The following is a 95,813-nucleotide window of genomic DNA, read 5'->3' on the forward strand; positions in this document are numbered from 1 at the left end:
TTGGTGCCGAGGACGTCGTATGACCCGTCGGGGTCCTTGCGGACGCTGGTGACGGTGACCGAGGAGTCCTTGGCCTTCATCGCCGCCGTGACCTTGGCCAGCTCGTCGCCGGTCACCGCCGTGTCCGACGAGCCGCCCCGATCGCCACCCTTGCCACCGCCCTTGCCGCCGTGGCCCTTGCCGCCGCCCTTGTGTTCGGTGACGGTTTTGAGGTCGGCGGTGACGTCGTAGAAGACCTTGGTGCCGTCCTTGGTGCCGAGGACGTCGTATGACCCGTCGGGGTCCTTGCGGACGCTGGTGACGGTGACCGAGGAGTCCTTGGCCTTCATCGCCGCCGTGACCTTCGCCAGCTCGTCGCCGGTCACCTCGGTGTGCGACGAGCCTCCCCGCTCCGGCCGGCCGCCCGGATCGGCGCCGGCGCTGGACGAGGCGCCGGGTGACGGAGCGGTCGTCTCCGCGCTCGCCAGCGACGCCGCGCCGAACACGAACACGCCGGCCGTCACCACACCGGCCGCCGCGAGCCCGACCCGCTTGATAGCCCTCATCGACTGCATCTTCACTCCTGTGCGACCTCGTACGCCGGCGGCTGCCGGACCCTGTCGAGATCACAGCGTCGGGACCGAACCTGGGAATCCGCTGTCCAGGACCTGCCGTGCGACTGGCATTTCGCCTGCTCAGCGCCGTGCACCCGGGTGCTCACCGGCCTGCCACCCAGCGGCTCGCCGCTTGACACGCCGCGGGACCCGGTGCAATCTGGTTTTACTAGTAACCTAGTGAAACGGTATTACGGGTGATCGACTTCCACCTCGACTCGCGATCGGGGATCGCCCCGTATCTGCAGCTCGTCAGGCAGGTGCGGCAGGCGCTGCTGCTGGGACTGCTGGCCGAGGGCGACAAGCTGCCCACGGTCAAAGAGGTGGTCGCCAAGGTGGCGATCAACCCGAACACCGTGAGCAAGGCCTACCGCGAGCTCGAGCACCTGGGCCTGGCCGCGGCGAAGCCGGGGGTGGGCACCTTCATCACCCGGTCGCTCGGCGACGCGTCGCTCACCGAGCACGGCCCGCTGCAGCAGGAGCTGCGGGCCTGGATGGGCAAGGCCCGCGCGGCCGGCCTGACCGACCCGGGCATCGAGGCGATGTTCCAGAACACCCTGCGCGAGAGCGCTGAAGAGGAGCGATGAACGCGATACTGCAGACCCACGCACTGGGCAAGCGATACCGCCGGCGTCAGGCGCTGACCGACTGCACCCTCGAGCTCCCGCCGGGGCGCGTCGTCGGGCTGGTGGGACCCAACGGGGCGGGCAAGACCACCCTGCTGAAGATCGCCTGCGGCATGCTCGCACCGACCACGGGGCGGATCGAGGTGCTGGGCGGGCAGCCCAACGGCGGGGCCGGGCAGCTGGCCCGGGTCGGATACGTCGCCCAGGACACCCCCACCTATGCGAGCCTGTCCGTCGCCGACCACCTGAGGCTCGGCGCCAAGATGAACCCGGCCTGGGACGCGAAGCTCGCCCAGGCCCGGATCGAGCAGCTCGGCCTCAACCCGAAGCAGAAGGCCGGCAAGCTCTCCGGCGGTCAGCGCGCCCAGCTCGCCCTGACCGTCGCCGTCGCCAAGCGCCCTGAGCTGCTCATCCTCGACGAGCCGGTGGCCAGCCTCGACCCGCTGGCCCGGCGCGCCTTCCTGAGCCACCTCATGGAGTCCGTCGCCGAGGACGACACCAGCGTCATCCTCTCCTCGCACCTGGTCTCGGACCTCGAGCGGGTCTGCGACTACCTGGTGGTGCTGGTCGGCTCCCGGGTGCAGGTCGCCGGCGAGACCGACGATCTCCTCGCGCGGCACCACAGGATCGTGTGCACCCGCCGGCGGGAGTCGGACCTGCCGGCCGGGGTCGAGGTCGTCTCGGCGGAGCACACCGACCGGCAGTCGACGTTCGTCGTGCGCAGCGAGGACGGCCTGCCCGCCGGGGACTGGTCCGCCGAACATCTGGAGCTGGAGGACCTCGTGCTGACCTACATGGCGCGCCCCGCCGACGAGACGGGAGCGGCGCGATGATCTGGGTGACCTGGCGGCAGTTCCGGGTCCAGGCCCTCACCGTCCTGGTCCTGCTCGCCGCCGCCGCGGCCGGCTTCCTGATCACCGGCCTGCAGCTGCACGACCGCTACGCCGCCGACCTGGCCGCGTGCGCCGTCCCGCACGCCTGCGACGGGGCGACCCCGGCCGCGCGGGCGTTGGGCGCCCAGCTCTCCCAGCTGCAGCGCGCCTACGAGCCGATGTTCGAGCTCCTGCAGCTGCTCGTGATCGCCGTCCCCGGGCTGATCGGCATCTTCTGGGGCGCGCCGCTGATCGGCCGCGAGCTGGAGACCGGCACGCATCAGCTCGCCTGGGGCCAGACCGTCACCCGCACCCGGTGGCTCACGGTCAAGCTCGTCGTCGTCGGTGGCGCCGCGATCGCCACCGCCGCGGTCTTCAGCTGGCTGCTGACCTGGTGGGCCGCGCCGCTGGATCACCTCAACGGCAGCCGGTGGGCGGCGATGACGTTCGCGTCGCGCGACATCGTCCCGCTCGGCTACGCAGCCTTCGCCTTCGCCCTCGGCACCACGGCGGGCCTGCTGCTGCGCCGCACCCTCCCGGCCATGGCCGTCACCCTCGCGGCGTTCATCGTCGTCCAGATCGTCGTCCCCACCGCCGTCCGGCAGCACCTGCTGCCACCGGCCACGGTCAGCGTCGCGATCGACCAGGCGACCGTGCGCCAGGCCCAGGGCATCGGCTTCACCAACAACACGGGGGAGATCTTCCTGCTCAACCTGCCGGTGCCGCAGGGATCCTGGGTGCTGGACGCGCCACCGATCCAGGACGCGTCCGGCCGCCTCGTCACCGAGGCCGCGCACCCCGACTGTTTCCCGGGCCTGGAAGGTTCCGCGGGCGAGGGCGGCGGGCCCGACTTCGCCGACAGCGGCGCCTGCCTTGCCGGCCACGACCTGCACCAGACCTTCACGTACCAGCCCGCGAGCCGCTACTGGCCGCTGCAGTGGATGGAGACCGGGATCTTCCTGGTGCTGTGCGGAGCGCTGATCGGCACCTGCTTCTGGTGGATCCGGCGCCGGCAGGACTGAGGCGCGCCGCCGCTCAGCCCTTGGTGCGGCGGTCTGCGCGGCGGTGCCGTCGCCGGCGGCCTCGAACAGGTCGGCGACGGCACCGCCGAACAGGAGCCGGCTGTACATCGGCGCTGTCAGTGTTTGACGATGCCCTTCGCGAGCATGGATCGCGCGGCGGCGAGGATGGCGTCGTCGGCGGGGCGCGGCGTCCAGTGCAGCATCCGGCGGGCCTTGTCGGTGGAGACCTTCTTCGCGTAGCCGAGGTCGGGCACGATCGGGCGGAACTCCCGGTTGAACACGGCGCCGATCCGCACGACGACGTTCGGGATGGTCCGCGTCGGGACCCGGGCCGCGGCGGCGCCGAGGTCGGCCCGGAGCAGCGCGCCGACCTGCCGGATCGGGATCGCCGGGCCGGCGGCGAGCAGGAACCGTTGCCCCGCCGCCTGGGGCGTGGTGACGGCCAGGACGTGCGCGGCGGCGACGTCGCGGACGTCGATGAAGGGGATGTGCATGTCGGGGTAGCCGGGCATGGCGCCGTCGAGGATGCGCCGCACGAGGTGGTTCGTGCCGGAGACGTCGCGGCCCATGACCGGGCCGACGACCGCCACCGGGCACAGCACGACCAGCTCCATGCCGGCACCCTCGCGGGCGACGAAGTCCCAGGCGTCGCGTTCGGCGAGGGTTTTGCTCTTCGCGTACGCGTCGACGCCGGGCCCGTCCAGGACGGTCCAGTCGTCCTCGGTGAACGCCGTGCCGCGGTGCGGGTGACCCCAGCTGACGGCGTGGAACGCGGAGGTGAGCACGACCCGCCGCACCCCGGCGTCCCGCGCCGCGCGCAGCACCCGGACCGTCCCGTCGCGCGCCGGGACGATGACGGCGTTCTCGTCGCTGGGGTTCTCCGTGTGTACGGGGGAAGCCACGTGCAACACGGCGTCGCAACCGGTCATGGCGCCCGCCCAGCCGGCGTCGTCGAGCAGGTCCGCGACCGCGAAGCTCAGCGCGGCGCCGTCGGCCATGCCGGCCTCGGTCAGCACCGCCCGCACCGCCGCCTCCCGCTGCGCGGACCGCACGGTGGTGCGCACCTGGTAGCCCTGCTCGAGCAGCTGGAGCACGACGTGGCCGGCGATGAAGCCGGAGCCGCCGGTGACAAGGACACGCTGCTGCGTCATCTGATCCGCCTCGGGAAAGTGGGGGAGGGTCCGGCGTCCACCATCCGGCCGGCGGTCGTGCGCAGGAAGGGCTCCACGCGTCCGGGGTCCTGGCAGGACCCCCTCACCGGCGCGGGAGCGTGCGTACGGTGGAACGGTGACCGACGAACCGAACCGGCTGGGCGCGTTCCTGCGGGCCCGCCGCGAGCTCGTCACCCCCGAGCAGGCCGGGGTGCCCGTGACGGGGGTGCGCCGGGTGCCGGGTCTGCGCCGCGAAGAGGTCGCCATGCTCGCCGGCATCAGCGCCGACTACTACCTGCGCCTCGAACGCGGCCGTGACCGCACCCCGTCGGTCCAGGTCCTCGAGTCCCTCGCCCGGGTCCTGCGGCTGGACGACGGCGCCCGCGACTACCTGCTGGGGCTCGCCGCCGGTAGGCCGCGCCGTAGGCGTCCCCGCAAGGAGACCGTCCCGCCCAGCACGGCCGCGTTCGTGGCGATGCTGCCGTTCCCCGCCTTCGTCGAGGGCCGCTACCTCGACGTCCTCGTCGCCAACCCGCTCGCCGCGGCCCTGTCACCCCGGATGGTCGCCGGCGCCAACCGGCTGCGTGACGTCTTCCTCGACCCCGCCGAGCAGGCGATGTGGCCCGACTGGGAGTCCGCCGCCGCGGCGCTGGTCGCCTCCTTCCGCGGCGCCGTCGGCACCGACACCGACGACCCCCGCTGCATCGAGCTCGTCGGCGAACTGTCCCTGGCCAGCCCCCTGTTCCGGCAGCTGTGGGCGCGCCACGACGTCCGCCCCCGCGAGGGCGCGGTGCTGGTGCCGTTCCAGCACCCGCAGGTCGGCGAGCTGCGCCTGAACCGGCAGAAGCTGCACGTCAGCGGGACCGACGGCATCATGCTCGTGGTCTTCCACCCCGACCCGGCCTCCACCGACGCGGACAAGCTCGCCCTGCTCGCCTCGGTAACGCTCTCCACCGCCACCCGGTCTGTGTGAACCGCCGTCAATTCCTCAGGACCGCGGGAACCGTGCCTCCAAATCGTGCAACTCGACTTCGAAATCGGACCGGTCCTGGTCGTGGTAGCGCCGGAAGTACCAAGTCGGAAGGCGAGGCTGGAGCCGCCGCATGTGAAAGAGCGTGTCCTGGACCTGGCGGGCGAAGTGTGTCATTGCGCCAGGTGCGGCGAACACCGGCGCCGACGGATCGTCCATGACCGCCCGGACCAGTCCGAGCACACGGAGCCGCTCCCGGGTGCTGTCCATCTGGGTACGGTAGATCTCGAGGCACAGGAGTAGAAGGCCGAGCGACGGAACGAACCATGCGGTGATCAGCCGGCTCACCGTCGCGCCGCTGAACAGCGTGAACAGGATGCCCACTGCGGACCACAGCACCAGGATTCCCAGCATCGTGTGGGCGAAGCGAAGCCGCACGCGGGAACCCCACGCAAGGTTCTGTTCGAGGCAGAAAAGCACGTCGTAAGGCGCGGCAACGTTCGCTACGAGGTAGTAGCCCCGTAGTCGGCTGTCATCGCCGCGGAAGCGCCGGCTGAGTCGGCTCACTTCGTCATCCCTGATCCGATCGCCGGTCGCGACGCGGTTCCACGGTATGCCGAGCAGATCGGTGTCGAACATCTCCTGGAGCGTTGCGGCGATCCGTAGGTAGCGATCGGCCCAAGGCGCCATTATTCCTGCGTAGACAGCGGCCCAGATCGTGCCGCTGATGGTGATGGCCGTGCCGTACCGCGAACCCGGGCCGCTCAGCAGTCCAGCAACGGCCAGGACGATCGAGATGCTGAAGCTCAGCGCTTGCGCCCGCTGGTTGTAGAGGTGTGTCACGCCGACGGCCTTGAGCAGGCGAATGGCCGCGACATTGTCCTGCCGGTCGGTAATGGGATGAATGCCGGTCAATGGACCTCCCACGTGTGCAGGTCTACGCAGTCGAGTGTCACACGTTCGGCATCGCCAGAGGTATATGCGTGGAGTTGCCGACGTTGTGCTTGATCTCCCCGATGAATCGACCCTTCCGAGGGGTGGCATTGACTCGCGCCGGTCGCTGTTGCTACACCAGCGGGGTGACTCCAGCGCGCGCGCCGGACCCTGTGGAGCAGCCGCCGGGGCGAGGGGAGCACCTGCACGACTGCTTCGATCCGGTCGCCGCCGCGGCGCTCGCCGACTGGGCGGCGGGGCAGCACAGCCGGGTTCGGCTGCCCAGCCGGCGCTGGAAACGTCAGGGATACACCGAGTCGGTGCTCGTCGCTGTCGTGGTCGACCCGGGACCGCCTGAAAATGACGGGGCGAGAAAGCTGATCGTCAAAGTATGCCCGGCCGGCCGTTCCGTCGAGGAGACCGGCAGGCATCAGGAAGCGTGGCAGGACACCAAGGAGTTCGCCCAGCGGCATTTGGTTCATCAGCTGGCTCCGCGGCATCCGGTCGGCGACGGCCGCTATCTCATGTTCCAGGAGTCGGCCGGAAGCCTGCAGAACAGCCGAACTGTGGGCGAGCTGCCGGACGAGTATCGCGTCTCGGCGTTGCAGGTTGCCATCGATCTGATTCTGCAGGAGTGGAACCACGACGGGCCGGCAATGCGCACCAGCGCTGCGACGGCGTACCTGCGCGACGAGTTGCGCGCCACTCTCGAGCGGCCGTCGGCGCAACGCTGGGCCGCCGCGGCAGGCCTGTTGGTGCCGGGCCGGGACTGGATCAGCACCGAAGCCGACGCCGTGCACGGGGCAATGCCCAATCCGGTGCGTATGCCAGGACCAGACTCGCTCATCGCCGGTCTCGAGATCGACTACCTGGTCGGCCGCAGCCACGGTGATCTGCACGCGGACAACATCCTCGTCCCGACGCCCAGGACCGGCCGACCGGATCTGGGAAAGATGCGGTTTGTCGACCTCTCCGAGTACCGGCCGGACGCGCCGATCACCCGTGACCTCGTCACGCTGCTGCTGTCAGCGCTCCTGCCGGTGGTGCCCGACCTGCCCGCGGATCAGGCCGACGCGCTGCTGACGTACGTCCTGAGCCCGACCGACTCCGCGCCGCCGCGGCTGGCGCCGATTCTCGTGGAGACCGTTCGGGTCCTGTATCGCGCAGGGGAGGCGCGCGCTCGCGAGTGGGGCGACGAGTGGCGCGCGCAGTACCTGCTGTCGATTCAGGCCGGATCAATGCTCTACACCACGTTCGACAACGCCCGGGAGAGCGGGCGTTGGTGGTATTTCCGGCTGGCGGCCCGGGCGGCGAAGGCGTTCGTCGACGAGTTGGACGATCCGCCCGTTGCGACCGACCCCGAACTGGTGTCGCCGCCGTCCGGTGCCGTACGCGCCGCCCCGTCACCGAAGCGAACACAAAGCGAGGATTCCCCATTGAACATGGTTCCGCCGCGGACCGGAGCGGTCGTCCACCGTAAGGGCTTGATAGAGCAGACCTTGCGACTGTTGCGCGACCGTTCGACCCGCGTCGTCGGGCTAGGCGCGGCATTGGACGGGGCGGGCGGCATCGGCAAGACCGTCCTGGCGCAGGAGGTGGGACGCAGCGATGAGGTTCGCCGCCTCTTCCCGGAGGGCGTGTTGTACGTCGCTGTCGGGGCGGACACCAACGGGGCAGGGCTGGCGGACAAGCTCAACGACCTGACCGAGATCGTCTCGGGCCGCCGGCCGACCCTGTCGGTGCCGGACGTCGCGGGCAACCATCTGGGCCGCTGCATCGGTGACCGGCGCATCCTGCTGATCATCGATGACGTGTGGAACAGGTCGCAACTGCTGCCATTTCTGCATGGCGCGCCGAACTGCACGCGGCTCGTCACCACGCGATACCGGTCGGTGGTGCAGGACACGCTGGCGTCCGTCACCGTTGGCACAATGACTGCAGGCGAGTCTGCCGAGCTGCTCGGTGCCGGTCTGGACACGTTGCCCCGGAGCGCCGGAGAGCGGATGGCGCGGCTCGCGCGCGGCTGGCCGATCTTGCTCGCCCTTGCAAACGGCGCCATCCGGCGGCAGCTGAACTCCGGATGGTCCGCCGCCGCCGCGCTGGACGACGTTGTCCGCCGGCTCGAGGCCGAAGGACCGACGGCGCTCGACATCACCAATGCCGATGACCGAAGCAGCGCGGTGAGCGCGACGATTGACGCGAGCACGGACCGGATCGACGATCACACCCGCCAGCGGTACTTCGAACTGGCGATCTTCCCGGAGGACGCCGACATTCCCGTCGGCTTGCTGGACCGGTTCTGGCGAAGGTCGCACGGTGTGGGACCGGGTGGGTCGCGCCAGCTCTGTGAACGACTGGCCGACATGTCACTGGTGACGTTCGTGCCGGGCGCATCCCCGACGGTGCGGCTGCACGACGTCATCCGTGGCTATCTCCGCAACCGCAGTGGCGAGTCCGGCCTGCGCGCGCTCAACGAAGTGTTCCTGGACGCGGTTCAGCCGGACCCGCAATGGTGGAAGCTGCCGCCGGATGAGCTGTATCTATGGCGCTTCCTCGGATATCACCTTCAGGAGGCGGGAAGGGACGAGGAACTGGCTGCGACATTTACCGACTTGCGATACATCGCAGCGAAGCTGCAGGTGCTGGGCCCGGTCGCGGTCGAAGCCGACCTGGCGCTGGCGCCGGGGCCGGTGGCCGGCGCACTCCTGTCCGGCCTGCAGCGCTCCGCGCACCTGCTGACCCCGATGGATCCCCCTTCGGCGGTGGTGGACACCTTCCTCAGCCGTATCGCCGGCCAACAGGTCCTTGAGTCACGGGTCGCGTCGTATCGGGCCGGGCGTGACGGCTGGCAGCTGCGCAGTGCAGGTCCGATGCCCGACGCCCAGCATCCAGCGCTGCATCGCGTCCTGCACGCGCACAGCTCGCCGATCGGCGGCTGCGTTGTCAGCAGCGACGGCCGCTCGTTCGTGACCACCAGCGACGACGGCACCGTCGGCGTGTGGGACTGGGCCACCGGGCAGCGGACCGAGACGCTGCAGGGCCACGATGGTCCCGTCCTCACCTGTGCCGTGGCCCCGGACGGCAGCTGGCTTGCCACGGCGGGCGACGACACCACGATCCGGTTGTGGAATCTGCACGATGGCACGGAGAAGGCAGTCCTACGTGGTCACGACGCAGTGGTCCGGCGATGTGCGGCCGGGCCGGACGGCACCTGGCTGGTCAGCGTCTCCGACGACCAGGCGGTGAGGATTTGGGACATTGCGACGGGCGCCGCGCTCGCCGTGCTCACCGGACATGCCGGCACCGTCCGTGGCTGCGCGGTCAGCGGCGATGGCCGGTGGGTCGCCACCGCCGGTGGTGATGGCTCGCTCCGTCTTTGGAGCACCTCCAACTGGACCCAGACCAAGGTGTTCGAGGGGCATACCGGAGCCGTCCGCAGCTGCGTACTGAGTGCGGACGGCACGTTGCTCGTGAGTGCCGGCGGTGACAGCACCCTACGCCTTTGGGACGTCGAACGCGGCATCCTTCGCGCTGTGCTGAGCGGGCACAGCGGCTCCATACGGGCATGCGCCATCGATCCAAGTGGCGCGACCGTGGTCAGTGGCGGCGGCGACGGCACTGTGCGGCTCTGGGATGCCGGCACGACAACGCTTCGTACCGTGCTGACGGGCCACCGTGGTGCCGTCCGCGCCTGCGCGTTCAGCCCGGACGGCGCCTGGCTCATCACGGCCAGCGAGGACGGCACGGTCCGGACCTGGAACACGGTGACGGCGCTCGGGACTGCGGCTCGGGTCGATCCGGGACGGACGGTGGTACGGGCCAGCGCAGGCGCGCCCAGCGGCGACTGGCTGGTCGCCGGCGACACCGATGCGATGGTTCGGATCTGGGATGTGCGGACAGGACAGCTGCAGACCGTGCTCAACGGGCACAGGGCGACGGTGCGCTGTTGTGCCGTCAGCGCCGACGGCATGCTCGTGGCTACCGGTGGGGACGATCGGACCGTCGTGATCTGGGACGTCGCCACCAGCAGGCGGCGGGCCACCCTCGACGGCCACCACTCTGCGGTCCGCGGTTGTGCGTTCGGCCCGGACGGCTCATGGGTCGTTTCCGCTGCGGCCGATGGGACCGTCCGTATCTGGGACGTGGCCGCCGCCACAGTGCGTCTACAGTTCGGCCGGCCGGGCCCGGCGATCTGGGCATGCTCAGTCGCACCGGACGGGACGTGGATGGCAACGGCCGGCGACGACCGGGTCGTCCGGTTGTGGGACACCGCCACCGGCGCGCCGATGGCGGAGCTGACCGGGCACTCCTCGGCCATCTGGGACTGCCCGATCGAGCCCGGTGGACGGTGGCTTGCAACGGTCGGCAACGACCACACGGTCAGGGTCTGGCCGGCGGTCGGTGGTGAACACACGGTGCATCGCGGGCACACCGCATGGCTCAATGCGTGCATCATCAGCCCTGACGGCAGCTGGCTCGCCAGCGCCGGCTACGACCTCGACATCCGTGTCTGGCCGGCCGACGGCGCGGCGGCAGGCCCAACGCCACTGACTGGTCACACCGCGATCGTCTGGACCCTCGCCGCCGGCGGCGAGGGCCGGTGGCTGGCAAGCGCAGGCGCCGACGAGACCATCCGGATCTGGGAGACCGGCACCTGGACCGCCCGGACCGTCATCGACGTTGACGCCACAGCCCTTCGCCGCTGTGCCACCGCCCGTGGCGGGGGCTGGATCGTAGCCGGCGGGTCGGGGCGTGTCCTGTGGACCACGGCAACCGGGACCGAGCACGCCGCCGAGGTCGGTCCGGTGAACCTTGGAGCGGCCGCGATGAGTGCCGACGGTCAGGTCGTGTACATGGGAGGGGAGGACGGCAGGGTCCGGGCCTGGGCTGCGGAGTCCGCGGCCGAGATCGCATTGGACCTGCGGCATCCCGGCCCGATACTCGCGTGCGTGGCCGGCACCGATGGCACCTGGCTGGCCACCGCCGGTGGCGACGGCACCGTCCGCGTCTGGGATCTGCTGACCGGCCAGCACCGGACATTACTGCAGGGCACCGGCGGCAGTGTCCGGGATCTCGCAGAGACGCCGGACGGCATGCACCTCGTGGCGGTGGGCGATGAAGGGACCCGGCTGTGGAGCCTCTCCGACGGCCGCCCGCAGTTCCATCTGAGCACGGCACGCGGGCAGTGGGTCCGATGCTGCACCATCAGTCCCGATGGCACCTGGCTGGCCGCCGGCGGTGACGACGGTGCCGTTCGGTTCTGGCGGGTCAGCGACGGGACCGCCGTCGGCGAACTACCCGCGGCCGGTGCGCGCGTCCTTGCCTGCCCGCTCACCGATGACGGTCGGCTGCTTGCCACCGTCATGGATGACCGGTCGGTCCACGTGTGGAGCCTGCCGGCACGGCGCAAGGTCGCCGCGATCCGCCTTGAGGGCCCGGTCCGGCACGGTGCCTGGCTCCCCGGGACCCAGAGCCTGCTCGTCGTCGGCGACGCAGGTGTGTACCGCTTCGAGCTGAGCGAATCGACAATGTGAACGAAAGGCCACAGAGGCCCCGGTGACGACCTTCGTCTGGACACCCGGGGTTTCGTAACGGTCAGGTAACAGGTGCGAACCTTTGTGGCTCGTTTCCGGCGAACTACGGCTCGTTCGCGGCACGTTCACCTGCGGTCCCTACGTTGACGCCGCTGATCAGGGATTGCCACGAACGATGAACTTGCAGGTCGAGAAGGGTCGAACATGAAGATTTCCGTGCGGATGATGCTCGGCGTCGCGACGGCGGCCGTGCTGCTCGCCGGCACCGCGGCGTGCTCCTCCGACGACGACGGCAACACCACCGCCTCCGGTGCCGGCACGCCGGCCGCCGCGTCCGGGAAGTTCGCCAAGGACTCCGGCACGCTCATCTTCGGTGTCGTGCCGGACACCGCAGCCACGCAGCAGAACTACAAGCCGCTCGAGGACTACATCGCCAAGATCTCCGGGCTCAAGGTCGAGTACCGGGAGTCCTCGGACTACGCCGCGCTGATCGAGGCCGCGGTCTCCGGCAAGGTCGACATCGCGAGCTTCTCCGGCTTCACGTACGTGACGGCGAAGAAGAACGGCGCGAAGATCACGCCCTTCGCGTCCATCATCACGAAGAAGGGCCAGGAGCCCGGGTACTACTCCGAGGCGATCGTCCCCGAGAACTCGACCATCAGCAAGATCGAGGACTTCAAGGGCAAGAAGGTCTGCTTCGTCAGCCAGACGTCGACGTCGGGCTACCTGTACCCGAGCTACAACCTGCTCAAGGCGGGCATCGACCCGACCAAGGACGTGACCCCGGTCTTCGCCGGCAAGCACGACGCGTCGGCGCTGAAGGTGTCCCAGGGCTCCGAGTGCGAGGCCGGGTTCGCCGAGGACGTCGCCGTCGAGGCGCAAAAGGGCCTGAAGGTCATCAACAAGACGTTCGTCGTCGGCGCGCCGATGACCCTCGCCGACGGCCTGCCGGCCGACCTCAAGCAGAAGCTGGTCTCGGGCCTGCAGAACGTCACGATCGAGCAGATCCAGGCCGCGGGCATCGCCGGCGCCGACAGCGACGCCTTCAAGAAGACGTTCTACGCGCTCGCCCCGGTCGACGACGCCAAGTACGACATCATCCGCGACCTGTGCGCGCAGACCAAGGCCGCGGCCTGCGGCAAGTGAGGTAGACGATGACGGTCAGCGACACGCCCGCGGTCCAGGTGCACGGGCTCAGCAAGACCTATGGGCAGGTCACCGCGCTGCGGGACGTGTCGCTGACGGTCACCCGCGGTGAGATCGTCGTCCTGCTCGGGCTCTCGGGCTCGGGCAAGACGACCCTCCTGCGGCACATGAACGGCCTCGAGACGCCGACCACCGGCGACATCAGCGTCCTCGGCGAGGACCTCACCCGCCTGCGCGGCCGTGACCTGCGCCGGCTGCGCGGCCGCATCGGCATGGTCTTCCAGCAGTTCCACCTCGTCGGGCGGCTCACGGTCCTGGAGAACGTCCTCACCGGTGCGCTCGCCGGCCTGCGCGGCCCCCGCATCGGCATCGCGTCCTACCCGCGGGAGCAGCGCCGCCTCGCCCTCACCCAGCTCGACCGGGTCGGCCTGCTCGACAAGGCGTACCAGCGGGCCGACACCCTCTCCGGCGGCCAGCAGCAGCGGGTCGCGATCGCCCGGGCGCTGATGCAGCGGCCGGAGATCCTGCTCGCCGACGAGCCGGTCGCCTCCCTCGACCCGGAGTCCAGCGACCAGGTGATGGCGCTGCTGCGCGACATCGCCGCCGAGGACCAGCTCACCGTGGTCTGCAGCCTGCACCAGGTCGAGCTCGCGCTCGTCTGGGGGCAGCGGATCGTCGGCATGCGCAGCGGCGGCGTCGTGCTCGACACACCGGCGGCCGGGCTGACCCGGGAGACGGCGATGCGCATCTACGGCCGGATGACCGCGTCACTGGCGGAGGTGCAGTGAGCGCCCCCGAAATGCCGGTCATCGACCTGGACCGGGTCGTGCGGCGCCCGCCGCCGGCCCCGTCCAAGCTCGTCGCGGCCGGGCTGCTGTTCGCGGTGTTCGCGTTCGCCGTCTGGTCGCTCAGCGAGATCGGGTTCACCGCCGAGGCGTTCACCGAGAGCGCCGACAAGGTCGGGCCGTTCCTCGACCGGATGCTGCCGCTGGAGTTCCCGCCGGCGGCGCAGCTGTGGCGGTCGATCGGCATCACCCTCGGTGTCGTGCTGTGCGGCACCGTGCTGTCCGCGCTGCTGTCGCTGCCCATCGCGTACGTCTCGGCCCGCAACACCAGCCCGGCGCCGTGGCTCGTGCCGATCGGCCGCGCGATCGGCGTCGTGGCCCGGGCCGTCCCGGACGTCGTCCTGGCGATGCTGTTCGTGCTGCTGTTCACGCTCGGCTCGCTGCCGGGCATCCTCGCCATCGCCCTGCACTCGATCGGCATGATCTCCAAGCTCTTCGCCGACGCCATCGAGCAGATCGACGAGGGACCGCGCCAGGCGATCCGCGCCACCGGCGCCTCCCGGGCGCAGGAGTTCTGGTCGGGCGTCTTCCCGCAGGTACTGCCGTCGTGGATCGCGACCACGCTGCACCGCAGCGACATCAACCTGCGCGGCTCGGTCCTGCTCGGCTACGCCGGCATCATCGGCCTCGGCTACGACCTGCGGATCTCGCTGGAGTCGCTGAACTACCACGCGGCGATGGCGTTCGCGCTGGTCATCTTCGCGCTGTGCGTGCTGTTCGAGATCGTGTCCACGGTCATCCGGGCCCAGCTGCTCGGCGCCGCCCCGGCCGGGCGCAGCCTCGGCGCCCGTCTCGCCCGCCGCCTGCCCCGCCCGGCCGGCACCGGCGCGCCGTCCTCCGCCGGGCCCGCTGCGGGGGACCGCGCGGCGGCCGTACAAGCGGCGATGCGCCGACCGTGGAACGGCGACCGCATCAGGTCCGCGACGGCGCTCGTCGCGACGGTCGTGGTCGTCGTGGCCGCCGTCATCGGGTCCGAGGCGAAATGGCTGGACCTGTTCAGCTTCTGGGGGCAGATCCCGTTCCTCCTCGAGCGGACGTGGCCGCCGTCGATCGACCCGCGCACCTGGTCCGACGTCTTCGACGCCCTGCTCGTCACCCTGGAGATCGCCGCGGCGGCGACCCTGCTCAGCGCGCTCGCCTCGCTGGTCGTCGGGCCGCTCGCGGCGCGCAACGCGGCCCCCAACGGGGTCATCCGCGCGGTCGCCCGCCTCCTGCTGCTGATCATCCGCTCGATCCCGGAACTCATCCTGGCCATCGTGCTGATCATCGTCACCGGGCTCGGTCCGCAGGCCGGCACCATCGCCCTCGCGGTCGTCGGCGTCGGCCTGCTCGGCAAGCTCATCGCCGACTCCCTCGAGGAGGCGGCGCTCGGCCCGCAGGTCGCCGTCCGCTCCGTCGGCGCGACCCGCACGCAGGTGTTCTTCTCCTCGACCGCGCGGCTGAGCGTGCCCGCGTTCGTCGGGCACACGCTGTACCTCTTCGACTCCAACATCCGCTCCGCGACCGTGCTCGGCATCGTCGCGGCCGGCGGCATCGGCTACTACCTCGTCGACGCCACCCGGGTGTCGCGCTACGACCAGGTCACCGCGTTCGTCATCATCCTCGTGGCCGTCGTGCTCGTCATCGAGGCGATCTCCGCCGTCATCCGCCGGGCGCTGCGGTGACCGGCGACGCCTACGACCTCGCCGTCGTCGGCGCCGGGATCGTCGGGCTCGGCCACGCCGCCGCCGCGCACGAGCGGGGCCTGCGGGTCGTCGTCGTCGAGCGGGCCGCCGGCATCCACGGGGCGAGCGTGCGCAACTTCGGGCACGCCTGCATCACCGCACAGACCGGTCAGGCGCGCGAGTACGCGGAGCGGTCCCGGGAGCTGTGGCTGCGCTACGCGCGGCGGGCCGGCTTCTGGGCCCGCGAGTCCGGCACCGTCATCGTCGCCCGGGCCGCCGACGAGCTGGCCGTGCTGGAGCAGTGGCGCGACACCGAGCCGGGCATCACCATGCTCCGCCCGGCCGAGGTGACCGACCGGGCGCCGGTGACGGGCGCGGTCGGCGGCGGCTGGCTGCCCCGCGACCTGCAGGTCGACCCGCGGGAGGCGGCCCCCGCCCTGGCCCGGCACCTGGCCGGCGCCGGCGTCGACTTCCGGTGGCGGACCTCGGCCCTCGGCGCCGGCGGCGGCGTGCTGCACACGTCGCGCGGCCCGATCCGAGCCGGCGCCGTCGTCGTCGCGGTCGGCCACGACGTCGACCAGCTCTACCCGGACGTCGCCGAGGCCGCCGAGGTGGTCCGATGCGGCCTGGACATGCTCCTCGTCGCACCGGACACCCTGCCCGCCCCGCTGCGTCATCCGCTCATGACGGGGTGGTCGCTGCTGCGGTACTCCGGCAGCAACGCGACCCCGGCCGCCGCCGCCCTGCGCGCGCGGCTCAGCGCCGAACGCCCCGACCTGCACGCCCTGGACCTCAACCAGATGTACACCCAACGCTCCGACGGGACGCTCGTCGTCGGCGACACCCACTACCGCGGCAGCGCCGTCGCCCCGTTCCAGGCGGAGTCGTCGTTCGACGCGCTCGCCGGCGTCACCCGCGAGCTGTTCGGCGTGGACCGGTTGCCGGTCGTGCAGCGGTGGCAGGGCGTCTACGCGTCGGCGCCGCAGGAGTTCCTCGTCGCCGCCCCGGCGGACGGGGTGCGGGTCGTGTCGGTCACCACCGGCATCGGCATGACCACCGGCCTCGGCCTCGGCGACGCGATCGTCGCCGACCTCTTCTCCTAGACAGGACAGTTGAACATGCGATTCGAGACCGTGGTGCTGGACCTCGCCGGGACGACCGTCGTCGACGACGGCCTGGTCGAGCAGGCGTTCGAGCGGGCCTTCGAGCGGGTCCTGCCCGGCGACCCGGGCCGCGACGCCGCCCTGGAGCACGTCCGGGTGACCATGGGCCAGTCCAAGATCGAGGTCTTCCGGGCCATCGCCGACGAGGCGACCGCGCAGCGGCTCAACCAGGCCTTCGAGGACGCGTACGGCGAACTCGTCGACGAGGGCCGGTGCGAGCCCATCCCCGGCGCCGAGCAGACGGTCCGCGAGCTGCGGGACCGCGGCCTGCACGTGGTCTTCACCACCGGCTTCGGCCGGGCCACCGCCGACGCCGTCGTCGCCGCCCTCGGCTGGCGCGACCTCGCCGACGCGGTGCTCACCCCCGCCGACGCCGGCCGCGGCCGCCCGGCGCCCGACCTGCCGCTGACCGCGCTGCTGCGCACCGGCGCCCGCTCCGTCGGCGCCCTGGTCGTCGTCGGCGACACCGAGTCCGACGCCGCGTCCGGCGCCGCCGCCGGCGCGGGCCTCGTCGTCGGCGTCCTCACCGGCGGCCGCCCCGCGCCGGCGCTGCTCGCCGCGGGCGCGCACGCCGTCCTCGGCAGCGTCGTCGAGCTCCCGGCGCTCATCGACACCCAGCACTGACATGGCCGTCCGGTACGCCCGCTGGGACGGCGCAGGCTCGCCGTTCCAGCTCGTCACCACCGACCAGCCGCCGGACCTGTCCGCGGGTGAGATGCTGGTCCAGGTCGAGCTGGCCACGATCTGCGGCAGCGACCTGCACACCGTCGCCGGGCACCGCCCCGCCCCGACCCCGACCGTCCTCGGCCACGAGCAGGTCGGCCGCGTCGTCGCCACGGCACCCGGCGCCCCGGCCCGCACCGGCGACAGGGTCGTGTGGTCGGTGACCGTCTCGTGCGGCGCCTGCTCCCGCTGCGCCGGCGGCATCGAGCAGAAATGCGAGCGGCTGCGCAAGTTCGGCCACGAGTCGCTGCGGTCCGGCTGGACGCTGAGCGGCGGGTTCGCCACCCACGCGGTCCTGCCCGCCGGGACGGCGATCGTGCCCGTCCCGGAGGACCTGCCCGCCACCGTGGCCGCGCCCGCCTCGTGCGCGACGGCGACGGTCGCCGCGATGCTGGCCGCCGCGCCACCCCTGGCCGGCCGCCGCGTCCTCGTCACCGGCGCCGGCCTGCTCGGCGTCACCGCCGCCGCGATGGCCTCCTCAGCCGGCGCCGAGGTCACCCTCTGCGACCCGTCTCCCGCCCGGCGCGCCCTGGCACCCCGCTTCGGCGCCGTGGCCGCCGCCACCCCGCCGACCGGCGTGGACGTCGCCTTCGAGCTGTCCGGTGCGGCGGCCGCCGTCGCCGGTTGCCTGGCGGCCCTGGACATCGGCGGCCACGCCGTCCTCGCGGGGTCGGTCTCGCCGGGCCCGCCGGTCCCGGTCGACCCGGAGCGGATCGTCCGCAACCTGCTGACGGTGACCGGGGTCCACAACTACCGTCCCGAGCACCTGCGTCAGGCGGTCGCGTTCCTGACCGCCGAGCACGACCGCTTCCCGTTCGCGGACCTCGTCGGCGGACACTTCCCCCTGACCGATCTCGACCACGCCTTCGCGTCGGCGACACACTCACCGGCGCTGCGCCTCGCGGTCGACCCGACCCACTGAGAACTACCCTGCGACGGTGGATGTCGCCGGTCGCGTGCTGAGCCCTGCGGTGCTGAAAGCTTTGACGTACTGGCCAGGGTGGATCGGTGTGCCGGAAAGCCCGGAGCCGGTCGACAGGTCCGTGCTGGCCCCCTTCCTCAGCGACCTGCTGACCGAACTCCCGTGGTGGAACGGTGCCTGGCGGGTCACGGACGTGGAGACCGTCCGTCCCCGCGAGTTCGCCAGCGACCTGCCCACGCAGTTGAACAGGTTCAATGAGGTGTCGGTACCGGGGAAACTCAGTGACGACAAGGGCCGGGCGCTGCCGTTCTTCGCACTGGTCCGGTTCGAGGGTGACCGGCTGCTGCGGTTCCAGGCCAAGATCGGGGACATGGTGCTCGGACCGGCGCTCGGGCGGGCGGGCGCCGCGGAGCCGCACCCGTTCGGCTTGGTGCTGCACAAGCTGATGGTCAACCGCGGGATCTCGGCGAAGGACCTCGCCATCAGACTGGGGTACTCGATCGTGACCATCACCAGTCTGCGAGCGGGGATTCGCAGTCCACACCCCGTCGTGGTCCGGAACATCGCTCGCGCCTTGGGCATACCGGAGGCGGACCTCGCCGCGATCGCCGGCGTCGACATGGCCCCGGACTGACGACGCACGCCCAAGGATCCGCCCACGCTGGATGCTCCGCGTGTGCTGGGCGATTCGAGCGTCGTGAAGACGGCCGGCGTGTGGGCGGTCAGGTCGGTGCGAACCGGAGCGTTTCCACGACCGGGGGCCGTGTGGCGAGTATCGCGGGGATGTCGGTGAGCGCGGCGCCGTGGGACGGCACCTACAGCACCTGACCACCATCGCGATCCCGCCGCTACCTCTCGGCCAACGGCACATCCGGCCGGCGTGCCGGGTCACGAGGGCATGTCAGGTCGGGTGACCACTGCTGCGGTCGACGCACAGCTCGTTTCTCGGCAGGTTCACCGCGGTGACTCGGGTCATTGCCGTGCGCGATAGGCCAGGTACTCGCGGATCCTGGCGATGGCCGGGTCGAGTTCGGCGATGACGGTCGCTTCGGCTGCCGCGGCGCGGGCGGTGTCGAGCAGGCGCAGCGGTGCGCCGCCGGTCATCCATGCCTCGACGCGTCCGAGGTCATCGTGAACGGGCACCACATAGCAGTCGACGAACGACGCCAGGTGGTGCAGCGGTCACGGCGGGCGTGGCGGACCAGATGTCGAGGTACGGCTGCAAATCCTCGGCGGACTCGCTCAACGCCTCGACCATGTCGTCCGCGGCGATCGCAGTGGGCCAGGCGGCCAAGAAATCTCGCCACAGCGCGAACCGGTACGACTCGACGGCGGCCCGATCCTCTGCCGACCAGCCGGCCGCCGCTTCGCGGAAGTCTGCCGGACCTCATTCCGGACGCAACCGGCTGCCTCTACCGGCGCTGCCCTGCCGCTTCGGTCAGCTCGCGGTTCGAATGACCGGCTCGTGGGTTCGGGTCTGGGCCAGTGCGGCGCTCGGCGGTGTCGTCACCCGCTCCACGACGTGGGCGGTCAGGAGGGTCGCGAGGGTCAGCAGGGCGAGCAGGGTTCGCACCAGGTGCAGTCGCTGCCAGTGGCTGCGGACCTCGGTCCAGTCGGCTGGTGGGGCGTCAGGATTCCAGGCGTCGCCGATGGCGTTGAGCGGCTCCAGTTGGCTCACGGTCAGCCCGATCGTGACCACGATGAGCAGGATCGCCACGACTGCCGCGACGAAGGCGGGTTTCGAGCGGCCGTAGCCCAGCACCGCGGTGAGGATCAGCAGGCCCAGGCAGGTCAGCAGCAACGGTGGCATGGTCCGGCCCATGTCGCGGTTCATGGCTTGCCACCAGCGTGTGTAGGCGTCGGCGGGCAGGCGGGTCACGCTCGGCGCGATGACCACGAAGAAGACGCCGCCGGTGTACAGCGCGACGAGCGCCGTTGCCAGGGCTCGCACGATTTCGAACGACCAGGTGCGCACGGCCGGACTCCACTCGCGTAGAAGGGGTTATATTGAATAGAATGGCTTCCACTCAAAAGTCTGGCAACATGGTGTCCGATGACGGACAAGCCCAAGCGCCGGTACGAGAGCGAACTGCGCCGTGAGCAGTCCGACGGCACGCGCCAGCGGATAGCCGATGCGGCCCGGGAGCTCATGCTCGCCCGTGGCTACGCCGACACCACGATGGGCGACGTGGCCGCCGCAGCCGGGGTCGCGGTCCAGACGCTCTACGCCGCCTGCCCCGGCGGAAAAGCGGGTCTGGCGAAGCTGGTGTACGACACGAGCCTGGCCGGCGACGCCGCGCCGGTCACGGTGAGCGAGCGACCGGCGGTGGCGGCGATCATCGCCGAGCCCGATCCAGCGCGCAAGCTGCACCTCTACGCCCGGATGGTGGCCACCATGGCCGAGCGCATCGCCCCGGTGCACGCGGTGCTGCGCGCGGCGGCCGGCGGCTTGGGCCCGTTGCTGCAGGAGGCCGAGGCCCAGCGCCGCATCGGCACCCGCGGCCCGGCCGACATCCTTGCCGCCGCCGGCGTCCTGCGACCCGGCCTCGACGCCGATCGCGCGGCAGACATCGTCTTCGCGCTGACGTCGATCGAGGTCTTCGAACGACTGACCACCACCTGTGGCTGGTCCGTAGACGACTACGCCGACTGGCTGACCTCCACGCTCACCGACGCGCTGCTGCCGCCCCAGCCGGTTCGACACCATCCGCAGCCCCTGGACTGATCGGCTGCGCAGATCGCGGCCAATTGTTGACTGGCGGTACGACCGCAGCCCGGCCATGAGTGGGTACGGCTGCGCATGCGCCCGAGACGCATAGCCCACGGCGGCGGTCGGTCGACGGCGACGGGGTGACACCATGGCGTTGTGAGCGTGTGGGATGAGCTGACACTGGAGCAGTGCGCGGTGATGACCCTCGCAATCGAGGAGACGTACCTCAACGGCGTCATCTACTACCACAACTTCCTCGTGCACCGGGCGGCAACCGGTGACGCTGCTACCGCGCCGCCGATATCAGAGGCGGCAGTGCGGTCGTTGATCCCGCACTTTGCCCAGGTCGTGGCCGACCTGATGGAACGCGACTGGGTCGAGATCCGCGAGCCTGACGACGGGGTGTGGACGAACGCCGCACCCATGTCGCCGACGCAGGTAGCGGCGACGCTGGCTGATCCGGATTCGTGGATCTGGGACGAGGACGGCGGCAGACGGATGGTCATGCTGATGACGACCGATCGATGGGACGCCCTGTTCACCAAGTAACGTCATCCCGCAGCTGCCGTAGGTCGTCGAACGCCTCGCAGACGGTGCGATAACCGACGAGCACGAACCTGGTGGCCTCGCGGTGCGACGTCGGTGGGGGCATCGGCGAGTCAGCCGAACATGCCGTCCTCGACATGCAGGACTGCTGCGGTCGCCTGGGCAATGGCTCGGTGAAGGTGCCGCCGACCGGGCGGCCGAGGATCGGATCCCAGACGCGTACGGCGCGATCGACACCCTGAGAGGGGTCACAGTGTCGTCGCCTCGGCGCCGTGGCTCGGCGGCGTTGCCGACCATGGCGGCGGTCGCTACAGTCGCGCGCGTGATTTCGATCAAGACCGAGCTCATCATGGCCGGGACCTTGCTGGTCGCTGGGCTCGGCGGGTGGGTGACGCAGAACGTGGTCGCGCGGCCGCGACTCACCGTGGCTCAGATCGGGGCCGCCATCGGCTGTGTCAGCGTCGACAAGGTGCCCTCGGAACCGGGAGCGAGGGAGACGGGTGCATGCCCGCTGGAGGGGCACCATCGGGTCACCATCGTGACGTTCGACGGCGGGCGTCAGCTCGACGAGTGGCTGAGCAGCAACCGTACCCGGCGGCCGGCGGCGTTGGGTGCCCAGGCCGTGGTGACAGGGGACGGCTGGGCGGTAGTGACCGACGACCTTGCCGCCGCCACCCGGCTGTCGTTGAAGGTGCACGGGTGGTGGGCGTGACCACGTTCCGGACCGTCGCCGGCGGCGTCGCCGCGCGGCTCGACAACGCCATGTGGTTCGTGCTCGCCACGGCCGTGATCTTCGTGTTCGTTGCCGTAGCGGACGTTTCGGCGCTGTTGCACGTCAGCGCGGCACTGCCGGCGCCGCCGCTGGGTGAGCTGCAACTTGGGCAGCGCCTCGGCATGTACGAGACGTTGCTGTTCTACGGCCACTTGCTCTTCGCCGCGGTGTGGTACTACCTGTGCACCGCGCTGGTGCGCAGCTGCGGCGCCGATCCGGCGCTGGTCCTGGCGACCCGCCCGGTCGTCGCGTGGCGGCTCGGGGTCGTGGCCACCGTCGCGGCCGGGCTCGCGCTGCCGCACGTGAGCCTGCTCGATGGGCACCGTTTCGAGGTGCAGCTGCAGTGGATGATCCCGCTGCTGGTCGCCCGTGTGGCGCTCACCGCCCTGCTGGTGGTGGCGGTCTTCGGACTGCGCCGCCGAATGCATGAGGTGCTGCTCCACGCACCCGACGCTCCGGCCACCGACTGAGCAGTCCGCGTACTGCGGCGCGTCGGCGCTCGCTCGGCGGCATGAGCGTGCAGGACTGGGCGTTCGGCACTGATGCCGGTAGGCCCGGTACGTCTTCGGCTACAGGTAGATCTCGGCCAGGCGGGGGTAACGGGCGTGCACCGCGTCGTCGTCTTCGTGGTCGAAGTCGTCGCCGAGTAACGGTCCGTTGAACGTGTCCGCGGGCAGCTCGGCCCGGGCCGCGTGGACGGCGTCGTAGAAGTCGGCGTCCTCGTCGAACGCCGCTTTCCCGACACTGAGCATGCTCTCGCACAGCAGGAAGTCGTCGTCCGGGTCGATGCCCAGTTCGGCGAGCGTGTCCGGGTCCCGCAGGGCGCGCTCCCAGCTGCTGCGGCCCTGCGTGACGAGCCAGCCGCGGAAGTAGTCGAAGGCATCGTCGGAGCAGCCACCGTTCATGAGGTAGGCGGCATCCCCGACGGCGGGCCGTCCAGCCTGTACGGCGAGATCCTGGCCCGCCCCTGATCGGGTTCCGGTGTGCGCGGGCGTCCGCGCACACCCACCGGCGGCGTCAGGCGATGCGGCGCACGCGGCGGATCGCGAGCCAGACGAGCAGCGCGGCGGCCGCGACGAAGATGCCGGTCTCGATCCACTGGAAGGTCCAGAACCGGCTCTCGGGCTGGTACACCTGGTAGTTGTAGGCCCCTGGGTGCAGGCCCATCTCGCGGGCCGCGGCGCACAGACCCCCGTCGACCTCGGGCCGGCAGACCATCATGCCGCCGGCGACGCGGGTGCCGTCCGCCTGGCGCACCTCGGTGGACATCAGCCAGGCGCCGGCCATCAGGTCGACGTGGTCGTCGATCGCGAGGCTGCGGGTGAGCGGCGCCATGAAGCGTGGCCGGGCGTAGAGGCCGACGGCGACCCGTGCGGCGATGTAGGCCGGCAGGGTGACCGCTATCGCGGACATGACCTTCGGCAGCAGGGTGCCGGCGTACAGGCCGAGGGCGACCGCGAACAGCGTGTAGCCGACCGGGACGACGCCCTGGACGTCGAAGAAGACCTCGGTGAAGCGGCTCTCGCGGAACTGCAGGGGTTTGAACCACCAGGCGATGCCCAGGCCGTAGCCGGCGGCGAGGACGGCGACCGCGCCGCCGAGGAGGCCGGCCTTGGTCCAGGCCCACTGCCGGCGGCTGACGCCCTGGGTCCAGATCATGCGGTGGGTGCCCTGCTCGATCTCGCGGGCGACGAGCGGCGCGCCCCAGAACAGGCCGAAGAGCAGCGGCACGGCCAGGAGCAGTACCGCGACGTAGAGCAGTGGGCTGTAGGTGTCGATGAACTGTTTGAGCCCGAGGTCGCACAGCTCGCCGCCGTTCGCGCAGCCCTGCCCGACGAGCCGGTCGAGGTCGCGGCGCATCGCCAGGCCGGTCGGCACGATGAACGCGGCCAGGGCCACCAGCCCGAGCAGCGTGTAGAGGCCCTGCTTGCGGTGCTGCCGCCAGGTCAGCCAGATCATGCCGCGACTCCCCATGCCTCGTGGGTGGCCTCCGTGACGCCGTCGGACAGGTAGGCCAGGATCAGGTCTTCCAGGGTCAGCTCGTGCACCGTCCACGACGGGTCGACGACCCGGCCGGTGACGCGCACCAGCAGCGTCGACTGCCGGTCGGTGTGGCGGGCCCGGACGACGGCGGCCACACCGCCGATCGGCTCGCCGTGGTGCCGCGGGCCGATCAGCCGCCGGTGCTCGCCGACGATGCCGTCGACGGCGCCGGACAGCTGCACGGCGCCGGAGCTCAGCACGACGAGGTGGTCGCAGGATTGCTCGAGGTCGGCGAGGATGTGCGAGGAGAGCAGCACGGTCGTGCCGGACTCGGCGACGCTGCCCATCAGCGTCTGCAGGAACTCGCGCCGCGCGACGGGGTCGAGGCTGGCGACCGGCTCGTCGAGCAGCAGCAGCCGGGGCCGCTTGGCGAGGGCCAGGGCGAGGGCGACCTGGGCGCGCTGGCCGCCGGAGAGCTTGCCGACCGGGATCCGGGGCGGGATGCCTGCCTGGGCGAGCCGGGTCCGGGCGAGCGTGGCGTCCCACCGCCGGTTGACCTTGCCGCCCATGGTGACGAGTTCGTCGGCGGTGAAGTCGCGGTAGAGCGGGGTGTCCTGGGCGACGAAGCCGATGTCGGCGAGGGCGGCGGTGTTCTCGTACGGCGTGTTGCCGAAGACCCGCACCGCGCCGGCGTCGGGGCGCAGCAGGCCGACGGCCAGATGCAGCAGCGTGGACTTGCCGGATCCGTTGGGCCCGACCAGCGCGGCGACCCGGCCGGCCGGCAGCCGCAGGGTGCAGTCCCGCAGCGCCCAGCGTGCCCCGTACCGCTTGCCGAGCCCGTCGGCCTCCAGCACGTGCTCCATCTCGTGTCCTCTCATGCCAGCTCCTCCAGCAGTGCGTCGGCCTGCCGCGCGGCGCGGATCGTGGTGTCGACGAGCGCGGTGACGTCCTCGTCGCTCAGGCCCGCCGCCTGGGCCCGGCGCAGCCAGTCGAGCAGCTCGGTGCGCAGGTCTGCCTGGTTGGCGAGGGAGTCTCCGGCGAGGGTGCCGGTGACGAACGTGCCGACCCCCGGCCGCCCCTCGGCGAGCCCTTCGAGCTCCAGCTCCCGGTAGGCCTTCAGGACCGTGTTCGGGTTGATGGCCAGGGACTGCGCGACGTCGCGGACCTTCGGCAGCCGGTCGCCGGGCGCCAGCAGCCCGACCCGCAGGGCCTGTTTGACCTGCTGGACGAGCTGCATGTACGTGTTGACCTTCGACCGGCCGTCCAGCACGAACTCGATCACGCCGGCCCGCCTCTCTGTTGTCCTACGACAGTAAGACTATAAGACAAGAGGGCCGAAGTCATAGGTGCGGTCGCCGTGGGCCGTCAGCGCAGCGCTGCCACCGCGGTCTCGATCACCGTGCCGGGCGGGCTGACGACGTCGGGCACGACGCCGGTGCCCTCCCAGTTGGTGCCGGTGACGCTGTCGACGACGTGGGCCTCGGGCAGGAACGCCAGCACCGTCGGCGCCAGCCGGATCGGCGTGATGTGATCGGCGGCGCCGGGCGTGGTTTCACCCACGACGACAACCCTGCCCTGCGCCTGCAGGTGGTAGGCGAGCGCTTCGCCGGACGAGAACGTGCCGGGGCCGACGAGGACGGCGACCGGCTGCCGCAGACTCGTGCCGGCCGGCAGGGCGGGTGTCCACCACTGGCGCCGCCGGTCCGGGTAGACGACCTCGGACAGCTGCGTCGGCGTGTCGCCGAGCAACCGGCCGGCGATGTGCGCCACCGTCGCCGGGTCGCCGCCCCCGTTGGCACGCAGGTCGAGCAGGATCCGGGCCGAGCCCTGAGCGAGGGCGAACGCGGCGTCGAGATACGGCTGGGCGAGGCCGATGGCGTCGAGGTCGTCGACGCTGATGAGGCAGGTGCCGTCCGCCAGCCGCCGCACCTGCGAAACGCACGCGGCCCGGGCCCGGACCACGTCCGGGTCGGGATCCGGCCAGCCCGGCGACTCGGTGTCGGGCCGGCCGGTGCCGCCGGGCTCGAACGTGAGCGCGAGATGGCGGGAGACCGTCCACGCACACCGTTCGATGGCCGCGCAGTCGGTGCCGGTGACCGGGGTGTCCACGGCTCCGAACCGTTCGGTGAGCACGGCGATGAGCGCGTCGCGGCGCGCGCCGGCCGGCATCAGCCGGCGCAGCCAGTCGGTGAGCCGCTCGACGAGGTCATGCACCAGTAGGGCGTCGGACATGACCGAACGGTAGAGCAGCGGGTCCCCGGCCAGCAGCCTCGACCGCTACGCCCGCAGCGAACCGGCTCCGCTCAGCCTTCGATGAGCGTCGCGATCCGGCGGGCGGTGGCGCGGTCCCGCACCAGCCCGCCGAGCATGTCGCGGAGTGCGTCGCCGGTCTCGTCGCCGGCTTCGAGCGCGACCTGCAGGCGCGTGAGCGCGAGGGTGCGTTGCGCGGCGGGGCGCCGCTCCGACTGGTACGCGTCGAGCCGGTTCTGCGGCGCCGCGTCACGCAGTACCGCGGCGAGTGCCTTGCCGAGGGCGACGGCGTCGAGCAGGCCGGCGTTGATGGCCGATCCGCCGGCGCTGAAGATGTGCGCGGCGTCGCCGGCGAGGAAGACCCGGCCGTCGCGGTACCGCTCCGCGTGCCGGCTGTTCGCGACGACGCTCCTCGCGGCAGAGGCCGTCGTGTACGGCAGATCGGCGCCCAGGACGCGGCGGAGGCTGGCCCGTAGTTCGTCGTCGCTCAGCTCGTTGGTCGGCTCGCTGTCACCGCGCGGTTCGTGCGTGCTGACGATGTACACGTCGGCCGGGGCGGAGCGGTCGAGTGCATTCACTGGGGCGATGGTGATCGATCCGTGTCCGGTCCGGTTGGGTTGGAACGGCACGAGCTTGCCGATGCCGCGCAGGTCGATGCTGTTGCCGACCCGGGCCGCGGCTCCGGCCGGGATGGTGACCCGGGCCAGCCGGGAGATGTCGGTGCTGGTGATGCCGGGGAAGCCGATGCCGAGGCTCTTGCGCACGAAGCTGTGCGCGCCGTCGCAGCCGACGAGGTACCGCGTGCGCAGCTCGACGGACGAGCCTTCGGCGGTGGCCTGGACGGTCACCCCGTCGCCGTCCTGCTCGAACCCGGTGACCTCGTGCCCGCGCAGGACCGTGGCACCGAGGCGCACGGCGCGCTCCGCCAGCAGGCTTTCCAGCCGGTGCTGCGGCACCGGGAGCACGTGCAGCGGACTGCGCAGCAGGCCGAGCTCGAGGGTGAACGGGCCGAAGCGAAACCGCGGTGGCCGCACGACCCGCAGCCCGGTGCCCCGCAGGACCTTGCGCCGCCGCAACTCCAGAGCGGCCCGGCCGACGACGCCGTTGCCTTTCGGGATCTGGACCGGCTCGTCCGCGCGGTCGAGAACGACCGCACGGACGCCTGCGGCGGCGAGGTCGCCGGCGAGCATCAGGCCCGTCGGCCCGGCGCCGACGACGACCACGTCAAGGACAGCTGCATCAGTCAGGGTCGACATGCGTGTCAACCTAACTTGACACGAAATTCCTGTCAACCTTGGTTGACGAGAGGCACTGGGCGGGCCGGTCGCGGGATCGCGTGCGGTGGCCTCACGCCATTGGCTGGACGCGCGGACTTGTGCCGCCGTGCGGCGGAGGTGGCGGGCTGGGTGACCGGCCGTCCGGACCTGTCGACGTGGTTGATGGGTCGCACCGATGCGCACGTCCAACCGGATCGGGGGTGGAACGATCTATTCCCTAACCTTTATCGTGAATGCACGTGCATTTTGCCGGAGGCGTGCAATCGCGTTTCCGGCATGCGTTCGCTGCACACCTGAAATTGGTGATCGTCGAACTGGCCGGTGCGCCTGACAGCGGTAGGAAAGGGGCCAGCGATGGTGCCGGAGTGGGTGCCTGACGGTGTCGACATCACCACGCCGAACGCGGCGCGGGTCTATGACTATGCGCTCGGCGGGTTCCACAACTTCGAGGTCGACCGCCGATTCGCCGAGGATGCCGAACGGGTGTGGCCGGGTATCATCCAGCTCGCGCACGACAACCGCGCGTTTCTGGGGCGGGCGGTGCGGTGGCTGGCCGGCACGGGGATCCGGCAGTTCCTGGACATCGGCTCGGGGATCCCGACGCTGGGCAACGTCCACGAGGTGGCGCAGCACGCCGCCGCGGACGCGAAGGTCGTCTATGTCGACATCGACCCGGTGGCTGTCGCGCACAGCCGCCGGATCCTGACCGGCAACCGGTACGCCACCGCCGTCAAGGGTGACGTCCGGCGGCCGCAGGACATCCTCGGTCATCCCGAGGTCGCCGAGCTGCTGGACTTCTCCGAACCGGTCGGTGTGTTGATGGTGGCGGTACTGCACTTCATCGCCGACACCGACGACCCGGCCGGCATCCTCCGCCAGTTCGCCGACGCCACCGTCACCGGCAGCTGCGTCGCGATCTCGCACGCGGTGCCCGCCGACGACGCGGCAGGGCAGGAGAACGTGCGACTGCTCTACCAGCACACCCCTACATCCCTGCACGTCCGTACACCTGACCAGGTCGTGGACCTGCTCGCCGGGTGGCAGGTGGTGGACCCGGGTCTGCTGCCGATCAGCGACTGGCACCCCGACCCCGAGGACGCCGGCGATCCCGCGCAGCGTTCGGCGTTCGGCGGTGTGGCCCGCAAGACCACCGACCCATAGACGGCGGTGCTCACCCGTTCGAGGGACGTGCTGGTACTCGCCTCCCGGTGGCGTCGACAATGTTTTGTCGGAGGACTCCGCCGACTTTCAGTCCGCTGCGGCGTGGAAGGGCGCCTTCATGTCACAGTCGACGGCAAACGCACCCGCCAGCGATGGTCTTCGCTGGAGGTATCGCGTGTGGTGACACCATCCGAGCCATTGGTCGCGGCGTTCGCGGCGGTCTGGGAACGGGCACTGCCCAGGACGAATTTCGTTGCCGGTGGACGGGCACGCCGTTCGCGGATCCTGCAAGACCTGACCGTGCGGCTGCGCACCGCGTTGACCGGTCCTGCCGCCGATCCGCACGCCGGTTTCCTGGTCGGTGGCGACCTCGTCCGCAACACGATGGCCGACCCGCAGATCATGGCCGCGAGCATGCGCATCCTGGGCGAGCGTCTCCTGACCGATCTGCGGCTCACCGGACAGGCGCCCGCCGACCGGCTCACCGGACTGATCGAACAGCTGGCCCTCGGCTTCACCACCGCGCTGCGGGACCAGGTCCGTGCCGCGGCGGAGGACATCGGCAGGGACGAACGTGAGGCATGGCGGGCCCACCAGCAGCAGTTGCAGCACCAGCTCCGGCACGCGTTGCTGCACGACCCGCTGACCGGCCTGCCGAACCGGGCAGCGCTCAACGCCTACCTCGACACGGTCATCGCCCGGAAACCGGCCACCCGCATCGGCGTGTGCCTGCTCAACCTGCAACGGTTCGCCGCGATCAACGACATCTACGGCACCGTCGTCGCGGACCGGCTCCTCCAGGACACCGCACGACGGCTCCGCGGCCTCGCCGCCGATCGGGAGCACTACCTCGCCCACCTCGGCGCCGACACCTTCGCCCTCGTCGCCGAGGACACCACCGGACCCGACGACGCCGTCAAGACCGCCGACGCCGCGCTGCGGCTGCTGCGGCAGCCGTTTCAGGCCCACGGTCACACACTGTCCATCACCGCGCGAGCGGGCATCGTGGAGCGACCCGCCGGCGACAGCGGCCCGGGTGACCTGCTCCGCGCGGCGGCGATGGCAGTGACCTGGGCCCGCCGTGACAACCCGGCGACATCATGGGCGCTGTTCGAGCCGGCCCGCGAAGCGCGAGATGTCCGCCGCCACCAACTCACCCACGCTCTGCCGGACGCCGTACGGGGCGGCCAGCTCACCCTCGCCTACCAGCCGATCATCCGGATGCACGACAACACCATCACCGGCATGCACGCACTCCCACGCTGGCACCACCCCACTCTCGGGCCTGTGCCCGCCGGCGAGTTCCTCGACCTGGCCGACCGCATCGGAGTCCTGATCCCGCTGAGCACCGGCCTCCTGCGTGAAGCGTGCGTACGGGCCGCGACGTGGCAGTCGACGCCGCAACCACCGATGCTCAGCATCGACTGCGCCACCGCCCATCTCCGCGACCCGCACATCGTCACCACCGTCACCGCCGCGCTCGACGCCAGCGGCCTTCCACCCGGCCAGCTGCAACTCACCGTCGAGCAGGACGCCCTGCACGACACGAGCGACGACATCGCGTTCAACGTCGACGGACTGGCCCGCACCGGCATCCACCTCGCCGTCAACAACACCGGCGGCCCCGCCCACCTCGCCGAGTCCCCGATCAGCACCGTCAACCTCGACCCGCGCCTCCTGCACGGCCTCGACGTCTACCTCCCCACCTATGCCTCGACCAGCACGACCCTCGCCTGGCTCATCGAGATGTTCCACGACCTCGCCCGTACCGTCGCCGCCACCGACGTCCGCAACCGGGACCAACTCGAAGCTCTCAACGACCTCGGCTGCGACGCCGCCCGCGGCGACCACCTCGCCCACCCCATGAGCGCCGAAGCGGCCGACCGGCTCTTCAACCCCACGAACCGGCCCCCGCCTCCACCGCCATGAATCACACCTGCCTGAACCTGTGGGTCAGTCGTCGGCGCCGAGGCCCGGCCCGGCGGGTCGTCAGGCCCGGGAGTCCGGCAGCCCGTCGTAGTCGGGCAGCTCGACGCCGTTGATCGCGCGCTCGACCAGCTCGGTGAGCGCCTCCATGTCGGGCTCCGGCGCCGGCTCGGCGTCCGGCCCCGGGGCGTCGAGGCTCTGTACGTGCATTTGGCCGATCTCCTGGTTGGCCTCCACGAACGAGCGCATCCGCCCCTCGAACGCGGCGAACCCCGCCTCCGGGTCCCACCCGGCCGCGGCCAGCTCGCCGGCCAGCAGGTAGGCACCGACCAGGGCCAGCCCGGTGCCCTGCCCGGACATCGGCGACGAGCTGAACGCCGCGTCTCCGAACAGCCCCACCCGGCCGCTGTGCCAGCGGTCCATGACGACCTGGGCGACCTGGTCGAGGTAGAAGTCCGGGGTGTCGTCCAGGTGCGCCAGGATCTGCGGCGTCAACCAGCCGAAGCCGGTCATCCGCTCCCGCAGCAGCTTTTTCTGGGCCGCGACGTCGCGGTAGTCGACGTCGAACGAGGCCGCGGGGAACGAGAACATGGCCATCGCCCGGGTGGCGTCCTGGATCGGCCGCAGCAGTGCGGTGCGTCCGGACTCCTTGTCCTGGCACTCGATCAACCAGCTGTCCAGCCCGAACTCATTGGGCACGCTGTAGAAGGCCAGCACGAGCCCGAGGTGGCGGACGAACCGCTCGTGCGGCCCGAAGACCATCGCCCGCAGCGCCGAGTGCAGCCCGTCCGCCCCGATCACCAGGTCGAAGCGCCGCCGGTCGCCGCCCGCGAAGGTCACGTCGACGCCTTCGCCGTCCTGCGCGAGCTCCGCGATCCGGTCGCCGAAGAGGTACTCGACGTCGTTTCGGGTGTCGTCGTACAGCACCTGGGACAGGTCCCCGCGCAAGATCTCGATCTCCGCGATGTACCCGTCGCCGCCGTGATCGTCCGCCCGGAAGGTCTCCAGCACGGCCCCGTCCACGTCCACCGTGTGAGCGCCCGCGGTTGCGGTGCGGGCGGCGCGTACCGCCGCGTCCAGCCCCATCTTCCCGATGACGTCCTTGGTCACCCCGCGGGCGTCCACCGCCTGCCCGCCGGGGCGCAATTCAGGGGCCCGCTCCACCACGGTCACCTCGGCACCCCGCCGGTGCAGCCAATGCGCCAACGCGGGCCCCGCGATGCTCGCCCCCGTCACCAACACCCTGGTCCTGCTCACAGCGCCCCCGCTCACCTGTCCGGATATCTGTGGATCGTACCGATGCTCACGGCGCTGACGGCGACACCGGCTCGGACGACGGCCGCCATTCTCGCCTGATCAGCCCGTAGACCCACGAGTCGGAGACCTCACCGTTCACGACGCAGTCTTCCCGCAACGTCCCTTCACGCACGAACCCGAGCTTCTCCAGCACGCGGGCGGACGCCACGTTGCGCGTGTCGGTCTCGGCCTGGACGCGGTTCAGGTCCAGCGTGTCGAACGCCCACCGCAGCAGAGCGCGCGCGGCCTCCGTCGCGTAGCCGTGGCCCCATGCGGCATCGTCGAAGCAGTACCCCAGCGACGCGCTGCGGTAGTCCGGATTCCACTGGCTCAAGCCGCACCAGCCGATGAACACCCCGTCGGAGACCCGATCCACGGCCACCCGCGCCCCGGTGCCCTCCCCTTCTATCTGCCGGCAGGCCGTGATGAACCGCCCGGCGCGCGCACGGTCGCTCCATGGCGGCGCGTCCCAGTAGCGCAGCACGTGGGCGCTGCTGTGCAGCGCGAAGAGGTCGTCCGCGTCCGCTTCATCGAAGGGCCGCAGCCGAAGGCGAGCGGTGTGCAGCGCAGGAGTGGGCAGCGACATGCGTTTTGCCTCCCGTGATTGGTGACCGAACCAGCAGACGCCGGATGCCGGCCACTGGCAACGGGTTTCCTCGGACGGAAGCGAGCAGAAGTTCCCGCCGGGCCTGGGTTTCGGGTGGGCGGAACCGCGGTATCTGGCCCGGAACGGGCCGGCTGACCCCACCCGCCGGCGCGGTGTCACGGCCCGCCGCCGACCTGGTGAGGTGCGCCGTGCAGGATGCGGGCGGCACGGCCGGCCGGATGCCCGCGGGCTCCGGCTTCCTGCGGCGCGAAGTGGGGCTGTGGGGCCTGACGTTCGTGTCGCTGGGCTCGATCATCGGCTCCGGCTGGCTGCTCGGCGCGCTGACCGCGGCGCAGGCCGCCGGGCCGGCGTCGCTGATCTCCTGGCTGCTCGCCGGTGGGATGCTCGCGCTGCTCGCCCTGGTCCACGCGGAGCTCGGCACCTCGTACCCGGTCGCCGGCGGCACCGCGCGGTTCCCCGGGTTCGCGTTCGGCGCGCTCGCCGGGCTCACCGCGGGCTGGGCCGCCTGGCTGCAGGCCGTGACGATCGCCCCGATCGAGGTGGAGGCGAGCCTGCAGTACCTCAACAACATCGCATGGGTCCGCGACCACCTCGGCCTCCTGCACACCGACGGCACGCTGTCACCGGCCGGGCTGGGCTTCGCCACCCTGCTCATGCTGCTGTTCACCGTGATCAACGTGCTGGGGGTGCGGCGGCTCACCAGGAGCAACGCCACCGTCGTGGGCTGGAAGCTCGCGGTGCCGGTGCTCACCATCGTCGTCATTGCCGCGCTGACCTTCCAGCCGTCCAACTTCACCGCGGGCGGAGGATTCAGCCCGTACGGCGCCCACGGCATCTTCGCCGCGCTGCCCGCCGGTGTCGTCTTCTCCCTGCAGGGCTTCGAACAGGCGATCCAGCTGGGCGGCGAGGCGCGCGATCCGCAGCGGGACCTGTCCCGCGCCGTGATCCTGGCCATGCTGATCGGCACAGTGCTGTACATCCTGCTGCAGATCGTCTTCATCGGCGGTCTGGACCCGCGCAACCTCGCCGGCGGGTGGGCGCATCCGGTGGGCGCCGGCGACTTCGGCCCGTATGCGACCATCGCCGCCGCGGCGGGCGCCGGCTGGCTGGCCGGGTTGCTGTACGCCGACGCGTTCGTCTCGCCCGCGGGGACGGGACTGGTCTACCTCGGCGCGTCGGCCCGGCTCTCCTACGCGCTGGCCCGGCAGGGCACCCTGCCGCAGGCGCTGAGCTACGTCAGCCGCCGCGGCGTTCCGCTGTACTCGATCGCGCTGGCGTTCGTCGCGGGGGAGCTGGCCTTCCTGCCGTACCCCAGCTGGCAGTCGCTCGTCGGGCTCGTCACGTCGGCGACCGCGATCATGTACGCGTTCGCGCCGGTGTCGCTGACCGCGCTGCGCCGCCGCGACCCCCGGCGCCACCGCCCCTACCGGGTGCCCGCCGCCGGGGTCACCGCACCCGCGGCCTTCGTCGCGGCGAACCTGGTGATCTACTGGGGCGGCTTCGAGGCGACCTGGAAGCTCCTGGTGGCGATCGGCGCGGGGCTGGCACTCTTCGCGATGACCGTGGCGCACACCCCAGACCGGGCGCGGCCCGCCATCGACTGGCGTGGGTCGTCGTGGATCTGGCCCTGGCTCGTCGGGCTCACCGTCATCGGTTTCCTCGGCCGGTACGGACGCGGCGCGCGCCTGTGGCTGCCCGGCTGGATCGACCTGCTCGTGGTGATCGTTTTCAGTCTCGTGATCTTCGCCTACGCCGTCAGCGTGGCCGTGGACGGCGAGCGGGTGCGTGCGGCGGTCGACCGGGAACGGACCGAACTCGCCACCCCGCTGGAGCGTGCCGCACCGTGACGATCGAGTACCACCGCTGGTCAGGACTGTTGCTTGTCCTGGGTGACATCGGGCACCGGGGTGCCGCCGGTCCGGGCGAGCGCGCTGGTCAGTGCCGGCCGGCCGGCGGGATCGCTCAGCAGCAGCAGTGCGCTCCGCTCCGTCGGCAGGGCCCGCATCGTCCGCTCGACGGTGGTGTCGCTGAGGCCGGTGTCGTGCCGGCGCGCCACCACCGCGCCCGCGCCCGCGCCGATGACCAGACCGGTCAGCGGGAGACCGACGAAGGTGCCCAGCACCACCCCCCACGCGCCGCCGGCGAGGGCGCCGTCGATCGCGTCCATGTCCCGGGTCTCCTGCACGTGGATCCGGTCCGCCCGGTCGGTCCAGGCGAGCACGGCGTCGTCGAGGCGCACCGGACGGTGCTGGCGCAGCGCGGTGATCAGGGCTGCGCGAGCCCCCGTCACGTCGTCGAACGAGTAGGCCATGGTCTGGTCGGCGCGCCGCCGGGCCGGGCGGGGCAGGTGCCCGGCCAGCGGACGCCGCCGCAGCTGCCAACCGGCCAGGAACCCCAGACCGACGGCCAGCAGGTGCCCGATGTCGGTGAACGTGCCGCCGTTCAGCAACGGCAGGACGACGATCGCGATCGCCAGCGGCACCAGGTACCGCCGCGCACGCACCGGCAGGGTGAGCGCCAGCGCGCCGGCGACGGCGTGCGAGCCGTAGCTCGTGCCCACGTCACTGGCCACGGTGATCGCGCCGCCCAACCAGCCGCCGCGGACGCCGGCCAGCAGCAGCCCGTACACGATGCAGCTCGTCACCGCGTTGGACCCGAAGAACACCACGAGCAGCCGCCGCCACCCCCACAGCACCTCGGCCACCGACAGAAGCACCAGCAGCGGGATCAGCGCCAGCACGCCGACCCGTTCGTCGAGCACGAAGGCGCTGGTGACCAGCGTCCAGATCCGGTGGTTCTGCAGGTTGGCCACGTTGGTGGAGTTGGCGAGGACGATCTGGGCCCGGACCTCCGCACTGACGGCGTGGTTCAGGACGACGTTGACGGCGATGACCATCAGCACGTACAGCGGGGCCAGTCGCACCCGCGCGAGGAACGACAGGCAGATCTTCGCCTTGGCCGACCGGCCCTCCGCGCCGACAAGGGCGTCGGCGAGCTCGCCGCCAGGCAGGTAGGAGGCCGCTACAAGGCCAGGACGATCCCGATAAAACCGGCACCGGCTCCGCACGCCCATGAGATGCGACCCATCAAAGATGATCTCCCCGTCGAGTGTACCGCCGCCGGACGTCGTGCAGGTATCGGTCCGGCTCTCGCCCGGCCGGGCCCCGGCTGGCAGGCTGACGCCATGGATCGCGGGGGCGCGGTGCCCGTCAAGTGGTGGCAGTCGACGCTGCTCGGGCTCGGCGCCGCATTGCCGTTGGTGTGGGCGGTCTTGGCCTTCACGGAAGACGTGCCCTCCGGGGGCGGGTCCGGTGACGTCGTCGTGTTCGTCGTGTACGGGCCGATGATCGTGGCCGCACTCGCGGTCATCGGATGGCTGACGGTGTGGATCGCCGGGGACGGCAAGACACGGTGGCGGCACTGGTGGTGGGTGTTCGTCACGCCCTTGGCCATGTGGGGCGTGCTGCTGATCGGCGCGCTCACCAGCGGACCTGCGATAGCGGTGTCCGAGCAGCGGCTGGGCTGGTCACTGGTCGTGCTGGTGATGTACTGCGCGGTCAGCGCCGGCACCGCCGAACGCGCGCCGCGAGTGGTGAGCGCGCTCGCGGTCGTGATCGGTCTCGCGGCCGCACCGCTGATGATCGCCTACGACGACACCTCGCAGTACCGGTGGCGCAAGGCCACCTTCGCGTCGGCGCCGCAGGCGTTGCCGGTGATTCCTGGCTACACGGTGGCCGCTGTGCGGGGTGAAGGACCGGTACTCGAGGTCGACATGAAGGGACCGACAGACCTGCGGGTGTCGGTGCAGCGATGCCAGGACTGCACCGTCCGCCGCCAGTACTCCGGCAACTGGATCACCGTCGTGGACGGAACCTTCGCGCTCTGGATACCGGTGGTGGAGAGCCCAACGGGGCAACTGCTGGCCCTGGAAGGCATCTCGTTGCGCCCTTCCAGCCTCAACGAGCTGGCGTCCTTTCCGATGGCCGCCTCGTACGACGTGGATTAGTCCCGCTCGAGGTGCTCCGCCACTTGGTGTGCGGGCAGGGCCCATTCGATCGAGTCGCCCTACGATCCTCGGCATGACTCGTACGACGCCGCCGCGCCGGGTGGACTTGGCGGTGCTGTTTCCGGAGCTGGCCGGGTACGCGGCAACGGCCACTCGGCTGCATCCCCGGCCCGGCAACCCAACGACCGTCGACAGTTCGGTCGGCGGTCGTCTGCTGTGGCCGGCTGACGAGCCCTGGCCGGTATGCGAGGACGGGCAGGACCACTACGTCTTCCAGCTCCGGACGCCGGCGACGGTCCGTCGTAGCCGGGAGATCTACGCGGCGGCGCGGACCCGGGCGGCCGCGGGCGGCACCCGGTACGAGCTGACCGACGAGGAGCGGGCCGAGCTGCCGCCCTACGACCACTCCGAGCCGGAGGACCGCATCGACGAGCTGATTCCGCTGGTACCGGTGGCGCAGCTGTACCGGCGGGACGTCCCCGACTTCACCGGCCCGGACGACGCCGACCTGTTGCAGGTGCTGTGGTGCCCCCTCGATCATCCGGACGAGGGCTACAACCCGAGGGTGAGGCTGTACTGGCGGCGCAGCGCCGACGTGACACAGCCCCTGAGCGTGGCCCCTGAGCCGACCGTCGTGAGCGGCGCCTACCTGCCGACCCCGTGTGTCGTGCATCCAGAGCAGATCCGCGAGTACCAGTACGGCCGGCTGCTGCCGGTGGAGCTCGACGCCCGGATCGCCGCGTGGGAGGGCGAGACCGGGCTCAGCTACCAGTACGACCTGTCCCTGGCTCCCGGTTGGAAGGTGAACGGTTTCGCGAACTGGTCGCTGACCGACCCGCATCCGATGAACTGCGCCGAGTGTGGCACCGCGATGACGCTGCTGTTCACCGCCGACTCCAGCGAATGGCACGGCACGGGAGGCAGCTGGAGACCGGTGGACGAGCCGCCGGACGCCTCGTCCGGCCCCACCGACGTGTCGATCGGCCGCGGCTACGCCTTGTACGTCTTCCGCTGCCCGGAATCCTACGAACACCCGCCCGCGACCGCCATGCAGTAGGCGCTGCCGGCCGACATTTTCACGGCGACGGGACCGTGTAGATTCGCCGGCACGCGAGGAAGGGTGCGAGACATGGCAGAACACCGCAGCTGGGATGTCACCACCGGGCCCGGCATCACGGCCCTCGGCCTTGCTGCGGCGCGTACCGTCGAATCGTCGCGTCCGGACGCGCTGATCGACGACCCGTTCGGCGCCGCGTTCATCCACGCCGTCGAGTCTCCGGTCGCGTTCCCGGTGTGCTGGCCCGAGCCCGGCGCCGAGGTCGGTGACCGGGACGCGCTGCATCTGCACGGCTCGCGTTACATCGGGGTCCGCTCACGGTTCTATGACGACGTCGTCCTCGCGGCGGTCGGTGGTGGCGTCCGGCAGGTCGTGCTCCTGGCCGCGGGCCTGGACACCAGGGCGTTCCGGCTCGGCTGGCCGTCCGGCGTGACCGTGTACGAGCTGGACCAGCCGCAGGTCGTCGCGTTCAAGGACGACGTGCTCGACCGTGCGGGTGCCGGGCCCGCGTGCGTCCGTGTCCCGGTCGGCGCCGACCTGCGCGAGGACTGGCCGGCGGCGTTGACCGGCGCCGGGTTCGACGCCTCCGCGCCGGCTGTCTGGGTGGCGGAGGGGTTGTTGGCGTACCTGCCGGCGGCAGCGGAGGAGCAGCTGCTGCGGCGCATCGACGAGCACTCCGTGCCGGGGAGCCGGCTCGCGCTGGACCGCATCGTCCAGGTGGACCACCTCGCCGCCGACCGGGCGGCGCTCGACGAGCTCAGCGAACGGTCCGGGGTCCAGATGCGGTCCCTGATCAACACCGAGCAGCGCCGGGATCCGGCGGAGCAGCTGCGAGCGGCCGGCTGGAGCGTCGGCGAGGAAGCCGTGACGGCCGTCGCGGCGCGATACGGCCGGGACCTGTCCGACCCGTTCGGCCGGCAGGCGACGCCGCCGTGGCTGGACACCCGGTTCCTCAGCGCCGTGCTGGATCGCCGCTGATCAAAGACGCTCCCGCGCAGTAGGCCCGGACCTCAGCCGCCGTACGGCACGGTGATGATCTCGAGGTTGTGACCGTCGGCGTCCTCCCAGTACAGCCCGCGGCCGCCGTCGTTGGTGTTGATCCTTCCCGGCTGCCGGTGGTGCGGATCCGCCCAGTACGACAGCCCGTGCGCCTCGATGCGGGCGAAGATCTCGTCGAACTCCGCCTCCGACACGAGGAACGCGTAGTGCTGGGGATGGACGGTGCCGGCCTCCTGCGAGAAGTCGAGCGAGCAGCCGTTGGCGAGCTCGACGACCAGAAACGGCCCGAACGGAACCGGCTCCGCGACGCCCAGCAGCTCGGCGAGGAGCCGGGCCGACCGCTCCCGGTCACGCGCGTGGACGATGGTGTGGTTGAGCTGAACAGGCATGCCCTCAACGCTACGCGGAGCGCCTATATTGCCTCGTGGCCTGCTTCGCGGATCTGACGCCCTACGCGCACGGAGACGCTGACCACGACAGGGTGGCGCTCGGACGGCGCGCACGTTGGACTACCGTCCGCGGTACGAGCGGCTCAACGTCGGCTGGCTGGACGCGTCGCAGCCCTTCGACACCGGCCCGGTCCCCGACCGGTTCCCCGACGCGACGCACCGGTAGAACACTCAGTCGGCCGGTAGCACCGAGGCGTCAAGCTCCCACATACCAGCGGGAACAAGGACGCACACCGGTCGATCCTCCGCGGAACTTGCCGTCTCATAGGCAATGGTTATCTCCTGAGCGGCCCGTCCCTGTGGCGGCAGCAGCCGCATCACGATCCGGTAGGCCACCCCGTCACCACGCTCCGCCGCTTGCCTCAGCAGCGCGAATGCCGCAGCGTCGTCACCTCTCTGATGGAGCAGGCCGGCCAGGTTCGTCGGCGCGTCAGGGTCCCCGTCCGCGACCGCGGCCCGCAGGCAATCCTCGGCGTCGTCCAGCGCGCCGTCGTCCCAAAGCGTGACCCCGAGCAGGCTCCGGGCGCCCGGCACCCGGGCCGCCACCGCCTCGTCCAGCAACCGCAATGCCTCCGTGCGGGACGCGGCGCCGGCATCCGAGTACTGCTGGAGCAGAAACGCGGCGAGCCGCACTCGGGCCGGCCCGTGCCCCGCCGCCACCGCCGCACCCAGCAGCGCCAGTGCCTCGGCCGGACCACCCTCGTCCGCGAGCTCATCGCCTCGCTGAAACCACTGTTCCGCGCCGTCCACCCGGTCATGCAAGCACGCACGCCCACCGCCCGCCACCGCATCGGGCCAGCAGCCGTCTCCGCTGCGTAGCTGTGGTGACCTGCTCGGCTCCCAGCCGTTTCTGGCCGCCACCGCCAACCCGGCCGTGCTGCATCACGCACTGGCCTCGTCGCCCGAGCTCCAGCCGTTCCTGTAGTACGGCACGGACGGTGAACTGATGCCGGTGTGGTCCGGCACCTGATCCGCGCGCCTTCTACGTCCTAGGGTTGGGCGTGACTTCGATCGAGCGGCCCCGCACGGCCGAGCAGTGGCGGGCCTACCTCGCCGCGTACAGCGCCGATTTCCTCCGCGTCGCCGATCCCGAGCGGCTTCATGGGCTGGGGGAGGAGCGGCGGGCCGGTGGGTGGCTCGGGTTCGCGGGGGCGGGCGAGGACGCGCTCGCCGCTGTCCAGACGCGGCTCGGGGTCGCGCTCCCGCCGGGGTACCGCGCGTTCCTGGCGGCCTCCGACGGATGGCTCGAGATGGGGCCGTTCGTGTGGACGATGCGGACCACCGCCGACGTCGGCTGGCTGCGGGACCTCGAGCCCGAGATGTGCGATACGGGTGACGAGGACGACGAACTGATGGCGCGGGTGCTGCTGGTGTCCGCCGACGCGGACGCCTGCTACTGGCTGCTCGATCCCTCGGACGTCGACGAGGACGGGGAGTGGGCGGCGTACGTCTGGGCCTCCTGGTACCCGGGTCTCAGCGAGCGGTTCGACTCGTTCGCCGACCTTGTCGCCGCCGAGCGGGAGTCGTTCGAGGAACTCAACGCCCGCGACGGACGCGCGGTCGAGCCCACCGGCGCGGCCGAGCTCATCGCCGAGGGGCGGCGGACGGCACTGCGGGGCGACATCTAGGCGGCGCGGCTACCCGGCGTGGCGTGCGGTGCTCCACAGGTCGTCCCCGTCGTCGTCGCGCCAAGGGTCGTCGGCCGGTGGCTTGGAGGCCGCCGGTCGCTCCGGTACGGGTGCCGTCTGCCGCTCGACCGAGATGAGCACGGCGAGCGCGGTGGTGATCGGCACGGCGGCGACGATGCCGATCGTGGCCACGACGCTGCGGACGACCTCCTGGGCGAGGAACTCGCTGGTGATCGTCTCCCCGAAGGGTTGGTTGCCGGCCGAGATGAGCAGCAGCACCGGCAGCGACGCGCCGGCGTAGGCGAGGACGAGCGTGTTCACCACCGCGGCGATGTGTGCCCGGCCGACGCGGGTCGCGGCGCGGTACACCTGCCGCCGGGTCATGCCGGGGTCGGCTGCCGCCAGCTCGCTCACCGCCGCGGCCTGCGTGACGGTGACGTCGTCCAGCACGCCGAGCGAGCCGATGACGATGCCCGCGAGCAGGAGTCCGTGCAGGTCGACGGCCTGGAAGAACATGGCGAGGGTGGTCGCGTTCTCGCCGCCGTTGCCGGTGAGGTGGGTCAGTTCGACCGACCATACGCCCAGCACGCCGGTGAGGGTGAGGCTGGCGAGCGTGCCCAGGACCGCCACGGACGTGCGCACCGAGATGCCGTGGGTGAGGTACAGCACGGCCAGCATGATCGCCGCCGAGCCGGCCACCGCGACGGCGAGGGGCGGCTGACCGGCGGCGATGGCGGGCACGACGAACAGCAGCAAGACGGCGAAGCTGACCCCGAGCCCGGCGATCGCCGCGGCCCCACGCCACCGGCCGAACACCGCGATCACGAGGGCGCCGAGGACGGCCAGCCAGATCAGCGGCTTGCCGCGCTGGTGGTCGATGATGGTGTACTGCTGAGCCTCCGGCCCGTCCGGCGTGTCGACGAGCAGCATGACGACCTCGTCGCCGACCGAGACGCGCGGCGCCTGCGGCCCGTCGGGCACCGAGGTCCGGATGGTGCGGCCTGTGTCGGGTCCGTCCTCGACGCGGACGTCCACCGTGCCGCACCGGCTGGTGGCGATGCCGGTCGGGGTCTGGACGATCTCGTCCGGGGTGCAGGCGCGCTCCTCGACCCGGGTGACGGTGCCGAGATGGCGCCTGCCCGTGTCGCCGTCCGCGCGGGGCGGCTCGGTGCGGGGCCAGAGCACGGCGATCGCCGCCAAGGTCGCGGCGATCACCGGCAGCATGACGGCGATGATGATGACGCGGATGCGCCGCGACGCGGCCGGTCCGGTGGTGTGGTGGTCGTGCCCGGTTGCCATGCACGCTTCCGTTCAGGCGGCGTGCCGGGCGCGACAAGGCCCGGCACGGTGACGAAGAGGGTGGACGTGGAGCGCCTCTTCGATCAGTGCAGCCACACCTGCAGCTGGGCGCGGTCGACCGCCGGGCGCACCGCCGTCGATCCCGGTGACGGCGCACCGACCGCCGGCGGCGTGAGTTCGTGGCATCGCGCGGTGCCGGCATCGATCGCGAGCGGATCCACCGTCCGCGCCGGGGAATGGTCGGCGGCCGGGCGTCCGGAGGTCCGCGCGGCATCCGGCTCGCAGTCGCCGGCGGCGGCAACCAGTCCGGTCACCGCGGGCGCACGCTCCGGCAGCAGCACGACGGGGTGGACCGTGTAGCCCATCACACTCAAGGCGAGCAACAGCCACAACAGCGGCTGCATGCTGCCCTGACGACGCATCGGATGCCTCTCACCTGAACCCGGAAGCTGCCACCGTACCTGAGGCTGCCTGGACGAACGCGGTCGCCGGGGCGCTACTATGGCGGCTCCCGTCGGAGACCGAAGGGCCTGATCGTGGCACGTAACGGCGACCCGCTCCGCGGCGCCGTCCGGCATGTGGACACCGTGGCGGCCGTCGCCGCCGGTGTCGTCGCGTGCCTCGCCGCGGACGTGGTGGTCGCCGGCCTACTGGCACACAGCCACGGAGCCGCGCACGGCATCGCCGCCGGTGTCCGCCACGTCCACGACGACCAGGCCGCCGCGGCGATCGTCGTGGCCTTCCTCCTCGCCGCCGTCGGCATCGGGTCCGTCACGGCTTCCGTACGCCGGCCGAGCGGGCCTGGAGCGCGTTGGGCGGCGGGCCTGTCGGTCGTGTCGTTCCTCGGCGGCGAGCTGGTGTCGTCCGGCTGGGGCGCCGGCTCGCAGCCAACGCTGCTGTTCGCGGGCGGCGTCGCGTACGGGCTCGTCGGCGCCGTCGCCGGCCTGCTGTGCCGGCGCTGGATCGGCGAACGACCGCCCGTCGTGCGCGCCCGTCGTGCGCTCGCCGGCCCTGCCCGGCCCGACCCGGCGCAGCGACGCGACGTCCGGCCACCCGCGCGGTGGTGGGCGGCCTCGGTCGCGGGCCGAGCGCCGCCACTGCCGTCGCACTGATCGTCGCCCTCCGGCCTTCCCGGCCGCTCACGCGTCGCCTTCCGGCCGCTGTTCGTCAGCGGCCCATCACCTGATCGAAAGCGTTGCCGCCGCACGCTGCCATGGAACGGAGCCACCGTGTACCCCGACTCTCCAGACCGCCGCGACGACCGCGACGGCACCGACCGACGTGACGACAGGCGCACCCAGGACCCGGGCGCTTCGGCGCTGGTCCTGATCGGCGTCGTCGCGATCCTGATCATCGTCGGCTTCCTGTACGCCGTCCTCGCGCAATGACCACGGTCGCGGCGGTACCGGCCGACCGGTACCGCCGTGGCCCCGTGTGCAACGCGTCGACGGCTGGATCGAGTCGGCGCGCCGCGACCTCAGGACCGAAACGACCCGACGAATAGCGGCAGCAGCCACCCACCTCTCTCCGTTGTCCTGGCGGGACCGGTAAATCGCACTCATCGCCGGCCTGCCGGGAGTGAGCTGGGCAGTACGCCGAGATCGTCGGCCAAATGATCCTTTGGTCCGCCGGTGTCATGGCAGGATTGCGTCGCCGTGGCGAGCCGGAAACCGGTGACCGGCACTGCCGTCGCCCATGGCGACGAGTAGGAGAACGCGATGGACGACGAACAGTTCTGGCGGACGATCGACGGGACCCTGCAGCGTTCCGCCCAGGACACGGATGAGCAGGCCGAAGCGCTGCGCGATGTTCTCGTCGGCCTGCCCGACGCCGAGGTCCTCGACTTTCACCGGCGGTTGGTCGCGGCGAACCATGAGCTGTACACCTGGATCCACATGGCAGCGGTGGAACTGGTCGAAGGGTCGCTCGGGGATGACGGATTCACCGACTTCCGGACCTTTGTGGTTGCGACCGGGCGGCTTTCCTTCGAACGGTTCCGTGATGATCCGGACACGCTGGCAGACATCCTCGCCCAGCGAGGTATCGAACTCGCGGAGCCGTTCGGAGCCGTCGCCGACCAGGTGTACTTCGCCCGAACCGGCCGTCGTGCGGCGGACGACGGGGGCGGCCCACTCGAACCCTCGGAACCACCGTCCGGCGACCCGGCCATCCTCGACGACGCGACGCAGCTCCGGCAACGGCTGCCCCGCCTGAGCGCACGCGGGGACCGCTGATTCGTTGCCGAACCCGACGAATGCTCTGACCAAAATTCGCAGTGTTGGCCGGCATGCACTCAGTTGGCCTGGACGGCGAGTCCTGGTGAAAGATCGTGCCACTGCACTCCTGAGGTCCTGGCCACGGTCAGTCGCGCTTCTTCAGCGTAGTTCGAGCTGCACGCCGTCCTCGGTCAGACAGCGGACCAGGTTGTCGAAGGTGACTGCCGGGCCCCAGCTCTTCCGGTCGTAGCCGGGGATCAGGTGGGTGCGCGCCACCTCGGAGTCGTGCCAGATCAACCGGAAGCCGGGGGTGGCGCCGCCGTCCCCGGTGCCCGCGTTCTCGTGCAACCAGAACAGGTCGCCGCCGAACCAGCCGCCCGGGCCGTTGATCGCCTCGCCGATGGCGCAGAAGAACCCGTCGAGGTCGGTGACGTAGCGTCCGTCCAGGTGGTAAACCGTGCCCTCGGGCTTGTCCGGGGCATGCCTCCGGTGGAGCGCGGCGGCTTGCACCCAGAGATAGCGGTCGCTGCGATCAAGTTCTGCCCACTGGTTCGGCTCGTTGGGGCCGCCTGCGCGCCACGTGTCCCAGAGTGGACGATCGTTTGCCGCCAGTGGTTCCGGGATTCGCGCGCTCAAGGCGATATCGACCAGGTCGTCACCGAGGTCGGACGGGTGGGCCGCTACGACACTTCCGAATACCCGCTGTCCCCAGCCCATCTTGTGCGTCGTGCCGTCAACGCGTACATGGGCAAGCGCGGCCTCGAAGGAACCGGTGAGTCCGGGCCGGCAACCCAGCAAGGTCAACGGTGGACCCGGCGGCCAGATCTCAGGCCGCTCATGGAACAGACCCGCAACGTCCCGGCACTCGCCGGCCGGCGTCTCGGGGTGAGATTCGTCCGTCCCCGACCATGCGATCAGCCGATAACCGAAGACTGCGGGAGCGACGGTGCCGCCTTCATTGTTGTCCTCGACGCGGCGATGGCCTTCGAGGTCGATGTCGACCAAGCCGGAACCGTCCGCGGAAGGGCGATGTTCGACGACACGGACGTCGAGCAACTCCTCGACGATGTCGAAACACCCCCCGCATCCGGAATCACAACGTTTGCTCACCGGGCGGCCGGGGACGTGCGCACCCTCGACAACGAAGTTGCCGAACCAGGCCGGTCCCGTCCCGTTGGTCGCGGCGAGCAGGGGTCCAGACGGCGCGCAGCTCAGCAGGGTGTAACGCTCGTACAGCGGCTCTACCGGGAACACCCGGTCGACGAAGAGCCCGTCGATGTCCGCGCACTCAGTAAGAGCGGCGCCGGTTTCCTCGTCGAGCAGCCGCCAGCGCAGGGGAGTCGACACGGCCCGACCTTAGCCGAACCGGGCGAGCGCAGAGCAGTAACCCTGACCTGAACAGACCAGCTCGCCGGCCAGCAGCAGACCTTCGATGCGTTCCCGCCACTCGACCCGCCGGGCCACGCCGAGCAGCCACGCCGCGGTCAGCCAGGCATGCCATTCACAGCCAGGAGCGCATCGATCTCCTCGGGACGTCGGCGCCTCGCGTACCGCGATCCAGCGGCCGTGTTGACGGGTTCGCACCCTCCGGCAAAATGGGCCGGTGGGCTCACGCAGGTACCGCGGCAACTCTCGCCGCGAATGGCGGCACTACGTCTACATCGAGGCTCAGACCGTGGACCGTGAGCTGGACGAGAGCACGCGGTCCGTGCTCGAGATGCTGCCCGGGCAGCCGCTCGTGTCGTCGACCTACTTCGTCGCCTCGGTGGATTGGGACGACTACAGCTCGAAGATGGAGCAGTTCATTGAGCGCCACTTCGACGGCTGGTTGTACTTCCACAACAGCGGGCTTCGTCAGGTAGGGTTCCGGATTCCCCGCCAGGCACTGCCGGTCGAGGTGGTCGCACCGTACGTCGCGGATCGGTATGCGGTGCACGGCGTGACGATGACGGCCGATGCCGACGTGGTGGTCCTTCGTTTCGGGCGGCACGGCGAGGACGAGGAGCTCACCGGAGCAACGGGTGAAGATTGGTTCGACCACATCCTTCCGGTGCGGGAGGAGCTGATGTCGGGTCGTCTCGACGCGTTGGAACTCGGGCCGCTGGTCGGTGGCTACTGCGACGCTCTTCCCGGCCAACCCGACCTGCCGGCGGCTTACGGGCTGTCGAAAGCGACCCGGATCCTGGCCGCGTTCCTGCTCGTCGAGCCTGCCGAGCTGGAGCGCTGGGCGGCCGGCAGGCCGGCGGACCAAAGAGCCGAGCCGGCGGTCGACATGGCCGGAATCCGCCCCGGGGACGCTCGACTCGTACCTCCGCAAACGCGGACTGGATCCGAATCAGTGGCGTACTGGGAGTTCGCTGCCGCCGAATCCCATAAAACGTTCCGGATCCGGCTGGACCGGCGGCCGGACGGAAGCTGGACCGTCACGGCCACCGATCCCCGCAGTACGCAGCTGACCTTCGAATCCGAGCAGGATGCGCGACAGGGCTACCACGACGAGGCGTTCCGGCTGCACCGCCTCAACGCCCCGGGCCGGTGGCGGCAGATCGACGCCGGGTAATCGACGGGAATCAAGACGGCCCATCCCGAAATCAGCGGTGCGCCGGTATCGGGTAGGCGTGCACGGGTCCGTGCACAGCGATGGTGACCGGTCGGCCCGGGTCGTGTGCGGTGGTGCCGGCGGCCCGGGCGCGGATCGTCGCACCGCCGGCGAGCCGCACGGTGACGACCATGTCCGCGCCGAAGAACTCGCGGCTGACCACCGTGGCCGCGGCGTCGGTCGAGGTGCCGGCGTCGGAGAGTTGGAACTGTTCGGGGCGGATGAGGACCGTGGCGTCGCCGTCGGGGCAGGGCTGGGTGAGGGGCAGGGCGCCGAGCGGGCAGACGACCCGGCCGTTGTCGACCTTGCCGTCGAGGGCGCTGGCGGGTCCGAGCAGCAGCGCGGCGTCGACGGTGGCCGGCTGTGCGTAGAGCTGTTGCGGCGGGCCGGTCTGGGTGAACCTGCCGTCCGTCATGACGGCGACGTGATCGGCCATGGACAGCGCCTCGGCCTGGTCGTGGGTGACCAGGAGGGTGGAGACGTTCTCGGCCTTGAGCGCGGCGGCGACCGCGGTCCGGGTGGTTTCGCGGAGGGCTGTGTCGAGGGAGGAGAACGGCTCGTCGAGCAGGACGAGCGAGGGTTTGCGGGCGAGCGCGCGGGCGAGGGCGACCCGCTGCTGCTGGCCGCCGGAGAGCTGATGGGGGTACCGCCGGGCGAGAGCCGGATCGAGGCTGACCAGTTCCAGCAACGCCGCGGCCCGGTGCCGCCGCTGGTGTCTGCCGGTGCTCAGGTACGGCAGGCCGAAGGTGATGTTGTCCTGGACGTCCAGGTGCGGGAACAACGCACCTTCCTGGGCGACGTAGCCGATGTCGCGTTTGTTCGGCGGCAGGACGGTGCGGCCGCTGGACACGTCGGTACCGTTGAGGGTGACGGTGCCCGAGTCGGCGCGGTCGAATCCGGCGACGATCCGCAGCAGGGTGGTCTTGCCGCAGCCGGACGGGCCGAGGATCGCGGTGACGGATCCCCGGGCGATGTCGAGGTCGATGCCGTTGAGGACGGGCACCCGGCCGTAGCGCTTGAACAGCCCGTGCACGGACAGGGCGGTCATCGTGTGACTCCTCGGGAGGATTGCCGCAGCAGCAGGTAGGCCGACGGGAGCGACAGGACGATCATGCAGACGGCGTACGGTGCGGCTGCGGGGTAGTCGATCTCGGCGGCGGCGGACCAGAACTCGGTGGCCAGGGTGTGGGTTCCGGTCGGTGCGAGCAGGATCGTGGCGGTCAGCTCGGTGGTGACGGCGAGCGACACCAGGGCGGCCGCGGACAGCACGCCCGGTGCGGTGAGCGGGACGACGACGCGGCGGAAGGTGGCGAACGCGGACTGGCCGAGCCCGCGCGACGCCTCCTCGAGCGCCGGGGGTGCCTGGCCGATCGCCGAGCGCAGGTTCACCATCGCCCTGGGCAGGAACAGCATCACGTATGCGGCGACCACGACGGCGGTGGTCTGGTAGAGCGGCCGGGCATAGCGGATCGACACGGTCACCAGGGCGAGGCCGACGACGACGCCGGGGACGGCGCTGGCCAGGTAGGTGCTGCGTTCCAGCATGGTGGTCATCAGGCTCCGGTGCCGCACCGACAGCCACGCCAGCGGGAACCCGGCGGCGACGGTGGCGGCCGCGGCGAACGCGGCGAGTTTCGCGGTGGTCGCGAGTACCGGGAGCAGCTCGGACATGTCGAACCCGGCGGCGCCGGTGTAGCCGAGCCAGTGGGTGACGCTGTAGACGGGCACGCCGACGGCCAGGCCGACCACGGCGAGCGGCACCGCGACGGCCGGGGCGGTGAGCCGGCCGAGCCGGACCGGTGTGGCCGTGCGGGCGGCACCGGATCCCAGCCGGGCGGCCCGTGCCCGGCCGCGGGCCAGGACCTCCAGCGTGATGAACAGCAGGCAGCAGGCGATGAGCACGGCTGCGAGCGCGTTCGCCGCCGTGGACGCGAACGTCGACTCGTACTGGGCGATGATCGCGGTGGCGAAGGTGGCGTACTGCAGCTGCTCGATGGCGCCGAACTCGGCGAGCAGGTGCAGCGCGACGAGCAGCGAGCCGCCGAGCATCGCGGGGCGCAGCTGCGGCAGCACGACCCGCACCCACCCCCTGACCGGGCCGAGGCCGAGGCTGCGGGCCGTCTCCTCGAGCGCCGGGTCGAGCCCGCGCAGGGCGGCGGCGACCGGCAGCAACACGAACGGGTAGTAGGACAGGGCGGTGATCAGCGTGGCCGCCCAGAGCCCGTGCAGTTCGGGGGCGAGGCTGATCCACGCGTAGCTGTTCACGAACGCGGGGATCGCCAGCGGGCTGGCCAGCAACGCCAGCCACACGCCGCGGCCCGGGAGGTTGGTGCGTTCGACCAGCCACGCGAGGCCCACGCCGGCCGTCAGGCAGCAGAGGGTCGCGGTGGCGCACAGCAGGACCGTGTTGGCCAGCAGCTCGCCGATGAACGGCCGGAACACCAGCGGTTCGACGACGGGCCAGCCGACGTCGAAGCAGTAGTAGACGATGACGACGAGCGGGATCAGGGCGAAGCCCGCGATCAGCAGACATGGCACGAGCAGGCGCAGCGGCGGCAGCGACCGGAGTCGCCGCGTGGCTGCGCCTGCTGTCGGCCCGGCAGCGGTCACAACTGGAGGTACAGCTGGGGTCACGGCTGGAGCGTTCCTCACCGGATTCGGGCGGTGCGTCAGATGAGTCCGGCGGTGGTCATCAGGTCGACGACCTTCTTGCTGTTGAGCTTCGACGGGTCGACCTTCGGCGCGCCGAGCTCGGAGAGCGGCTTCAGCGCGGGGTTGGACGGCACGTCCTTGCCGACGCAGTACTCGAACGCGGTGCTGTCTGCCAGCAGCTTCTGACCGTCCTTGCCGGTGATGTACTGCAGCAGCGCCTGTGCCTCGGCCGGGTGCTTGCTGGACTTGAGCACCCCGCCGCCGGACACAGACACGAACGCGCCCGGGTCCTGGCCGCCGAAGAAGTGCAGCTTAACGTTGTTGCTGTTCTCCTTCGTCTTGGCCTGGTCGCCGTACCAGTAGTAGTGGTAGATGACGGCGGTCGTGGAGGTGCCGACGTTGACGGACTTCATGGCCGCGCTGTTGCCGGTGTGCGCCTGCCCGCCGGTCTTGAGCGCGGCCAGCCACGTCTTCGTGGCCTCCTCGCCCTTGAGCTCGAGCATCGCCGAGACGATGGCCTGGAAGTCCGCGCCCTTCGGGGCGGCGCCGAACTTGCCGCTCCACTTCGGGTCCTGCAGATCCATGATCGACTTCGGCAGCTCGGCCTCGGTGATCTTGGTCGGGTTGTAGGCCAGGACCGTGCTGCGGGCGGCGATGCCCACCCAGTTGCCGGTCGACGGGGAGTACTCGGCGGGGACCTGCGCCAGGGTGTCCTTGTCGACCTGTGTGAACAGGCCGGCGTTCTCGACCAGCGACATGGCGGGGGAGTTCTCGGTCAGGAACACGTCGGCCGGTGACGCGGAGCCTTCCGCGGCCAGCTGGTTGGCCATGGTCAGGTCGCTGCCCTGCCGGATCTCGACCTTGATCCCGGTCTTGGCGGTGAACGCCTCCACCCACGCCTTGGTCAGCGTGTCGTGCTGCGCGTTGTACAGGGTCAGCGTCGCGTTGCGGTCCAGCGCCGGCGCGGACGAGCCCGTGGGTGCCGGCGAGCCGGTGCCGGTGTCGCTGCCCCCGCACGCGGCCAGCGCCGCCACGGGAACGGTCAGGAGTGCCGCGAGCGCCCGCCGCCGGGTCGTGATGGAAGTGATCAACAAGGGGTGGTCCTTCGCTGGGGAGTTCGCGTGAGGATTACGTTAGGCTTGCCTAAGTACCGTAGGGCCGGGCCGACCCCGGCCGACCCCCCCAAAATTGGGGGTGTCCTCGGCAAGGGGATGGAGACCGCGATGAGCACGGCAACCGCGCCCGCCGTGTCCGGCACGTGCCCGCCGGCCCGAGGGCAGCGGACGGTGCTGCTCGTCGACGACCACCGGATCTTCACCGACGTGCTCGCCCTCGCTCTGGACGCCCAGCCGGACCTGCGATGCGTCGCGGTGGCCAACACGGCGCGGGACGGGCTGGCCAAGGCCGCCGTCTACGACTTCGACGTCGCCATCGTCGACCTGCACCTGCCCGACGCCGGCGGCCTGGCCGTCGTCGAAGAGCTGCGGGCGATCCGGCCGGCGGCACTGCTGGTCGTCCTGACCGGGCATCCACGCGCGGACCTCGCCGCCGCCGCGTACCGCGCCGGCGCGGACGCGTTCCTGGCCAAGGACGACGCCCTGAACGCGGTGCTCGGCGTGCTGCGCGGCGTGCCGGCACCCCGGCGCCGCCTCGAAGACAGCGCCGGACCGCAACTGACCCCACGCGAACGCGAGGTGCTGGCCGCACTGGCCGCCGGTGCCGACGCCCGGAAGATCGCCCACGACCTGGGGCTGTCGATGCACACCGTCCGCGACTACATCAAGACGATCCTGGCCAAGTTCGGGGTGCACAGCCAGCACGCCGCGGTCGCCGCCGCCATCGAGTCCGGACTGGTCACCGTGGCGAAGCGGTATCCGTGACCGGCCGCGGTGGGGTGCCCTGGCGGCAGTCCGTGCTGCGCCACCTCACGGTCACCGCCCTGATCGCCGTCGTGACCGTCGCGGGCGCCAGCCCGGGAATGGTGAGCGCCGCCCGTACGGCGTCGGTGCAGGCAGCCATCGGCACCGCCTCGGCCGTCAGCGCCACGGTGATCGACACGTTGTCCGCCGCGGACCACAGCACCTCCGACGGGACCCACCGTGCCCGCCTGCTGGAGCAGCTGGACCCGCTCCTGCGCTCCGGCGTGCTCTTCCGCGTCAAGGTGTGGGTCATCAGTGGCGGCACCGCCCGGATCGTCATCTCCGACCGGCCGCAGCTGGAAGGCTTCACCCGGGCCGCTGAGGGCCCGCTCGCCGCTCCTGCGCCGGTCGGCCGTACAGGGGACGCGGCGGTACTGGCGGTGCCCGCCGACATCGAGCACCGATTCGAGGCCGACCACCGCACGCGGCTGCTGGAGGTGTTCACCACCTTCCGCGACGCCGGCGACAACCTGCTGAGCCTGGAGGCGTACGTGCCGACCGGCGAGCGCGCCGCGATGTGGCAGGCGGCCCGGCTGCAGCTCACCCCGCTGCTGCTCATCGTCCTGGGCGCGTCCGCCGCCGCATTGCCGTTGACGGTGAACGCCGCGCGCCGCTCCCGCCGCCTGGCCACCCAGCGCGCCGATCTCGCCGCGACCGCCGCCGCCGTGCGCGACCGGCACCACCGCGAACTGGCCCAGGCGCTGCACGACGGCCCGATCCAGAACCTCGCCGCCGCCGGCATCGTCCTGTCCGACGCCGCGGCGGCCAGGTTCGACGCCGGCGGCGCCCGGATGGCGACGGCCAGGGAGATCGTGCAGATCAGCATCGCCCAGCTCCGCGCGCTCACCGGCGGGCTGCTGCCCGCCGCCCCGCCGGGCGATCTCGCCGAGAGCCTGCCCGGGCTGCTGGGGCAGCACGCCGGCGAAACCGTCGCGCTCGACGTCGAGGTGTCCGCGGCGGCCGCCGGCCTGATCACCGGACCGCACCAGGTGCTGTTCAGTCAGGCGGCACTCGAGCTGGTCCGCAACGCGGTCCGGCACGGCACGCCCTCGCGGATCACCGTCACCGTCACCGCGGACCGCCGGGAGGTCGTGCTGCGGGTCCGTGACGACGGCACGGGGTTCACCCCCGGCGACGCGCCGCCGGACGGCCACATCGGCCTCGCGCTGCTGACACAGGCGACGGCCACCGCCGGCGGAACACTGTCGATCACGTCGGCGCCCGGCGCAGGCTGCACCGCCACCGTCGCGCTCCCGGTGCCGGGAACGGGCGCGTAGCACCCGAGTCAGGCCCACCTCCGGCGTCGTCCGTGATGCGGAATCCGGGGTCAGATCGTGCGGCGCAGCGCGGTCTCCACGGCGTCGATCAGCGGGTCGCCGTCGGTCCTCGGGTGTCGTGCGAGACCGAGCTCGACGTCCGGCAGGGTGGGCAAGGCGTCCGGGTCGTGGCAGGCCATCGCCGGTTCGAGGTTCGCGGGCATGAGCGCCGCGACGCCGAGCCCGGCCCGCAGTGCGGCGAGCACGCCGATCAGGCTGTTGCTCTCGAACGCGACCCGCCAGCGCCGGCCGGTGCGGTCCAGCGTTTCCACCACCGACGTGCGCCACGCGCACGTGTTCGAGAACAACACCACCGGCAGTGGATCGGCGGCGACGTCCACGCCGTGGCCGACGGCCCAGACGAGGGGGCGGCGCACCGTCCACCGTGGCGGCGCGGGAAGGTCCGGCACCTCGTCGAGCACGAGGTGGACGCGGCCTGCGTCGTACGCCTCCCGGATCGCGGCCGTGGAGACGCTGAGCACCTCCAGGGTCGCCCCGGGGTGCAGCCGGGCCAGGTCGGCGAGGGCCTGCGGCAGCTGGGACGCCGCGAGGTCTTCGAGCAGCCCGACGCCGCAGTGCCCGGTGAGCGCGCGCCCGGTCTCGGTGAGCGCCTGTGCGGAGAGCGAGAGGATGCGTTCGGCGTACGGCAGCAGCTCCTCACCCGCCCGGGTCGGCGTGACGCCGGACGGTGACCGGTGCAGCAACGGCCGGCCGACGACGCTCTCCAGCTTGCGCAGCTGCTGGCTGAGCGCGGGCTGGGTGTGTCCGAGCGCTGTCGCGGCGCGGCTGATGCTGCCCGCGCGGACGGCGGTGACGAACGACCGCAGCAAGACGATTTCGAGCTCCCTTGCCATAAGCATCCATTATGCCTGCTCCAACAGAATGAGGCATTCCTATGGCGTACCGGATGACCTAGCGTCAAACGAGTGACCGGATACCGGCAGGTGCTCGCCGTGCCAGGGATGGCATCGCTGCTCGGCATCTCGCTGCTCGCCCGGACCGCGATCACCGCCGACGTGATGGCGTTGACGTTGTACGTCGTGCTGGGCCTGGACCTGAGCTACGCGGCGGCGGGTGGTGTCGCGGCGGCGCTGACCGCCGGACTGGCGCTCGGCGGGCCGCTGCTCGGCCGCGTCGTGGACCGGCGGGGCGTGCGTGTCGTGCTGATCGTCACGGCCGTCGTGCAGGTCGTGTTCTGGCTGAGCGTGCCGATCCTGCCGTACGGCGTCCTGCTGGGCGCCGCCTTCGCGGCGGGGCTGCTGATGGTGCCGGCCCAGTCGGTGACCCGGCAGGCGATCGCCGCGATGACGACGCCGGGACAGCGCCGGGCCGCGTTCGCGCTGGAGTCGGTGCAGGGTGAGCTGTCGTACATCGTCGGCCCGTCGGTCGTGATCCTGTGCGCGGCGCTGACGTCCCCCGATGTGGTGGCGTGGGGCGTCGGCGCCGCGATCGCGGCCGGTGGCGTCGGGATCGCCGTGCTCGACCCGCCGGTACGCGCCGAGAGCGAGGTGGACGCCGCCGCGGCTGGACGCCCCCCGCGCCGGGAATGGCTGGGCGCGGGCATGATGGCCGTACTGATCATGGCGTTCGGCACCACGACGCTGCTCAGCGGCGTGGACCTCGCCATCGTCGCCAGCCTCAGAGAAGCGGGTCAGGTGTCCTGGGCCGCCGCGGTCGTCGCCGTGTTCGGCGCGGCGTCCGTCGCCGGCGGGCTGGTCTACGGCGTGCTGCCCCGGCCGCTGCCCACGTGGCTGCTGCTCGGCCTGCTCGGGCTCGTGACGATCCCCGCCGGGCTCGCCTCCGGCTGGCCCTGGCTGTGCGTGGCGGTCGTCGGTGCCGGGCTGCTCACCGCGCCGACGCTGTCCACGGTCGCCGACGCGGTGAGCCGGCTGGCACCGGCCGGTGCACGGGGCGAGGCGACGGGTCTGCAGTCCTCGGCACTGAGCGCGGGTTTCGCACTCGGCTCCCCGCTGGTCGGGGTGGCCGTCGACCTGTCCACCCCGGCGGGTGGCTTCGCGGCGGCCGGGCTGGCCGGCCTCGCCGCCGCACTGACCGGATGGCTGCTGTCCCGCCGCTCACCGTCTCTGCCCAGCGATCCCGTCCGTGCTGAGGCGCCGGACCTCGAACCGCAGGGACAGCGTCTCCGGTGACCCGCCCGGTTCAGATGGCGATGGCCTGGAGGACTTCCGCGATGATCTGGCGTGACCGGGTTCGCGCCGCGGCGTCGGTCAGCATGTCCTGGACCATGACCTCGGTCGCGCCCGATTCGCGGATCACCGGTTCGAGTTGGGCCCGCAGGGTCGCCGGGGTTCCGGAGATCTGCGGCGGAACGACGCCGTCGACGATCGTGCTCGGCTGCGCTTTCGCCGCGGCGCTCAGCTCCGCCCGAGCCTGCTCGACGGTGGGGATGGGCCGGTCCCGTCCACCGGCCCGCAGAGCACGGGCGGGCCAGGTCAGCCGGTGCGCCGCCGCCTCGTCGTCGGCGGCGACGATGTTCAGCGCGAGCATCGGCTGTGCCGCACCGGTTCCGAAGGGTGTCTTCGTAAAGGCGTCCCGGTAGAGGCGGAGCGCGCGGGTGGCCCGGCCCGGGTTGATGTGACCGCCGAACGTGTAGCCGATGCCGAGCCGTGCGGCGAGGCCGGCGCTCGCGCCGGAGGAGCCGAGCACCCAGACCTCCGGCACGCCCTCGGTCCCGGCCGTGAGGTCGATCGCCGCGAAGGGGTGTGCGCGGTCGAACGCCTTGTGCAGGTAGCCGATGATCTCGTGTACCTGGTCGGGGAAGTCGTCGGCGGGCCGGCTGTCCCGGTCCCGGAGCAGCGCGTGGTCGATGAGGGGAGTGGCGGTGGAGCGGCCGAGCCCCAGGTCGACGCGGCCGGGCGCGAGCGACTCGAGCATCAGGAAGCGTTCGGCGACGCTGAAGGCGCTGTAGTGGTTGAGGAGGACGGCGCCCGAGCCGAGGCGGATCCGGGAGGTCCGCTGGGCGGCCGCCGCGATCAGCGCGGCCGGGTCCTGGGCGGCGTACCCCGTCACGTGGTGGTGCTCGGCGAACCAGAAACGGTGAAAGCCGAGGTGTTCGGCCTCTTCGGCGGCGGTGAGAGCCCGGTCGAGGGCTTCCCGTTTGCCGCCGCCGGGCGCGACCGGAGCCAGCTCGACGAGGGAGTACCTCACCGGACGCCGCCGGCGTGCAGGACGCCGCCGGTCCAGGCGGGGAAGCCGGCGGCGAGCACCGAGGCGACGTCGGCGCCCGCCGGGTCGATCCGCAGGCCGTCGTCGAGGGCGTGACGGGCGGCGGCGGCCATGGCGGCCGGGTCGGGACCGGCGTCCAGGAGGGTCTGCACGAACGAGACGTGGCCGCCGTGGATCAGCACGGGGATGCCGCCCTTCGCGCGGACCTCGGGGATGAGGGCGGCGTCGGTGATCTCGACGATCGGGGCGTCAGGGGCGAAGAACACCGCCGCCAGGGGGTTGGCGACGCGCTGCGGGAACTCGCGCGTGCCGGCCAGCGGGCCGGGCGAGGGAAGCCCGGCGGGTGCCGTGGCGACCGCCCGCATCGCGAAGAAGAGATGCGCCAGGTCCGGGATCTCGGGCGCGCTCAGCAACGCCCGGCAGGCCGCCGTCTCGACCTCGAACGCCTCGTCCAGCGGCGCCGCCGCGCTGCGCGCCGCCACCTCCAGTACCGTGGCGAGCGCACGCACCGGAGACCCCGCGGAGCGGCGGCGCACCTCCTCGGCAAGACCCGGCGGCTCCGCGGTCCCACCGGGGATCTCGTAGCCGGGCCGCTCCCACCGCTGCACGAAATGCCCGGCCGGCTGCGCCAGCACCCAGGCCCGCGCCGCGGCGACCACGTCGTCGGCCAGCTCGTCCACCAGTCCGGCGGCCAGCGCCTGCGCGGGGTGATACGTCGTGCCCGGTCCGACGATCTCCAGTACCGTCGCGGTGATCCCGAACATCCGGGTGGCCCGGACCGTCCCGCCACCCGCGGGAAGGATGCCCATGCCGGTCTCGGCGAGCGCCCACACGACCGACGGGTCGTTCGGGCCGACCCGGTAGTGGCAGGCCAGCGCCAACTCGAAGCCGCCGCCGAGCGCGGAGCCGTTGAGTGCGGCGGCGACCGGCCGCCCCAGGGTCTCCAGCCGGCGCGCCTGGTCGCGCAGCGGCGTCAGCAGGTCGTAGGTGCCGGCCGCCTCGTCCGGGGTGATCTCGGCCGGTACGAAGTCGGGGCCCGCGATGAAGGAGCGTTTCGCCGAGGTGAGCACCACGCCGCGCAGCCGGTCGAGCTGCCGGGTGAGGTCGTCGAGGCAGGCGTCGAGCCCCTCGTGGTGGCGCCGGTTGAGCATGTTCGCGGTGCGGCCGGGGTCGTCGAGGGTCACGGTGACCATGCCGTCGGCGTCCCAGGACCAGCGCGCCGAACCAGATTGTTGGACATCTGTCATACCATCAACATAAGCGAAGGTATGACGGATATCCAACTGTAGGGTGGGGGGCATGGCGCGGGAGGACGACGCGATGCCGGACATCGCCGACGTGACGATGGTCGACGTGCTGCGGGCGGTAGCCGACCCGATCCGCCTGCGCATCGTGCAGACCCTCGCCGACGGCCTGCCGCACGGCAAATGCGGCACGCACTGGGACTTCGGCGTGCACAAGTCGACGATGACGCACCACTTCCGCACGCTGCGGGAGGCAGGCCTGACCCGCACCGTCGTGGCCGGCCGCACCCACACCGTCGAGCTGCGCCGCGACGAGCTCGACGCCCGCTTCCCCGGTCTGATCGACGCCCTCACCGCGACCACCTGACCTCCGGCCCGATCTACTATGTGACCAACCATCTCCCGCTGGTCGCGCGTATGCCCGGCCTGCTCGCGTGGCGCTACAGCTTCGACGTGGCAGCGGTACAGGGAACGACGCCGTACTTCGCGGTCTTCGAAGCCGAGTTCGCCGACGCTGCGGCAATGACCGCGGCGAGGGCGTCTCCGCAGGGCCGGCAGGTGGCCGCCGATGTCGCCAACACGCCACCGGTGGTGCGGTCGTCATCCACTACCCGGTGCAACACGGCCGCTGACCGAAGCGCTTCGTCGGAAAGTCCGGAATGGGACCGAGACCGGACAGGGTTCGCAGGCGTCGATACCTTGCCCTCCATGAACCTACGTTCGGGTGTCACATGCACGGTCGGCCTCATCGCCGGTGCCCTGGTGCTGGCCGCCTGCGGCGGGTCGTCGGCGCCCGCCCAGTCCGGTGACTCCACCACGACGACGGCCGCGGCTCCTGTACCGGCTACCACGGCGGAGGCCGCGGGCGGCGCGATCAAGGACGCGTGCGTCCTCGTGAGCCTGGACGAGGCGGCCGCCGCGAGCGGCCTGAGTGGCCTGTCGAAGCAGGAGAGCTCGGCCGCATTCTGCAGCTACCAGAAGGGCACCCAGTCGGTCGACGTCAGCGTGGCGCGGGCGCCGTACACGAAGGCCTCGGTCGACGCGGCCAAGGCCGGCCTCGACTCGCCGGCGACCGACCTGGCGGGCGTCGGCGACGCGGCGTTCGTGGCGAAGGAACAGGCGGGCGTCGGCTTCGGCGACACGTGGGCGCGCGGCTACTACATCGAGATCCGGGTGAGTTCGACGACGAAGGACCCGGTGGCGGCGGCTGGTTCGCTGCTCAAGACTGCGGTCGGCCACATCCCGAACGCCTGATAGGGGTCGTCGAGAATCGTGGTCATGGCCGCCTCCGTTCCCGGTGCATTGCCTGCCGTAGGAGCTGCGCTCGTATTCTCTGGTGGTGAGCGACGGCATTGACTACGTGAGGTTGCGAGAGACCTTCAACGAGGACGCCGCGCGGTATGACCGTGCCCGCCCCCGATACCCGGTGCAGATGTTTGATGATCTCGCTGCGGCCGGGGTAGCGCCGGGGGCAAAGGTGCTGGAGATCGGCTGTGGCACCGGGCAGGCGACCGTGCCACTGGCCGAGCGGGGCCACCGCATCGTGGCTGTCGAGCTGGGCACGGACATGGCGGCTGTGGCTCGGCGAAATCTTGCCGCGTTCGACGCGGTGGAGGTCGTTACGGCGGCGTTCGAGGAGTGGCCGTTGCCCGGTGAACCGTTCGACGTGGTGTTCTCCGCTACCGCGTTTCACTGGATCGACCCCGCGGTGCGGGTGTCGAAGTCGGCTGACGCTTTGCGTCTCGGTGGCCTGCTGGCCACCGTGGGAACCCACCACATCGCTGGCGGCACCTGGACCGAGGCATTCTTCGTCGAGACCCAGAAGTGCTATGAGCGCTTCGATCCGTCGACCCCACCGGGCCTGCGTCTTGAGACCGCTCGTGACATCGTCGAAGACGATCGGGAGCTCACATCGTCAGGGCGATTCGGGCCCGCGACGTTCTACCGGTACGAGTGGGAGCTGCCGTACTCGACAGCTGACTACCTGGATCTGCTGCTGACCTACTCCGGACATCGTGCCTTGCCGGACGTGCAGCGGAACGCACTGCTGGGCTGCATCGGGCGGCTGATCGACGCGGACTACGGGGGCCAAATTGTCAAGCGGTACCTGACTGAGCTGAGGATCGCCCAACGAGTCCGATGAATAGCTTCGACCACTGGCCTCGCCGGACCGGGTTCCGTTCGCGGAGACGACACCCCAGTCAAGGACGGCGATCATCGAGAGCGCGGCGTTCCATGACGCGATCGGCGGGACTCTTCAGTGCTTCTTCGGCGATGAACTCCAGGAAGTCCGCGGCCACCGGTTCGTGATCGTGGTGGTCGTGGAAGTGGAACCAGTAGTGGCGTTTCGCAACGCACGCCTGCCGGACGCGATTCTGGTCGAGTGATGGCTGATCGCATTGCTTGACACCGACGCGATGCTCATCGGGATCGGACGTTCGGACTTGCCGCAGGTCTCGCGCGGCCGCCGCCGCGGAGATCGTCACGCATCGTTGCGGCGGGCCCCGCACGTCGAACCACGGCCGCGTGCTCGCTCATGGCCGATGAGCGGAAACCGAGTCGTTCGGCCTCAGCCCTGAACAAAAACCCAGACTCGGTCGAAGCGGCCGACGGCAAGATCCTCATTACGGATCCAGAAGTACAGCTTGCCCATGTCTCCCCACATCCACTCGATCCCGAGGCCGTGCAAGTCGGTGTCCACCTGCCACAGCAGCCGCCAGTCCGCGGCGTCGGTCTGGAGTTCCGGGACGCGTGGAGCCGGCCGAGGTGAGTTCGATGCCGTTGCTGACGAGTTGGCAGTCGAGATGCATTGGATGCTGTTGCGGATCCGACCATCCGAAGGCGCGGTGGACACGACCGGGTCCGGCACGAGCCAGAGGCGTTCGTAGGTCACGGATGCTTCACTGGTCCAGGCCCAGATGGCTTCGATCGCAGGTTCATTCGAATCCGGCATCGTCAGTACCGGGCGGCCCTCCACAGACCAGGCAGGAAAGGTGACCGCGCCGACGGGCGGCTGTGCAGGGGAAGCGGTGGCGGACTCGGTGACAGTGACCAGCCAGCCGCGGACGTCCTGCGGGGTAAGGCCCCAGCCGGCCTGTTCCTCCACGTCGAAGAAGAAGCAGAGCAGGCTGTCGGCCGGTAGGAGGTCCGCACCGATCCACCGGTTCACCTCGTCGCAACGCCACTGGCCGATCAGGCTCAGCGGTTGGCCGTCGTCCTTCGTCGGCCAGGCGAAGTCCATGCCAACGAGCGGCACACCCCCGAAGCGGGTCACCGCAGCGTCCGCTTCACACGCGTCGGCCGGCTGCATCCGCACCGACGGCAGCGCCAAACCGGCCAAGGTCGCCGCGACGCCTGGGTCGAGCGTCGCGCATAGCGCCGCCAACGCTGCGTCGTCGACCTCCACTGCTCCCACCTCTTCCGTCCGACAACGACGATCGTCGTCGGCCCGCGAGGACCCGTGCCGCGAAGGCTGGACGCCGTTCGTCAATCCCGAGGGTAGATCCACTGTGAATGTGTTCGGGGCGCGCATGGCAACCGAGTTCACCTGATCAATGCCGCTGTGGCGAGAGACGGCCTACGGGTCATGGCAGCGGCTGCATGATGACCGCGAGCAGGACCATGATCGGGAAGTGCTTGTCGAACTGGCCGAGGACGACGCATACCGTACGGTCGCCGCGCTGCCATGTGTCTGCGTGATGGCCGAACGAGCAGTACGTGAGGTCCTGGATCACCGTCGGCAGAGCTTCGCCGGCGATGAGCCGGTCGAAGTCGCGATCGAACGAATAGGCCTGCGGCTCGCCCCAAGCGGCAGTGAGTGCACTGACAACCGCGCCGCGCCGCCGCTCAAAGTCGTCTTTGATCCTGGACAACCCCGACGACCTGCGTCCCGAGTGACGGCGTCGCCCCTGCGTGGAGGGTGCGCCGGCACCCGGTGACGCCTTCGCGGACGCTGCCGTTCGCACCGCCGGTTCGCCGGCAGCCGCAGGTCTCACGCGGCCGCCGCCACGAGACCGTCGCGCAACGGGTCTGGCACGTCGAGCCACGGCCGCAGCGCTCGCTCATGCCGAGACGAGAGAAGCGTTCGTATGGTGAGTCACCGCAGTGCTGTTGCGAGTTCGGTGGCGTTGTCGAATGCGGATGCCGCCCTTTCGGATTCGTCTTTCGTGAGCGTGACGGAGTGGGCGCGGGCCAGCATCTCGGCCGCGGTCTTTGGGTCGTGCAGCACCATCGCGAGTTCGGCGCGGTAGACCAGGACCTCTACCTGCTCGACCGGGTCGTCGCCGGCTTGCGGGCGGGCCAGCGCGCTGTCGAGGATCCGAACGGCCTGTCCGACGCTTCCCCTGGAATCGGCCTGCACGACAGCATTCGCCAGGGCCTTGGCCAGCCGCCCGGCCGGCGTGCTGGCCGGCAAGGGCGCGGTGGCGGCGTTGCGAAAGACGCGGATCCAGTTGCCGCCCGGGTCGATGACGCTGAATCCGCCCACCCCGTCGGCGTTCTTCCGCGCCCTGGGCCGGGTCATCCGCGGCGTTCCGGACACCAGTACCTTGCCGTACGCGGCGCGCATGCCGGCTGCGAATGCCCGGTGCAGTCCCTCGATGTCCGCGGTGAGCACGAGACAGGAGCCATAGGACTGCTCCGGGTCGAACCCGGCGATCTCGAAGAACTGCAGCTGCAGGTCTTCCCGCTGCACCCCCACACACGCGTTGGGCTTGCGTTGCTTGTACGTGGTGCGGAAACCGAGAACTCCGTAGAAGGCTTCGATGTCGTCAACGGATGCGCACGGCAGCAGGGGAACAGTCACCTCGTTGGCCATGCCTCCTTCCTAAGCGCCGCAGGGTACCCGCCGCACATGGAAATAGCCGATCGTCGCCTTCAGCCATCCGATCGGCTGATGCCCCTGAACGCAACACCGCCGAGCCGAGCCGTCAGCCGTGTCTTCCCGGCAGCCGTACGGCTCGCCAGGATCAGGCGCCCGGATCTGCCGCTGTCCGCTTGTGGCCAGGTCCCTCGTTGTTGCTAAAGGCCTTTGTGAAGCGTGTCAGGCGGGCTCAGGTCGATCGGGTTGGGGCCGGTCAGCACGCCACCCTCTACGGGCAGGGTGTGTCCGGTGATCCATGCGGCGTCGTCGGAGCCGAGGAACGCGACCGCTGCGGCGATGTCCTCTGGCTCACCGACGCGGCCGAGCGGGTACATCGGCTCGAGCATCTCCAACGTGTCCGGCTGGGAGTCCCAATTCGGTGTCCGGACGGTACCGGGGGCGACGACGTTGAAACGCACGCCGAGCGGACCGTACCGGGCGGCGTAGTTCTGCGACATCGCGATCTGGCCGGCTTTCGCCGCGGCGTACTCCACGTTGCCGAATGCCGCGATACCGTTCACCGAGCTGATCGTGACAACGTTGCCGCGAGTCTTCACCAGGTGCGGGATGGCCGCCTGAATGCAGCGGGCGGCGCTGACGAGGCTGAAGTCGAGCTGACGGTGCCAGTCCTCGGCCGAGGTGTCCTCGGGCATCGAGGTGACGATGCAGCCGCCCGCGTTGTTCACCACCAGATCGAGCCGGCCAAACCGCTCGATTGCCGCGGCGACCGCGGCGTTGACGTCGGCGCGTGAGGTGACATCGACCTTGACTGCGAGCGCGTGCTCCGCGCCGATCTCGTCGGCCAGCGCTGCGGCCGCGTCCTCCCGCAGGTCCGTGACGACTACCGCACCGCCCTCGGCAGCGATCCGCCGTACGACGGCCTGCCCGATGCCCTGTGCCGCCGCTGTAACGAGCGCGACCTTGCCCTTGAATCGCCGCATCACCACTCCTCCAGAAGCATTGCCGCCATTCTCCCCGCGATCCATCCCCGACCCGGTTGTCGACTCGGGCCGCGGCGTCCGCAATGCTGTCGAGTCAGCGTCGTAGCGCCGCATCGACCCGGTCGACGTTGTCCGGCCAGGGCCGTGCGGGAACGACCGGGACGCCGGCGCGTGCGGCCCGGATCGACAACTCGGCATCGAAGCGCGTGCTCACGACGGCGCGGGCCCGTTGTGCTGTACTGGGCTCGAGAGCGAGGTAGTTCGCGACGATCTGATCCTCGTCCGGCTCGGAGATCACCACGGTCCTGACCCTGGCACCGAATGCGGCCGCGAAGTCCGGCAGCAGGTAGTCGCCCTCCATGACCACCGGCGCCGCGGACTCGATGTGATCGGCGATGACGGCTTCGATTCCGGGCCGCATCGACTCCGCCACGGCGATCGTGTGCTCGACGATCCGCGCCGCCGTCCACTGCCGAGCTGCGGGGTCCGTGTCCCAAAGGTGCAGCGTCGGCAACTGCTCGGGCCTGGTCAACGCCTTGACAGCGGTCACCATGTCATCGACCTCGGCGATCGGCACACCGTACCGGCGAGCCAGCGCGATCGCGATGCGCGACTTACCGACGCCTGACGCACCACAGATGAGCGTGACGGCCCAAGACGGCGCAGGAACAGGATGATCCATGTTCGGCATCTTTGCCGATCAACCGCAGGCTTGCCGACCCCTCACTCCGCTCGAAGGTGAGCAGTGTGCCGATCTGATCCTTGACTCGCGCCGAGTCCGCCACCCGCCGCGGCCGGGCCGGCACGCTGATTGCTGATGTCAGTGGCGGCTCTGCCGAAGGGTCGCCGAGGGTGTGACGCCGTAGGTGGTGCGGTAGACGGCGGAGAACCGGCTGTGGTCGGGGAACCCCCACCGTGCGGCGATGTCGCTGACGGTGGTGGTGGCCGGGTCGGCGGTCTGCAGGTCGCGGTGGGCGTGGTCGAGGCGGACTCGACCGCAGGGGTCGTGGGCTACGCGGAGTTCGACGGGGCGCCGCAGGTCGGGCACCGGGCCGCCGCGACGGGCAGCGACCGGGCACCTCCCGAACGCCGGCCTCCCGCGGCGAGGGCCAGGACCAGCAGCACCGGCCCCGCCACGGCGACCAGAGCCGCGGCGGCGGCCATGGATGACCACACCGGGACGATGGGCCGGCCGGGACCGGAGCCGTCCAGCATCGCGCCGATCGGGTTCAGCGTGAGCATGCCGATCGGCGTGAGCAGGAACAGCAGCGCCCAGACACCGCGGAGGTCGTGCCGGGCGGCGAAGCCGAGCGCGAGCAGCGTCGCACCGATGAGCAGCGTCACCCCGGCGGCCGGCAACGCGTCCGCGGCGGGCAGGTAGTAGTCGCAGCAGAAGCCCAGGCGCGCCTCGGTGACCACGGCGACCGGCACGGTCGATGCCGCGGCGACGAGCGGCACCAGCCGGACCCACCGGCGGTGCCCTGCGTCGGCGCCGAGCGCGACGATGCCGAGGGCGAGCTGAGGCAGCAGCACGATCAGCGGCGGGCGAATGATCCCGGTCAGCATCCCGGCCGCCGCGACACCCGCGGTGACCAGCACGGCGATGACCGCCGCGCGGCGGTACCACCGGCCGGGAGCGGCGAGGTGCGCGACAGCGGCCAGCAGCCAGACCGCCCACACCGCCAATCCGAGGGACATGAATTGCCCGTTGTACCGGGACCAGAACTTGATGGGTGCCATCACCTCGAGCACCGCCCACGCACTCGCGAACGCGGCGGCGGTCGTCAGCGCGAGCAGGCCGGCGAGCTGGAAGCCGGCGCCGAGCCCGGGCACGGTCCGCAGGCGCCGGCGCAGCCCACCGGCCGCGAGATCGGCCACGTCGGCAAGCGAGGGCCTCCGGCGGCCGGGCGCGGCCAGGGACAGGTAGGTGTCCACCAGCTCCGAGCCACGTTCCCGCCAGTAGCCGGCCGGGTAGAACAGCGCCGCCCAGCGCGCATAGCGCCGCTCGAGCTCGGTCGGCGCAGGGCGTCCCTGGCCACGCTCCTGCGGACGGCTCTCAGACGGGCTCATGCAAGTCCTCGACTCAGGCGGGGCGCGGCCTTGGCGGCGCGCAGCCGGTTGGTCGCCGCCTCGACGTTGCGGCGCATCCGTTCGGTCTCGTCGACCAGCAGCTCGCTGCCCGGCTCGGTGAGCCGGTAGTAGCGGCGTAGCCGGCCGTCGACGATCTCCTCGTGGTCGACGCCCACCAGGCCGGCGTCGACCAGCCGGTCCAGCGCGCCGTACAGCGTGCCGGGCCGCAGCGAGATGCGGCCGCCGGACAGCTTGGCCACCTCGGCGATCAGGCCGTAGCCGTGCATCGGCTCGCCGGCGAGGGCGGTGAGGATCAGGAACGTGGGTTCACGCAGTGGGGTTTCCACGCGGCACAATATATCGGCTGCGAAGGCATGGCGGAACCTCGAACACCGTGATGCCGGCGAATGGCGCAGCCGCCGTCGTACCGCGGTGCCGGTGGGAGGAGCAGCCCACCCCACTGCGTTTCGAAGGCCGCCATCTGTTGAACGACGGCGGCCGGGATGTCGTGCCACTGCCAGTTGTCGCGGACGGCGTCGCTCATGCCGCCGTCGAGACGGTGTCCGTGGACATCGACAAAGTAGCGCGCGCGTCTGGTCATCTGGACCGGGATGAGGCTCTCCTCAACAGCGAGTTCGTCTGGGTCGGCGGTGCTGTCAGGTCGGGTAGACGTGGCAGGTGGTGCCCTCCTCCACGTAGCCGTACTTGGCGACCGCGTCGTCCCGCTCGGCTGCCGAGGTGGTGTAGAGGTGATCGCCGCCGGCCGGGCTGTACACCCGCAGCAGTGCGGCTCTCGTCGCCGGTGGCCTGCCGTTGGGCGGCGCCTGGGTGTCCTCGGGAGACGGGCTGGGCGACTCAGCTCCCATTGCCGAGCTTATGCGTGACCGCCTTGGATACGTCTCCGAGGGCATGGCTCTCCTCCATGTCGGACGGGCATTCACCGTCATGCGTACGGGAGCCACCGGACGCCGGCAACGACCCTCCGGTTCGAATGTGCGGCCACATGGCGGCCGTGTGGATGCGACAGGCCACAGGGAATGCCGTGGCGGCGAGCACGGCGGGGGAGCCGGCCGCGATCACCGCCGTGAGCGCGGCCGGGATGAGCAGCGCGACCGGGAGGGACGCTTGGGAGGCGACGAAGCCGATGAGTGCCGGCGCGACCAGCCCGCCGCCGTAGCTGATGGTGGTGACGGCGGACAGCTGCCGTGCCGGTCCGCCGGCGGCGCCGAGGGTGCTCGTCACCACCGGCCACACCACGGCGGTCCCGGCGCCGGCGAGGGCCCAGCCGGTCAGCGCGCACCCGAGCCGGGCCGGCGCGGTCGCCGGAAGCTCGCCGGCCAGCAGTACCAGGCCGAAGCCCGCGGTGGCGGTGCAGCCGGCCAGTCGCACGGTGCGCCCGGCGCCGAGCCGTGACCGGGCCGCGTCGCCGACGAAGCGGACGGCGGTCATCGCGGCGAAGAACAGGGTGTACGCGAGCGAACCCGTCGCGGCGTCCGCGCCGAGCACGCGGGTCGCGTGGAACCCGGCCCAGTCGGTCGCGGCCGCCTCGGCGACGAACGCGGCGGCGCCGAGCAACCCGAGCGCGACGACGACCAAGGGCGACTGCGCTGCGCCCGGCGGTGTGTGCACAACTGTCGAGGCCGGCGGCTCGACGAGCGCGCGTCCCGCCACGGTCACCGCCGCCGCCAGGGTGAGCGCCCCGAGCAGCAGCAGCACCCGCGCGTCGACGCCGGCGTGCAGTCCCGCGGTGACGGCCGCGCCCGCGGCGACCGCGCCCAGCGTCCAGATCCCGTGCATGGTTGCCATCACCGGCCGGCCGGCGGCGCGTTCGACGGCCACCGCCTGCACGCTCAACGCGACGTTGAGCACGCCGAGCAGCACGCCGAGCCCGGCGGCGGCAACCATGAGCGGCGCGACCGAGCCGGCCAGCGCGGGCCCGGCCAGGGCGAGCGCCGCGCCCGGCGCGGCCAGCCGCAGCAGCCGCCGGCCGGTCCAACGGTCGGCCAGCCGGCCGGCGACCGGCATCGCCACGAGCGCACCGACCGCGACCGCCATGAGGACCGCGCCGAGCCGGCCGGCGCCGAGGTCGAGCCGGGCGTCGATCGCCGGCAGCGACGCGCCCCACATGGCGGTCAGCGCCCCCGCTGCCGCGTACTGCATCGTCACCGCGCCTCGTGCGCCCACCGCAGGACCACCCCCGTCTTCGGTGATCCGATCGTGGCCCGGGCGGTGCGCCGTACTCCAACACCTGTTCAGCGCCGATTGACGCGGTACGCGTGTCAATCGGGTAGAACGGACGGGTGCCCGAGGACCTCGACATCCGGCTGCTGCGCCACTTCGTCGTGGTCGCCGAGGAGCTGCACTTCACCCGCGCCGCGGGGCGGCTGTTCCTGGCGCAGCAGGCGCTCAGCCGCGACGTCCGGCGGCTGGAGGAGCGGGCCGGCGTGCGCCTGCTCGACCGCACCACCCGGCGGGTCGTGCTCACCCCTGCCGGGCAGACGCTGCTGACCCGGGCCCGGGAGCTGCTCGCGCTGCACGACACCACACTGCGCGAGCTGCACGGTGAGCCGCGCTCGCTGACCGTCGACGTCGTCGGCGCCGGCCTCACCCCGGCACTCGTGCTGGCCGCCGCCCGCCGGCGCGCGCCGCAGGTGGAGTTCTTCGCCCGTTTCCACACCGGCACCGAGGACGCCGTGCCGCTGGTGCTGGCCGAGCGCCTCGACGTCACGTTCGGCCGGGCCCCGCACCACGTCGACGGTCTACGGCACCGCCCGGTCCGGCACGAACCGGTCGCGGTGCTGCTGCCCGAGCATCACCCGCTCGCCGGGCACGACGCCGTCCCGCTGCGCGCGCTGCGCGGCGCCGGCGTGTGCATCCGCGCCGGCAGCCACGCCACACCCGGCTGGGAGCACGCGATGCTGCAGCTGCTCGCGCCGTTCGGCATCGACGTGGCCGGCGCGCACCCGCACGTCCACGGCGTCGACGAGCTCGCCCAGCACTTCGTCGACCGCAACGGCCCGATCCTCGTGATGAGCACCCAGCCGCCGGTGCCGGGCGGCGTGCTGCGCCCGATCGTCGCGCCGATCCCGCTGTTCCCCTGGACGATGACCTGGCGCGCCGACGCCGACCACCCGGGCCTGCACGCCCTGCACGCCGCAGTGGACGAACTGGCTCCGGATTGGCCGGCCGTACCGGACGACCCACGCGAAACCTGGCTTCCCCGACCGGAATCGGGTCGCACCTGACCTCAGCCGGCGGCACCTGGATCCCTGGACACGGCGGCCGGGCGGATGCGTCACCGGCCGTCCGGCAGGTGCCAGCGGTGCGGCGCGATGAGCCGGTGGGCGGAGTCCGGGCCCCACGACCCGGGGTCGTACGGCTGCACCGGTGGCGGATCGTCCAGCAACGGGCCGGACACCTTCCAGAGCCGCTCGACCCCGTCGGCGCGGGTGAACAGCGACTGGTTGCCCAGCATCGCGTCGAGGATGAGCCGCTCGTAGCCGGCCAGCGCGCACTGGGTGCAGAAGGAGTCCGCGTACCGGAACGTCATGGCCGCATCGGCGAGGCGCATGGTGGCGCCGGGCTCCTTGGCCAGGAAGCGGGCCGCGATCCAGCCCGGATCGTCGAAGTCGATCACCAGCTCGTTGCTGGGCACCTCGCTCGCCGCGCCGTGGTCCAGCGCGAACATCCGCAGGGCCGGCTGCTTGAGCCCGAGGGTGACCACCTGCCGGCGCTGCCCGAGCGACTTGCCGGAGCGCAGGTAGAACGGCACCCCCGACCAGCGCCAGTTGTCCACCTCGACGCGGGCGGCGACGAACGTCTCGGTCTGCGAGCCGGGATCGACGCCGGGCTCGTCACGGTAGCCGCGGTACTGGCCGCGCACCACCTGGGCGGGGTCCAGCGGCGGCATGGCCTCGAAGACCTTGGTGGTCTCGTCGCGCAGCTGCTTGGCCGCCAGCGAGGTCGGCGGCTCCATGGCCACGAACCCCAGCACCTGGAACAGGTGCGTGACGATCATGTCGCGGAACGTTCCGGTCTGTTCGAAGAACCCGGCGCGGCCCTCGATCCCGATCGTCTCGGGCACGTCGATCTGCACGTGGCTGATGTGGTCGCGGTTCCAGATCGGCTCGAACAGGCCGTTGGCGAACCGCAGGGCGAGGATGTTGTCGACCGACTCCTTGCCGAGGAAGTGGTCGATGCGGAACACCTGGGACTCGTCGAAGGTGGTGTGGATGGCGTCGTCGAGCGCCCGGGCGGAGGCGAAGTCCGTGCCGAACGGCTTCTCGACGATGACGCGTGCGTTGCCCGCCAGACCGGTGTCGCCGAGCATGCCGACCGTGGGGGCGAAACCCCGTGGCGGCACGGCCAGGTGGAACAGCCGGCGCGGGTGCCCGCCGATCGACTGCTCGGCCGCCGCCACCGCGTCGAGCAGCGGCTGCGGGTGCGCCGGCTCCGCCGCCCCGAAGGACAACGACTCGGCGAACTCGTGCCACGCCTCACCGGCCGGCTCCGCCATCCCGAACTCGGCCACCGCGTCCCTGGCGCGCCGGCGGAACTCGTCGTCGGTGAGCGCGGAGCGCGCCGATCCGACGATCCGATAGCGGGCCGGCAGCAGACCCGCCCTGGCCAGGCTGAACAGCCCGGGTAACAGCTTGCGTCTGGCGAGGTCCCCGGTGGCGCCGAAGAGCACGATCACGTGATCCTCGCAGGGTGCGCCCTCCTGCCGCGGCGTCACCGACTCCCTGGCACCAGGCGCTGCATACTGAACGCTCATGATCCCTGGTCACTCCGACCGTTGCGGATGTACCCGTACCCCCGACCGCTACCCGGCCCGGCGGCTCGTACACCGATGACCGAGCCGATGGAATCCGGCACCGGACGACGGGACGATCCCCGTCGCGTGGGCGCATGATGGGAAGACGGCGTCCGCAGTGGGGGAGTGCTGCCATGACCAGGGACATCACGTACCGCCGGATCTACGAGGAATCGTCGCCCGGCGACGGCAGGCGGGTGCTGGTCGACCGCGTCTGGCCGCGGGGGATGCGCAAGGCGGACGCGCAGCTCGACGAGTGGCTGCGTGACGTAGCCCCGTCGACCGGGCTGCGCCGCTGGTACGGCCACGAACCCGGCCGCTTCGACGAGTTCCGCCGCCGCTACCTCACCGAACTGCGCGAGCCCGAGCGCCAGGAGGCCGCAGACCATCTCCGGGACATCGCCGACCACGACAAGGTGACGCTGCTGACCGCCACCCACGACGTCGACCACAGCCAGGCCGCCGTCCTCGCCGAGTGGCTGACCGGCGCCAGGACCTCCACGACCTGACCCGGTCGGTGCCGCGTGACGATCCCGGCCGGGGCCGGATGGCGGCATCCTGGTGCGGCGAGGGACGCGGCAAGGTGTGCCGCGTCCTGTTCGTCCCGGTCGACGCTGGTTGGGGTAGACCGCCAAGTGACCACCATCTGATCGGACTGCCGGTGTCTCTGCGTCTTGCGATCCTGGGTCACCTGTCCACCGGGCCTGGGACCGGGTATGACATGTCCCGTCAATTCGACACCGGCCTGGGGTGGTTCTGGAGCGCGCGGCACAGCCAGATCTACCCGGAACTGAAGCGCATGACCGAGCTCGGTCTCATCACCCGCGATGCGGGCGTGGTGGGCGAGAACCTCGAGAAGTTCACCTACGTGATCACCGACGAGGGTCGATCCGTCCTCGCTGAGTGGGTCACCGGCCCGCCTGTCTACGCGCCGAACCGTGACGTCGAGCGGCTGCGGTTCATCTTCGCCGACGACGCCCCGCACGCGCTCCGCGCCCACCTGCATGCGCACAAGCGGCACCTGGGGCTGCGGGTGCTGGCCTACTCCGGCGACATCGAACGCGCGCGGCTGGAAGTGCAGTGGGCCGACCGCGCGCTGGCCTGGCTCCGACACGCAGGAAGCCGCCGTCGTACCCGTATCGAAGAACAGCTGACGCTCCAGGTTCAGACGGCGACGGGGTCGGCGGGGGCCACCTGGAAGCGGTGCGTGCCCGCGCGCTTGGCCTGATACATCGCCAGGTCCGCGCTGCGCAGCAGCTCGCCGGCTCTGGTCGTCGCCCCGCCGTCCGCTGTCGCGACACCGATGCCGGCGCGCAGCACGTCGGCGGCGAGTAGCAGCGCGTCCCCGATGGCACCAGTGACACGCGCTGGCGGGCGGCGTTGCCAGTGTCTGCCTACCAGCCCTCCAGGCTGGCGCGGGCGTCGCCGTGCTCCCGCCGCAACTCGGCCTGCGCCCCGGCGAGCCAGTCCCAGCCGAAGTGCTCCTCCCACTCGCCGACGGTGATGCCCACCTCGTACCAGTCGAGCTCACCGGGGCGTTCCCGCACCTCGACGATCGGGGTGAGCCCGCCGTGCAGCTCGGCGCCGGGGGCGAGGTCGCGCCAGAACCGCGACGGCACGTAGACGTCGTCGCCGACCCGCGGCGGGGGTGGCAGCGTGCGGTCGAAGCCGCGCCGCAGGATCTGGTCGAGGTCGCCGGGCCGGACCGGGGACGTGCGGGTCGGCACCGCCGGGTCGGCGGGCGTGGGGGAGCCGTGCGCCCCGAGCGCCGTCATGAGCTCGCCGGCTTCCAGGTGCCAGCCCTGCCGTGCCGGCAGCGACAGGTCGCCGGCGAGCGCCCGGGCGATCCAGCCGGCGACCGCGGCCGGTTCGGGGACGAGGCCCTGCTGCCAGTACACCGACCGGCCGCGCCGGTCGAGGCGGAACGACCAGCCGCCGGTGCTCTCCCAGACGACGTCGAACCGGCGGCTGCCGGGGAACGCCGGCACCGACGCGGCCAGGTCGACCGTGAGCACGCCCCGCAGGGAATGGGCCGTCTCGACGGTACGGCCGATGACCCGCACCCCGCGGCCGGCGAGCGCGCGTTCCACGGCGAGGAGATAGCCGTGGTGCGGCTGCTCCCGCAGCGCGGTGGCGTGGTCGGTCACCACCTCGCCGCGGCCGGGCTCGTCGATGCCGCGCAGGACGGTGAGCAGCTCGCTGATCGTGCCCGGCCAGCCGGCGTCGAGCGCCCGCTGCGCCGCGCCGAGCCGGAACGCGCTCGCGCCGAGGTCCGGCTCGGCGAGCACCAGCATCGCCTTCGTGCGCTGGGCCGGGTCCGGCTGCGCCGTCGATCCGCTCACCGGCGCACCGTACCCGGGCGTCGCGGTGCGGGTGACCGCGACGGCCCGCCGCCGGTGCCGCGGCGGCGGGCCGGTTCGCCGGCGGCAGGGTCAGGCGGTGCTGCCGGTGACGGTGCTGCCGGACTTCGTCACGTAGTACGTGACCTTGGTGCCGCTCCAGAAGTGGAACGTCAGGGTGACTCTGGCGTTGTCGTTGACCTCGGCGAAGAAGGCCGGGCGGAGCGTGATCGTGTTCGTGGCGGCGTCCGGGGCGAACGTCACGTCGAACTCCTTGAACGACGTCCAGTTCTGCGGTCCGGCGTTGCTGCCGTCGGCGTACTTCGCCTCCATCGTGGCGAGCTGGTCGCCGCGGAACTGGGCCGGCAGCGAGAACGCCGCCGTGGTGCCGGTCGCGCCGGCGAGCACCGGCGGGTCGAACGTGATGATGTTGATCCGCCACGGTACGCCGGCCGAGAACCGCGCCTGCAGGGTCGTGTTCACGCCGTACGGACGCGAACCGACGAGTCTGGTCAGCGTGGCCGCGGTCAGGGTGAGCTGGTTGCCGGAGACCGTGTAGTCGGTGCCGCGGACCAGGTCGGTGCCGCCCTGGCGCAGGCTCTGGAACGTGGTGCCGTTGAGGTTGAGCGTCAGGGTCTGCGCCGCGATCGAGCCGGTCTTCGGCACGTAGACGAAGTCCGCCGAGGCGGTGCCGGAGCGGGTGGTCCAGCTCGACTTGATCTGCCCGAACAGCTCCGGGTCGCTCCAGGCGAATGAGGTCCGGCCGAAGTGCTGACCGTTGTCCCACAGCATCGTGGTGAGCTTCTTCGTGCGGGCGTAGTGGCCGAGGTACTCGAAGAATTTGAGTTTCTCGCCCTGCTCGATGGTGCCGGTGTGCCGGTCGAAGCCGAGCAGCCCGTATTCGCCGATGATCACCGGGATGCCGCGGGCGACGAACGCGTTGGCCACCCGGTCGAACTGCCCGACCAGGTCCTGCTCGACGGCGGAGTCGAACCTGGTGCCGCCGGCGACGTTGACGCTGAACGGCCAGTATCCGTAGAAGTGCACGGTGGCGATGAGGTTCCGGTCGTTGAGCTGGTTGAACGTGGTCGTGAGCTCGTCGATGCGGGCCTGGTCGGCCGACGTGTGCAGGGTCGGCAGGACGAGCAGGCGGGTCGCGTTGTTGCCGCCCGAGGCGCGGACGATGCGGTGGAACTCCTTGTTCAGCACCGCCAGCAGCTCGGCGTTCTGGGCGTCGCCGGAGGCGCCGGTGAACTGCGGCTCGTTGACGCTCTCGAAGACCAGCTTCGGTGACGAGCCGCGGAACGCCGCCGCGAGCTGGGTCCACAGGGCGTTGTACTTGTTCTGGACGTTCGTCCGGTCGCCCGGCATCGTGTTGATCCACTGCCACGAGTCGTGGTGGACGTTGATCATGACGTAGAAACCGTCGGCGAGCGCCCAGTCGACGACCTCCTTGACCCGGTCGAGCCAGGCCGCGTCGACGGTGTAGTTCGGCGCGCCGCCCAGGTGCTGGCCCCAGGTGACCGGGATGCGGACGCTGTTGAAGCCCTGGGCGCGGATGTTGTCGAGCAGGGCGGCGGTGACCCGCGGGTTGCCCCATGAGGTCTCGTCGGCGCCGGTCGCGTCCAGGCTGTTGCCGAGGTTCCAGCCCGGCTGCATGGCGGCGACGGCGGTCATCGCGTCGCCCGGCTGCGGCGGCGTGCTCGGGCTCGGGCTCGTGCTTGTACTCGGCCTCGGTGAGGTGCTGGTGCTCGGGCTCGGTGTGGCCGACGTGACGCTGCCGGTGCAGGCGGTGCCGTTGAGCGTGAACGACGCCGGCACCGGGTTGCTGCCGGTCCACGACCCGTTGAAGCCGAAGGACGCGGTGCCGTTCGTCGCGAGGGCGCCGTTGTACCCGGCGTCGCGGGCGGTGACCTGGGCGCCGGACGCGGTGACGGTCGCGTTCCACGCCTGGGTGACGGTCTGCCCGGCGTCGAACGCCCACCGCAGCGTCCACCCGTTGATCGGCTCGCCGAGGTTCTTCACCGCCACGTCACCGGTGAACCCGCCGGGCCACTGGCTGGCGACCCGGTAGGTCACCTGGCACCCGGCCGCCGCGTAGGCGCTGGTCGTCACGACCGCGACGAGGCCCGCCAGCATCGCGACGACCGCGCCGATCGCCAACGCCAGCCGGGCCCGGAGTGTGTGCCTTTCGCCGAGCGATCCGGCCATGACGCCTCCAAGTGGTTTCGAAACCCGCCCTTTGCCGGACGGCGGGCCGGACAATAAGGAGACGCACGAATGGCTGTCAATGCGTTGAATCCCTGCGAACGGCATGGCCGCGCTGCGGGCGTGAACGTTTCACGAACGTGGCCCGCGACGTGCGGGCCGCCGCCACTGGCGAGGGCAGCCGGCCTCTGGACCGCGCAACCTTGACGAACGCCAACCTGGCACCGTGCCATAGGCCGACTTGCGGTCCAGAGATAAAGCCGTCAGGCAGATTCCGGGAAATGAGCGACCGTGGGCGCGATCGCACCTACTCGTGCCAGGCAAAACGGCTACGTGGCGGTATGGCTCACGGCATCGCACAAATGAAGATCGTAGTTATGGCAATAGCTGTGCGAGTGATCTGGATCACTCAGATTCTGCGCTGATTTGCCCGATTCACGGCTTGCATGGTGGTTCTTATTCGTACTGCTTCTTAGCCCTGACTTAAGAAACCTAAAGGTAGGGGGACATCGACCGATCACGGATTCATTCGTCCGCCGAGCCGTGGCATGCTTTCGAACGGAACGGTTACGGCAAGGTCTCGGACGGCGCAGAAACGCCGGTCATCACGCGGCCAATTCCGGTTCGCCGGAATGGATAAACGCGTGTGCCGCAGACAAAAGAAAGTTGCAGTTAGGTTTGGAACCCCAACCGACTTTCACGCCGACAAACTCCGACAGGCCAAAAGCTCCGACAGCCCAATGGCCGTCGACTGACGGATGTCGACTGACCGGGAGGATTCCCACAGCATGAACCCGCACTCCACCTCGCACGACTCCGCCGAGGGGTCTCCGCTCGAGCCCGCACGGACCCTCACGCACTCCGCGGCCGGCCGCAGCCCGCTGCGCCGCGCGGGTGTCGGCATCGTGGCGGCACTGCTCGCCACCGGTGGCCTGACCGCGTGCAAGGACACCCTGCCCGGCTATGGCGCCCTCCCCGGCCTCAGCGCGCAGCCCGGCACCTCCACGAGCACGGGCGTCAAACCGACCGCGTCCACCGGCCCGGCCAGCCCCTCCGCCTCGGCCTCCGCGTCGACGTCGGCTCCGGCGTCGCCCTCCGCCTCCGCGTCCCCCACGCCGACGGGCAGCAGCTCGACGACGCCGGGCGCGGGCGGCAGCCCGACCTACACGGTGGCCGGCTACCCGGCCGCGCACAACACCGGCTACCCGCAGGGCCTGCCCGGCGACACCCGTAAGAAGGTGACGCTGACGCCGTACACCGGCCCGATGACGATCACGGTCGCCGGCACGGTCATCGACGGCAAGGACATCAACGGCCACATCGAGATCAAGGCCAAGAACGTGACGATCCGCAACAGCCGGATCCGCGTGGCCAACGTCCAGGCCGTGACCTCCACCGACGACAACGCGAACCTGCGCATCGAGGACACCGAGATCGACGGCCAGCTCAAGGACGCCTCGACCGGCGGCATCGCCCTCATCGGCCGCACCGGCTACAGCCTGCTGCGGGTCAACGCCCACGGCTCCGGCGACATCCTGCGCATCGACGGCCGCGGCACCGTGCAGGACTCGTGGCTGCACGACCCGGGCGGCTCCGGCTCCGCCCAGCACAACGACGTCATCCAGTCGACCAACGCGACGTACGTCCGCATCCTGCACAACCGCCTGGAGAACCAGCACACCCAGACGTCGTGCATCCTGCTCAAGGCCGACATCGGCCCGATCAGCGACGTGGTCGTCGACAGCAACCTGATGAACGGCGGCGGCTACTCGTTCTACTGGTACGACGCCAACTACAAGATCACCAACGGCAAGGTCACGAACAACAAGTTCATGCGCCAGTCCGGCGGCGGTTTCTGGCCCAAGGGCGGCTACTACGGCACCCAGGCCCTGAACGCGTCGACGCTCCCCACGTGGAGCAACAACACCTGGGCCGACAACGGTCAGCAGATCGGCCGGTAATCCGGACGGGACCATCGGTCAGGGGGCGCGACCCGGAACTCCGGGCCGCGCCCCTGACGGTAGGTGCTCTCGGTCAGCGCTGAACCCAATCGGGAAGATCACGCATGATGCGGGGGCGTTCGAACTGCCGGTTGTCGATGACGATGTCGGCTTGTTCGGCGGGGCGGATCTCGGCCAGGTACAGCTCTTCGCCCGGGATGTAGTAGGTGCGGTACCGCTCGGCGGCGGCCTCCGCCGAGTCCATCCACGCCTGGTCCCGGGCGGTGCCGCGGGACAGTACATCCGCTACGTCGACATGCAGGTAGACCCGCAGATCCCAATGCCGTGCCAGGGCCGGCCTCTGCAGGAAGCCGCCGTCCACGACGAGGACCGCGTCGTCGGAGGTCACCTGGACGCCGGAGTCGACGCTCATGCGCCCGCTGACATCCATGATCTGCGTGCGGTAGCGGCGGTTGCCGCCCGGACCGAGCGGCACCAGCAACGCATCACGGATGGCGTCGACGTCGTACATCTCGAAGTAGTAGTTCTCCGGCGAGCCGGACGGATACCGCGTGCGCAGGTCGACGTGCTGCTTGAAGTGGTCGGCGCAGACCCGGAGCACGGGCCGCGCCGTCTTCCCTCGCAAGGTGGCGGCCAGCTCATCGGCGAGAGTCGTCTTACCGGCAGCGGAGTGACCATCGATCCCCACCCGCGTCGGGTGCTCCAGTCGCAGGGCGAGGACCCGGTCCGCCAGGCCGTCGATCACCTGGTGCCGTGCGGCGCTACGCAAGCTCGTGCGTGAAGCGGCCGGTCCGGCAGTTTGCGGCCGCTCGCAAGACGTCCTCGACTTCCACGCGCATCGGCCCACGGTAACGGATCGCCCGGCGCTTGGCCCGCCTGTGGCGGCGGACCCGTGCTCATGCTGTGGAGGCGCCCGGTGAGCAGGTCCTGCGCGGAGCGGATCGGCGGGCGACGTCCCAGCCGGCAGAGGTGATCGGGAGCTCCGCGCGCAGGGTGGTCCCGCCCCCGCGCGGGCTGTGCAGCACGATCCGGCCGCCGAGCGCCTCGGCGCGGTCGTTGAGGCCGAGCAGGCCGGTGCCGCGGGTGAAGTCGGCGCCGCCGACGCCGTCGTCGCGGACCACGACGCGCAGGACACCGCCGGTGGTGTCGGTTTCGACGGTGACGGTGACGGCTGAGGCGCTCGCGTGTTTGGCCGTGTTGGTGACCGCCTCGGCGATGATGTAGTACGCGCTGACCTCGATGTGCTCGGGCAGCCGTCCTTCCATGCGCATGTCGAGTTCGACGGGGACCGGTGAGCGGCGGGCGAGCGTGCGCAGCGCCGGGCCGAGGCCGGATTCGGTCAGGATGGCCGGGTGGATGCCGCGGGAGATCTCGCGGAGCTCTTCCACGGCGCTGGTCGCCCCGGCGACGGCGCGGTCGAGTTGCGCGGCGAGGGTGTCGAGCTCGGGCGGCAGCGCCGCCTGCGCGATGCGCAGCTGCAGGGCCAGGGAGATCAGCCGCTGCTGGGCTCCGTCGTGCAGGTCGCGCTCGATGCGCTGGCGGGTCTGGTCGGCGGCGGCGACGATCCGCGCGCGTGACGCGGTGAGCTCGGTCCGGCTCTCAGCGTTGGCGACGGCGGTCGCGATGAGGCCGGTGAAGTCGGCCAGCCGCTGCTCGGTGTCGTGTGGCAGTCGTTGGCGGCGCGAGCCGACCCGCATGACGCCCCAGAGCCGGCCCTCGACCTCGATCGGGCTGGCGACCATGGAGCAGATGTCGGGATCGATCTCGGGCGGCGTCGCCGGCACCGGCCGGTCCACGTCGCGGCGGGCGGAGCGGCCGGTGGCCTGTACCTTCGCCATGGCGGTGCGGGGGTCGGGCTTGCCGCGCCAACCCGGTGCGGACTGCTCGAGTCCGTAGCCGCCCAGCGCCGTCGCCTCCCCGTTCGGCTCGAACCGGAGGATCGCCGTGCCGTCGGCGTGGAAGAGCGCGCCGACCTCGTCGGCCACCGCGGCGAACACGCGGTCGGGCGCCGCCCCGCGGGCGACCAGCGTCGCCACCCGTCGCAACGCCGCCTGCTCGTCGGCGATCCGGCGGAACGCCGCGTACAGCTGGGCGTTGTCGAGCGACACGGCGAGCTGACCGGCGATGAGTTTGACGCCGTCGAGCCGTTCGGCGGTGAACGCGCCGTGGATGAGACGGTTCTCGAGCAGCAGCACCGCCCGCAGCGTGCCGCGGTTGAGGATGGGCACGGCCAGCAGGGAGCAGGAGCCGAGGCCGGCGAAGTACGGGTCGCGGGCGAAGCGGTCGTCGCGGGTGGCGTCGCCCACGATCAGCAGCTCACGCATCCGCCCGGCGTAGCGCAGCACGGACATCGGCACCGTGTGCTCATAGCCGGCGCCGCTGGCCGGGATGACGGTGCAGACATCGCCGGGTGCGGGCAGCATCCATTCGTGCCGGTCGTCGCTCCACAGCAGCAGGTGTACGCCGGTGGCGCCGGTCATCGCCGACAGCACCTGGACCAGGCGGGAGTACAGGCCGCCGGTGCTGGTCTCGGAGCTCAGCGCCCGCGACGCGGACAGGATGCCGAGCAGGTCGACGGTCCCGGTCGTCATGGTGGGGCGGCGCTGGACCGCGTCGCTGGGATGGTAACCGTCGTGCTTGCCGATCGGCGCGTCGTGCGGTCGCAGCGCCGGGTAGGCCCAGTCCAGCTGGTCGACCTTCGCGGTCGCGCCCCAGGCGAGGTACTGCTGACGGGCCTCGGCGAGCAGTTCACGGCCGGCGTGTTCGACGCCGTGGGCGAGGTGGAAGCGGGCCGCGTGTTCGGTGATCAGGGCCTGATGCCATGGCCGTACGTGGCCGGCCACCTCGTGCCGGGCGGCGTCGAAGCCGTGGACGGCGGCAGCGAAGTCGCCGACGGCCCAGGCGCGTTCGGCCTCGAGCAACCGCAGCCAGTGCCGGAAGTTGGCCGGTGCGTCGTCGGCGCGTGCCGCCAGCCAGTGCGTCACCTCGTCCAGTTCGGACAGCAGGCCGTCGCGCTCGCCCCCGTTGACGGCCCGGGCCTGCGCGGCGAGGGCCAGACCACGCAGCACGTGCGCCGCGGCGGTCGGGTAGAAGGTGGCGGCGGCCGGCAGCAAGGGCATCGCCGCCGCGGTGCACCGGTTCAGGCTGACCAGATCATCGAGGACGGCGGCGGCGATCGCGCGGGTGAGTTGGAGGTGGAACAGCGCCCACGGGCTCTCCGCGTACCGGTCGGTGGGGACCGTCGCGCAGGCGCCGTCGGCGCTTTCGCCGCGGAGCACCCCGGCCAGCCGGCGGTAGCTGTCGTACGACTCGCCGATGTGCTCGTCGCCGGTCTGCCGCACGAAGGCGAGCCCGGCCTCCACCTCGGTGACATAGATGTCCAGCGACGGCACGCAATCCAGCAGACCGACCATGGCCAGGTAGTAGGTGTATCCGGCGTTGGCCAGGTCACCTCCCGCGATCAGGCCTTCCCGGGCCTGCCGGGCCGCCCGGACACCGTTTTCGATCGGCTCGAACCAGCAGCTCAGCAGCGCGGACAGGAAGCGCACCTGCGAGGTGTCGGGCTCGTAGCCGCGGGCCTCGCCCAGGGCCAGGATCCGATGCATCGCCCGGTGCGCGGCGGCGTAGTCACCGCGCATCGTCACGGCGGCGAAGCCGACGTGGCTCGCCGGGCCGAGGAGCAGGCCGGCGGGGCCGTGCTCGATCCAGATCCGCAGCGCTTCCAGGCTCAGCCAGGCGAGCCTGGCGTGGTCGGCGGCGAAGTAGACCGCCGGCAGGATCGCGTTGATCAGACGGGCCACGGCGAGCAGCACCGGGTCGGTGACCTCGGGCCGGGTCAGCTCGTCCCCGGTGTCCTCGTGCTCCAGCCACCGGTACATGAGGTCGAACCGGCGGTCGAGCTCGGCCGGGAGCCGGTCCGCGGCCGGGACGGCGCTGTCCAGCTCACGCAGTGCCGCCAGGCCGAGCCCGATCGCCTCGACGTAGCGGTTGCGGTGGGTGAGGCTGCGTACCTGCACCGCCATGGCGGGCGCGCATTCCAAGGCGGTGGGGCACAGCCCGTCGATCGTGCGGAACTCCTCGTCCGCCTCCTCCAGGTGCCCCATGCTGTACAGGGCGGCGTGCCGGCCGGTGTGCACCTGCACGAGCGCGACGGTCTCGTCCTGGCCGATCAGCCGCAGCGCGGCCGTCAGCAGCGCGTGCACCAGCGAGTATTCCCCGATCATCGTCGACTGGTCGGCGGCCCGCCGGAACAGCTCCACCGCCCGGCGCCGTTCCGCGGGGTCGTCGACCGCGTCGACGACCGGCAGGTACTGTTCCGCCGCGACCGCGAACAGCTCCGGCACCGCCGCCAGCCGCCGCGCCATCGCCAGCTGCAGCCCGCGCCGCCTGCCGGACTCCACCCCGCGGAGGACCAGGTCACGGATCCGGTCGTGGCGGAACAGCACCGCCTCCCGCGCCCCGGGCTCCAACACCAGCACCCCCTCGTTGAGGGCGGGCGCGAGCCGCTGCTCCACCACCTCCGCCGGCTCGCCGGCGGCGGTCTGCAGCACGCCCAGCTCGGCCCGCCCGCCGAGGCACGCCATCGCCTCCACCATCAGCCGCGTCTGCGCCGGCATGGCATCGACCCGCGCCGCCGCCGAGCCCGCAACCTCCGCCCGGCCCAGGTGGGCGCGCACCTGCGCCGCATCCCACCGCCACCTGGCCCCCGCCGTCAGCACACCGTCACGGCGCAGCGCGTTGAGCAACTCCACCGTCTCGTACGGATTGCCGGACGTGTACGGACTGATCGCCTCGCCCAGGGTCGCCGCCGCGGCCTCGTCCACGTGGAGCATCTCCGCCACCATGGCGATCGTGCCGGCGACCGGCAGGTTGGCCAGCCGCAGGTGCCGCACCTCCGGCCGGTCGCACCACCGGGCCCGCGCGGCCGCCAACGGATGCATCGCGTCCACGTCACCTTCGCGGTAGGCGGCCACCAGCAACAGACCGTCGACCGGCTCCGCGCTCAGCACCAGGTCCACGAAGCCCAGCGCTGTTCGCCCCGCCCACTGCAGGTCGTCGATGAACATCACCACGGGCCGTTTCCGTGAGGCGACCGCGCGCAACACGTCGAACGCGACCCGCTGCGCCCGCGCCTGCGCGGTCAGCGGATCCCCCGGATCGGGCGGCACCCGCAGCAGTGCCGCGAACTCCGGCACCACCGCGGTCAGCAGGCCCGCGTTCGCGCCGGCCGCCGCCAGGATCCGTGCGCGGACCTCGGCCAGCTCGTCCTCCGACTCGGCCAGCAGGAGCCGGCCCACCGCCCTCAGCCCCTGGTACACGGCGTCGCATTCCAGGTCCCGCCGGTACTGGTCGAACTTGCCCGCCACGAACCAGCCGTCCCGGCCGGTCACCACCGGCCGCAGCTCATCGACCAGCACCGTCTTGCCGACCCCCGGCGCCCCGCAGATCAGCACACCACGGCACCGGCCCGAAAGCGCCTGGTCGAACGCCGCCGTCAGCACCGCCACCTCCGCGTCGCGCCACACCAGCCGTGACGGCGGCAGCAGCCGCGGCGGGACGTCGCGCGCGCCGACCCGCATCGTCGCCGTGCGCGGGCGGGCGTCCCGGAGCCGCTCCAGGTCGTAGAGCACGCCCTGCGCGGTCTGGTACCGCTTGTCCGGCTCCTTCTCCAGCAGATGCATGATGATCTCGGACAGCGGCGCCGGGACGGCCCGGTTCGCCTGCGCCGGCGGCACCGGCACCCGAGCCAGATGGTCATGGGTGAGCCGCAGCGGGTCGCCCCAGCCGAACGGCGGCGCGCCTGTCGCCAGCTCGTACAGCGTCGCGCCCAACGCGTACAGATCGGCCCGCTGATCCACCGAGCGGCCGGTGCGCCCGGTCTGCTCCGGCGCCAGATACGCCATCGTCCCCGTGATCTCGCTGTGGTGCGTGAACCCGGGACGAAGCTCGGCGATCGACGTCGCCAGCGCGAAGTCCACCAGGCAGGGGGCGCCCTCGCCGGACACCACGATGTTCGCCGGCGTGATGTCGCGGTGCATCACACCGCGGCGGTGCATCCCCGCGACCGTCCGGGCCAGCTCCACCGCGAGCCTGATCAGGTCATCGGCCGCCAGCGGCTTCGCCGACCGGGCCAGGCACGTGCCGGCGACGTCCTCCACCACGAGCGACGCCGGGGACCGCGGTGCGTCCACCAGCTGCGGGACACCGACCACGCCGCGCAGCCGCCCCAGGATCGCCACCTCGTGCCGCATCTGCCGGTGCGCGTCCGGTCCGGACGACTCCTTGCGGATGACCGGGCGCCCGGCGACGAACAGGCGGGTGACCCGTGTGTGCTCGCTCTCGTACAGAATTTCGGTCCGAACTGGTGGATCGCGGCCATGCTGCATCCCGCCGTCTCGCATCAGACACCTCCGCGCAGGATCCGATCCACCTCAAAGCCTACTTAGCTCCTGTTCCCGGGCGAAGCCAACCGTTGACGCGGACGTCCCCGGGTGCTCCTCGGCGCGGTTCTCAGTGCAGTTTGAGGAGGAGCGCGGTGAGCTCGGAGGGCATGGTGATCATGCAGTCGTGGCCGGTCGGCAGCTCCCACACCTCGTCCTGCGGGGGCACGGGCCGGCGCGGCGGAGCGTCGGTGGTGCAGTGGATGTGGGTGCGCGGGATCGCGAGCGCGGCCGGGTCGTCGAACGCGACCGGCTGTCGCAGGCAGCGGACCGGCTGGTCGGACAGCATCGTGTCCAGCCAGGCGAGGTCGGCCGGGTCCGTGACGCCGAAGGAGCGGGACATCGGCGGCAGGCGCCACGGGGTGCCGGTCCGTGCCGCCTGGTCGATCAGGTGCCGGGTGGCCGGCATCACGTCGACGGCGCTTTCGCCGTCGCGGGGGACCATGGCATCGAGGAAGACGAGCCGGGCGATCCTGTCCGGTGCGCGGTTCGCCGCTCCGGTGATGACCATGCCGGCGTAGCTGTGGCCGACGAGGACGACGCCGTCCTGGTCGTCGAGCAGGCGCACGACGTCGTCGACGTGGGTGTCGAGCCCGACGTCGGGGCCGAGGAGGTGGATGCGGTCGCCGTAGCCGGTCAGGGTCGGTGCGAGCACCGTGTGCCCGGCGGCGTGCAGCAGCGGCACGACACGGTCCCAGACCGCCCCGCTGTGCCACGCGCCATGGATGAGGACGTAGGTGGACATGCCTATCCTTCGGTGTGTGAGGTGTTCGTCAGGTGTCCCTTCATGCTCTGACGGATGTCACGCACCGGGCAATCAGGCACATTCCGGTGCCCCGGTTCTCTGGAGGTAACCATGCGCAGCGGATGCCGCCCGCTGATCGACGACAAGTGGTCGCTGCTCGTCATCTCGATGCTGGACGCGGGGCCGAGACGGTTCACCGAGCTCAAGCGCGGCCTGGACGGCATCAGCCAGCGGATGTTGACCGTCACCCTGCGAAATCTCGAACGCGACGGCATCCTTGTCCGCACCGTGCTCGAGGTCATGCCCCCGCACGTCGAGTACCGGCTCACCGAGATGGGCGTCACCCTCCACGAGGCGGTCCAGCCGATGATCGCCTGGGGCAGGCAGAACGTGGCCGAGGTTGAGCGGTCCCGTGCGGCCTACGACACCCGGACCGTCGCGGAACGGTGAACCGGCGGCACTATGGGTACACCGGCAGCGTGGGAACGGCGGCGAGCAGTTCGCGGGTGTAGGGCTCGACGGGGCGGTCGAACACGTCGTCGGCCGGGCCGCGTTCCACCACGGCGCCGTCCTTCATCACCAGCACCTCGTCGCTGAGCTGCCGGATCACGGCCAGGTCGTGCGAGATGAACAGGATCGCCAGGCCGCGCTGGGCCTGCAGGTCCGCCAGCAGCGCGAGGATCTGGGCCTGGATGGAGACGTCCAGGGCGGACACCGGCTCGTCGCAGACCAGCAGCTCGGGGCCGGTGGCCAGGGCCCGGGCGATCGCGACGCGCTGGCGCTGGCCGCCGGACATCTCGGCGGGGCTGCGGGCGGCCAGTGACGCGGGCAGGCCGACGGCGTCCAGCAGTTCGCCGACGCGCCGGCGCCGGGCGGTCCGGTCGCGTTCGGACCGCAGCGCTTCGGCGATGACCCGGCCGGCGGTGAAGCGGGGGTCGAACGCGCCGAGCGGGTCCTGCTGGATGAGCTGGATGCGGCCGCGGTACGGGCGGCGGAGCCGCTCCGGCACCGAGCTCCAGCGAGCGCCGGCGAAGCGGACGTCGCCCTCGTCGGGGCGTAGCAGGCCGAGGGCGATGCGGGCCACGGTGCTCTTGCCGGAGCCGGACTCGCCGACGACGCCGAGCGTGCGCCCGGCGGTGACGGTGAACGACACGTCGCGCACGGCGGCGTGGTCGGTGCCGTCGGGGCGGCGGTACCGCTTGCTGACCCCCCGCACCTCCAGCAGGGCCGGACCGGCGTCCCCGTCCGGGGCGCGGTGGGGCCGGCCGGTGGGAACCGCGGCGAGGAGCTGGCGCGTGTACGGGTGGCGAGCCGCCCCGAGCACCGTTGCCGGGGGTCCGGACTCCACGACGACGCCCTCGCGCATCACCAGGATGTGGTCTGCCATCCGGGCCACCACCGCCAGGTCGTGGCTGATCATGAGCAGCGCGGTGCCGCCGGTCTTCAGGCTCTCCAGCTCGAGGAGGACCTGGGCCTGCACGGTGACGTCGAGGGCCGTGGTCGGCTCGTCGACGACGAGGAGCGGCGGGCCGGCGATGGTGGCCGAGGCGATCAGGGCCCGCTGGCGCAGGCCGCCGGAGAGCTGGTGAGGGTACTGCTGCGCCCGCACGGCCGCCTCCGGTACCCCGGCGCCGGTGAGCGCCTCGACCACCCGGCCGGTCCGCAGCGCGCGCGGGATCAGCCGGTGCCGGCGCAGCGGCTCCCCGACGTCGCGGCGGATCCGGTGCAGCGGGTTGAGCGAGCCGAGCGCGTCCTGCGGGACGAGTCCGATGTCGCGGCCGCGCAGGCGTTGCCATTGGGCCTCGGTCAGCGTGCGCAGGTCCCGGTCGCGGAGCCGCAGGGTGGTGGCGGTGACGGAGGCGGCCGGGCCGGCGAGGCCGAGCAGGGCGCGGGCGGTGGCGCTCTTGCCGGAGCCGGACTCGCCGACGATGGCCAGGCACTGTCCCTTGTGGAGGGTGAAGGAGATGCCCCGGACCGCTTCGACGGCGCCGCGTGCGGTGCGGAACGTGACGCGCAGGTCGTCGACGGCCAGGACCGGGTCGGGGCTCATCGCGCCTCCGCCGCGGCATCCTGGCGCAGGTCGGCGATCCAGCGTGCGTCCCGCCGCGACCGGCGCCGGTGCTTGCGGTCCTGCAGGATGTCCGCGGCCCGGGCGGCCTGCCCGCTGCGGGCCAGCGCGTCGCACAGCGTGTCCACGACGATGTCCTGCTGCAGGCGGCTCCCGCCGACCAGGGTCACCGCCGCGACGACACCGCCGAGGTGCCGGGCGGCCACGTCGTAGCGGCCGTCGGCGTGCGCGGCGATCCCGTCGACGACGGCGAGGACGACGTCGCGGTTTGGTCGCTCGGTCTCCGTTTCCCAGGCGGCGCGGAGCCCGGTCAGGGCCGCGCGGTCGCCGGCGGCGAGCGCGAGGGCGGCGTGGACGTCGAACAGGGCGCCGCGCGGGGCCGACAGCTGGGCGCGGGCCAGTTCGGTGACCGGCTCCCACGGCAGGCCGGGGTGGCCGTCGACGTGCAGCCGCCACAGTACGGCGGCGGCGTCGACGAGCGTCGTTCGGCGGGTGGAGACGCGAGGGTCGATGGCGGCGTGGTAGCGCCGCAGACCGAGCTCGGGGTCGTCGTTCTCGAGGGCGACGAGCGCGTGGTGCCAGCGCAGGTGGGTCTGCAGCGGCGAGCGGGGGTGCCGGGTGCCGAACCAGCCGTTGAGGAACGACTCGACGGTGCTGATGCGCCCGGTCTCGTGCAGGACGTGGACGTACCCGTGGCAGGCGGCCCGGTTGTCCGGCCGGTCCCGCAGCGACCGCTCGGCCGCCCGCTCCGCCTCGGCGAACTGCCAGGCCTCCTCCAGCTCCAGCGCGCATATCCCGGCCAGGGCCCAGTCCTGCGGGAAGGCGGTGGCCGACGCGGCGGCGAGCGCGAGGACGCCCTCGCGGCCGGTGCCCGCGGCGATCCGCCGGCCGCTGAGCAGTCCGGCGGCGAACCCGAGCACCAGCAGGTCGCCGGGGTGGTCCTCGAGATGCTCGGCATACGCGGCCAGGTTGGCCGGCGGCGCGGTGACGAGGTCGATCTGGCGGGCCTCTCGCGGGCTGAGCCGGTCGGGGTGCTCGCGGCGGAGCCGGACGGCGGCGGTGAACGCCTCGCGGGCCTCACCGTCCCGCCCGGCCGCCGCCAGGCTCAGCCCGAGGCCGAGGTGCGCGACGGCGAGGCCGGGGTCCAGCGCGACCGCGTCGGCGAAGCCGGCGGCGGCGGTGTCGTCGAGGGCCAGGTAGGCGTCGACGGCGTCGAAGTAGGCCGCGGCGGCCTCCGGGTCCACTGTGGACACACGCTGCCCGTAGCGGTCGGTCGGCACGGGGACACCTCCAGAAGGGTTCACGGCCGGACCGAGCCGACGCCGAAGCGGTTGCGCAGATTGCGGCCGACGATGGTGACGGCGACCGCGGTGACGGTGATGAGCAGCCCCGGGAAGACCCCGGCCCACCAGGCGACGGCGAGCGTCGAGCGGCCCTCGGCGAGCATCGCGCCCCACTCCGGGGTCGGTGGCTGGGTGCCGAGGCCGAGGAAGCTCAGCCCGGAGGCGAAGATGACGGCCGTGCCGAGGCCGAGGGTGGCGGTCACCAGCAGCGGGCCGGCCGCGTTGGGCAGGATGTGCCGCCACAGCGACGTCCACGGGCCGACGCCGAGTCCGGTGGCCGCCTCGACGTAGCCGGCGGTGCGGACCACGAGCAGCCGGGAGCGCAGCAGGCGGGCGTAGCCGGGCATGTCGGCGAGGCCGATCGCCAGGAGCAGGCTCAGCTCGCCGCGGCCGGCGATGGTGACGACGACGAGGGCCAGCAGCAGCGCCGGGAACGACAGCAGCACGTCGAGGACGCGGCTGATGACGCTGTCGGCGAGCCGGCCGCCGAGCGCGGCCAGGACGCCGATCGGCACGGCCACGAGCAACGCGACGAGGGTCGCGCCGGCGGCGATCCGCAGCGAGTGCCGGGCGCCGTGGACGGCCCGGGCGAACAGGTCCCGGCCGAGCTGGTCGGTGCCGAACCAGTGCCCGGCGCCGGGCGGCCGGAACGAGGCCAGGGGATCGGTCGCGTTCGGGTCGTGGCCGGTGAACAGCTGCGGCCACAGCGCGGCGGCCACGGCGGTCAGCACGACCAGCGCCGCCGCGGCGACGGTGAGCTTACGTCCCATCGCGGTGCACCCTCGGGTCGATGACGCGGTAGGAGACCTCGACGAGCAGGTTCACGACCACGAACACGGCGGCCGCCAGCATGACGACGCCGGTGACCATCGGCAGGTCCTTGTTCGTCACCGCGGTCAGCGCGACCTGCCCGAGCCCGGGCCGGCCGAACACCTGCTCGATGAGGACCGACCCGCCGAGGAGGCTGCCGATGAACCAGCCGGTGAGTGTGGTGGCCGGGACCAGGCAGTGCCGCAGCGCGTGGCCGGTCCGCACGGCCAGCGCGCCGGCGCCGCGGGCCCTGGCCGCGGCGGCGAACGGCTGGGCGAGGGCGGTGTCCATCTCCTCGCGCAGCACCTGGGCGAGAGTGCCGGCGATCGGCAGGGCGACCGCGACGGCCGGCAGCACGAGACTGCGCCAGGTGCCGGCCTCGATGACCGGGAACAGGTGCCAGCGCAGCGACAGGAACGTGATGAGCAGGATGCCCAGCCAGTACTGCGGCAGCGACACGGCGACCATCTCCAGCCCGGAGAACACCGCCCGGGCGACCCGGCTGCGTTCGGGGACCAGCACCGCCGCGCCCACCGCCAGCAGGACCGCGAGCAGCAGCGCCGCCCCCGCGAGCTCGGCGGTGGGCAGCACCTGCTCGGCCAGGGCGCCCCACACCGGCCGCTGCAGCTGGTAGGAGGTGCCGAGGTCGCCGCGGACCAGTTCGCCCAGCAGCCGCAGGTACTGCACCGCGACCGGGTCGTCCAGCCCGTACTGGGTGCGCACCTGGGCCTTGAGCTCCGGCGACACCAGTGCCTGGTTGCCCATGATGATGTCGACCGGGTCGCCGGGGATCAGGTGCAGCATCGCGAAGCACAGCGTGGCGGCGCCCCACAGCTGCACGACGGCGATCGCGGCCCGGCGGGCGAGGCGGGCGGTGTCAGGCCGGGTGCGCACGGCCCAGCACCGTCCGCTCGCCCGCCTCGACCGCGGTCGTCAGCACGTTCTCCCGGGGCGGCAGTGGGCAGTTGTACCAGTCGGAGAACGCGCACGGCGGCAGGTACGCGCGGTTGAAGTCGACCACGTACCCGTCCGGTGTCGCGCGGGCCTCGACGAAGCGGCCGGGCCGGTACGTGCTGACGCCGGTCGTCGCGTCGGCGAACACGAACCACAGGCCGCCGTGGCCCTCGAACGCCCGGACCCGGTGCTCGGTGCCGGTGAGGGTGAACGTCAGCTCGCCCGGCACGACGTGCGCGCGGACGACGTCGTCGCGCTGGTAGGGGATCGGGGTGGCGGCCGGCGTGGCGAACGGCTCGAACGTCGCCGGGACGCGGAAGCGCTCGTCGTACGCGAAGCGTTCGATGCCGGCGAAGGCGGTCCGGCCGGGCGCGGCGTGCTCGTAGGTGCGCACCACCGGCCCGTCCTCCCGCACCAGGGTCCGGATGGTCACGCCGGGCGCCTCGAGGTCGCCCTCGACGAAGGCGGTGCCGTTCACCGGCACGCCGTCCTTGGTCAGTGCCTCGCCCGGCTCGACGGTGACGGCGAGCCGGCCCTCCCGGACGCTCCAGGTGCCCGGCACGCCGTCGATGACGAGCGGCTCGTCGACCGGGTACGTGCCGGTCAGCGCGGTGTGGCCGGCCGGTCCGGCCACCTCCTCGGCGCGTGCGCCCAGCCATGCCGCGAAGTCGTCGGGGCTCATTTGGTGCGCCACACGGTGTAGAAGGAGTCCGGGTAGCCGGAGACGGTGAACTGCACGCCCTGCACGGCGTCGGCGACGCCGAGGAGGTACTGCGGTACGTAGATCGGCACCGCCGCGGCGTTGTCGATGACCCAGTGCTGCAGCGGCTTGTAGGCCGCCGGCCGGTCCTCCTGCCGCAGCGCCGTGGTGCCCTGGCTGAGCCACTGGTCGACCTGCGGGTCCGTGACGTTGGCGTAGTTGGCGCCGCCCTTCGTCGCCGCGAACTTCGACGACCACACGTTGTAGAGCATGTCCGGGTCGGCCCGCTGGTTGCTCTGGTCGGTGATGTCGTAGTCGCCGGCCTTGGCCCGGGCCGAGAAGGTGCCGGCGTCGAGGCCCTGCACGGTCACCTCGAAGCCGAGCTTCTTGGCGTTGTCGGCGAGGGCCTGGGCGACGACGTCGCGCTGCTCGCGCATGACGGTGCTGTTCTGGATCCACACGACGCTCAGGCGTTTGCCGTCCTTGACGCGGTACCCCTGCGGGTCCTTCTGGCTCCAGCCGGCCTCGTCGAGCAGCCGGTTGGCCAGCGTCACGTCCTGCGGCCAGCTGTTCTCCAGCGCGCTGTCGTACGAGTTGGGCGTGCTGGGCGTGAGCGGGCTCCAGGCGCGCGGGAAACGGCCCGCGTAGACCGCCTTGACGATGCTGTCGATGTCGATGCCACGCTGGAACGCCTGGCGCACCTTGACGTCGCCGAACGGGGCCAGCGCGGTGTTGAGGTAGGCGGTGAACGGCGTCCCGGCCGCGGCCGCGCTGAGCACCCGCACCCCGCCGCCGGCCTCGAACGCGGCCGCGGTCACCGGCGGCACGTTCGCGGCGAGCTGGGCCTGGCCGCTGCTGACCGCGCCGACCCGGATCGCGTTCTCCGGCAGGAACCGGACCTCGACCTTGTCCAGGTACGCGGCGCCGTCATGCGCCGAGCCCTCCGGCGGCCAGTTGTAGGCGTCGTACCGCGCGAAGGTGAGGCTCTGCCCCTTGGAGTAGGCGGCCGTGGTGAACGGCCCGGTGCCCACGGCGGCTCCCGGCCCGCCGGCGCACAGGGCGGCCTGCCCCTTCGCGAGCGCCGCCGGCGACTGGATGCCGAGCACGGAGAACGACACCAGCTGCAGGAACGGGGCGAACGGCGACTTGAGCTTGACCACCAGCGTGCTCGGGTCGGTCGCGGTCGCTGAGGCGAACGGCAGCGAGCCGGCGAGTGGTGCCTTGGTCGCCGGGTCGGCGAAGTGGTCGAAGGTCGCCTTGGCCGCGGTCGCGTCGAACTTCGTGCCGTCGTGGAACGTCACGCCGTCGCGCAGGTGGAAGGTGTACGTCGTGCCGTCGGCCGACACGTCCCAGGAGGTGGCCAGCCAGGGGTGGAAGGCGCCCTTCGCGTCCTGGTGGATCAGCGAGTCGTACACGTTGCGCTGCAGGATCTGGGTGGCGATCTGGCTCGGGGCCGCCGGGTCGAGGCAGGTGGGCTCGACGTCGGTGGCGAACACGACCGTGCCGCCGCGCACGGGGGCGCCGGACGCCGCGCCGTCGCCGGGCGAGCCGGTGCTGCTGCATGCGGCCAGCAGCGTCACCGACGCTGCCGCCACGACCAGCTTGCGGACCATGATTACTCCATAATTCAGGCATGTTTACTAGGAAATTAGCGCGAGCGTATACACGCGTCGACGCTCGGGCAAGAGGCGGTGACCTGTGACGTTTCTTGCTCAGCCGGACTAGATTCCGGCGGCGAGCCGCGCCAGGCGGGCCTCGCGGGACCGGTCCAGATGCGCGACCAGGGCCTGCCGCGCCGCTTCGGCGTCACCGGCCTCGATCGCGTCGACCACCCGCCCGTGCTCGGCCGCGGCCTCGTCCCGGTCGGCCAGCGTCGGCTCCACGTCGTCGTACACGGCCAGCAGCGTGTCCAGCCGCTCCAGCAGCTCGATGATCGTGGCGTTGCCCGCCGCGGCGCGCAGCGCCCGGTGCCAGGCCGCGTGCGACTCACGCAGCCGCACCGGATCGCCGGCCGCCGCCGCCTCGCCGGTCAGGTGACGCAGCCGGGCCAGATCGAACGCCGAACGCCGCCGGGCCGCCGCGGCCGCACACGTCGACTCGAGCGCGATACGGGCCTCGTAGATCTCCAGCAGCTCCTCGGGGCTCCGCGTCCGCACCCGGTACCCGCGCCGGTCCCGCTCCAGCAGCGTGTCCCGCTCCAGCATCGCGAGCGCCTCACGTACCGGCGTCCGCGACACCCCGAGCCGCTCCGCGAGCACGGTCTCGAGCAGCACCGTCCCCGGCGCGATCCGACCGGCGACGATGTCGCCGCGCAACCGCTCGTACTGCGTCGAGGCCGAGTCGCGGTTCACCGGGTCTCCTTCGGGCAGCGGCCGCCATGAGTCCGCCGATTATCCCCACCCGCCGCCGTCGCGCAACCGCCCCGGGCGGATCGGGCACATTCGCTCCGCGCGATGGTGGTTGCCGCCGGTCAAAGGGGGTAGCTCCCTGGTCCGCCTCCGACGGAACGGAGCACGACGTGTTGATCCTCGGTGTGATCCTGCTGCTGCTCGGCCTGTTCATCCACATCCCGATCCTCACCACCATCGGCATCATCCTGCTGGTGGTCGGCGCGGTGCTGTTCATCATGGGGTCCGTCGGCCACCCGGTGGCCGGCCGGCGACATTACTGGTAGACCGCGACCGCGAGGCCGATACGCGGCCACCTGTCGGCCTGCCCGCGACATGGCCGCGGAGACCTCCGGCGGGCCTTCCGCCGTAACTGCCGAACCTCCGGCCGGCGGCGGACGGCCTCGATGACGGCGGTGCGGCCCTCCGCGGCCTCGAGCGCGGATACGTAGCCACCACCCTGCGGCAGATCGCCGGGGAGGCCGGAGCCGGCGAGCACCCTGTACGACGGTTCGCTCGTCGGCGACCTGCCTCCCGCGCGCGTCTCCGACCGCCCTGACGTCGCCGCCGCCCGGGAACAGGCCGGCGGTGCCGCACATCGACGGTGGCTCGGTCCCGGCCCGCTACGCTGCGCCAACGCAAGATCACGGCTATCGTCGAAGGGCGCGCGGCGCCCCCGGTGGTCTGCTGCCGCGAACCGATCGCCCGCGGTCGCACCGACCGCCGAGGGCGGGAAGGGGCCGTTCGCGTGGTGGTGACGCAGGCCGAGGAGGATCCGCAGGGCTGGGTGCCGGTGGAGCACCGGTGGCTCGGGCTGGACCGGCGCACGCTGCGGCCCGGGCTGTTCGCCCTGGTCGTCGCGCTGGTGCTGATCTACGGGTTGCAGGCGCTGAACTCGGTGATCCCGTGGCACAACGAGATCCGGGCCGGCGACGTGCTCGACCTCGGCGGCGGGGCGACAGCGGTGCCCCCGGTCGGCTGGCAGCTGCAGAACGGGGTGCTGACCGGCCGCGCCGCGGTCAGCCCGACGTCGCTGCAGGTGACGCTGGTGCGGGGCGGAGCGTCCATCGAGCTGACCGGTGCGGCGTTCACGGGCTCGGCGGACGCGTTCCTGACCCAGGTCCAGCGGGCCGAGACCCAAAGGACGCAGGTCAGCGTGGCGCGCAGCACCCTGAGCACCGGCGCGGGGCTGGTCGGGGTGGTGCAGAGCAGCACCGGGCCGAGCGGGGACGGACTCGCCGCCGCGTTCAAGATGGCGACCGGCCCGGCGGCGGACGAGGCACCGGCCCTGCTGGTGCGGGTGCGGACGGCTCCGGGGCAGTTCGAGCAGTACCAGGGCGAGGTAACGGCCCTGCTGCGAAGCATCACGCCCGGGAACGCGCGATGACCGGGGTCGTGACCACCGGCGGGCGGCGGGCACAGCTGGACGCGATCGAGCAGTCCGGCTGGGGCGTGCCGTTCCGGTTCTGGCAGCCGCGCAACTTCGCGTTCTGGGTGTACGTGTTCGGTGTCGGCGCGGGCGGCGTCACGATGCTGAAGTACTTCTCCCAGGGATCCGGCCTCTACACCCCGGCGCTCGCCGCGGGCGTGCTGCTCTTCGGGGTCTACCTGGTGCCGTGGCTGCTCCTGCTGCGCCGGCACAACCGGTACACCGCGCAGCCGGCCGGGTTGCTGGCGACCGGGTTCGTATGGGGCGGGGTCGCGGCGACGTTCTGGATCGCGCTGCCGGCCAACGGCGCGCTGCTGGAGCTGTGGGCGAAGGCCGGCGGGACCGGGTTCGCGGCCAATTGGGCGGCCGGGCTGACCGCGCCGGTCAACGAGGAGTGGGGCAAGGCCATCGGCCTGGTGCTGCTCATCGGGCTGGCCCCGCGCCTGGTGCGCAGCGCCTACGACGGGTTCATCATCGGCGCGTTCATCGGCCTGGGCTTCCAGGTCGTCGAGGACGTCCTGTACGCGTTCAACGGCGCCACCCAGACGTACGGCGTCGGCGAGTTCGGCGCGGTCGTGAAGATCTTCCTCGTCCGGGGCCTGTCCGGGATCGTGTCACACGCCCTGTTCAGCGCGATGTTCTGCGCAGGCGTCATGTGGCTGATCAGCCGCGTGCCGGGCGAACGCAACGTGGCCCGCGGCGTGGCGACGATGCTGCTGGCGATGCTGTTCCACTTCTCGTGGGACGACACCGGCGGCATGGCCCAGGCGCTCGGCGGCGAAGGCTGGTCGCTGGTGCTGATGTTCGCGCTGGCCGCGATCGAGCTGCCCGTCCTGTTCTGGGTGCTGCGCCACGCCGCACGGCAGGAGCGCGCCTGGACACGGGACCTCCTCGCCCCCGAGGTCGAGTCCGGCACCCTCGACCCGGCGCTGCTCGCGGCGGTCAGCGGACTGCGCAAGGACCGCAAGACGTACCGCAGGCAGGCGCACAGCCGCCGCGCCGCCCGGCACCGCATCGAGGCCGCGACCGACCTGGCCCGGGAGATCGCCCACGCCGGCGGCGACGAGACCCGCCGGGTAGCCCACGCACGAGGCGAAGTCGTGCGTCTGCTCAGCAAGGCCTGAGCCACACAGGTTTGCGCCGCCGGTACGGGGAAACGTTCGGCCTTACGCCACCGTGGAAGGACGGCGTGGATGGGCCGCAACGATGCTGGAAGAGGGTGACAGGCGTGGCGAAATACATGTTTCGAAGCTCCTACACCACCGAGGGCGTTCGGGGCCTTCTCGACGAGGGAGGCAAGGGCCGTGTGAGGCAGACCGAGGAACTGCTCGCCCGGCTCGGCGGCCGCCTGGAGTCGTTCTACTTCGCCGTCGGCGGCACGGACACCTACATCACCGCGGAGCTGCCCGACAACGCGACGGCCGCCGCGGTCTGCCTTGCCGCAACCGCCTCCGGCGCGGTCGGCACGGAGACGGTCGTACTGCTGGCGCCGGACGAAATCGATCAGGCCGCCCACCAGAAGGTCGGCTACCGGCCACCCGGCGCCCAGTAGGGCACATCAAGGTCCAGCGGGTCGACAACGCCACCGAACTCGCAGCAGCACTGCGGTGACGAGCTACCCGTGCAGATTGAGCAGGACGCGGGCGACGGCTGCGACCGCCGGGAGCTGATCGAGGCAGACGAGTCGCGGGACCTCCGACCATCGTGCGCACACCGCGAATCCGTAACCGGTGCCGATCACCGCCGCGGCGAATTCGTCGGGGATCGGTTCGTCCAGCAGGATCATCGACCGGGCGCGCCCGATCAGGTCATCGACGGTGACGGGGACCCCCGGAAGGGCGCGGTCCGGGGCGGACGCGACGACTACAGCGGTGTCATCGGCCGCAACCGCGTTCCGCATCGCGGTCAGCGCTGCCGCGACTGCCGCCGGGGTGCCCGGCCCGACCGTCCCGGCGGCGGCGGCGACGTCGAACGGTGTCCCCGCGGGCTGGTGAAACCCTGGCCGTGGCGGGCGGAGCGCGGTCACCGCGGTCGGGTCGTAGTGGTGGCCGGCCTGGTCGATGTTTCCGGGGCGGCCGAACAACCATCCCTGCCCCCACCGGGCTCCGAGCGTCCGGGCGGTCACGAGATCCTCGTCGGTCTCGATGCCCTCGGCCACCACGACCGCTCCGGTGCGCTCGGCCTCGTCCCGGACCACCGTGCAGACGGCCTGGGTGTGTTCGGCGTGGGGGTGCCGGAGCAGGCCCATGTCGAGCTTGATCACCTCGGGTTCGAGGACCGGGACGAGCGCGAGCGACATCGGGTCGACGCCGACGTCGTCCAGCGCGATGCTGTTGCCCCACTGCTGCACCTGGCCGGCGATGCGCAACAAGCTGCCGGGCACGCTGGTCAATGCCCGTTCGGTGAACTCGAGCACCTCCCGGAACGGCAGGCCCGCCCGGATCAGCTCCAACAGTCGCGGCGACAACGGCTGATCCAACAC

93 protein-coding genes and 1 pseudogene are annotated in these 95,813 nt (G+C 71.6%); 43 read left to right on the forward strand and 51 right to left on the reverse strand.

What is annotated here, in order from left to right; genetic code table 11:
- Positions 1-545, reverse strand: a 545-nt coding sequence (locus ACZ6TV_RS45285) for a hypothetical protein (RefSeq protein ID WP_465306018.1), incomplete at its 3' end; no start/stop codon positions are given.
- Positions 546-790: 245 nt separating this feature from the next.
- On the opposite strand from ACZ6TV_RS45285, the gene ACZ6TV_RS45290 reads away from it, so the two are divergent.
- Genes ACZ6TV_RS45290 through ACZ6TV_RS45300 form a run of 3 tightly spaced genes read left to right on the forward strand, consistent with a single transcriptional unit; the run spans position 791 to position 3,113 of the window.
- On the forward strand, positions 791-1,180 hold the full coding sequence (locus ACZ6TV_RS45290; RefSeq protein WP_465306020.1) for a GntR family transcriptional regulator: 390 nt from the start codon (positions 791-793) through the stop codon (positions 1,178-1,180).
- A complete protein-coding gene (locus tag ACZ6TV_RS45295) occupies positions 1,177-2,052 on the forward strand; it encodes an ABC transporter ATP-binding protein (protein ID WP_465306022.1) in 876 nt (291 codons plus the stop codon). Before ACZ6TV_RS45290 ends, ACZ6TV_RS45295 begins: the two co-directional genes overlap by 4 nt.
- Complete coding sequence (locus ACZ6TV_RS45300; protein ID WP_465306024.1) at positions 2,049-3,113, forward strand: ABC-2 transporter permease; 1,065 nt, start codon at positions 2,049-2,051, stop codon at positions 3,111-3,113. Before ACZ6TV_RS45295 ends, ACZ6TV_RS45300 begins: the two co-directional genes overlap by 4 nt.
- Positions 3,114-3,229: 116 nt before the next feature.
- Here the strand turns inward: ACZ6TV_RS45300 and ACZ6TV_RS45305 are convergent, their stop codons facing one another.
- On the reverse strand, positions 3,230-4,264 hold the full coding sequence (locus ACZ6TV_RS45305; RefSeq protein WP_465306026.1) for an SDR family oxidoreductase: 1,035 nt from the start codon (positions 4,262-4,264) through the stop codon (positions 3,230-3,232).
- 136 nt (positions 4,265-4,400) lie between these two features.
- Between ACZ6TV_RS45305 and ACZ6TV_RS45310 the strand changes: the two genes are divergently transcribed.
- Entirely contained in the window at positions 4,401-5,237 is an 837-nt protein-coding gene (locus ACZ6TV_RS45310) for a helix-turn-helix domain-containing protein (RefSeq protein ID WP_465306028.1), read from the forward strand.
- Positions 5,238-5,252: 15 nt separating this feature from the next.
- On the opposite strand, the gene ACZ6TV_RS45315 is transcribed toward ACZ6TV_RS45310, so the two are convergent.
- On the reverse strand, positions 5,253-6,149 hold the full coding sequence (locus tag ACZ6TV_RS45315; RefSeq protein ID WP_465306030.1) for an S-4TM family putative pore-forming effector: 897 nt from the start codon (positions 6,147-6,149) through the stop codon (positions 5,253-5,255).
- Positions 6,150-6,313: 164 nt separating this feature from the next.
- Here ACZ6TV_RS45315 and ACZ6TV_RS45320 point away from each other — a divergent pair, with 164 nt between their 5' ends.
- The 8 genes from ACZ6TV_RS45320 to ACZ6TV_RS45355 all read left to right on the forward strand — a co-directional run bounded on the left by ACZ6TV_RS45320 (position 6,314) and on the right by ACZ6TV_RS45355 (position 18,798).
- Entirely contained in the window at positions 6,314-11,701 is a 5,388-nt protein-coding gene (locus ACZ6TV_RS45320; RefSeq protein ID WP_465306032.1) for an NB-ARC domain-containing protein, read from the forward strand.
- Between the two features lie 204 nt (positions 11,702-11,905).
- Complete coding sequence (phnD, locus tag ACZ6TV_RS45325; RefSeq protein WP_465306034.1) at positions 11,906-12,847, forward strand: phosphate/phosphite/phosphonate ABC transporter substrate-binding protein; 942 nt, start codon at positions 11,906-11,908, stop codon at positions 12,845-12,847.
- A gap of 8 nt (positions 12,848-12,855) precedes the next feature.
- Positions 12,856-13,635 (forward strand): phosphonate ABC transporter ATP-binding protein, encoded by a 780-nt coding sequence (phnC, locus tag ACZ6TV_RS45330; protein WP_465306036.1) that lies wholly within the window; start codon positions 12,856-12,858, stop codon positions 13,633-13,635.
- Positions 13,632-15,356 (forward strand): phosphonate ABC transporter, permease protein PhnE, encoded by a 1,725-nt coding sequence (gene phnE, locus ACZ6TV_RS45335; protein ID WP_465306038.1) that lies wholly within the window; start codon positions 13,632-13,634, stop codon positions 15,354-15,356. Before phnC ends, phnE begins: the two co-directional genes overlap by 4 nt.
- Entirely contained in the window at positions 15,353-16,459 is a 1,107-nt protein-coding gene (locus tag ACZ6TV_RS45340) for a TIGR03364 family FAD-dependent oxidoreductase (protein WP_465306040.1), read from the forward strand. The genes phnE and ACZ6TV_RS45340 overlap by 4 nt, the downstream gene beginning before the upstream one ends.
- Before the next feature lie 15 nt (positions 16,460-16,474).
- Positions 16,475-17,143, forward strand: a complete 669-nt coding sequence (locus tag ACZ6TV_RS45345; RefSeq protein ID WP_465306042.1) for an HAD family hydrolase — start codon at positions 16,475-16,477, stop codon at positions 17,141-17,143.
- Position 17,144: 1 nt separating this feature from the next.
- Positions 17,145-18,164, forward strand: a complete 1,020-nt coding sequence (locus tag ACZ6TV_RS45350) for a zinc-binding dehydrogenase (protein WP_465306044.1) — start codon at positions 17,145-17,147, stop codon at positions 18,162-18,164.
- Positions 18,165-18,180: 16 nt separating this feature from the next.
- Positions 18,181-18,798 (forward strand): helix-turn-helix domain-containing protein, encoded by a 618-nt coding sequence (locus ACZ6TV_RS45355; RefSeq protein ID WP_465306046.1) that lies wholly within the window; start codon positions 18,181-18,183, stop codon positions 18,796-18,798.
- A gap of 338 nt (positions 18,799-19,136) precedes the next feature.
- Here ACZ6TV_RS45355 and ACZ6TV_RS45360 read toward each other — a convergent pair whose 3' ends face one another.
- Both ACZ6TV_RS45360 and ACZ6TV_RS45365 read right to left on the reverse strand, forming a co-directional pair.
- The gene (locus tag ACZ6TV_RS45360) at positions 19,137-19,268 is read right to left on the reverse strand and encodes a hypothetical protein (protein WP_465306048.1); all 132 of its coding nucleotides are present in this window, start codon (positions 19,266-19,268) and stop codon (positions 19,137-19,139) included.
- A gap of 334 nt (positions 19,269-19,602) precedes the next feature.
- Positions 19,603-20,139, reverse strand: a complete 537-nt coding sequence (locus ACZ6TV_RS45365; protein ID WP_465306050.1) for an anthrone oxygenase family protein — start codon at positions 20,137-20,139, stop codon at positions 19,603-19,605.
- Between the two features lie 78 nt (positions 20,140-20,217).
- On the opposite strand from ACZ6TV_RS45365, the gene ACZ6TV_RS45370 reads away from it, so the two are divergent.
- The 4 genes from ACZ6TV_RS45370 to ACZ6TV_RS45385 all read left to right on the forward strand — a co-directional run bounded on the left by ACZ6TV_RS45370 (position 20,218) and on the right by ACZ6TV_RS45385 (position 22,662).
- Positions 20,218-20,889, forward strand: a complete 672-nt coding sequence (locus tag ACZ6TV_RS45370) for a TetR/AcrR family transcriptional regulator (protein ID WP_465306052.1) — start codon at positions 20,218-20,220, stop codon at positions 20,887-20,889.
- Between the two features lie 147 nt (positions 20,890-21,036).
- Positions 21,037-21,423: a hypothetical protein gene (locus tag ACZ6TV_RS45375; RefSeq protein ID WP_465306054.1), complete on the forward strand. Its 387-nt coding sequence runs from the start codon at positions 21,037-21,039 to the stop codon at positions 21,421-21,423.
- Positions 21,424-21,742: 319 nt separating this feature from the next.
- Positions 21,743-22,132, forward strand: a complete 390-nt coding sequence (locus ACZ6TV_RS45380; protein ID WP_465306056.1) for a hypothetical protein — start codon at positions 21,743-21,745, stop codon at positions 22,130-22,132.
- Complete coding sequence (locus tag ACZ6TV_RS45385) at positions 22,129-22,662, forward strand: hypothetical protein (protein WP_465306058.1); 534 nt, start codon at positions 22,129-22,131, stop codon at positions 22,660-22,662. Before ACZ6TV_RS45380 ends, ACZ6TV_RS45385 begins: the two co-directional genes overlap by 4 nt.
- Positions 22,663-22,761: 99 nt before the next feature.
- Here the strand turns inward: ACZ6TV_RS45385 and ACZ6TV_RS45390 are convergent.
- The 6 genes and pseudogenes from ACZ6TV_RS45390 to ACZ6TV_RS45415 all read right to left on the reverse strand — a co-directional run.
- Positions 22,762-23,124: pseudogene (locus ACZ6TV_RS45390) on the reverse strand (DUF4240 domain-containing protein); the annotation flags it as partial.
- Positions 23,125-23,209: 85 nt separating this feature from the next.
- The gene (locus ACZ6TV_RS45395) at positions 23,210-24,151 is read right to left on the reverse strand and encodes a transporter (RefSeq protein WP_465306060.1); all 942 of its coding nucleotides are present in this window, start codon (positions 24,149-24,151) and stop codon (positions 23,210-23,212) included.
- Positions 24,148-25,038 carry an ABC transporter ATP-binding protein gene (locus ACZ6TV_RS45400; RefSeq protein ID WP_465306200.1) on the reverse strand — a complete coding sequence of 297 codons (891 nt, stop codon included), beginning with the start codon at positions 25,036-25,038 and terminating at the stop codon, positions 24,148-24,150. The genes ACZ6TV_RS45395 and ACZ6TV_RS45400 overlap by 4 nt, the downstream gene beginning before the upstream one ends.
- An 11-nt stretch (positions 25,039-25,049) precedes the next feature.
- Positions 25,050-25,457, reverse strand: coding sequence for a GntR family transcriptional regulator (locus tag ACZ6TV_RS45405; RefSeq protein ID WP_465306062.1), 408 nt, complete (start codon positions 25,455-25,457; stop codon positions 25,050-25,052).
- An 83-nt stretch (positions 25,458-25,540) separates the two neighbouring features.
- Entirely contained in the window at positions 25,541-26,407 is an 867-nt protein-coding gene (locus tag ACZ6TV_RS45410; RefSeq protein ID WP_465306064.1) for a S41 family peptidase, read from the reverse strand.
- A 71-nt stretch (positions 26,408-26,478) separates the two neighbouring features.
- On the reverse strand, positions 26,479-27,681 hold the full coding sequence (locus ACZ6TV_RS45415) for an FAD-dependent monooxygenase (protein WP_465306066.1): 1,203 nt from the start codon (positions 27,679-27,681) through the stop codon (positions 26,479-26,481).
- A gap of 390 nt (positions 27,682-28,071) precedes the next feature.
- On the opposite strand from ACZ6TV_RS45415, the gene ACZ6TV_RS45420 reads away from it, so the two are divergent.
- A complete protein-coding gene (locus ACZ6TV_RS45420; protein WP_465306068.1) occupies positions 28,072-28,863 on the forward strand; it encodes an SAM-dependent methyltransferase in 792 nt (263 codons plus the stop codon).
- Positions 28,864-29,163: 300 nt separating this feature from the next.
- The gene (locus ACZ6TV_RS45425) at positions 29,164-30,792 is read left to right on the forward strand and encodes an EAL domain-containing protein (protein ID WP_465306070.1); all 1,629 of its coding nucleotides are present in this window, start codon (positions 29,164-29,166) and stop codon (positions 30,790-30,792) included.
- 60 nt (positions 30,793-30,852) lie between these two features.
- On the opposite strand, the gene ACZ6TV_RS45430 is transcribed toward ACZ6TV_RS45425, so the two are convergent.
- Positions 30,853-32,061 (reverse strand): FAD-dependent monooxygenase, encoded by a 1,209-nt coding sequence (locus ACZ6TV_RS45430; protein WP_465306072.1) that lies wholly within the window; start codon positions 32,059-32,061, stop codon positions 30,853-30,855.
- Positions 32,062-32,092: 31 nt separating this feature from the next.
- Complete coding sequence (locus ACZ6TV_RS45435; RefSeq protein ID WP_465306074.1) at positions 32,093-32,671, reverse strand: GNAT family N-acetyltransferase; 579 nt, start codon at positions 32,669-32,671, stop codon at positions 32,093-32,095.
- 209 nt (positions 32,672-32,880) lie between these two features.
- On the opposite strand from ACZ6TV_RS45435, the gene ACZ6TV_RS45440 reads away from it, so the two are divergent.
- A complete protein-coding gene (locus ACZ6TV_RS45440) occupies positions 32,881-34,539 on the forward strand; it encodes an APC family permease (protein WP_465306076.1) in 1,659 nt (552 codons plus the stop codon).
- A gap of 20 nt (positions 34,540-34,559) precedes the next feature.
- Here the strand turns inward: ACZ6TV_RS45440 and ACZ6TV_RS45445 are convergent, their stop codons facing one another.
- Entirely contained in the window at positions 34,560-35,765 is a 1,206-nt protein-coding gene (locus ACZ6TV_RS45445) for a rhomboid-like protein (RefSeq protein WP_465306078.1), read from the reverse strand.
- 111 nt (positions 35,766-35,876) lie between these two features.
- Between ACZ6TV_RS45445 and ACZ6TV_RS45450 the strand changes: the two genes are divergently transcribed.
- From ACZ6TV_RS45450 to ACZ6TV_RS45460, 3 genes are all read left to right on the forward strand, one after another.
- On the forward strand, positions 35,877-36,698 hold the full coding sequence (locus ACZ6TV_RS45450) for a hypothetical protein (RefSeq protein WP_465306080.1): 822 nt from the start codon (positions 35,877-35,879) through the stop codon (positions 36,696-36,698).
- 73 nt (positions 36,699-36,771) lie between these two features.
- Complete coding sequence (locus ACZ6TV_RS45455; RefSeq protein ID WP_465306082.1) at positions 36,772-37,755, forward strand: hypothetical protein; 984 nt, start codon at positions 36,772-36,774, stop codon at positions 37,753-37,755.
- 72 nt (positions 37,756-37,827) lie between these two features.
- A complete protein-coding gene (locus ACZ6TV_RS45460) occupies positions 37,828-38,733 on the forward strand; it encodes an SAM-dependent methyltransferase (protein WP_465306084.1) in 906 nt (301 codons plus the stop codon).
- Positions 38,734-38,765: 32 nt separating this feature from the next.
- Here ACZ6TV_RS45460 and ACZ6TV_RS45465 read toward each other — a convergent pair whose 3' ends face one another.
- On the reverse strand, positions 38,766-39,143 hold the full coding sequence (locus ACZ6TV_RS45465; protein ID WP_465306086.1) for a VOC family protein: 378 nt from the start codon (positions 39,141-39,143) through the stop codon (positions 38,766-38,768).
- Between the two features lie 115 nt (positions 39,144-39,258).
- On the opposite strand from ACZ6TV_RS45465, the gene ACZ6TV_RS45470 reads away from it, so the two are divergent.
- Positions 39,259-39,369, forward strand: a complete 111-nt coding sequence (locus ACZ6TV_RS45470) for a DUF7919 family protein (protein ID WP_465306088.1) — start codon at positions 39,259-39,261, stop codon at positions 39,367-39,369.
- Between the two features lie 5 nt (positions 39,370-39,374).
- Here ACZ6TV_RS45470 and ACZ6TV_RS45475 read toward each other — a convergent pair whose 3' ends face one another.
- Positions 39,375-39,953 carry a hypothetical protein gene (locus tag ACZ6TV_RS45475; RefSeq protein ID WP_465306090.1) on the reverse strand — a complete coding sequence of 193 codons (579 nt, stop codon included), beginning with the start codon at positions 39,951-39,953 and terminating at the stop codon, positions 39,375-39,377.
- 251 nt (positions 39,954-40,204) lie between these two features.
- Between ACZ6TV_RS45475 and ACZ6TV_RS45480 the strand changes: the two genes are divergently transcribed.
- A complete protein-coding gene (locus ACZ6TV_RS45480) occupies positions 40,205-40,831 on the forward strand; it encodes an SMI1/KNR4 family protein (protein ID WP_465306092.1) in 627 nt (208 codons plus the stop codon).
- A gap of 9 nt (positions 40,832-40,840) precedes the next feature.
- Here ACZ6TV_RS45480 and ACZ6TV_RS45485 read toward each other — a convergent pair whose 3' ends face one another.
- Together ACZ6TV_RS45485 and ACZ6TV_RS45490 are read right to left on the reverse strand one after the other, a co-directional pair.
- Positions 40,841-42,130: a YibE/F family protein gene (locus ACZ6TV_RS45485; RefSeq protein ID WP_465306094.1), complete on the reverse strand. Its 1,290-nt coding sequence runs from the start codon at positions 42,128-42,130 to the stop codon at positions 40,841-40,843.
- 83 nt (positions 42,131-42,213) lie between these two features.
- A complete protein-coding gene (locus ACZ6TV_RS45490) occupies positions 42,214-42,552 on the reverse strand; it encodes a hypothetical protein (RefSeq protein ID WP_465306096.1) in 339 nt (112 codons plus the stop codon).
- A gap of 114 nt (positions 42,553-42,666) precedes the next feature.
- Between ACZ6TV_RS45490 and ACZ6TV_RS45495 the strand changes: the two genes are divergently transcribed.
- From ACZ6TV_RS45495 to ACZ6TV_RS45505, 3 genes are all read left to right on the forward strand, one after another.
- Positions 42,667-43,242 carry a hypothetical protein gene (locus tag ACZ6TV_RS45495; protein WP_465306098.1) on the forward strand — a complete coding sequence of 192 codons (576 nt, stop codon included), beginning with the start codon at positions 42,667-42,669 and terminating at the stop codon, positions 43,240-43,242.
- Positions 43,243-43,359: 117 nt separating this feature from the next.
- Positions 43,360-43,518, forward strand: coding sequence for a hypothetical protein (locus ACZ6TV_RS45500; RefSeq protein ID WP_465306100.1), 159 nt, complete (start codon positions 43,360-43,362; stop codon positions 43,516-43,518).
- Positions 43,519-43,848: 330 nt separating this feature from the next.
- Positions 43,849-44,364 (forward strand): DUF4240 domain-containing protein, encoded by a 516-nt coding sequence (locus ACZ6TV_RS45505; protein WP_465306102.1) that lies wholly within the window; start codon positions 43,849-43,851, stop codon positions 44,362-44,364.
- Between the two features lie 141 nt (positions 44,365-44,505).
- On the opposite strand, the gene ACZ6TV_RS45510 is transcribed toward ACZ6TV_RS45505, so the two are convergent.
- Both ACZ6TV_RS45510 and ACZ6TV_RS45515 read right to left on the reverse strand, forming a co-directional pair.
- Entirely contained in the window at positions 44,506-45,693 is a 1,188-nt protein-coding gene (locus ACZ6TV_RS45510; protein WP_465306104.1) for a barstar family protein, read from the reverse strand.
- A gap of 9 nt (positions 45,694-45,702) precedes the next feature.
- Positions 45,703-45,930 (reverse strand): DUF6000 family protein, encoded by a 228-nt coding sequence (locus ACZ6TV_RS45515; protein WP_465306106.1) that lies wholly within the window; start codon positions 45,928-45,930, stop codon positions 45,703-45,705.
- 91 nt (positions 45,931-46,021) lie between these two features.
- Here ACZ6TV_RS45515 and ACZ6TV_RS45520 point away from each other — a divergent pair, with 91 nt between their 5' ends.
- Positions 46,022-46,906 (forward strand): hypothetical protein, encoded by an 885-nt coding sequence (locus ACZ6TV_RS45520; RefSeq protein ID WP_465306108.1) that lies wholly within the window; start codon positions 46,022-46,024, stop codon positions 46,904-46,906.
- Between the two features lie 31 nt (positions 46,907-46,937).
- Here ACZ6TV_RS45520 and ACZ6TV_RS45525 read toward each other — a convergent pair whose 3' ends face one another.
- The 3 genes from ACZ6TV_RS45525 to ACZ6TV_RS45535 all read right to left on the reverse strand — a co-directional run bounded on the left by ACZ6TV_RS45525 (position 46,938) and on the right by ACZ6TV_RS45535 (position 50,691).
- Complete coding sequence (locus tag ACZ6TV_RS45525; RefSeq protein WP_465306110.1) at positions 46,938-47,993, reverse strand: ABC transporter ATP-binding protein; 1,056 nt, start codon at positions 47,991-47,993, stop codon at positions 46,938-46,940.
- Positions 47,990-49,483, reverse strand: a complete 1,494-nt coding sequence (locus ACZ6TV_RS45530) for an ABC transporter permease (protein WP_465306112.1) — start codon at positions 49,481-49,483, stop codon at positions 47,990-47,992. Before ACZ6TV_RS45530 ends, ACZ6TV_RS45525 begins: the two co-directional genes overlap by 4 nt.
- 131 nt (positions 49,484-49,614) lie before the next feature.
- Complete coding sequence (locus ACZ6TV_RS45535) at positions 49,615-50,691, reverse strand: iron ABC transporter substrate-binding protein (RefSeq protein WP_465306114.1); 1,077 nt, start codon at positions 50,689-50,691, stop codon at positions 49,615-49,617.
- 129 nt (positions 50,692-50,820) lie between these two features.
- Between ACZ6TV_RS45535 and ACZ6TV_RS45540 the strand changes: the two genes are divergently transcribed.
- Together ACZ6TV_RS45540 and ACZ6TV_RS45545 are read left to right on the forward strand one after the other, a co-directional pair.
- Positions 50,821-51,477 carry a response regulator transcription factor gene (locus ACZ6TV_RS45540; RefSeq protein WP_465306116.1) on the forward strand — a complete coding sequence of 219 codons (657 nt, stop codon included), beginning with the start codon at positions 50,821-50,823 and terminating at the stop codon, positions 51,475-51,477.
- Positions 51,474-52,793 carry a sensor histidine kinase gene (locus ACZ6TV_RS45545; protein WP_465306118.1) on the forward strand — a complete coding sequence of 440 codons (1,320 nt, stop codon included), beginning with the start codon at positions 51,474-51,476 and terminating at the stop codon, positions 52,791-52,793. Before ACZ6TV_RS45540 ends, ACZ6TV_RS45545 begins: the two co-directional genes overlap by 4 nt.
- A gap of 50 nt (positions 52,794-52,843) precedes the next feature.
- Here ACZ6TV_RS45545 and ACZ6TV_RS45550 read toward each other — a convergent pair whose 3' ends face one another.
- Positions 52,844-53,686 carry a LysR family transcriptional regulator gene (locus ACZ6TV_RS45550; protein WP_465306120.1) on the reverse strand — a complete coding sequence of 281 codons (843 nt, stop codon included), beginning with the start codon at positions 53,684-53,686 and terminating at the stop codon, positions 52,844-52,846.
- A 72-nt stretch (positions 53,687-53,758) separates the two neighbouring features.
- Between ACZ6TV_RS45550 and ACZ6TV_RS45555 the strand changes: the two genes are divergently transcribed.
- Positions 53,759-54,982, forward strand: coding sequence for an MFS transporter (locus ACZ6TV_RS45555; protein WP_465306122.1), 1,224 nt, complete (start codon positions 53,759-53,761; stop codon positions 54,980-54,982).
- A 10-nt stretch (positions 54,983-54,992) separates the two neighbouring features.
- On the opposite strand, the gene ACZ6TV_RS45560 is transcribed toward ACZ6TV_RS45555, so the two are convergent.
- Positions 54,993-56,000: an MsnO8 family LLM class oxidoreductase gene (locus ACZ6TV_RS45560; RefSeq protein WP_465306124.1), complete on the reverse strand. Its 1,008-nt coding sequence runs from the start codon at positions 55,998-56,000 to the stop codon at positions 54,993-54,995.
- Positions 55,997-57,265, reverse strand: a complete 1,269-nt coding sequence (locus ACZ6TV_RS45565) for an enoyl-CoA hydratase/isomerase family protein (protein WP_465306126.1) — start codon at positions 57,263-57,265, stop codon at positions 55,997-55,999. The genes ACZ6TV_RS45560 and ACZ6TV_RS45565 overlap by 4 nt, the downstream gene beginning before the upstream one ends.
- 52 nt (positions 57,266-57,317) lie before the next feature.
- On the opposite strand from ACZ6TV_RS45565, the gene ACZ6TV_RS45570 reads away from it, so the two are divergent.
- The 3 genes from ACZ6TV_RS45570 (at position 57,318) to ACZ6TV_RS45580 (ending at position 59,405) form a co-directional block, all read left to right on the forward strand.
- Positions 57,318-57,629: an ArsR/SmtB family transcription factor gene (locus ACZ6TV_RS45570; protein WP_465306128.1), complete on the forward strand. Its 312-nt coding sequence runs from the start codon at positions 57,318-57,320 to the stop codon at positions 57,627-57,629.
- Between the two features lie 20 nt (positions 57,630-57,649).
- Positions 57,650-58,516: an EthD domain-containing protein gene (locus ACZ6TV_RS45575; protein WP_465306130.1), complete on the forward strand. Its 867-nt coding sequence runs from the start codon at positions 57,650-57,652 to the stop codon at positions 58,514-58,516.
- 85 nt (positions 58,517-58,601) lie between these two features.
- A complete protein-coding gene (locus tag ACZ6TV_RS45580) occupies positions 58,602-59,405 on the forward strand; it encodes a class I SAM-dependent methyltransferase (protein ID WP_465306132.1) in 804 nt (267 codons plus the stop codon).
- Between the two features lie 58 nt (positions 59,406-59,463).
- On the opposite strand, the gene ACZ6TV_RS45585 is transcribed toward ACZ6TV_RS45580, so the two are convergent.
- From ACZ6TV_RS45585 to ACZ6TV_RS45635, 11 genes are all read right to left on the reverse strand, one after another.
- Positions 59,464-59,748, reverse strand: a complete 285-nt coding sequence (locus tag ACZ6TV_RS45585; RefSeq protein WP_465306134.1) for a hypothetical protein — start codon at positions 59,746-59,748, stop codon at positions 59,464-59,466.
- Positions 59,749-59,831: 83 nt separating this feature from the next.
- Positions 59,832-60,668, reverse strand: a complete 837-nt coding sequence (locus ACZ6TV_RS45590) for a YwqG family protein (protein WP_465306136.1) — start codon at positions 60,666-60,668, stop codon at positions 59,832-59,834.
- 178 nt (positions 60,669-60,846) lie between these two features.
- Positions 60,847-61,134: a hypothetical protein gene (locus ACZ6TV_RS45595; RefSeq protein WP_465306138.1), complete on the reverse strand. Its 288-nt coding sequence runs from the start codon at positions 61,132-61,134 to the stop codon at positions 60,847-60,849.
- 224 nt (positions 61,135-61,358) lie between these two features.
- Positions 61,359-62,078, reverse strand: a complete 720-nt coding sequence (locus ACZ6TV_RS45600) for a VOC family protein (protein ID WP_465306140.1) — start codon at positions 62,076-62,078, stop codon at positions 61,359-61,361.
- 203 nt (positions 62,079-62,281) lie between these two features.
- A complete protein-coding gene (locus ACZ6TV_RS45605; protein ID WP_465306142.1) occupies positions 62,282-63,064 on the reverse strand; it encodes an SDR family NAD(P)-dependent oxidoreductase in 783 nt (260 codons plus the stop codon).
- Between the two features lie 94 nt (positions 63,065-63,158).
- Positions 63,159-63,746, reverse strand: coding sequence for an isopentenyl transferase family protein (locus ACZ6TV_RS45610; protein WP_465306144.1), 588 nt, complete (start codon positions 63,744-63,746; stop codon positions 63,159-63,161).
- A 138-nt stretch (positions 63,747-63,884) separates the two neighbouring features.
- The gene (locus tag ACZ6TV_RS45615; RefSeq protein WP_465306146.1) at positions 63,885-64,112 is read right to left on the reverse strand and encodes a helix-turn-helix domain-containing protein; all 228 of its coding nucleotides are present in this window, start codon (positions 64,110-64,112) and stop codon (positions 63,885-63,887) included.
- Entirely contained in the window at positions 64,076-65,134 is a 1,059-nt protein-coding gene (locus ACZ6TV_RS45620) for a hypothetical protein (RefSeq protein WP_465306148.1), read from the reverse strand. The genes ACZ6TV_RS45615 and ACZ6TV_RS45620 overlap by 37 nt, the downstream gene beginning before the upstream one ends.
- Positions 65,131-65,481 carry a PadR family transcriptional regulator gene (locus tag ACZ6TV_RS45625; RefSeq protein ID WP_465306150.1) on the reverse strand — a complete coding sequence of 117 codons (351 nt, stop codon included), beginning with the start codon at positions 65,479-65,481 and terminating at the stop codon, positions 65,131-65,133. The genes ACZ6TV_RS45620 and ACZ6TV_RS45625 overlap by 4 nt, the downstream gene beginning before the upstream one ends.
- Positions 65,482-65,790: 309 nt before the next feature.
- Positions 65,791-66,000 (reverse strand): hypothetical protein, encoded by a 210-nt coding sequence (locus ACZ6TV_RS45630; RefSeq protein WP_465306152.1) that lies wholly within the window; start codon positions 65,998-66,000, stop codon positions 65,791-65,793.
- Positions 65,990-67,294 (reverse strand): MFS transporter, encoded by a 1,305-nt coding sequence (locus ACZ6TV_RS45635; RefSeq protein ID WP_465306202.1) that lies wholly within the window; start codon positions 67,292-67,294, stop codon positions 65,990-65,992. Before ACZ6TV_RS45635 ends, ACZ6TV_RS45630 begins: the two co-directional genes overlap by 11 nt.
- Before the next feature lie 140 nt (positions 67,295-67,434).
- On the opposite strand from ACZ6TV_RS45635, the gene ACZ6TV_RS45640 reads away from it, so the two are divergent.
- Complete coding sequence (locus ACZ6TV_RS45640) at positions 67,435-68,379, forward strand: LysR family transcriptional regulator (RefSeq protein ID WP_465306154.1); 945 nt, start codon at positions 67,435-67,437, stop codon at positions 68,377-68,379.
- A gap of 50 nt (positions 68,380-68,429) precedes the next feature.
- Here the strand turns inward: ACZ6TV_RS45640 and zwf are convergent, their stop codons facing one another.
- Positions 68,430-69,830, reverse strand: a complete 1,401-nt coding sequence (zwf, locus tag ACZ6TV_RS45645) for a glucose-6-phosphate dehydrogenase (protein WP_465306156.1) — start codon at positions 69,828-69,830, stop codon at positions 68,430-68,432.
- A gap of 251 nt (positions 69,831-70,081) precedes the next feature.
- Between zwf and ACZ6TV_RS45650 the strand changes: the two genes are divergently transcribed.
- Both ACZ6TV_RS45650 and ACZ6TV_RS45655 read left to right on the forward strand, forming a co-directional pair.
- Entirely contained in the window at positions 70,082-70,456 is a 375-nt protein-coding gene (locus tag ACZ6TV_RS45650) for a DUF488 domain-containing protein (RefSeq protein WP_465306158.1), read from the forward strand.
- Positions 70,423-71,175, forward strand: coding sequence for a PadR family transcriptional regulator (locus ACZ6TV_RS45655; RefSeq protein ID WP_465306160.1), 753 nt, complete (start codon positions 70,423-70,425; stop codon positions 71,173-71,175). Before ACZ6TV_RS45650 ends, ACZ6TV_RS45655 begins: the two co-directional genes overlap by 34 nt.
- 166 nt (positions 71,176-71,341) lie before the next feature.
- Here ACZ6TV_RS45655 and ACZ6TV_RS45660 read toward each other — a convergent pair whose 3' ends face one another.
- On the reverse strand, positions 71,342-72,289 hold the full coding sequence (locus ACZ6TV_RS45660; protein ID WP_465306162.1) for a DUF6292 family protein: 948 nt from the start codon (positions 72,287-72,289) through the stop codon (positions 71,342-71,344).
- A gap of 90 nt (positions 72,290-72,379) precedes the next feature.
- Positions 72,380-74,497, reverse strand: coding sequence for a cellulase family glycosylhydrolase (locus ACZ6TV_RS45665; protein ID WP_465306164.1), 2,118 nt, complete (start codon positions 74,495-74,497; stop codon positions 72,380-72,382).
- Between the two features lie 785 nt (positions 74,498-75,282).
- Here ACZ6TV_RS45665 and ACZ6TV_RS45670 point away from each other — a divergent pair.
- Complete coding sequence (locus ACZ6TV_RS45670) at positions 75,283-76,455, forward strand: hypothetical protein (protein ID WP_465306166.1); 1,173 nt, start codon at positions 75,283-75,285, stop codon at positions 76,453-76,455.
- A 73-nt stretch (positions 76,456-76,528) separates the two neighbouring features.
- Here ACZ6TV_RS45670 and ACZ6TV_RS45675 read toward each other — a convergent pair whose 3' ends face one another.
- The 3 genes from ACZ6TV_RS45675 to ACZ6TV_RS45685 form a co-directional block, all read right to left on the reverse strand.
- The gene (locus ACZ6TV_RS45675; protein WP_465306168.1) at positions 76,529-77,200 is read right to left on the reverse strand and encodes a nucleoside/nucleotide kinase family protein; all 672 of its coding nucleotides are present in this window, start codon (positions 77,198-77,200) and stop codon (positions 76,529-76,531) included.
- Between the two features lie 151 nt (positions 77,201-77,351).
- Positions 77,352-82,856 (reverse strand): AAA family ATPase, encoded by a 5,505-nt coding sequence (locus ACZ6TV_RS45680; protein ID WP_465306170.1) that lies wholly within the window; start codon positions 82,854-82,856, stop codon positions 77,352-77,354.
- Positions 82,857-82,965: 109 nt separating this feature from the next.
- Positions 82,966-83,640 (reverse strand): alpha/beta hydrolase, encoded by a 675-nt coding sequence (locus tag ACZ6TV_RS45685; protein ID WP_465306172.1) that lies wholly within the window; start codon positions 83,638-83,640, stop codon positions 82,966-82,968.
- A 111-nt stretch (positions 83,641-83,751) separates the two neighbouring features.
- Here ACZ6TV_RS45685 and ACZ6TV_RS45690 point away from each other — a divergent pair, with 111 nt between their 5' ends.
- Positions 83,752-84,090 carry a winged helix-turn-helix transcriptional regulator gene (locus ACZ6TV_RS45690; protein ID WP_465306174.1) on the forward strand — a complete coding sequence of 113 codons (339 nt, stop codon included), beginning with the start codon at positions 83,752-83,754 and terminating at the stop codon, positions 84,088-84,090.
- 10 nt (positions 84,091-84,100) lie between these two features.
- Here ACZ6TV_RS45690 and ACZ6TV_RS45695 read toward each other — a convergent pair whose 3' ends face one another.
- The 7 genes from ACZ6TV_RS45695 to ACZ6TV_RS45725 all read right to left on the reverse strand — a co-directional run bounded on the left by ACZ6TV_RS45695 (position 84,101) and on the right by ACZ6TV_RS45725 (position 91,866).
- Entirely contained in the window at positions 84,101-85,690 is a 1,590-nt protein-coding gene (locus ACZ6TV_RS45695; RefSeq protein ID WP_465306176.1) for a dipeptide ABC transporter ATP-binding protein, read from the reverse strand.
- Positions 85,687-86,988 (reverse strand): tetratricopeptide repeat protein, encoded by a 1,302-nt coding sequence (locus tag ACZ6TV_RS45700; RefSeq protein ID WP_465306178.1) that lies wholly within the window; start codon positions 86,986-86,988, stop codon positions 85,687-85,689. Before ACZ6TV_RS45700 ends, ACZ6TV_RS45695 begins: the two co-directional genes overlap by 4 nt.
- Positions 86,989-87,008: 20 nt before the next feature.
- The gene (locus tag ACZ6TV_RS45705) at positions 87,009-87,821 is read right to left on the reverse strand and encodes an ABC transporter permease (protein ID WP_465306180.1); all 813 of its coding nucleotides are present in this window, start codon (positions 87,819-87,821) and stop codon (positions 87,009-87,011) included.
- On the reverse strand, positions 87,811-88,755 hold the full coding sequence (locus ACZ6TV_RS45710; RefSeq protein ID WP_465306182.1) for an ABC transporter permease: 945 nt from the start codon (positions 88,753-88,755) through the stop codon (positions 87,811-87,813). The genes ACZ6TV_RS45705 and ACZ6TV_RS45710 overlap by 11 nt, the downstream gene beginning before the upstream one ends.
- Positions 88,739-89,497, reverse strand: coding sequence for a DUF1684 domain-containing protein (locus ACZ6TV_RS45715; protein WP_465306184.1), 759 nt, complete (start codon positions 89,495-89,497; stop codon positions 88,739-88,741). Before ACZ6TV_RS45715 ends, ACZ6TV_RS45710 begins: the two co-directional genes overlap by 17 nt.
- Positions 89,494-91,128 carry an ABC transporter substrate-binding protein gene (locus tag ACZ6TV_RS45720; protein ID WP_465306186.1) on the reverse strand — a complete coding sequence of 545 codons (1,635 nt, stop codon included), beginning with the start codon at positions 91,126-91,128 and terminating at the stop codon, positions 89,494-89,496. The genes ACZ6TV_RS45715 and ACZ6TV_RS45720 overlap by 4 nt, the downstream gene beginning before the upstream one ends.
- A 108-nt stretch (positions 91,129-91,236) precedes the next feature.
- Positions 91,237-91,866, reverse strand: coding sequence for a GntR family transcriptional regulator (locus ACZ6TV_RS45725; protein ID WP_465306188.1), 630 nt, complete (start codon positions 91,864-91,866; stop codon positions 91,237-91,239).
- A 167-nt stretch (positions 91,867-92,033) separates the two neighbouring features.
- Between ACZ6TV_RS45725 and ACZ6TV_RS45730 the strand changes: the two genes are divergently transcribed.
- The 4 genes from ACZ6TV_RS45730 (at position 92,034) to ACZ6TV_RS45745 (ending at position 94,883) form a co-directional block, all read left to right on the forward strand.
- Positions 92,034-92,189, forward strand: a complete 156-nt coding sequence (locus ACZ6TV_RS45730) for a DUF6131 family protein (RefSeq protein ID WP_465306190.1) — start codon at positions 92,034-92,036, stop codon at positions 92,187-92,189.
- A 461-nt stretch (positions 92,190-92,650) separates the two neighbouring features.
- On the forward strand, positions 92,651-93,289 hold the full coding sequence (locus ACZ6TV_RS45735) for a hypothetical protein (protein ID WP_465306192.1): 639 nt from the start codon (positions 92,651-92,653) through the stop codon (positions 93,287-93,289).
- Positions 93,286-94,455 (forward strand): PrsW family intramembrane metalloprotease, encoded by a 1,170-nt coding sequence (locus tag ACZ6TV_RS45740; protein ID WP_465306194.1) that lies wholly within the window; start codon positions 93,286-93,288, stop codon positions 94,453-94,455. Before ACZ6TV_RS45735 ends, ACZ6TV_RS45740 begins: the two co-directional genes overlap by 4 nt.
- Before the next feature lie 116 nt (positions 94,456-94,571).
- Positions 94,572-94,883 (forward strand): GYD domain-containing protein, encoded by a 312-nt coding sequence (locus ACZ6TV_RS45745; protein WP_465306204.1) that lies wholly within the window; start codon positions 94,572-94,574, stop codon positions 94,881-94,883.
- Between the two features lie 63 nt (positions 94,884-94,946).
- Here ACZ6TV_RS45745 and ACZ6TV_RS45750 read toward each other — a convergent pair.
- Positions 94,947-95,813: EAL domain-containing protein (locus ACZ6TV_RS45750; RefSeq protein ID WP_465306196.1), on the reverse strand; the 867-nt coding region annotated here is incomplete at its 5' end.

This window comes from Dactylosporangium sp. NPDC051087 (assembly GCF_055586325.1).

Excerpts from the sequence above, each read along its gene's own strand:
- ACZ6TV_RS45295 (WP_465306022.1), top strand. The coding sequence starts at position 1,177 with ATGAACGCGATACTGCAGACCCACGCACTGGGCAAGCGATACCGCCGG.
- ACZ6TV_RS45300 (WP_465306024.1), top strand. The coding sequence starts at position 2,049 with ATGATCTGGGTGACCTGGCGGCAGTTCCGGGTCCAGGCCCTCACCGTC.
- ACZ6TV_RS45305 (WP_465306026.1), bottom strand. The coding sequence starts at position 4,264 with ATGACGCAGCAGCGTGTCCTTGTCACCGGCGGCTCCGGCTTCATCGCC.
- phnD (WP_465306034.1), top strand. The coding sequence starts at position 11,906 with ATGAAGATTTCCGTGCGGATGATGCTCGGCGTCGCGACGGCGGCCGTG.
- phnC (WP_465306036.1), top strand. The coding sequence starts at position 12,856 with ATGACGGTCAGCGACACGCCCGCGGTCCAGGTGCACGGGCTCAGCAAG.
- ACZ6TV_RS45345 (WP_465306042.1), top strand. The coding sequence starts at position 16,475 with ATGCGATTCGAGACCGTGGTGCTGGACCTCGCCGGGACGACCGTCGTC.
- ACZ6TV_RS45350 (WP_465306044.1), top strand. The coding sequence starts at position 17,145 with ATGGCCGTCCGGTACGCCCGCTGGGACGGCGCAGGCTCGCCGTTCCAG.
- ACZ6TV_RS45360 (WP_465306048.1), bottom strand. The coding sequence starts at position 19,268 with ATGACCGGCGGCGCACCGCTGCGCCTGCTCGACACCGCCCGCGCCGCG.
- ACZ6TV_RS45370 (WP_465306052.1), top strand. The coding sequence starts at position 20,218 with ATGACGGACAAGCCCAAGCGCCGGTACGAGAGCGAACTGCGCCGTGAG.
- ACZ6TV_RS45395 (WP_465306060.1), bottom strand. The coding sequence starts at position 24,151 with ATGATCTGGCTGACCTGGCGGCAGCACCGCAAGCAGGGCCTCTACACG.
- ACZ6TV_RS45400 (WP_465306200.1), bottom strand. The coding sequence starts at position 25,038 with ATGGAGCACGTGCTGGAGGCCGACGGGCTCGGCAAGCGGTACGGGGCA.
- ACZ6TV_RS45410 (WP_465306064.1), bottom strand. The coding sequence starts at position 26,407 with ATGTCCGACGCCCTACTGGTGCATGACCTCGTCGAGCGGCTCACCGAC.
- ACZ6TV_RS45415 (WP_465306066.1), bottom strand. The coding sequence starts at position 27,681 with ATGTCGACCCTGACTGATGCAGCTGTCCTTGACGTGGTCGTCGTCGGC.
- ACZ6TV_RS45435 (WP_465306074.1), bottom strand. The coding sequence starts at position 32,671 with ATGTCGCTGCCCACTCCTGCGCTGCACACCGCTCGCCTTCGGCTGCGG.
- ACZ6TV_RS45445 (WP_465306078.1), bottom strand. The coding sequence starts at position 35,765 with ATGGGCGTGCGGAGCCGGTGCCGGTTTTATCGGGATCGTCCTGGCCTT.
- ACZ6TV_RS45450 (WP_465306080.1), top strand. The coding sequence starts at position 35,877 with ATGGATCGCGGGGGCGCGGTGCCCGTCAAGTGGTGGCAGTCGACGCTG.
- ACZ6TV_RS45455 (WP_465306082.1), top strand. The coding sequence starts at position 36,772 with ATGACTCGTACGACGCCGCCGCGCCGGGTGGACTTGGCGGTGCTGTTT.
- ACZ6TV_RS45460 (WP_465306084.1), top strand. The coding sequence starts at position 37,828 with ATGGCAGAACACCGCAGCTGGGATGTCACCACCGGGCCCGGCATCACG.
- ACZ6TV_RS45465 (WP_465306086.1), bottom strand. The coding sequence starts at position 39,143 with ATGCCTGTTCAGCTCAACCACACCATCGTCCACGCGCGTGACCGGGAG.
- ACZ6TV_RS45485 (WP_465306094.1), bottom strand. The coding sequence starts at position 42,130 with ATGGCAACCGGGCACGACCACCACACCACCGGACCGGCCGCGTCGCGG.
- ACZ6TV_RS45490 (WP_465306096.1), bottom strand. The coding sequence starts at position 42,552 with ATGCGTCGTCAGGGCAGCATGCAGCCGCTGTTGTGGCTGTTGCTCGCC.
- ACZ6TV_RS45505 (WP_465306102.1), top strand. The coding sequence starts at position 43,849 with ATGGACGACGAACAGTTCTGGCGGACGATCGACGGGACCCTGCAGCGT.
- ACZ6TV_RS45525 (WP_465306110.1), bottom strand. The coding sequence starts at position 47,993 with ATGACCGCCCTGTCCGTGCACGGGCTGTTCAAGCGCTACGGCCGGGTG.
- ACZ6TV_RS45540 (WP_465306116.1), top strand. The coding sequence starts at position 50,821 with ATGAGCACGGCAACCGCGCCCGCCGTGTCCGGCACGTGCCCGCCGGCC.
- ACZ6TV_RS45550 (WP_465306120.1), bottom strand. The coding sequence starts at position 53,686 with ATGGCAAGGGAGCTCGAAATCGTCTTGCTGCGGTCGTTCGTCACCGCC.
- ACZ6TV_RS45565 (WP_465306126.1), bottom strand. The coding sequence starts at position 57,265 with ATGACAGATGTCCAACAATCTGGTTCGGCGCGCTGGTCCTGGGACGCC.
- ACZ6TV_RS45570 (WP_465306128.1), top strand. The coding sequence starts at position 57,318 with ATGGCGCGGGAGGACGACGCGATGCCGGACATCGCCGACGTGACGATG.
- ACZ6TV_RS45600 (WP_465306140.1), bottom strand. The coding sequence starts at position 62,078 with ATGGCCAACGAGGTGACTGTTCCCCTGCTGCCGTGCGCATCCGTTGAC.
- ACZ6TV_RS45605 (WP_465306142.1), bottom strand. The coding sequence starts at position 63,064 with ATGCGGCGATTCAAGGGCAAGGTCGCGCTCGTTACAGCGGCGGCACAG.
- ACZ6TV_RS45610 (WP_465306144.1), bottom strand. The coding sequence starts at position 63,746 with ATGGATCATCCTGTTCCTGCGCCGTCTTGGGCCGTCACGCTCATCTGT.
- ACZ6TV_RS45620 (WP_465306148.1), bottom strand. The coding sequence starts at position 65,134 with ATGAGCCCGTCTGAGAGCCGTCCGCAGGAGCGTGGCCAGGGACGCCCT.
- ACZ6TV_RS45630 (WP_465306152.1), bottom strand. The coding sequence starts at position 66,000 with ATGGGAGCTGAGTCGCCCAGCCCGTCTCCCGAGGACACCCAGGCGCCG.
- ACZ6TV_RS45635 (WP_465306202.1), bottom strand. The coding sequence starts at position 67,294 with ATGCAGTACGCGGCAGCGGGGGCGCTGACCGCCATGTGGGGCGCGTCG.
- ACZ6TV_RS45650 (WP_465306158.1), top strand. The coding sequence starts at position 70,082 with ATGACCAGGGACATCACGTACCGCCGGATCTACGAGGAATCGTCGCCC.
- ACZ6TV_RS45665 (WP_465306164.1), bottom strand. The coding sequence starts at position 74,497 with ATGGCCGGATCGCTCGGCGAAAGGCACACACTCCGGGCCCGGCTGGCG.
- ACZ6TV_RS45670 (WP_465306166.1), top strand. The coding sequence starts at position 75,283 with ATGAACCCGCACTCCACCTCGCACGACTCCGCCGAGGGGTCTCCGCTC.
- ACZ6TV_RS45680 (WP_465306170.1), bottom strand. The coding sequence starts at position 82,856 with ATGCGAGACGGCGGGATGCAGCATGGCCGCGATCCACCAGTTCGGACC.
- ACZ6TV_RS45685 (WP_465306172.1), bottom strand. The coding sequence starts at position 83,640 with ATGTCCACCTACGTCCTCATCCATGGCGCGTGGCACAGCGGGGCGGTC.
- ACZ6TV_RS45690 (WP_465306174.1), top strand. The coding sequence starts at position 83,752 with ATGCGCAGCGGATGCCGCCCGCTGATCGACGACAAGTGGTCGCTGCTC.
- ACZ6TV_RS45695 (WP_465306176.1), bottom strand. The coding sequence starts at position 85,690 with ATGAGCCCCGACCCGGTCCTGGCCGTCGACGACCTGCGCGTCACGTTC.
- ACZ6TV_RS45705 (WP_465306180.1), bottom strand. The coding sequence starts at position 87,821 with ATGGGACGTAAGCTCACCGTCGCCGCGGCGGCGCTGGTCGTGCTGACC.
- ACZ6TV_RS45715 (WP_465306184.1), bottom strand. The coding sequence starts at position 89,497 with ATGAGCCCCGACGACTTCGCGGCATGGCTGGGCGCACGCGCCGAGGAG.
- ACZ6TV_RS45720 (WP_465306186.1), bottom strand. The coding sequence starts at position 91,128 with ATGGTCCGCAAGCTGGTCGTGGCGGCAGCGTCGGTGACGCTGCTGGCC.
- ACZ6TV_RS45740 (WP_465306194.1), top strand. The coding sequence starts at position 93,286 with ATGACCGGGGTCGTGACCACCGGCGGGCGGCGGGCACAGCTGGACGCG.
- ACZ6TV_RS45745 (WP_465306204.1), top strand. The coding sequence starts at position 94,572 with ATGTTTCGAAGCTCCTACACCACCGAGGGCGTTCGGGGCCTTCTCGAC.